An 84,550-nucleotide genomic window follows, 5' to 3' on the forward strand; every position below is an offset into this window, starting at 1 on the left:
CCTATTTAGGGGCGTAGTTCAATTGGTAGAGCACCGGTCTCCAAAACCGGGTGTTGGGAGTTCGAGTCTCTCCGCCCCTGCCAGAAACAATCCTTAGCATTTATTTGCTAAGGATTTTTTTTTTTGCATTTTTTCTATATCTCACTTCCTGGAACACTGCTCAGCATCCTTGCCACACGGTTCAATCAATCACTTTGATCTTTAAGAGATCTTTAATCTGGTTTTGTTTGTCGCTGTTCTGTAACCAGATTGCATAAAGTGGACGGGAAAGCATCACAGTATCTGTCACCTGGTGTAAGCCTTCTTTTTGATCTGCCCATAAGACAGGTAACCATGTACAGCCATTCAATTGAGGTAATTGGCGATGCGCAACTTCTGCCGAGCTGGTCGTTAATGTGGGCACATCATCGCTGGCAATCAATTCCACCTCATGCTGCTGGAAATCCGGCCCCCATTCCAGACGAAGGTAATTAAGCTCTGATTTTGTTTTTTCAGGTGCTGAGCAATACAGCGCAAGCGTGAAATGTCCCAGCAACTGGCTGCTGAACTCATCCATTTTTGGCGTCTCGGTGGTGATCAACAGATCTAACTGACGCTCGTGCAACTGCTTAACCAGCGATTGCCGTTGTGCTATACGTGCTTCAAACTGCAGATTACCGCCAAGATCGTAAAGCCCGGTTAGCCAATCGCTGAGCATGCATTCCCACAGTGAAGCGCTGGCACCGATAGAAAACTGGTGATGCCGTGAAGTGTGCGCGACTTCCTTTCTTGCTGCCTGCCATGTGCTCATTAGCGTTTCTGCGTAAGGCAGAAGCTTTTCTCCCGCAGCAGTCAGGCGGATGTTATTGCGGTGGCGAGTGAAAAGATTGACCCCAAGCTGGTTCTCCAGTTGGCGAATACGAAAACTCACCGCAGACTGCGTCAAATAGAGTGCTTCAGCCGCCCGGCCAAAGTGACGAGTCCTGCTCACTTCCAGGAAAGTTTTTAATAATTCCGTATCCACAGCTTTCTCCACAAAAATATTTGTCGTAATGATTTAAATGTTTTGTTTTACACTCTGTCAAGCGTAACTAATACTCCGCGCCATAAATAGCTCGGCCAAAGAATTAGGAGCGTGCAGGATGGCGGAAAGCTTTACGACGACGAATCGTTTTTTCGACAATAAAAATTATCCACGCGGGTTCTCTCGCCACGGTGATTTCACCATCAAAGAGGCTCAACTGCTTGAGCGTCATGGTTATGCCTTTAACGAGCTGGAGCTCGGTAAGCGCGAACCGACGACCGAAGAAGAGACGCAGTTTATTGCCGTTTGCCGTGGAGAGCGTGAACCCAGCACTGAAGCAGAACGTGTCTGGATTAAGTATATGGCGCGCATTAAGCGTCCGAAGCGTTTTCATACTCTGTCCGGCGGTAAGCCGCAGGCTGAGGGCACGGAAGACTACACGGATTCCGACGATTAAGAAAAAGGGGCTACGGCCCCTTTTTTTACCTCAGCATTTTTTGCAGATGAACAAATAACCTGTCGATAGCACGATAACTTAGCGCTTCCTGCAGATGGCAACGCTGGATTTGTTCTTGCTGTTCAAGGTCGGCAATGGTCCTTGCTACCTTCAACAAACGCTGCCAGGCCCGCACAGACAGACCCAGACGTATTAATGTCTCCTCCAGCCACTCCCCATCCTCCCTGGAGAGTGAGCAGAACAGCCTGGTTTCGCTACTCTCAAGTCGCGCGTTGAGTTTATTCTGACGAGCCAACTGGCGTGCTTGTGCGCTCACCACGCGGGCACGGACCGTCTCACTGCATTCACCTTTGATTTGCGTCTGACTCATTAGCCCGGAGACCGGAAGCGGTATCTCCAGTGAGAGATCAAAACGATCGAGAAACGGGCCTGATAATCGACCCAAATAGCGTAACGTTTGTTCCGGCGTGCAACGGTTATGATTCCCCTGATAGTGTCCTGTCGGGCTGGGGTTCATGGCGGCGATCAATTGGAACCGTGCCGGGTAGGTGACTTTCGCTCGTGTTCTGGAAATATCAATTTTTCCGGACTCAATTGGTTCGCGCAATGCATCCAGTACCCGCCTCTCAAATTCTGGCAACTCGTCGAGAAATAATACGCCGTTATGCGCCAGCGAAATTTCACCCGGCCCGGGCATTGAGCCACCCCCAACCATTGCTGTGAGTGACGCGCTGTGGTGAGGCGATCGGAACGGCCGCCGTCGCCAATGACGGGTGAGATTGGCGGCGTTCAACACGCTCATCACCGCAGCACTTTCCAGCGCTTCCTGATTGCTCAGTGGTGGAAGTAATCCACCTAACCGACTGGCCAGCATTGTTTTTCCGGTGCCTGGAGGACCAATGAGCAAGAGATTGTGTCCGCCGGCGGCTGTGATTTCCAGTGCCCGCTTGCCCTGCTCCTGCCCTATAACATCACTTAAATCTTCACCGTGCGTTTCCTGAGGGAGGTGAAAAGGTTTCGGCGGTAACAATTCATGTTTGTCTTCCAGGAAGGCGCAGACCTCTTGTAAATGTCCTGCAACAAGACATGCCTGCGTTTGCGCCAGGCTGGCTTCCGCTTCATTCTCCTGAGCAAGGATGATGTTTCTGTGGGCTTTTATGGCTTCCATTACGCAGGAGATAGCACCAGGAACTCCACGTAATGCCCCTGTAAGCGCGAGTTCGCCAACAAACTCGTAATGACTTAACTTTCCAGTTGAAAGCTGCTCAGAGGCCGCGAGAAGCGCGATGGCAATGGGTAAATCGTATCTGCCACCTTCTTTAGGCAAATCGGCCGGTGCCAGATTGATGGTGATCCGTTTCGCAGGAAACTCATAGCCGCTGTTGATAATCGCGCTACGTACCCTGTCTCGCGCTTCTCTGACGGTCGTTTCTGGCAGCCCAACGATGGTCAGACCGGGTAGCCCATTGCTGATATGCACTTCCACCGTCACTAGCGGTGCGGCGACCCCCAAAGCCGCCCGTGTGTAAATTACTGACAACGTCATAACACCTCCTTTTCGTGGCATTATTGGCTCTCAGTTTTGTCATTTCCCTGCTGTTTTGCTGAATTTGCGTGATGTTCCCTGTTATTTCATCGCAAGCCTGAGCGCTTTTCATCATGTTGGAAGCGCGCTCGCGCGACCAGTCATAGGGACGTTCAATCTCTGAACAGCGGCCCGGAAAAGTGAAATATTTTCACCCTTCTTTTTTGTTATATAAAACAAAGGTTTTTTGGCGACTTGTCGACTTGCTCGCAAAATAATCCATAAATATTTCTTGTGTCTTGTCTCAAATCTGTGATAACTCTTTAGGCATTCCTTCGAACATGAAGCAAGAACGAACACAAATGACAGCCCTTCTACGAGTGATTAGCCTGGTCGTGATTAGCGTGGTGGTGATTATTATCCCACCGTGCGGGGCTGCACTTGGACGAGGAAAGGCTTAAAAAACAAGCCTTAACGAACTAAGACCCCCGCACCGAAAGGTCCGGGGGTTTTTTTATGACCTAAAAACATTAACGAGGAGCAGAGAATGAGTTGTAGCACAAAATTCTGTTTCTCCCGATATCCGGCGGGGAACTAACTATGAATGGGGCACAGTGGGTAGTACATGCGTTGCGGGCACAGAAAGTCGATATCGTATTCGGGTATCCGGGTGGCGCAATTATGCCGGTTTACGATGCATTGTATGACGGCGGCGTGGAACACCTACTGTGTCGGCATGAGCAGGGTGCTGCGATGGCCGCCATCGGTTACGCCCGTTCTACGGGTAAGACCGGTGTTTGTATTGCCACCTCCGGCCCTGGCGCCACCAACCTGATCACGGGTCTTGCCGATGCACTGTTAGATTCCGTTCCGGTCGTCGCTATCACAGGACAAGTTGCTGCGCCGTTTATCGGTACCGATGCATTTCAGGAAGTGGACGTGCTGGGTTTATCCCTGGCCTGCACGAAACACAGCTTTTTGGTTGAGTCGCTGGAAGATTTACCCCGCGTGATGGCCGAAGCATTTCACGTTGCCAATTCTGGTCGTCCTGGTCCGGTACTGGTTGATATCCCAAAAGATATCCAACTGGCGGTCGGTAATCTGGAGCCGTACTTCTCCACCGTCGAAGATGATATTTCTTTTCCGCAAGAGCAGGTTGCACAAGCGTATCAGATGCTTTCTCAGGCGAAAAAACCGATGCTGTATGTCGGTGGTGGCGTGGGGATGGCTCAGGCTGTTCCGGCATTGCGCGACTTCCTGGCGGTAACGAAAATGCCGGTTACCTGCACGCTGAAGGGGTTGGGCACCGTTGAGGCGGAGTACGCTTACTATCTTGGCATGCTGGGTATGCACGGGACGAAAGCGGCTAACTTTGCGGTACAAGAGTGTGATTTGTTGGTTGCCGTTGGCGCGCGTTTTGACGATCGCGTCACCGGCAAGCTGAACACTTTCGCGCCGCACGCCAAAGTCATCCATATGGATATCGATCCGGCGGAAATGAGCAAACTGCGCCAGGCGCACGTTGCGCTGCAGGGGGATTTAAATGCCTTGCTGCCTGCGTTGCAGCAACCGCTGATAATTGACGAATGGCGTCAGTTCAACGCCGATCTGCGCCGCGAGCATGCCTGGCGTTATGACCATCCCGGTGAGGCTATCTATGCACCCCTGCTGCTAAAGCAGCTCTCTGAGCGTAAACCGGAAAATAGCGTAGTGACCACCGATGTGGGACAGCACCAAATGTGGGCAGCCCAGCATCTGAGTTTCAATCGTCCGGAAAACTTCATTACTTCCAGCGGATTAGGCACCATGGGATTTGGTTTGCCTGCCGCGGTGGGGGCTCAGGTTGCCCGCCCGGACGATACGGTCATCTGTATCTCCGGTGACGGCTCTTTCATGATGAATGTTCAGGAGCTCGGCACCGTAAAACGCAAACAATTACCGCTGAAGATCGTTTTATTGGATAACCAGCGCTTAGGGATGGTTCGTCAATGGCAGCAGTTATTCTTCAACGAACGTTATAGCGAAACCACTCTGACCGATAACCCCGATTTCCTTACGCTGGCCAGCGCCTTCGGCATCCCCGGCCAGCACATCACCCGTAAAGACCAGGTTGAAGCGGCACTCGACACCCTGCTTTCGTGCCAGGGGCCATACTTGCTTCATGTCTCAATCGATGAACTTGAGAATGTCTGGCCGTTGGTGCCGCCCGGCGCCAGTAACGCACAAATGCTGGAGAAATTATCATGATGCAACATCAGGTCGCCGTTGAGGCTCGTTTCAACCCGGAAACGTTAGAACGCGTATTGCGTGTGGTGCGCCACCGTGGCTTTCAGGTGTGCGCGATGAACATGGAAACCGCCAGCGATGCGCGGAATATAAATATCGAATTGACCGTTGCCAGTCCGCGGCCTGTCGAATTACTGTTTAGCCAGTTGAGCAAACTTATCGACGTTGCCCGGGTTGATATCCGACAGCGCGCCACATCATCACAATCACAACAAATCCGCGCGTAAGCGCAATAGGAAGAATAATGACGACGAAAAAAGCAGACTACATTTGGTTCAATGGCGAGATGGTTCGTTGGGAAGATGCAAAAGTCCACGTGATGTCCCACGCGCTGCATTACGGTACGTCTGTATTTGAAGGCATCCGTTGCTACGACTCTCACAAAGGTCCAGTGGTCTTCCGCCATCGTGAACATATGCAGCGCCTGCAAGACTCTGCAAAAATTTACCGTTTCCCGGTTTCTCAGAGCACCGATGAGCTGATGGAAGCATGCCGTGCCGTGATCCGCAAAAATAACCTGACCAGCGCTTATATTCGCCCGTTGGTGTTTGTGGGTGACGTGGGTATGGGCGTGAACCCGCCTGCAGGCTACTCCACTGACGTGATCATCGCCGCGTTCCCGTGGGGAGCTTATCTCGGCGCTGAAGCGCTGGATCAGGGGATCGATGCCATGGTTTCTTCCTGGAACCGCGTGGCGCCAAACACCATCCCGACAGCCGCCAAAGCCGGTGGTAACTATCTTTCTTCCCTGCTGGTGGGTAGCGAAGCGCGCCGTCATGGCTATCAGGAAGGTATCGCGCTGGATGTGAACGGCTATATCTCTGAAGGCGCAGGCGAAAACCTGTTTGAAGTGAAAGACGGTATTCTGTTCACCCCGCCGTTTACTTCTTCCGCACTGCCGGGTATCACGCGTGATGCCATCATTAAGCTGGCGAAAGAGCTGAATATCGAAGTGCGTGAGCAGGTACTGTCCCGCGAATCTCTGTATCTGGCGGATGAGGTGTTCATGTCCGGTACCGCCGCAGAAATCACCCCGGTACGCAGCGTCGATGGTATTCAGGTGGGCGAAGGCCGTTGCGGCCCGGTCACCAAACGCATTCAGCAAGCATTCTTTGGCCTCTTCACCGGTGAAACCGAGGATAAATGGGGCTGGTTGGATCAAGTTAACCAATAAATACCCGTCATACTTAAGGTTGTCGGTGCGTTGGCTGCACGCGTTCCTACAACCAGAATTATTTAGGGTATACAGAGAAATATGGGGTGGCACGCACCATCCCATCTACAGGATAGACTGGGAGTTTAAGCATGCCTAAGTACCGTTCCGCCACCACCACCCACGGGCGCAATATGGCGGGTGCCCGCGCGCTGTGGCGCGCAACCGGGATGACCGATGCCGATTTCGGCAAACCGATTATTGCTGTCGTGAACTCGTTTACCCAGTTCGTGCCGGGCCACGTCCATCTGCGCGATCTTGGTAAACTGGTTGCGGAGCAAATTGAGGCCGCAGGCGGCGTCGCGAAAGAGTTCAATACTATCGCTGTCGATGATGGCATCGCGATGGGGCACGGCGGTATGCTTTACTCCCTGCCATCCCGCGAGCTGATTGCCGATTCCGTCGAATATATGGTGAATGCCCACTGCGCGGATGCCATGGTGTGTATTTCCAACTGCGACAAAATCACCCCGGGGATGCTGATGGCCTCCCTGCGCCTGAACATTCCGGTCATTTTTGTTTCCGGCGGCCCGATGGAAGCCGGGAAAACCAAACTCTCTAACCAGATCATCAAACTCGATCTGGTGGATGCAATGATCCAGGGCGCTGACCCGAAAGTCTCTGACGATCAGAGTGAACAGGTTGAGCGTTCTGCTTGCCCTACCTGCGGTTCCTGTTCCGGTATGTTTACCGCCAACTCAATGAACTGCCTGACTGAAGCGCTGGGCCTTTCTCAGCCGGGTAACGGCTCGCTGCTGGCCACCCATGCCGATCGCAAGGACCTGTTTATCAATGCCGGCAAACGCATTGTTGAACTGACTAAACGGTATTACGAGCAGGACGATGCCAGTGCGTTGCCGCGTCAGATCGCCAGCAAAGCGGCGTTTGAAAATGCCATGACGCTGGATATTGCCATGGGCGGTTCGACCAATACCGTTCTGCACCTGCTGGCTGCTGCGCAGGAAGCCGAAATTGACTTCACCATGAGCGACATTGACAAGCTTTCCCGCAAGGTGCCGCAGTTGTGTAAGGTTGCGCCAAGTACGCAGAAATACCATATGGAAGATGTGCATCGCGCTGGTGGTGTGTTGGGCATCCTCGGAGAACTGGATCGTGCTGGTCTGCTGAACCGCGACGTGAAAAACGTGCTGGGTCTGACGCTGCCGCAAACCCTTGAACAATACGATGTGATGCTGACCAAAGACGAAGCGGTGAAAACCATGTTCCGCGCAGGTCCGGCAGGCATCCGAACCACGCAGGCATTTTCGCAGGATTGCCGCTGGGACACGCTGGATGACGATCGCGCCGAAGGCTGTATCCGTTCGCTGGAACACGCTTACAGTAAAGATGGCGGTCTGGCGGTGCTGTACGGCAACTTTGCGGAGAACGGTTGTATCGTGAAAACGGCGGGCGTTGATGACAGCAACCTGAAATTTACCGGCCCGGCGAAAGTGTACGAAAGCCAGGATGCGGCGGTTGAGGCCATCCTCGGTGGCAAAGTGGTCGCTGGTGATGTCGTGGTGATTCGCTACGAAGGCCCGAAAGGTGGCCCGGGTATGCAAGAGATGCTTTATCCAACCAGCTTCCTGAAATCCATGGGGTTAGGTAAGGCCTGCGCACTGATCACCGACGGGCGTTTCTCCGGTGGTACCTCCGGTCTTTCTATCGGTCACGTTTCACCCGAAGCGGCCAGCGGCGGCAACATCGGCCTGATTGAAGATGGCGACATCATCGCTATCGACATTCCGAGCCGTGGCATTCAGCTGCAACTGAGCGATCAGGAACTGGCGGCGCGTCGTGAAGCTCAGGAAGCCCGCGGCGATAAAGCCTGGACACCTGTCGATCGCGAACGTCAGGTTTCCTTCGCGCTGCGTGCCTATGCCAGCCTCGCGACCAGTGCGGATAAAGGCGCAGTACGCGATAAATCTAAACTCGGGGGTTAATGATGGCCGAATCCCAACCCCTCTCCGCCGCCCCCGAAGGGGCGGAATATCTGAGGGCGGTGCTTCGCGCACCGGTTTACGAAGCGGCGCAAGTAACGCCGCTGCAAAAAATGGAAAAGCTCTCTTCGCGTCTGGATAACGTCATTCTGGTGAAACGCGAAGACAGGCAGCCCGTGCACAGCTTTAAGCTGCGTGGGGCGTACGCGATGATCGCCGGGCTGACGGAAGAGCAGAAAGCTAACGGCGTGATTACGGCTTCGGCAGGCAACCATGCGCAAGGTGTGGCAATGTCTTCCACGCGGCTTGGCATTAAATCGCTGATCGTTATGCCGGTTGCGACTGCGGATATCAAAGTTGATGCGGTGCGTGGCTTTGGCGGCGAGGTACTGCTGCACGGCGCGAACTTCGACGAAGCCAAAGCTAAAGCCATTGAGCTGTCGCAACAGCAAGGTTTCACCTTTGTGCCGCCGTTCGATCATCCGATGGTGATTGCCGGGCAGGGTACGCTGGCGCTGGAGCTTTTGCAGCAGGATGCGCATATCGATCGCGTTTTTGTGCCGGTAGGCGGCGGCGGTCTGGCGGCGGGTGTGGCGGTGCTGATTAAGCAACTGATGCCGCAAATCAAAGTCATTGCCGTTGAAGCGGAAGATTCGGCTTGTCTGAAAGCCGCGTTGGATGCGGGTCATCCGATTGATTTACCCCGCGTCGGGCTGTTTGCGGAAGGGGTGGCGGTAAAACGTATCGGTAACGAAACGTTCCGGCTGTGTCAGGCCTATCTCGACGATATTGTCACCGTGGATAGCGACGCGATTTGCGCGGCGATGAAAGATCTGTTCGAAGACGTACGCGCTGTGGCGGAGCCTTCCGGTGCGCTGGCGCTGGCGGGCATGAAAAAGTACATCGCCAAACATAATATTCACGGCGAACGACTGGCGCATGTCCTTTCCGGTGCGAACGTCAATTTCCACGGCCTGCGCTATGTTTCCGAGCGTTGCGAACTGGGTGAACAGCGTGAAGCGCTGTTGGCGGTCACTATCCCGGAAGAGAAAGGCAGCTTTCTGAAGTTCTGCCAGTTGCTCGGCGGGCGCTCTGTTACCGAGTTTAACTATCGTTTTGCGGATGCGAAAGATGCCTGCATTTTTGTGGGCGTGCGCTTAAGCCGCGGGTTAGAAGAACGTAAAGAGATCCTCGAACTGCTGCATAACGGCGGTTATGACGTGGTGGATCTCTCCGATGATGAGATGGCGAAACTGCACGTGCGTTACATGGTCGGCGGTCGGCCATCGAAGCCGTTGCAAGAGCGCTTATACAGTTTTGAATTCCCGGAATCTCCCGGCGCGCTGCTGAAGTTTTTGCACACGCTCGGCACTCACTGGAATATCTCGCTGTTCCATTATCGCAGCCATGGTACCGACTATGGTCGCGTGCTGGCGGCGTTTGAACTGGCGGATCATGAGCCGGACTTCGAAACCCGGCTCAATGAACTCGGTTATGATTGCCACGATGAGACACATAACCCGGCGTTCCGGTTTTTCCTCGCCGGTTAGCTGGTTAATGGTTGGGCAGGATTTGCCAGAAAGCACTGACAAGCGGCTCATGCAGCCGCTTTTTTTGTGCGCATACGCCCAGCTCGAACGGTGTTTTCTCGTCGCTGCGCTCAAGGATCATCACCCGGTTGCGCACCGGCTCCGGGCTGTTTTCCAGCACCACTTCCGGGATCAGCGCTACGCCGCAGCCTAATGCCACCATCGACACCATTGCTTCGTGGCCGCCAACGGTGGCGTAAATCGACGGGTTACTGATTTTATGACGACGAAACCACAGCTCAATGCGGCGGCGCACTGGCCCCTGATCCGCCATAATAAACGGCACCGTCGACCAGTCGGGATCTGGCTGCGAAACCTGGTTGCGTACCGGGCAGGGTAAGGCCGGCGCTATCAGCACAACGGCAAGATTTTCCAGCATGGAAAAAGCCACCGCGCCGGGCAGGGTTTCCGGTTTCCCGGCTATCGCCAGATCTGCTTCGCCGGTGACCACTTTTTCCATCGCGTCGGCGGCATCGCCGGTGGTGAGTTTAATTTCTACTGACGGATGTTCAGCGCGGAAGCGATCGAGAATCGGCGGCAAATGGCTGTACGCCGCAGTAACGGAACAAAACAGATGCAACTCGCCGGAAAGGGAGGGGCCTTGCTGGTCTATCGTGTGGCGGAGTTGCTGATACTGCAATAAAGTTTGTTGAGCGAAAACGCGCAGTTCTTCTCCCGCTTCGGTCAGTGTGACGGTGCGGTTATCCCGCACAAAAAGCGGCTGGCCGAGATCCTCTTCCAGTCGCTGAATCTGGCGCGAGAGCGTGGAAGGGCTGACGTGCATGGCCCGCGCACTGCGGCCAAAATGGCGGCTTTCCGCCAAATGCAGAAAAGTTTTCAGGTCGCGTAAATCCATGAGACAGGCTCCACAAATTTGTATTGCAAAAATTGCAATGTCACATTGTTAATATATCAATTTAAGCAACGCATTTCCTGTCATATAGTGGGTTCAATCTCGCGAAACAGCGAACCGAACAATAAGCACCACAACACAACATCATGAGGTCTCACCATGGCTAACTACTTTAATACACTGAACCTGCGCCAGCAGCTGGCGCAGCTGGGCAAATGTCGCTTTATGGCGCGTGAAGAATTTGCCGATGGCGCAAGCTACCTTCAGGGTAAAAAAGTGGTCATCGTCGGCTGCGGCGCCCAGGGCCTGAACCAGGGTCTGAATATGCGCGACTCCGGCCTGGATATCTCCTACGCGCTGCGTAAGGAAGCGATCGCTGAAAAACGCGCATCCTGGCGCAAGGCGACCGAAAACGGTTTTAACGTTGGCACTTATGAAGAGCTGATCCCGCAGGCGGATCTGGTGGTTAACCTGACGCCGGACAAGCAACACTCTGACGTGGTGCGTTCCGTACAGCCGCTGATGAAAGATGGCGCAGCGCTGGGTTACTCCCACGGTTTCAACATCGTCGAAGTGGGCGAGCAGATCCGTAAAGACATCACCGTGGTGATGGTTGCGCCGAAATGCCCGGGCACCGAAGTGCGTGAAGAGTACAAACGCGGTTTTGGCGTACCGACCCTGATTGCCGTGCACCCGGAGAACGATCCGAAAGGTGAAGGTATGGCGATTGCTAAAGCCTGGGCTGCGGCAACGGGCGGTCATCGCGCGGGTGTTCTGGAGTCCTCTTTCGTTGCGGAAGTGAAATCTGACCTGATGGGCGAACAGACCATCCTCTGCGGTATGTTGCAGGCCGGTTCTCTGCTGTGCTTCGATAAGCTGGTGGCGGAAGGGACTGACGCGGCTTACGCAGAAAAACTGATTCAGTTCGGTTGGGAAACCATCACCGAAGCGCTGAAACAGGGCGGCATCACCCTGATGATGGACCGTCTTTCTAATCCGGCGAAACTGCGCGCTTATGCGCTGTCTGAACAACTGAAAGGCATTATGGCGCCGCTGTTCCAGAAACATATGGATGACATCATCTCCGGCGAATTCTCCTCCGGCATGATGGCTGACTGGGCGAACGACGATAAAAAACTGCTGACCTGGCGTGAAGAGACCGGTAAAACCGCATTTGAAACCGCACCGCAGTTTGAAGGTAAAATTAGCGAACAAGAGTACTTCGATAAAGGCGTGCTGATGATCGCGATGGTGAAAGCGGGCGTTGAGCTGGCGTTTGAAACCATGGTTGCTTCCGGCATCATCGAAGAGTCTGCTTACTATGAATCACTGCACGAGCTGCCGCTGATCGCCAACACCATCGCGCGTAAACGCCTGTATGAAATGAACGTGGTTATCTCTGATACCGCTGAGTATGGTAACTACCTGTTCTCTTATGCCTGTGTTCCGCTGCTGAAAGAGTTTATGACCATGCTGCAGACGGGTGACCTGGGCCAGGCGATTGCCGAAGGCGCTGTTGATAACGCGCAACTGCGCGATGTGAACGAAGCGGTTCGCAGCCATGCAATCGAAAAAGTGGGTCAGAAGCTGCGTGGCTACATGACCGATATGAAACGTATTGCTGTCGCAGGCTAAAAAAAGAGGTCGGGTAGCGTTTCGCCTGCCCGACCTGCAGTAATGTAAGCCCGGTAGGCGTGAGCGCCACCGGGCTTTTTATTAGTTGCGATACAGCACTTTGATGATGTGATAACCGAACTGGGTGTGCAGCGGGCCGGTCGGCTCCAGCACCGGGCAGGAAAATACCACTTTATCGAAGGCCGGTACCATCTGACCCTGACGGAATTCCCCTAAATGGCCACCTTTTTTGCCTGACGGGCAAATAGAGTGTTTTTTCGCCAGTTTCTCGAAATCGCCGCCGTTTTTGATTTGTTCCAGAAGATCCAGCGCCAGTTTCTCTTCTTTAACAAGGATGTGCAGTGCTGCTGCTGTTTTTGCCATGATCGTGCCTTGAGTGGAGGAGTTTGGGCTGGCTATACTACCACGCTGTTTATCTCCTTCCTGACTTTCATTGAGTGATTTTTTCTATGCGTTTAAACCCCGGACAACAACAAGCCGTCGAATTCGTCACCGGTCCCTGCCTGGTGCTGGCGGGTGCAGGATCCGGTAAAACACGCGTGATCACCAATAAAATCGCCCACCTTATTCGGGGCTGCGGTTATCAGGCGCGACATATTGCAGCGGTCACCTTTACCAACAAAGCTGCACGCGAAATGAAGGAACGTGTCGCGCAAACGTTGGGTCGGAAAGAGGCGCGGGGTCTGATGATCTCCACGTTCCATACGCTGGGTCTGGATATCATCAAGCGTGAATATGTTGCGCTGGGCATGAAGTCTAACTTTTCGTTGTTCGACGATACCGATCAGGTCGCCCTCCTGAAAGATCTGACTGAGGGGCTGATCGAAGATGACAAAGTGGTGCTGCAACAACTGATCTCGACGATCTCAAACTGGAAAAACGATCTGCTTACCCCGCAGCAGGCTGCCGCCCGCGCGATCGGCGAACGGGATCGTATGTTCGCCCATTGCTACGGTCTTTATACCGCCCATATGAAGGCGTGCAATGTTCTCGATTTTGACGATTTGATCCTGCTGCCCACGCTGCTGTTGCAACGGAATGAAGAGGTGCGCGAGCGCTGGCAGAACAAGATCCGCTACCTGCTGGTGGATGAATATCAGGATACCAACACCAGTCAGTATGAACTGGTAAAACTGCTGGTGGGCCAGCGCGCACGGTTTACTGTGGTAGGCGATGATGACCAGTCAATTTACTCCTGGCGCGGCGCGAGGCCGCAAAACCTGGTGTTGCTGAGTCAGGATTTCCCGGCGTTGCAGGTCATTAAGCTGGAGCAGAACTACCGTTCTTCGGGGCGTATTCTGAAAGCGGCCAACATCCTGATCGCCAATAACCCGCATGTGTTTGAAAAACGCCTGTTTTCGGAGCTCGGCTACGGTACGGAACTGAAAGTCCTGAGCGCCAACCACGAGGAACATGAAGCCGAGCGCGTGACCGGTGAGCTGATTGCCCATCACTTTGTGAATAAAACGCAGTATAAGGACTATGCCATCCTCTATCGCGGTAACCATCAGTCGCGGGTGTTTGAAAAATTCCTCATGCAGAACCGCATTCCGTACAAGATTTCTGGCGGCACTTCCTTCTTCTCGCGCCCGGAAATTAAAGATCTGTTGGCTTACCTGCGCGTGCTAACCAATACGGATGACGACAGTGCATTTTTGCGCATTGTGAACACGCCAAAGCGTGAAATTGGGTCCGCCACGCTGCAAAAGCTGGGGGAATGGGCCATGGTGCGCAATAAGAGCCTGTTTGCCGCCAGCTTTGACGTTGGGTTAAACCAGACGCTCACCGGGCGCGGTTATGAATCATTAACACGCTTTACCCAGTGGCTTGGCGATGTACAGCGTCTGTCGGAGCGTGAGCCCATTGCCGCCGTGCGTGATCTGATTCACGGCATTGATTATGAATCCTGGTTGTTCGAAACCTCGCCCAGCCCGAAAGCGGCGGAAATGCGTATGAAAAACGTCAATACGCTGTTTGGCTGGATGACCGAGATGCTCGAAGGTAATGAACTGGATGAGCCGATGACGCTGGATCAGGTGGTCACGCGTTTCACCCTGCGCGATATGATGGAGCGAGGTGAAAGCGACGATGAGTCCGACCAGGTGCAACTGATGACGCTGCATGCCTCTAAAGGCCTGGAGTTCCCCTATGTCTTTCTGGTCGGCATGGAAGAAGGCTTACTGCCGCATCAGAGCAGCATTGATGAAGACAACGTTGATGAGGAACGCCGTCTGGCTTACGTTGGCATAACCCGCGCGCAGAAAGAGCTGATTTTTACGTTGTGCAAAGAGCGCCGCCAGTATGGTGAACTGGTGCGCCCGGAGCCAAGCCGTTTTCTGCTGGAGTTACCGCAAGATGATCTGATCTGGGAGCAGGAGCGCAAAGTTGTCAGCCCGGAGGAGCGCATGCACAAAGGCCAGGCTAATGTGGCGAATATCCGGGCGATGCTGGCAAAAGCGAAAGAGAAATAAAAAAGCCCGGTATTGCCGGGCCTTACCAACACTTACGGGTTACCGGATTTCCAGCGCCCAGTGTACATAGCTCTGCCACTGGCTTTCCTGCTCGATCAACTCTGTGCCCAGCGGATGACTTGCCAGCCAGCCCTGAGGAAGCGTCAGCGTCAGTTTCTCACCTTGTGCGCTAACAGCAATGTCTGGCAGCAGGTCGTCACGACGACGGTTGGCAAAGATAATCGCCAGACGCAGTAAGCGGCACAGATGTTCCGCAACGCGTGGCGGCACGGCGTTTTGCTGATGCAAAGACGACAGATCAACCGCGTTGGTCTGGTTCAGCAGCAGTGTGGCAAGCAGTTTTTTCTGGGCTGGCGTAAAGCCAGGCAGGTCGAGATTTCGTACCAGCCAGGCGGCATGCAGCGGCGCCTGTTTGAACTCAATGCTGAGACCAATTTCGTGAAGTTCGCAGGCAACTTTCAGGATATCGATGCTATAAGCATCAAGATCCCATGTTTTTGCAACGCCCTGCGCAAAACGTCCCGCCAGTGTAGAGACACGTCTTGACTGATCGGTGTCGATGATAAAACGGCGCTGAATATTGCGCAGCGTTCGGCTGCGAATATCCTGATCGACCGCCAGATGCAACATGCCGTAGACCAGACCTTCACGCAACGCGCCGCCGGCGAGCGTCATGCTTTCAATATTCATCTCAGTGAAAATGGCGATCAAAATTGCCAGCCCGCTTGGGAATACCAGCGCACGCTCCAACGTTAGACCTTCGATTTCCAGCTCTTCAAGGCGCCCGCACTGAATCGCGCGCTGCTTCAACTGTTGCAGTTTGGCGAGGGTAATACGTTCATCCATCCCTTGCGCCATCATGATCTCTTGCAACGCCTGAACCGTACCGGATGCGCCGACGCAGACTTTCCAGCCGTGGCGACGAAGCTCACCGGCGACCGGACGCAATACTTCACGAGCCGCAAGCTCTGCCGCGTGGAAATTCTCCTGCCCGAGGTTGCGATCGGTAAAAAAACGTTCAAGCCAGGTCACACAGCCCATCGAAAGGCTGAATAGCGACGTGGTTTGCGCGCCGGTGCCGGTTACCAGTTCGGTGCTTGCGCCGCCGATATCCACGACCAGGCGCTGATCGGCGCCGCCCGTTGTGTGGGCAACGCCCTGATATATCAGGCGCGCTTCCTCTTCACCGCTGATGACTTGCACCGGGCAGCCGAGGATCTCTTGTGCTTTGTCGAGGAATGTCCGGGCGTTAACCGCCAGACGTAGCGTGGCGGTTGCCACGACGCGGATTTGCTCTTGCGGGATATCCTGCAGTCGTTCAGAAAACAGCCGCAGACATTGCCAGCCGCGCTCCATGGCTTCCTGAGAAAGACGATTTTCGCTACTCAGGCCGGCAGCCAGGCGAACCTTGCGTTTGATGCGGGACAGCGTCTGGATACTGCCCGCCACCTCGCGCACAACCAGCATATGAAAACTGTTGGAACCGAGATCAATAGCTGCATAGAGCGAGGCGGAACCGAGCATATTTTTCTAACCTGAACGACGACGATTACGTGGCGCGCCACCGCTGCGACGCGGGCCATTGCCGGAGCGGGTGCGCGTCAGGCGTTTTGGCGGCGGCAATTCGCTGAGCAGGGCATCCGGATTGTATTTACTGACCGGAATGGAGTGGCCAATATACGTTTCAATTGCAGGCAGATTCAGCGCGTATTCTTCACAGGCCAGGCTGATGGAATTACCGCTTGCGCCAGCACGACCAGTACGACCGATACGGTGCACATAATCTTCGCAATCATCCGGCAGATCGTAGTTAAAAACATGCGTGACGGCTGGAATGTGCAGGCCGCGCGCAGCAACGTCCGTCGCTACCAGAATATCAAGATCGCCACGCGTGAATTCATCGAGAATGCGCAGGCGTTTTTTCTGCGCCACATCGCCCGTCAATAAACCGACACGGTGACCATCCGCAGCCAGGTGACCCCAGATATCTTCACAACGATGTTTGGTGTTGGCGAAAATAATCGCGCGATCCGGCCACTCTTCTTCAATCAGCGTTTGCAGTAAACGCATTTTTTCATCGTTGGACGGGTAGAACAGCTCTTCTTTGATACGGTGGCCGGTTTTCTGTTCCGGTTCGACTTCCACGTATTCAGCGTTGTTCATTTGCTCGAACGCCAGTTCACGCACCCGGTAGGAGAGGGTGGCGGAGAACAGCATATTGAGACGCTGGTCGGTTGCCGGCATACGACGGAACAACCAACGGATATCTTTAATAAAGCCCAGATCGTACATACGATCGGCTTCGTCCAGCACCACGACCTGGATCGCGCCCAGGTTAATATGGTTCTGTTTGGTGTAATCAATAAGGCGGCCTGTGGTGCCGATCAGAATATCGACGCCGCTTTCCAGCACTTTCAGTTGCTTGTCGTAGCCATCGCCGCCGTAAGCCAGGCCCAGTTTCAGGCCTGTCGCCTGCGCCAGGGGCTCCGCATCGGCGTGGATTTGTACCGCAAGTTCACGTGTCGGCGCCATAATAATCGCGCGCGGCTGGTTCACTTTACGGTCTTCGATCGCCGGGTGAGAAAGGAGATAGTGAAACGTTGACGTTAAAAACGCCATCGTTTTGCCGGTACCGGTTTGCGCCTGACCTGCAACATCACGGCCCGCCAGCGTCAGCGGAAGGGCCAGGGCCTGAATAGGCGTGCAATTATGAAACCCTTTATTTTCAAGGGCCTCAATCACTTTTGGGTGCAGGGCGAAGTCGGAAAACTTCTGTTCTGTTAAATGTGTTTTGCTCATAGTGTGGTAGAATATCAGCTTACTATTGCTTTACGAAAGCGTATCCGGTGAAATAAAGTCAACCTTTAGTTGGTTATTGTGGCATCAACACGTTGCTGTTTTATGCTACACCAACACGCCAGGCTTATTCCTGTGGAGTTATATATGAGCGATAAAATTATTCACCTGACTGACGATAGTTTTGACACGGATGTACTCAAAGCAAACGGGCTTGTTCTCGTCGATTTCTGGGCAGAGTGGTGTGGTCCGTGTAAAATGATCGCCCCGATTCTGGATGAAGTCGCTACTGAGTACGAAGGCAAACTGACCGTTGCCAAGCTGAACATTGACCAGAACCCAGGTACCGCGCCGAAGTACGGTATTCGTGGGATTCCAACCCTTCTGCTGTTCAAAAACGGCGAAGTGGCGGCAACCAAAGTCGGCGCTTTGTCTAAAGGCCAACTGAAAGAGTTCCTGGACGCCAACCTGGCGTAACCTGGGCTCAGCCGGCGCGCCAGCACTCCTATTTTATGTGGATCGCTGGACGCCCGGCTTCAGCCGTGCTAACTTTGTTTTGACTTCGTTTTGAACATACCTTAGTAGTTTGAATCTTGCATTACCCCGATACTTCCCGCAGAGCAGCACTGCCGCGAGAGAAGTAGACAGATTCCGGGCTTGTCACTCATTCCGTCTTATCGTTTCAGTTCTGCGTACTTTCCTGTGACCAGACGCCGATCGGACATGAGTTGATGGCCGTTAACAGGCATGGATGACCCTGCCATACCATTCACAACATTAAGTTCGAGATTTACCCCGAGTTTAAGAACCCACACCATTATGAATCTTACCGAATTAAAGAATACGCCGGTTTCTGAGCTGATCACTCTCGGCGAAAATATGGGGCTGGAAAACCTGGCCCGTATGCGCAAACAGGACATCATTTTTGCCATCCTGAAGCAGCACGCGAAGAGTGGCGAAGATATCTTTGGCGACGGTGTGCTGGAGATTCTGCAGGATGGATTTGGTTTCCTCCGCTCCGCAGACAGCTCCTACCTCGCCGGTCCTGACGACATCTACGTTTCTCCCAGCCAAATCCGCCGCTTCAACCTCCGCACCGGTGACACCATTTCAGGTAAGATTCGCCCACCTAAAGAAGGTGAACGTTACTTTGCACTGCTGAAAGTTAACGAGGTGAACTTCGATAAGCCGGAGAATGCGCGCAACAAGATTCTGTTCGAGAACCTGACGCCGCTGCATGCGAACTCTCGTCTGCGTATGGAACGCGGTAATGGCTCAACCGAAGACTTAACTGCACGCGTTCTGGATCTGGCGTCGCCGATCGGTCGCGGTCAGCGTGGTCTGATTGTTGCACCGCCGAAAGCCGGTAAAACCATGCTGCTGCAGAACATCGCGCAGAGCATCGCGTACAACCATCCAGACTGTGTGCTGATGGTGCTGCTGATTGACGAACGTCCGGAAGAAGTGACCGAGATGCAGCGTCTGGTGAAAGGCGAAGTGGTTGCTTCTACCTTTGACGAACCGGCTTCCCGCCACGTGCAGGTTGCTGAGATGGTCATCGAAAAAGCCAAGCGCCTGGTTGAGCACAAGAAAGACGTCATCATTCTGCTGGACTCCATTACCCGTCTGGCGCGTGCCTACAACACCGTAGTACCGGCATCCGGTAAAGTGTTAACCGGTGGTGTGGATGCAAACGCCCTGCATCGTCCGAAGCGTTTCTTCGGTGCTGCGCGTAACGTGGAAGAGGGCGGCAGCCTGACTATCATCGCAACGGCGCTGATCGATACCGGTTCGAAGATGGACGAGGTGATTTACGAAGAGTTTAAAGGCACCGGTAACATGGAGCTGCACCTCTCCCGTAAAATTGCTGAAAAACGTGTATTCCCGGCAATTGATTACAACCGTTCCGGTACGCGTAAAGAAGAGCTGCTCACCACGCAGGAAGAGCTGCAGAAAATGTGGATATTGCGCAAAATCATTCACCCGATGGGTGAGATCGATGCGATGGAGTTCCTCATTAACAAGCTGGCGATGACGAAGACGAATGATGAGTTCTTCGACATGATGAAGCGCTCTTAAAACAAATAAACCCCGGATGCGCCACGTTTTTACGTGGCGTTTTTTATTTATGGGCTATACGCTATATGCACTGGGACAGGCATTGTCCGACACAGACCGCGTCAAAAGGAAATATTCCCTTGTGAATTCCTCATTTGGCTGAAAAATAAACAATAACGTCTGTGAATGACCTGCTTTCTCCTTTTATGGAGCGTGGCATCGTCGTTATACTGCCGGGATCAACATTCGCTGAGAGCATGCATTGTGAATTTACTCACTGCGTTTACTGAGTTATTCAGTATTTTCTTGTTCACTACTGTCTTCTTGTTCTTTGCCAGGAAAATGGCGAAGCATGTGGGGCTGGTGGACAAACCTAACTACCGAAAACGGCATCAGGGACTGATTCCGCTGGTTGGGGGAATTTCAGTCTACGCTGGTATCTGCTTTACCTTCGCTATTACAAACGATTATATCCCTCATGCTGCGCTCTATCTGAGCTGTGCAGGGCTGCTGGTCTTTGTCGGCGCGTTGGACGATCGCTTTGATATTAGCGTCAAGATCCGTGCGGCTATCCAGGCAGGGATCGCAGTCGTAATGATGGTGGTGGGCAAACTCTATCTGAGCAGCCTTGGTTTCATCTTTGGTTCCTGGGAGATGGTGCTGGGGCCTTTCGGCTATCTGCTTACGTTGTTTGCGGTATGGGCCGCGATCAACGCCTTTAATATGGTGGACGGCATTGATGGCCTGCTGGGCGGGTTGTCATGTGTTTCCTTCGCCGCTATTGGCATCATTTTATGGTTTGATGGTCAGTTCAGCCTGGCGATTTGGTGCTTCGCGATGATTGCAGCGATTGTGCCCTATATCCTGTTGAATCTCGGTGTCCTTGGCCGCCGCTACAAAGTTTTTATGGGTGATGCTGGCAGTACGTTGATCGGTTTTACTGTCATCTGGATTTTACTGGAAACCACCCAGGGTAAGACGCATCCCATTAGCCCGGTTACCGCATTATGGATCATCGCCATTCCGTTGATGGATATGGTGGCGATTACCTATCGTCGACTGCGTAAAGGCATGAGCCCTTTTTCGCCAGATCGCCAACATATCCACCATTTAATTATGCGGGCAGGTTTCACTTCCCGTCAGGCCTTTATGCTTATCACTCTTGCGGCCGCGCTGTTGGCGACCATTGGCGTGGTGACTGAGTACCTTCATTTCATTCCAGAATGGGTAATGTTGGCATTATTTTTGCTATCTTTCTTATTGTATGGCTACTGTATTAAGCGTGCATGGAAAGTGGCGCGTTTTATCAAGCGGGTAAAACGCAGGATACGCCGTAACAAACACCAAAAATCAACACTAACCAAGTAAAACCAGGAAAGCGATGATTCAACCAGCGTCGGAAGCAACTTCAACAGCTACGGAAAATGAACTGGATATCCGGGGCTTGTTTCGTACCCTTTGGTCGGGGAAATTGTGGATTGGAGGGGTGGCGCTGCTGTTTGCATTGTTCGCGTTAGCCTGGACATTTTTCGCTCCCCAGGAGTGGAGCGCCACTGCAATCACCGACAGGCCGACGGTCAATATGCTCGGCGGGTATTACTCTCAGCAGCAGTTTTTGCGCAATCTGGATGTGAAGGCTAACCTGGCATCAGCGGATCAACCGTCTGTCATGGATGAGGCGTATAAAGAGTTCATTATGCAGCTCGCTTCCTGGGATACGCGCCGTGATTTTTGGTCACAAACGGATTACTACAAGCAGCGTCGGGTGGGCAATAGCAAAGAGGATGCCGCCATGCTGGATGAGCTGATAAACAATATCCAGTACACCCCCGGCGATGCGGCTCGTAACCTGAAGGACAATGTGAAGCTTATTGCTGAAACCGCGCCGGATGCGAATAACTTGCTGCGTCAGTATGTCGCTTTCGCCAGCCAGCGTGCTGCCAGCCATTTAAACGATGAGCTGAAAGGCGCATGGGCTGCCCGGACTATCCAGATGAAAGCGCAGGTTAAACGCCAGGAAGAGGTGGCAAAAGCGATTTATAACCGGCGTCAGCGCAACGTTGAACAGGCGCTGAAAGTTGCTGAGCAGAATAATATCTCTCGCAATGAAACCGAGGTTCCGCCGGATGAGTTACCCGATTCGGAACTGTTTATGCTGGGCCGCCCAATGCTGAAGGCACGTCTGGAAAACCTTCAGGCAGTGGGGCCGCAATTCGATCTGGACTATGATCAAAACCGGGCCATGCTGAATACGTTGAATGTCGGCCCCACACTTGATCCTCGTTTTCAGACTTATCGTTATTTGCGCACGCCGGAAGAACCGGTAAAACGCGACAGCCCGCGTCGTGCCTTCATGATGATCATGTGGGGAATTGTTGGAGCGTTAACAGGAGCCGGGGTTGCATTAACGCGACGCCGTTCGGATTAAACGCCGTCTGCGATGAAGGCGCTTTGCGCCTTCATCATCTACTCGAAGAGAATCGTTGTGAAAGTACTTACCGTATTTGGCACGCGACCAGAAGCCATCAAAATGGCTCCGCTGGTACATGCGCTGGCAAGGGATCCTGACTTTGAGGCGAGGGTTTGCGTCACTGCGCAGCATCGGGAGATGCTTGATCAGGTGCTGAACCTCTTCTCAATTGTTCCGGATTACGACCTGAATATTATGCGCCCTGGGCAAGGGCTAACCGAAATCACCTGCGGCATCCTTGAAGGACTTAAACCCATTCTTGAGTCCTTCCGTCCGGATGTGGTGCTGGTGCATGGCGACACCACGACAACTATTTCGGCGAGCCTTGCTGCATTTTACCAGCGTATTCCGGTTGGGCACGTGGAAGCCGGGCTGCGTACTGGCGATCTTTCATCCCCCTGGCCGGAAGAAGCCAATCGTACATTGACCGGCCATCTGGCAATGTATCACTTTGCGCCAACGGAGAATTCTCGCCACAACCTGCTGCAAGAAAATATTGCCGATAACCGTATTTTCGTCACCGGTAATACGGTTATCGATGCGCTTTTCTGGGTGCGCGATAGCGTACTGAAAGACCTTTCGTTACATGGCGAGCTGGCGGCGCGCTACCCGTTCCTCGACGACAATAAAAAACTCATTCTGGTGACGGGCCATCGTCGTGAGAGTTTTGGCCGCGGATTTGAGCAGATTTGCCACGCGCTGGCGGATATTGCTGCACAACATGATGAGGTGCAGATTGTCTATCCGGTACACCTGAACCCGAATGTCAGCGAGCCGGTGAATCGTATCCTCAGCCAGGTTGAGAATGTGACGTTGATTGAACCGCAGGACTATTTACCGTTCTTGTGGTTGATGAATCATGCATGGCTGATCCTCACCGATTCGGGTGGGATTCAGGAAGAAGCGCCATCACTGGGGAAACCGGTGCTGGTGATGAGGGACACCACGGAGCGACCGGAAGCGGTCGACGCCGGAACGGTAAAACTGGTCGGCACGGACCGCCAGCGCATTGTCGAAGAGGTTACGCGCCTGCTTCACGATAATGACGCCTGGCAGACCATGAGTCGTGCGCATAATCCGTATGGAGACGGGCAGGCTTGTCGTCGCATTTTGCACGCACTTAAAAACAATCGGGTAACACTATGAGCTTTACAACCATTTCCGTCATTGGCCTCGGATACATTGGCCTTCCTACTGCAGCGGCGTTTGCCTCCCGGCAAAAGCAGGTTATCGGGGTTGATATCAACGCGCGCGCCGTGGAAACCATTAATCGCGGAGAGATCCATATTGTCGAGCCGGAACTGGATAACGTCGTAAAAGCGGCGGTGGAAGGCGGATATCTGCGCGCCAGCACCACGCCGGTCGCAGCAGATGCCTACCTGATCGCTGTACCCACGCCATTTAAAGGCGAGCATGAGCCGGATATGGTTTATGTCGAAGCGGCGGCAAAATCCATTGCGCCAGTGTTGAAAAAAGGCGCACTGGTGATCCTTGAATCCACTTCGCCGGTAGGGGCGACGGAGCAAATGGCCGCCTGGCTTGCGGCCGCCCGCCCGGATCTCACCTTCCCGCAGCAGGCGGGGGAAGAGGCCGATATCAATATCGCCTATTGCCCTGAGCGCGTACTGCCGGGGCAAGTCATGGTTGAACTGATTAAAAATGACCGCGTAATTGGCGGCATGACGCCGGTGTGCTCGGCACGCGCCAGCGAGTTGTACAACATTTTCCTCGAAGGTGAATGTGTGGTGACCAACTCCCGCACCGCAGAAATGTGCAAACTCACCGAAAACAGTTTTCGCGACGTCAACATCGCGTTTGCCAACGAGCTGTCGCTGATTTGCGCCGATCAGAACATTAACGTCTGGGAGTTGATCCGTCTGGCAAACCGTCACCCGCGCGTGAATATCCTGCAACCGGGTCCTGGCGTGGGCGGTCACTGCATCGCTGTCGATCCCTGGTTTATTGTGGCGCAGAACCCGCAGCAGGCGCGACTTATTCGTACTGCGCGTGAGGTGAACGATCATAAGCCGCATTGGGTATTGGATCAGGTAAAAGCCACCGTTGCCGATTGTCTGACCACAACTGATAAGCGCGCGAGCGAACTGAAAATCGCCTGTTTTGGGCTGGCTTTTAAACCCAACATCGACGATCTGCGCGAAAGCCCGGCGATGGAAATTACGCGCAGTGTGGCGCAATGGCACGGCGGCGAAACACTGGTGGTTGAACCGAATATCCATCAGCTTCCTGCCTCGCTGACTGGCATCAGTAAACTGGTAAGCATGCAGGAAGCGCTGGCACAGGCGGATGTGCTGATCATGTTGGTCGATCACAAAGAATTTAAAGCGCTGGATGGCAGCCGCATCGCGCAGCGTCACATTGTGGACACCAAAGGCGTCTGGCGCTAATGCGCTAAGGAGACGGGATGGCTCTTCACGGCACGGTAGAGGCACTGGCGTGGGAAAGCGCGTTTTTTGGTATCCGCAGCGCGATCGTGCGCCTGCATCCTGAGGCTCCTGCGCTGAACATTGCTGATTTCGCTGACTGGCCCCGCCTGCAGGTTAAATTGCCAGCGTCGCATACGTACGCTCTGGATGCGCTGCAACAATTCGGTTTTCACCTGGTGGAAGGGGAAATCGACCTGTCGTTAGCTGTGCCAGTTCAGGGATGCGATCCCCATGCAGACGTGGCGAATGTGGACGACATTCCCGTGCTGCGGCAAATGGCGTCCGAAATTTTTGTGCAGAGTCGTTTTCGCGCGCCGTGGTATCCGGCGGATGCCAGCGGGCGTTTCTATGCGCAGTGGATTGAAAACGCCGTAAAAGGTGTGTTTGACCATCAATGCCTGCTGTTTCGCCGCGAGAACGGTGAGATTGCGGGCTTTGTCTCTTTGCGTCAGTTAAACGAGCATGAGGCGCGGATTGGCTTACTGGCCGGTCGTGGGATGGGCGAAAAATTAATGCTGGCTGCCAGCCAATGGGCGCGGCAGCGGCAGTTAACGCAGGTGCGGGTGGCAACCCAGCTTGGGAATACCGCCGCACTTAAACGCTATATTCAAAGTGGGGCGAATGTGGAAAGCACCGCTCTGTGGTTATACAGGTGACGTTATGATCCCCTTCAATGCACCCCCGGTCGTGGGGACGGAACTCGACTACATACAGTCGGCGATGGGCAGCGGTAAATTATGCGGTGATGGCGGCTTTACCCGCCGCTGCCAGCAGTGGATGGAGCAGCGTTTTCACAGTGCGAAAGTGCTCTTGACCCCTTCCTGCACCGCTTCGCTGGAAATGGCGGCGCTGTTGCTGAACATCCAGCCTGGCGATGAAGTGATCATGCCGAGTTATACCTTCGTCTCCACCGCCAATGCCTTTGTGCTGCGTGGGGCGAAAATTGTCTTTGTGGATATCCGCCCGGATACCCTGAATATTGATGAAACCTGTATTGAAGCGGCGATTACCGACAAAACCCGCGTGATTGTACCGGTGCACTATGCCGGGGTGGCCTGCGAAATGGACACCATTATGGCGATTGCAAAACGCCATAACCTGTTTGTGGTGGAAGATGCTGCTCAAGGCGTGATGTCGACCTACAAAGGCCGGGCGCTGGGTACGATCGGGCACATTGGCTGTTTTAGTTTTCACGAAACCAAAAACTACACGGCCGGTGGTGAAGGCGGCGCAACGCTGATTAACGATCGCACGCTGGTTGAACGTGCAGAGATCATTCGCGAAAAAGGCACCAACCGCAGCCAGTTCTTCCGTGGTCAGGTGGATAAATACACCTGGCGGGATATTGGTTCGAGCTATCTGATGGCAGACCTGCAGGCCGCGTATTTGTGGGCGCAGCTTGAAGCGGCTGATCGCATCAATCAGCAGCGTCTGGCGCTATGGCAGACCTATTACGATGCGCTGGCGCCGTTGGCGCGAGCCGGACGTATTGAATTACCTTCTGTTCCGGCAGATTGTGGTCACAATGCGCATATGTTCTATATCAAACTGCGCGATGAGGCCGACCGCAGCAAACTGATCGCTTTCCTGAAAGAGGCGGAGATCCTCGCCGTATTTCACTACATCCCGCTCCATGCTTCTCCGGCAGGAGAACAGTTTGGCGAATTCCACGGCGAAGATCGCTATACCACGCAAGAAAGTGAGCGTTTGCTTCGCCTGCCGCTGTTCTACAACCTGTCGCCTGTTAACCAGCGTACGGTCATTAGCACACTTCTGAGCTATTTCAGCTGATATGTCACTGGCAAAAGCATCGGTATGGACGGCGGCCAGTACGCTGGTCAAAATTGGCGCGGGCTTGCTGGTGATCAAACTCCTTGCGGTGGCTTTTGGGCCATCCGGTGTTGGGCAGGCAGGTAATTTTCGTCAACTCATCACGGTGCTCGGCGTACTCGCGGGCGCCGGGATTTTTAATGGGGTGACGAAATGGGTGGCTCAGCACCATGATGACCCGGCGCGCCTGCGCGTGGTGGTCGGAACATCATCGGCGATGGTGCTCGGTTTCTCTACATTGTTGGCGCTGATCTTTTTGTTTGCCGCCGCGCCTGTCAGTCAGGGCTTATTTGGTCATACTCATTATCAGGGGCTGGTGCGTCTGGTGGCGTTGGTGCAGTTGGGCATCGCATGGGCGAACCTGCTACTGGCGGTAATGAAAGGGTTCCGCGATGCGGTGAGTAATGCGCTGTCGTTAATTATCGGCAGCGTCATTGGTGTGCTGGCATGGTATCTCTGCTTCAAATTGGGCGGGTACCAGGGCGCATTGCTGGGGCTGGCATTGGTGCCCGCGTTGGTGGTGATCCCGGCGTTGGCGATGCTCATACGGCGCGGTGCGGTTCCGCTGGGTTTTTTCAAACCTCAGTGGGATAAGGCACTGGCGGGACAGCTAAGCAAATTTACGCTGATGGCGTTGATCACCTCGTTCACCATGCCGTTGGCTTACGTGATGATGCGAAATCAACTGGCTGCGCATTATAGCTGGGATGAAGTGGGGATCTGGCAAGGGGTAAGCAGTATTTCCGACGCTTACCTGCAATTCATTACCGCGTCGTTCACGGTTTATTTGCTGCCGACACTATCGCGCCTGGCGACAAAGCAGGAGATCTCCCGCGAAATCGTAAAGTCGCTACGTTTTGTTTTACCTGCGGTGGCGGCTGTCAGCCTGACCGTCTGGTTGCTACGCGATGTGGCTATCTGGTTGCTGTTTTCCGATAAGTTTACCGCCATGCGCGATCTCTTTGCCTGGCAACTGATCGGCGACGTATTGAAAGTGGGCGCTTACGTTTTTGGTTATCTGGTGGTCGCCAAAGCGTCGTTACGTTTTTATATTCTGGCGGAAATCAGTCAGTTCACCCTGCTGACGCTGTTTTCCCGTTGGTTAATCCCTGCGCATGGTGCTGCTGGCGCAGCGCAGGCCTATATGGCCACGTATGTTATTTATTTCGCCCTCTGTTGCGGCGTGTTTTTGATTTGGCGTAAGAAGTCATGACTACACTCATTCACGTACTGGGATCGGATATCCCACACCATAATCAGACTGTGCTGCGGTTCTTTAATGACACACTTGCGGCGTCGGGAGCCTATGCTCGCGAATTTATGATTGTCGGGCGTGACGACGGTCAGGGCGCGGATTACCCCGCCCTGACACTGCATTTTTTCCCGGGAAAGAAGGCGCTGGCGCAGGCGGTGATCGCGAAAGCGAAAGCCCAACGTCAACAGCGTTTCTTTTTCCATGGGCAGTTTAATTTTGACATATGGCTGGCGTTATTAACCGGTGCAATAAAGCGTGAGCAGTTCTACTGGCATGCCTGGGGAGCCGATCTGTACGAAGTTTCGCGCAGCCTTAAGTTTCGCCTCTTTTATCCGTTGCGTCGGTTGGCCCAGCGCCGTGTCGGGTGTATTTTTGCGACCCGTGGCGATCTGGCGTGGTTTGGCCAGCGTAATCCCGACGTGCGCGGCGAGTTGCTCTATTTCCCGACGCGCATGGATCCGGCGCTCAATACCATGGCGCATGAACTGCAGCGTGAAGGCCAATTGACGATTCTGGTGGGCAATTCCGGCGATCCAAGCAATGAGCATATTGCGGCGCTGCATGCCATTCATCGCCAGTTTGGCGATACGGTGAAGATCATCGTGCCAATGGGGTATCCGGCCAATAACGACGCGTATATTGAGGCGGTGCGCCGCGCGGGGCTGGCCTTATTTAGCGCTGATAATCTGCGCGTCCTCAGTGAGAAGATGGCCTTTGATGACTATCTGGATCTGCTGGGGACGTGCGATCTCGGATACTTTATTTTTGCCCGCCAGCAAGGGATCGGTACGCTCTGCCTGCTGATTCAGGCGGGTATCCCTTGTGTGCTGAACCGGGAAAACCCGTTCTGGCGCGATATGGTGGCGGAAGATATTCCCGTGCTATTTACCACGGATAACCTGAATGAGGCGGTCGTCCGCGAAGCCAGGCGTCAATTGGTGGCGGTGGATAAAAACGCCATTACCTTTTTTAGCCCGAATTTTATTGCGCCGTGGCATAAAGCGCTGCGCATTGCTGCGGGGAATGCCGGATGAGCCCACTTGAGTTTTGCGGACTGTTTGTCCTCTGGCTGTTGGCATCGCTGTTTATTGCCACATTAACCTGGTTTGAATTCCGTCGGGTGCGTTTTAACTTTAACGTCTTTTTTTCACTGCTCTTTTTGCTGACGTTCTTTTTCGGTTTTCCGCTCACCAGCGTGCTGGTGTTCCGCTTTAACGTGGGTGTTGCGCCGCCCGGTGTGATGATGCAGTCGTTACTGGCGGCAACCTGTTTCTACGGAATTTACTATGTGACGTATAAAACGCGGCTGCGTAAACATGCTGCGCCGGTATCGCGTCGACCGCTGTTCACCATTAACCGGGTTGAGGCGAATCTAACATGGGTGATGTTAATGGTCATCGCACTGGTCAGCGTCAGCATCTTCTTTATGCATAACGGCTTTTTGCTGTTCCGCCTGCAATCCTATAGCCAGATCTTCTCCAGTGAAGTGTCTGGTGTGGCACTTAAGCGCTTCTTTTATTTCTTTATTCCCGCAATGCTGGTGGTCTACTTTTTGCGACAGAGTGCGCAGGCGTGGCTCTTCTTCCTCGTCAGCACGGTCGCTTTCGGTTTGTTGACCTATATGATTGTTGGCGGAACCCGCGCCAATATCATTATCGCGTTCGCGATCTTTTTGTTTATCGGCATTATTCGCGGATGGATCTCGTTATGGATGCTGGCCGCTGCGGGTGTGTTTGGCATCGTCGGCATGTTCTGGCTGGCGATTAAGCGTTACGGGCTGAATGTGAGCGGCGATGAAGCGTTTTATACGTTTCTGTATCTGACGCGTGACACCTTTTCGCCCTGGGAAAATTTGTCGCTGCTGCTGCAAAACTACGACAAGATTGCGTTTCAGGGACTGGCGCCCATCGTGCGCGACTTCTATGTCTTCATTCCGTCCTGGCTGTGGCCAACGCGTCCGAATATTGTGTTGAATACGGCCAATTACTTTACCTGGGAAGTACTGAACAACCACTCTGGCCTTGCGATCTCGCCAACGTTGATCGGCTCTCTGGTGGTGATGGGCGGTGCTGCCTTTATCCCGCTCGGCGCGGTGACGGTGGGGCTCATCATTAAATGGTTTGACTGGTTGTATACTCTTGGCAACCGGGAAACGAACCGCTATAAAGCCGCAATCCTGCATAGCTTCTGCTTTGGTGCGATTTTCAACATGATTGTGCTGGCCCGTGAAGGGCTGGACGCTTTCGTGTCTCGCGTGGTGTTTTTCCTCGTCATCTTCGGTTTCTGCTTGTTACTGGCGAAGCTGCTGTACTGGCTGTTTGATAACGCGGGTCTGATACACAAACGCGGCGAACGCGCGGCAAAACCCCTTTCCCAGATGTGAAGGATAAACATGACGGACAAGACTGCAGCGCCGCTGTATGACCTGCGTGGTCTGAAATTGATTGGCTGGCGCGATATGCAACACGCGCTGGATTATCTGTATGCGAATGGCGAGATAAAACAGGGCACGTTGATCGCCATTAATGCGGAAAAGATGCTGACGCTGGAAGATGATGCCCGGGTGCGAGCGTTGATCGAGGCGGCTGAGTTTAAATATGCCGACGGCATCAGTGTCGTGCGCTCCCTGCGGAAGAAGTTTCCCTGCGCACAGGTATCACGCGTTGCCGGCGCCGATCTGTGGGAAAAACTGATGGCGCGGGCAGGTGAAAATGCGACGCCGGTATTTCTGGTGGGTGGAAAGCCGGATGTGCTGGCGCAAACGGAACAGAAATTGCGTGCGCAATGGCGGGTGAATATTGTGGGCAGCCAGGATGGGTATTTTAATCCAGGGCAGCAGCAGGCACTGTTTGAGCGCATCCGCGATAGCGGGGCGAAAATCGTCACTGTGGCCATGGGGTCGCCAAAGCAGGAACTCCTGATGCGTGATTGCCGCGCTGTCTATCCTGATGCGCTGTATATGGGGGTTGGCGGTACGTACGACGTCTTTACCGGCCATGTAAAGCGCGCGCCAAAACTCTGGCAGCATCTCGGGATGGAGTGGCTTTATCGGCTGCTGTCGCAACCGAGCCGTTTAAAGCGTCAATTGCGTTTGCTGCGTTACCTGCGTTGGCACTACAGCGGAAAACTCTGAACATCTTTGGCGGCGCAGCGCGCTGCCTTTTTCCCTCCTTCTGCTGTTTTATTGTGCATTACACCGATTTTTTTTATACATCATTTGCCATTTCCTCTGTTTTAAGAAACCATTCGCTCACTCATTGCAATGCCATGGTGTTTTTCGCGCCAACCTTTTCCGGGTTAGCGCCGCATGGCCTGTTATGAGATGAGGGAAAACTCATAACAATAACCCGCAGAGCGGGCAAAGAAAGAAGCAAACACAACAGAGGATTTATGGCTGAAAACAAACCAGAGCTTCAGCGCGGACTGGAGTCTCGACACATCGAATTAATCGCCCTGGGCGGTACTATTGGCGTGGGGCTCTTTATGGGCGCCGCCAGTACCCTGAAATGGGCAGGTCCGTCGGTACTGCTGGCATACATTATTGCGGGTCTTTTCGTCTTCTTTATTATGCGTTCAATGGGCGAGATGCTGTTCCTTGAGCCGGTAGCGGGGTCTTTTGCTGTTTACGCGCACCGCTACATGAGCCCTTTCTTCGGCTATCTCACCGCATGGTCTTATTGGTTTATGTGGATGGCGGTGGGGATTTCTGAAATTACCGCGATTGGGGTGTACGTCCAGTTCTGGTTCCCCGATCTTGCTCAGTGGATACCTGCGCTGATTGCGGTGGCGCTGGTGGCGCTGGCGAACCTGGCGGCAGTGCGCCTGTATGGCGAAATCGAATTCTGGTTCGCGATGATCAAGGTGACTACCATCATTGTGATGATCGTGGTTGGCCTGGGCGTTATCTTCTTTGGCATCGGCAACGGCGGGCATTCGATTGGTTTTGGTAATCTGACCGAGCACGGCGGTTTCTTTGCTAGTGGCTGGAAAGGTTTTCTGACTGCGCTCTGTATTGTTGTGGCGTCCTATCAGGGTGTTGAACTGATTGGTATTACCGCCGGTGAAGCGAAAAATCCGCAGGTTACGCTGCGCAGTGCAGTCAGCAAGGTGCTGTGGCGTATCCTGATTTTCTATGTGGGCGCGATTTTCGTTATCGTGACGATTTTCCCGTGGAACGAAATCGGTACGAACGGCAGCCCGTTTGTGCTGACCTTTGCGAAGATTGGCATTACGGCGGCGGCAGGGATTATTAACTTTGTGGTGCTGACGGCGGCGCTGTCCGGCTGTAACAGCGGTATGTATAGCTGTGGTCGTATGTTGTATGCGCTGGCGAAGAACCGCCAACTGCCTGCTGCGGTGGCGAAAGTGTCTAAAAGCGGTGTTCCGGCGGCGGGCGTGACAATTTCCATCATTATCCTGCTGATAGGCTCTTGCCTGAATTACGTTATTCCGAACCCGCAACGTGTGTTTGTTTACGTCTATAGCGCCAGCGTATTGCCAGGTATGGTGCCGTGGTTTGTGATCCTGATTAGCCAGCTGCGTTTCCGTAAAGCGCATAAAGAGGCCATTGCCAGCCATCCCTTCCGCTCAATGTTGTTCCCGTGGGCGAACTGGCTAACGATGGCGTTTTTGATTTGCGTGCTGATTGGTATGGGATTCAACGACGATACGCGTATGTCGCTGTTTGTCGGTGTTATCTTCCTTGCTGCGGTCACAGTGGCGTATAAAGTATTTGGCCTTAACCGGCACGCTGTTACGCAACGGGTGAGTGAATAAGAGGCAAAATGCGCAAAGCATAACCAAACGCGCATTTTCTTCAAAAAAGCACTAGACAGCCGCGCCCGAAGTCCGTACTATCCACCCCCGCAACGGCGCTACGCGCCCGTAGCTCAGCTGGATAGAGCGCTGCCCTCCGGAGGCAGAGGTCTCAGGTTCGAATCCTGTCGGGCGCGCCATTTAAACCCGGCGCTTGAGCTGCGGTGGTTCGTGAAGTATGACGATACCGCGTGAAAAGATTTACAGTGGTGGCTATAGCTCAGTTGGTAGAGCCCTGGATTGTGATTCCAGTTGTCGTGGGTTCGAGTCCCATTAGCCACCCCATTATTTAGCAGTAAAAGTTTCGTGGAATGCGAAGGTGGCGGAATTGGTAGACGCGCTAGCTTCAGGTGTTAGTGTCCTTACGGACGTGGGGGTTCAAGTCCCCCCCCTCGCACCACAACTTAGATTGAACAAAAAATTCAAAAAGCAGTATATCGGCGAGTAGCGCAGCTTGGTAGCGCAACTGGTTTGGGACCAGTGGGTCGGAGGTTCGAATCCTCTCTCGCCGACCAATTTTGAACCCCGCTTTAGCGGGGTTTTTTGTTTTCTGATTTTCTCTGTTTTCCCATTCCCTTGTATTTCCTCTTTTTTTTCACTGTTGTTGCTTACAGGCGACAATGACGCGTTTTGCTGTCGCCTGATGGTGACATTTAACTCATTGATATTTTTGATGAAAGTATATTGCCTTCGAAAGTGTCGTTGTGGGGAGACAGTCATGCGCGGCAAGCGGATTACCATCAGCGGACAAAAAGGGGGGAAGGCCTGAATTGACTGACTTCTTAAAAGGTTGCGCGGGTTAACATAAGTTAATGCAAACCTGGCACGCTATGTGCAATAATATCTTTGTAGATGCTCATTCCATCTCTTATGTTCGCCTTCTGGCTTCATAAACTCAGGAATGATGCAGAGCCGTTTACGGTGCTTATCGTCCACAGACAGATGTCGCTTCGGCCTCATCAAACACCATGGACATAACGTTGAGTGAAGCACCCATTTATGTTGTCAACAGACCTGTTTTAACGCCTGCCTGAGTATTCCGGCAGGCGTTTTTTTATGGGCAGAGATAGCATCTTCAGGTTGCAGGCGCGTTACCGCCTTCCTGCATCCTGAATGGCGTTGTATTAATTTAGCGGGTTGTTTTGCAGAGTCAGCAGCAGGCCGTCACGGCGCATGGTCGCGGCTTCTTCCGGCTGGTGCAGGCGATCGAGGCAATCAGCAAGCCATGCGTAATCGAACGCTTCCGGGCGCTGCTTCAGCGCCGCGCGGAATGCCACCGTGGCTTCCTGCCATTCACCGTGTTTCATCAGTGACTGACCAAGCGTACTCCATAACAGCGGGCGATCGCCCTGGGTTTTGATCTGCTGGCGCAGCACTTTCTCGATCTGCTGCGGATTATTGGTTTTCAGCTGTGGGATAACCAGCACCAGACGATCGTCATACTGACGTTTAAGACCTTCAAGGATAATGTCCTGCGCAGTATCGTGATCGTCGCATTCGATCAGATGCTCGGCCATTGCCACCTGTAATACCACCTGCTGACGGGTTTTGCGGCTCTGGTTTTTCCACCAACTCTTCAGGCCTTCACTGCCCAGGTCGGCACGCGCCTGGTCCATAATGCCAATCCAGGCTTGTTGTTGCAGTGCATCGCGGTGCTCATCGTCACCGACATTGGCTTTTGCCATCGATGGAATGATATCCAGCAGCGATGTCCATGCGCCGGTGCGAATATATGCCTGCTCCGCCAGACGTAATACTTCCGGATGGCGCGGCGTGATTTCCAGCAATTTATCCACGCCATGGCGTGCAGCATGATTTTCATTGCGCGCCAGTTGCAGGCGAACACGCGTGATTTCTACCGGAATGGGGTCTTTCTCAGACAGTTCCGCCGCGCGCTCCAGATGCTGGTTCGCACGGGTTTCATCACCGCGCTGCTGTGCAGCTTCCGCTGCCAGCAGGTAGTTGACCATCGGGTGTTCGGCATGATCGGCATTTTTCGACATCAGCTTTTCTACCTGCTGATAATCACCTTCCGCCAGTTTTAACAGCGCCTGTTCGGTCTGTTTACGGGCACGACGGCGTTTACGTCCCACAAACCAGCCGCGCGTATGTGCGCTGGTGCGGAAAAGGCGACGCAGCAGCCATTCAACCGCAAACATTACCACCAGCGCCAGCACCAGAATAATCACTAACCCGGTGACACTCGTTTCAATGTTGTAATTGTCCGTCTGGATCAGGACATAGCCCTGATGCCCGGCGAGCATAGGGCCGAGAACGATCCCGGCGATTAACAGTGCAAAGAGTAACAGTACTTTCAGCATGTTTATTCTCCCTGCACTGCGTTGGCTGCTGGCGCTTGCTCAGAGGCAACGGCAGGTTGCGCCAGTAGATTTCGCACCCGGGTCTGCATCAGTTTTTCCAGGATCGGCTGGCTTTGCAGCGATGCCGGTAGCGCCATTGCAATGGTCTGCTGGCTCAGCTTGTCGACTTCTTCAAGGAAAGCTTTGGTGGCGGCATCGTCGGTATCGTAGTAAGCGCGCACCCAGGTGGAAACATTGTCCAGCGCCTGTTTGTAGGTTTCTTCCTGATGACGTGGAACGGCCTGAGCCGCAACCAGCAGACGCGAGCGAATATTCTCACGCAGGTAGATATCCTGGTTTGGCGCTAACAGCGGCACGGCTGTTTCATCACGACGACGAATAGTGATAAAGCTGTCCATAAAGTTTTGCCAGCTTTTCTGCAGGTTTACACGCCATTCACTGATCGAACCGGACAGCTCGTTACTGTCGGTATCCATCGGCGAGTCGTCATCGTTGTTGTCTGCAAGGCGCAGGTTATCAATCTGGTTGGAGAGCTGGTTCAGTTTGAGGATTGCACCGTCATAATCCACCTGCGTGATGGTGGAGAGGCTGGCAATATCGTCGGTAATTGCACGACGAGCGGTGATCAGACTCGGATCGTTCATCTCCGCCAGGCTGGCGTCCGCGCTTTTCAGCAGTGCTGCCGCGGTGGTGACGTCCTGGTCGCTCCAGAGCTTGCGTCCGGCCAGTTTAACGAGAAAATCTGCCTGCGCCAGTTGCCAGGTTTTGGCATCGGAACCGGAGATGGTCGCCACTTTCTGCTGCACTTCATCGAGCTGTTTGGTCAGCGCATCCTGATGACGTTTCGCCTCGTCAAGCTGCCCGGCCTGCTGTTTGATAATGCCTTCCAGTTCGGCGCGTTGCTTATCCTGCGCCTGCTGCAACGCAATAACCTGATTGGCGATTTCGCCGTTGTTGGTGTGCAGGGTGGAAACCTGTTGTTTAACCCAGCCATAAAGCCCGACGCCCGATGCCAGCGCAATAGCGATGGCGACCGCGCTTAGCGCAAGGCTGGTCCTGTTCGCGCGATGGGGCTTCTCTGCTTTGCCCGGCGGCGTTGCGCCGTCAGCCGTTTGGGTTTCTTCAACCCCGGCGGAGGAGTGTTGTTGTTCCGTCATCATGGCTTCCCATTATGAGAGTTATTGTAATGCGCGAAGCAGCGCATCGTTGTCTGCAGTGTCAGCGACCTGAATATCCTGCCAGCCCAGTTCCCGGGCGAGGTGCGCCAGACGTTCGCTAACCACCAGTATGCGGCAGCGAAGTAACCAATTTTCCCGATACCAGGGCGGAATAAGCGAAAACAGCTGTTGCATCATTTCGCCGCTGGTGACCACCAGCGTCGTCACCCCGCGCGTATGCCAGCGCATAGCCTCTTCGGCGCCATTGTAGAACTTCGCGCTGCGTTGATAACATTCGCAGAATTCCACTTCTGCACCGCGCGCCGCCAGCGTTTCCGCCAGCACTTCGCGCCCACCGTTGCCGCGTAAGATTAGCGCCTGCTTACCCTGAACATTTTGTAATTCAGGTAATTGTAGCAACACTTCACTGGTTTCCCGATCCAACGGATAACACACATCAATGCCGGTCACCGTATGTAATGCCAGCGCAGTGCTACGGCCAATTGCGAAATAATGCGGCTGTTCGGGAAAACGTAGACCCGCCTGTTGTAAATGCGCATGGGCAAATGTCACCGCCTGCTGCGACAGGACAAAAACCAGGTCGTCGGCGGTTAATGCGGAGAGTCGCCCGGGTAACGAGGTGAGTTCACGACCCGGCGTAAACTCGATAAGCGGGAAGCTCCAGGCCACTAACCCCAGTGTGCGCAATCGGCTCACTAATTCTTCCCCTGCCGGGGATGGGCGAGTGACCAGAATACTCATTCGGGGGCTTCTCCGTTGTAGACATCGGCCAGAATGGCGCGGGCGCCATTATTCAGTAATTCTTCGGCCAGCGAGATACCTAACTGCTCGGCATCCGCCGGGTTACCGCGGCGCTCACCGCGCACCATGGTGGAACCGTCCGGCGCGCCAACCAGCGCACGCAGCCAGATTTCACCGTCCACCAGTTCAGCATAGCTGCCAATCGGCACCTGACACCCACCTTCAAGGCGCGTATTCATTGCGCGCTCGGCTTTAACGCGCACGGCTGTGTCCGCATGATTCAGCGGTTGCAACAGCGCGCGGGTATGTGCGTCGTCCAGGCGGCACTCGATACCGACTGCACCCTGGCCCACGGCAGGCAGCGAGGTTTCCGGCGATAACGCCACACGCACACGCTCACCAAGGCCAAGACGTTTAAGACCGGCAACGGCGAGAATGATGGCGTCATATTCGCCGTTATCCAGTTTACTCAGGCGCGTACCGACGTTACCGCGTAAAGAGCGAATCACCAGGTCCGGACGTTGCGCTGCCAACTGGCATTGACGGCGTAAACTTGACGTACCAACGATGCTGCCAGCAGGCAATTCATCGAGCGAGTTATAGCGGTTTGACACAAACGCATCGCGGGGATCGTCACGCTCGCAAATGGTCGACAGGCCGAGCCCTTCCGGGAAATCGACCGGGACATCTTTCATTGAATGCACGGCGATATCGGCGCGGTTTTCAAGCAGTGCCAGCTCAAGTTCTTTTACAAACAGACCCTTGCCGCCGACTTTCGCCAGTGGCGTATCCAGGATCACGTCACCGCGCGTGACCATAGGCACCAGTTCAACAGTGAGTCCGGGGTGGTTCGCCTCAAGGCGTTCCTTAACGTATTGTGCCTGCCAAAGCGCAAGAGGGCTCTGCCGTGTGGCAATTCTTAAAACATTGTCTAACATGCTTGTTACCGTCATTGTCGTCCGTCGACCATCCTAACATTGTTGCCTTAGGGTGTCAGTGTCCGCAGAAGATCGCCGGAGAGAGAGAAAGGCGTCGCGCCGCGATGCAGGCGCTGCCAGGACCGTAATTAGGAATTTACAGACAGCGTTTACTGCTACACTGGTATGTAGCGCATCTTTCTTTACGGTCAATGAGCAAGGTGTTAAATTGATCACGTTTTAGACCATTTTTTCGTCTGCCTCCCTGAAAGGTAAGGGCGAAAAACCGGTAACGGCTATTTTGGATTTTCTGTAAACATCAGGCGATATGTCTTGTACCTCTATATTGAGACTCTGAAACAGAGACTGGATGCCATCAATCAACTGCGTGTGGATCGCGCGCTTGCTGCCATGGGCCCTGCTTTTCAGCAGGTTTACAGTCTGCTGCCGACATTGCTGCATTATCATCATCCGCTGATGCCGGGTTACCTCGATGGTAACGTTCCCCAGGGCATTTGCCTTTACACGCCTGATGAAAACCAACTTCATTACCTGAACGAACTTGAACTGCATCGTGGGTTCCCGCCGCAGGAATCGCCGAAAGGCGAGCTGCCGATCACCGGGGTTTACTCCATGGGCAGTACTTCTTCGGTCGGGCAAAGCTGCTCCTCTGACCTGGATATCTGGGTCTGCCATCAATCCTGGCTCGATAACGAAGAGCGTCAACTGCTGCAGCGTAAATGTAGCCTGCTGGAAAGCTGGGCGGCGTCGCTGGGCGTGGAAGTCAGCTTCTTCCTGATTGATGAGAACCGCTTCCGTCATAACGAAAGCGGCAGCCTCGGCGGCGAGGATTGCGGCTCCACGCAGCATATTCTGTTGCTGGATGAGTTTTACCGTACCGCCGTGCGTCTTGCCGGTAAGCGTATTCTGTGGAATATGGTGCCGGGCGATGAAGAAGAGCATTACGACGATTACGTGATGACGCTCTACGCCCAGGGCGTGTTGACCCCGAACGAATGGCTGGATCTCGGCGGCTTAAGTACGCTTTCTGCAGAAGAGTATTTCGGCGCCAGCCTGTGGCAGCTATATAAAAGCATCGACTCTCCTTATAAAGCCGTGTTGAAAACGCTGTTGCTGGAAGCCTATTCCTGGGAATATCCCAACACGCGTTTGCTGGCGAAAGATATCAAACAGCGTCTGCATGACGGTGAAATCGTATCGTTTGGCCTCGATCACTACTGCATGATGCTCGAACGCGTGACGCAGTATCTGGTCGCCATTGACGACACCGCGCGCCTCGATCTGGCTCGCCGATGTTTTTACTTAAAAGTGTGCGAGAAACTGAGCCGCGAGCGCGCCTGCGTTGGCTGGCGTCGCGAAGTGATCACGCAACTGGTAAAAGAGTGGGGCTGGGACGATGCGCGTGTAGCTATGCTGGATAACCGCGCTAACTGGAAAATCGATCAGGTGCGCGAGGCGCATAACGAATTGCTTGATGCAATGATGCAGAGCTACCGTAACCTGATCCGCTTTGCCCGCCGCAATAATCTGAGCGTTTCCGCCAGCCCGCAGGACATCGGTGTCTTAACCCGTAAACTGTACGCCGCATTTGAAGCGCTACCGGGCAAAGTGACGCTGGTAAACCCGCAAATTTCGCCGGATCTCTCGGAACCGAATTTAACCTTTATCCATGTGCCGCCGGGCCGGGCCAACCGTTCGGGTTGGTATCTGTACAACCGCGCGCCGAATATGGATTCCATCGTCAGCCATCAACCGCTGGAATATAACCGCTATCTGAATAAGCTGGTGGCCTGGGCCTGGTTCAACGGTTTGCTGACGTCGCGTACGCATCTGTTTATTAAAGGCAACGGCATTGTGGATTTGGCGAAACTGCAGGAGATGGTGGCCGATGTGTCGCATCACTTCCCGCTGCGCCTGCCCGCGCCAACGCCGAAAGCGCTCTACAGCCCATGTGAAATCCGCCATCTGGCGATCATCGTCAACCTGGAATATGACCCGACTGCGGCGTTTCGTAACCAGGTCGTGCATTTCGATTTCCGTAAGCTTGATGTGTTCAGCTTTGGCGAACAGCAAAACTGCCTGGTCGGCAGTGTTGACCTGCTGTACCGCAACTCGTGGAATGAAGTGCGTACCCTGCATTTCAACGGCGAGCAGGCGATGATCGAAGCACTGAAAACCATTCTTGGCAAAATGCATCAGGATGCTGCGCCGCCGGACAGCGTCGAAGTGTTCTGTTACAGCCAGCATCTGCGCGGCCTGATTCGTACACGCGTACAGCAACTGGTATCAGAATGCATTGAGCTGCGTCTTTCCAGCACCCGCCAGGAGACCGGGCGTTTCAAAGCGCTGCGCGTCGCTGGCCAGACCTGGGGACTGTTCTTTGAACGTCTCAATGTGTCGGTGCAGAAACTGGAAAACGCGATTGAGTTTTACGGGGCTATTTCTCACAACAAACTGCACGGGCTTTCGGTGCAGGTTGAAACCAATCAGGTTCAGTTACCGGCCGTGGTGGACGGGTTCGCCAGCGAGGGCATTATTCAGTTCTTCTTTGAGGAGACTGGCGAAGAGGGCTTTAACATCTATATCCTGGATGAGAGCAATCGCGCGGAAGTCTACCACCACTGCGAAGGCAGCAAAGAGGAGCTGGTGCGTGATGTGAGCCGCTTCTATTCGTCATCTCACGATCGCTTTACCTACGGCTCCAGCTTTATCAACTTCAACCTGCCGCAGTTCTACCAGATTGTGAATGTTGAAGGGCGCGCGCAAGTGATCCCGTTCCGCAACCAGGCGATTACCGCCGCCACTCCGGCAAATCAGGACAACGACACGCCGCTGTTGCAGCAGTATTTCTCGTAACGAAAGTGCCCGGATGGCCCGGGCAACCATGATTAGCGGAAACTGACTGTCTCACCCGCCTGTTGGCTTGCAGCCTGCTCAAGCAGATCCCAGAATGTTTCGCCACTGCGATCGCAGACCCATTCGTCGCTTTTCAGGTCGAAATGGTAGCCGCCCTGTTTGGTGGCCAGCCAGACCTGATGCAGCGGCTCCTGGCGGTTAATGATAATTTTGCTGCCGTTTTCAAAGCTGATGGTTAACACGCCGCCATTGATTTCACAGTCGATATCGCTGTCGCCGTCCCAATCGTCAAGACGTTCTTCAATGGTCAGCCACAGGCCGTCGGCGAGGCGATGAAATTCACTGTCGTTCATGCTGTTTTCCCGTTTTTTATGATGGCAGCAGTATAACGCGAAACATTTCCCGTTGCCCTAAACGCGCAAACTCTTGCTTTTGTGTCTCCTCCTGCGATGATAGAACGCAGAAAGAACGAACTTACAGGCAACCTATAATGAAAGATGTGTTTCGCACGCTGGCCGTACTGCTGACGCTGTTCAGCCTGACGGGCTGTGGTCTGAAAGGGCCGCTCTATTTCCCGCCCGCGGATAAAACCGCGCCGCCGCCGACAAAAAATCAGACCAGTACTATCCAGTCGACCACGCCGGATCGTAACGATCGCGGTGATAACGGCTCGCCGACTCAGGTGAATTACTGACGTCACCGTTCTGTATCCGCGTAAATGGAGTAGATGATGCAGTTCTCAAAAATGCATGGCCTTGGCAACGATTTTATGGTCGTCGACGCGGTGACGCAGAATGTCTTTTTCTCCCCTGAGCTGATCCGTCGCCTGGCGGATCGCCATCTTGGCGTGGGGTTTGATCAACTACTGGTGGTTGAACCGCCCTACGATCCTGAGCTCGATTTCCACTACCGTATTTTTAATGCTGACGGCAGCGAAGTATCGCAGTGCGGCAATGGCGCTCGCTGTTTCGCGCGTTTTGTTCGCCTGAAAGGATTGACCAATAAACGTGACATCCGCGTCAGTACGGCAAACGGACGTATGTTATTGAGCGTAACAGACGACGATCTGGTGCGCGTCAATATGGGCGAACCCAACTTCGAACCCTCCCAGGTGCCGTTTCGCGCGAACAAAGCGGAAAAGACCTATATTATGCGGGCGGCAGAACAAACAGTATTGTGCGGCGTCGTATCGATGGGCAACCCACACTGCGTGATTCAGGTGGATGACGTGGATACCGCGCCGGTAGAGACGTTAGGGCCGGTGATGGAAAGCCATGAGCGCTTTCCGGAACGCGCCAATATCGGTTTTATGCAGGTGGTAAAACGCGATCACATCCGTTTGCGCGTCTATGAACGCGGCGCCGGTGAAACGCAGGCCTGTGGTAGCGGCGCGTGTGCTGCCGTGGCTGTCGGCATTGCACAGGATTTGCTGGCGGAAGAGGTGCGCGTGGAGTTACCAGGCGGTCGACTTGATATCGCATGGAAAGGCCCGGGCCAACCGTTGTTTATGACTGGCCCGGCGGCACATGTCTATGACGGGTTTATTCATCTATGAAGCAACCAGGGGAAGAATTGCAGGAAACGCTGACGGAACTGGAAGATCAGGCCGTTGTTGATTATTTGCTGCGTCATCCTGATTTCTTTATCCGCAATGCACGACTGGTGGAACAGATGCGCGTACCGCATGCCGTACGCGATACCGTTTCGCTGGTGGAATGGCACATGGCGCGCTCGCGCAATCACATCAATGTGCTGGAAGAGAACATGACATTGTTGATGGAGCAGGCCAGCGCCAATGAAGGTCTGTTCTATCGTCTCCTGCGTTTGCAGGGGCGGCTGGCCTCCGCCCACAGTCTGGAAGAGATGCTCAATCGCTTTCACCGCTGGGCGCGTGATTTAGGGCTGGCGGGGGCAACGATCCGCCTGTTTCCCGATCGCTGGCGGCTTGGCGCGCCTTCTGGCTTTACTCACCTCGCGCTTTCCCGGCAGGCTTTCGAACCGTTACGCATCCAGCGTTTGGGTCATCAACACCACTATCTTGGTTCCTTAAACGGGCCGGAGTTACTGTTGCTGTTACCGGAGGCGAAAGCGATTGGTTCAGTGGCGTTATCGCTGATGGGACCAGACGGCGATCTCGGCGTGGTGCTGTTCAGCAGCCGTGATGTCCACCATTACCAGCAAGGGCAGGGTACGCAGCTGTTGCAGGAAATCGCGCAGATGCTGCCGGATCTCCTGGAGCGCTGGATCGAGCGCGTATGACCGATTCTCCGCTGTTCCCGGCCGTGACCAAATTTTTGCGCTATCTCGGCGTTGAGCGCCAACTCAGCCCCATCACCCTGCTTAATTATCAGCGTCAGCTTGATGCCATTATCGCTTTGTCCGGTGAGACCGGTCTGAAAAGCTGGCAACAATGTGACGCTGCCATGGTGCGCGCCATTGCGGTGCGCAGCCGGCGCAAAGGGTTGGGTGCAGCCAGCCTGGCGCTGCGTCTCTCGGCGCTACGCAGTTTCTTTGACTGGATGGTGAGCCAGGGCGAGCTGGCGGCCAATCCGGCGAAAGGTATCTCCGCGCCGAAAGCGCCGCGACACCTGCCGAAAAATATCGACGTGGATGATATGAACCGGCTGCTGGATATCGATCTTAACGATCCGCTGGCGGTGCGCGACCGGGCGATGCTGGAAGTGATGTATGGCGCGGGCTTGCGTCTTTCTGAACTGGTGAATCTGGATATTAAGCATCTGGATCTGGAAAGCGGCGAAGTGTGGGTGCTGGGTAAAGGTAGCAAAGAGCGCCGTTTACCCATTGGCCGCAATGCGGTTATCTGGATTGAACACTGGCTTGATTTACGCGGGTTGTTTGGCGCGGAAGACGACGCGCTGTTCCTCTCAAAGCTCGGTAAACGTATCTCCACGCGTAATGTGCAAAAACGGTTTGCTGAGTGGGGGATTAAACAGGGGCTGAATAGCCATGTGCACCCCCATAAACTGCGCCACTCCTTCGCGACCCATATGCTGGAGTCGAGCGGTGATTTACGCGGTGTACAGGAGTTGCTCGGTCACGCCAATTTATCCACCACACAAATCTATACCCATCTTGATTTTCAACACCTTGCATCGGTGTACGACGCCGCGCATCCGCGCGCCAAACGGGGGAAATAATGCGTTTTTACCGCCCATTAGGTCAGATCGCTGCGATCACCTTCGACCTGGACGACACACTTTATGACAACCGCCCGGTGATCCAGCGTACAGAGCAGGAAGCGCTGGCGTTTATGCAGGGGTATCACCCGGCGTTGACCGGCCTGGAAAACAGCGAGTTTCAACGTTTGCGGCGATCGCTACGGGAAACCGAACCCGACATTTACCATGATGTGACGGAGTGGCGGCGACGTGCGGTTGAACGCACGATGCTGAATGCCGGTTTAACGCAAGAAGAGGCCGCCGCAGGCGCAGAGGCGGCGATGAGCCATTTTGCCAAATGGCGTAGCCGCATTGATGTGCCGCAGGAAACCCACGACACACTGGCGAAGCTGGCAAAAAAATGGCCGCTGGTGGCCATTACCAACGGGAATGCGCAGCCGGAGCTGTTCGGGTTAAGCGAGTACTTTGAGTTTGTTCTGCGCGCCGGGCCGGACGGGCGTTCCAAGCCGTTCAGCGACATGTATTACTTGGCAGCCAAACGTTTGAATGTGGCGCCTGGCGACATTTTACATGTGGGCGATGACCTGATAACCGATGTCGCCGGGGCGATCCGCTGTGGTATGCAGGCGTGCTGGATCAAACCGGAAGGCGCAGATTTGTTGCAGGCTCCCTATAGCCGTTTGTTACCGCACGTGGAAATTTCACGGTTGGCATCCCTCACGACGCTGATATAATCATCAACAGCTCTGTATAAATTTCCAGTAATTTTCGCGACGGTGCCCATGGACGTTTCTTATCTGCTCGACAGCCTCAATGACAAACAACGCGACGCCGTAGCGGCGACGCGCAGCAATATGCTGGTGCTGGCGGGCGCGGGGAGCGGTAAGACGCGTGTGCTGGTGCACCGCATCGCCTGGTTGATGACCGTAGAAAATTGCTCGCCTTATTCGATTATGGCGGTCACGTTTACCAACAAAGCGGCAGCAGAAATGCGCCACCGTATTGGCCAACTGATGGGCACATCCCAGGGGGGAATGTGGGTTGGCACATTCCATGGGCTGGCGCACCGCCTGTTGCGCGCGCACCATATGGACGCCAATCTGCCGCAGGATTTTCAGATCCTTGATAGCGAAGATCAGCTCAGGTTACTTAAGCGTCTGATTAAAGCGATGAACCTTGATGAGAAGCAGTGGCCGCCGCGCCAGGCCATGTGGTACATCAACGGGCAGAAAGATGAAGGTATCCGCCCGCATCATATTCAAAGTTTCGGCAATCCGGTGGAGCAAACCTGGCAGAAAGTGTACCAGGCCTACCAGGAAGCCTGCGATCGCGCCGGGCTGGTGGATTTTGCCGAGCTGTTGCTGCGCGCCCATGAGCTGTGGCTGAACAAGCCGCACATTTTGCAGCACTACCGCGAGCGCTTTACCAATATCCTGGTGGACGAATTCCAGGATACCAACAACATTCAATATGCGTGGATCCGCCTGCTGGCGGGTGATACCGGCAAAGTGATGATCGTCGGCGACGATGACCAGTCCATTTACGGCTGGCGCGGTGCGCAGGTGGAAAACATCCAGCGTTTCCTGAAAGATTTCCCCGGCGCGGAAACCATCCGTCTGGAGCAAAACTACCGTTCCACCAGCAATATTCTCAGCGCCGCCAACGCCCTGATTGAAAACAACAACGGGCGTCTGGGCAAAAAGCTGTGGACCGATGGTGTCGACGGCGAGCCGATTTCGCTCTACTGCGCGTTCAACGAGCTGGATGAAGCCCGTTTTGTGGTTAACCGTATCAAAACCTGGCAGGATAACGGCGGAGCGCTGGAAAAATGCGCCATTCTCTATCGCAGCAACGCCCAATCGCGTGTTCTGGAAGAGGCGCTGTTGCAGGCGAGTATGCCGTACCGCATTTATGGCGGTATGCGCTTCTTCGAACGCCAGGAAATCAAAGACGCGCTGTCGTATCTGCGTCTTATTGCCAATCGTAATGACGATGCTGCTTTCGAGCGCGTGGTGAATACCCCAACGCGCGGTATTGGCGATCGCACGCTGGATGTGGTGCGCCAGACCTCTCGCGACCGTCAGTTGACGCTGTGGCAGGCAACCCGTGAGCTGTTACAGGAAAAAGCACTGGCCGGGCGTGCAGCCAGCGCGCTGCAACGTTTCCTCGAATTGATTGACGCACTGGCGCAGGAGACGGCGGATCTGCCGCTGCATGTGCAAACTGACCGCGTGGTGAAAGATTCCGGCCTGCGCATGATGTACGAACAGGAAAAAGGCGAGAAAGGTCAGACGCGCATCGAGAACTTAGAGGAACTGGTCACGGCTACACGCCAGTTCAGCTACAACGAAGAAGACGAAGATTTAATGCCGCTGCAGGCTTTTCTCTCCCACGCTGCGCTGGAAGCGGGCGAAGGGCAGGCGGATACCTGGCAGGATGCCGTGCAACTGATGACGCTGCATTCGGCAAAAGGCCTGGAGTTCCCGCAGGTGTTTATCGTCGGGATGGAAGAGGGCATGTTCCCGAGCCAGATGTCGCTGGATGAAGGCGGGCGTCTGGAGGAGGAACGTCGACTGGCTTATGTGGGCGTCACCCGAGCGATGCAGAAGCTGACTCTCACCTACGCGGAAACCCGTCGTCTGTACGGCAAAGAGGTGTACCATCGTCCGTCGCGCTTTATTGGTGAACTGCCGGAAGAGTGCGTGGAAGAGGTGCGCCTGCGCGCCAGCATCAGCCGCCCGGTCAGTCATCAGCGCATGGGAACGCCGGTTGCGCAGAGCGACACCGGTTACAAGCTTGGTCAGCGTGTGCGCCATGCCAAGTTTGGCGAAGGCACGGTGGTGAACATGGAAGGCAGCGGCGAGCATAGCCGTTTGCAGGTGGCTTTCCAGGGGCAGGGCATTAAATGGCTGGTTGCGGCTTATGCGAAGCTCGAAACCGTGTAACTTTCAGAAAAATATCATTATTTTGCAATAATCTGCTAGCCTTATACGCTGAAGGGCAAATATTGCTCTTTCGCGTTTCGTTGCGTGTTGACGCTGCATTTTTGCTGGCGTAACATGCGCGCACGATCACGCTAAGAGGACATTCGCCTTGGACACACCCAGTAGATACTGGCTCAATTTCCTGTTGTTCAGGAACAACTCCTAAGGCTATCTCCTCATGCTGATAGCCTTAGAGGTTGTCAGCGACTCGCTTTGTCCCCGTCGCGCTGAGTCAGGCTGTTTAATGGTCTGAAACCCCTGTCGTTTCTGTGTGCCCTCCGAACTGTCCGATATTTTTTGCATTGGGAGTCCCGGCCATGCTGAGCGCATTTCAACTGGAAAACAATCGTTTAACCCGCCTTGAGGCTGACGAAATCAAACACCTCGCCAGCTCTGTTTGGGTTGATTTGGTCGAGCCGGACGATGAAGAACGTACCCGCGTGCAAACGGAATTGGGCCAGAACCTGGCCACCCGACCTGAACTGGAAGACATCGAGGCGTCGGCGCGTTTTTTTGAAGACGAAGACGGTCTGCACATCCACTCCTTCTTCTTTTTTGAAGATGCGGAAGATCATGCAGGCAACTCAACGGTAGCATTCACCATTCGCGAAGGCCGCCTGTTCACACTGCGTGAACGGGAACTGCCGGCATTTCGCCTCTATCGTATGCGCGCCCGCAGCCAGGAAATGGTGGACGGCAACGCCTACGAACTGCTGCTGGATCTGTTCGAAACGAAAATCGAACAGCTGGCTGATGAAATCGAAAACATTTACAGCGATCTGGAAAAGCTGAGCCGGGTGATTATGGAAGGCCAGCAGGGCGATGAGTATGACGAAGCGCTTTCAACGCTGGCAGAGCAGGAAGATATCGGCTGGAAGGTCCGCCTCTGTTTGATGGATACCCAACGCGCGCTGAACTTCCTGGTGCGCAAAGCGCGTTTGCCGGCGGGTCAGCTGGAACAGGCCCGCGAGATCCTGCGCGATATCGAATCCCTGCTGCCACACAACGAATCGCTGTTCCAGAAAGTGAACTTCCTGATGCAGGCGGCAATGGGGTTCATCAATATTGAGCAGAACCGCATCATCAAGATCTTCTCGGTGGTTTCCGTCGTATTCCTGCCGCCGACGCTGGTGGCCTCCAGCTACGGGATGAACTTCGAGTTTATGCCGGAACTGCACTGGAGCTTTGGTTACCCTGGGGCGATTATCTTTATGATCCTCGCCGGGCTTGCGCCGTATCTCTACTTTAAACGCCGTAACTGGCTTTAACGATCGAAAAAAGGTTCAGCCTGTGCTGAACCTTTTTTATTCAGAAGCTCCAGTCCTGGATGCCCTTCGTTTTAAAATCGTAGTACCAGGTATTTGTCCGCAAGGCGACTATGGCATTTATCAGATAGCCCAGAAAGCCGACACCGGAAATAACCGCGAGCACAAACACCACAACGTTAAGCACTACGACCAGCAGCGCCTTTTTCCATAAGCCAAGAATAAAGAGATAAATAAACGGAAAGAAAAAGGCGAAGTAGTTCGTGGATACCTTTCTTTTCTGGCCGAAAGTCATCCCTTTAAAGGCTTCTTTCCACGCCGGGGAAGGTCCCCAAAATGCGGGATAACCGTGCTTTTCAAAGAATGCGAAGCGATACTTCCACTTGTCATTCAGCGATGCGTCATTTTGATAATCATAATTGCTGATAGTACTCATTTTCCTCTCCTAAATAGATATCCTGTCTATCGAATTTGTTTGTTTTTTTATCTGGGTCGGCGCCAGCATCAAGAAAAAGAACACCAGGCCGTCGTAGGCGCAGTAAATTCTCACGCCCAGCAGCATGCAGTCGTCATCGCCTACGTACCCGAGGCCGGCGACAACCAATGAGGCGAAATAAACGAGGATGGACGCAATAACGATATAACGGGCTTTCCCGCCGCTATCACGGCACCGTTGCGCATTGATGTTGATCTTCACCCAGGTGTAAATCAGGATGCAGAGCAGTGGCGCAACCGGCACGCTGGCCAGGCTAAAGAAGGCAAGTAAAAAGAGAATATGCAGAAGCAAAAAAATAAGGATATATGGCCCACGCATAAGGCACGTTTTGCCAGAAGGCAAAAAAATCCTGCGGATCATTTCCAATTCATCCTGAATGGCGTATATGACGAAGGCCGGAAATATAGCATTTCGGCATTTATATTCGATTAAGATAAATCTTAACTCTGAATATTTTGCGTATTTATAGATATCGGGCGGCTCTGTTCCGCCCGTTTAATTTATTATGCCTTTTTGCGAAAACCGCGTTGGGTATAAATGGCATCGATCACAAAGATAGCCAGCGCAATCCAGATAAAGCCAAAGGTCACCATTTTATCTGCACCCGGGTGCTCGCCATAGAACAGTACCGCCAGCAGGAACATTAACGTCGGGCCGATATACTGGAAAAAGCCGAGCGTCGACAGACGCAGACGTGTTGCCGCGCCGGTAAAGCAGAGCAGCGGTACGGTGGTGACGACGCCTGCGGCGATCAGCAACAGATTAAGCGACAGGCTGTTTTGCCCCATGTGACTGGTCGGGCTGTCCGTAATGCCGAACAGCCATATCGCCGCCACAGGCAGCAACCACAGCGTCTCTACCAGCATGCCGGTTTGCGCGTCGACGGCGATTTTTTTGCGTAGCAAGCCATAGAACGCGAAGCTAAATGCCAGACCCAGCGCAATGACGGGTAACGAACCAAAGGTCCACAGTTGCACCAGCACGCCGATACCGGCCAGTAACACCGCTAACCATTGCATCCGGCGAAAACGCTCGCCCAAAAACAGCATCCCCAGCAGGATATTCACCAGCGGGTTAATAAAGTAACCCAGGCTGGCTTCCAGCATATGGTTGTGGTTCACCGACCAGATAAACAGCAGCCAGTTACCGCCAATCAGCACGGCGGAAAGCGCTAACAACAGGATCTTTTTCGGGGTGTGCAGCAGGGTTTTAACGCTGTGCCACTGTCGGCTGACACTGATTAACGCCAGCATAAAGAAGAAAGACCAGATAACGCGGTGCGTCAGGATTTCGTCGGCCGGGACATACCAGATCACTTTGAAATAGGCCGGGGCGACACCCCAAATAAAATAGGCGGCCAGGGCGAGTAACACGCCCAGCCGCGTCTGTTTTGCATCCATCAGGAAAACTCTTGGCTGAAATGAACTCTAATGTTACCTGATTTTACCGCCTCACCCCACCATATAAGTGGCGGTGGCACTGGCGATATAGAGCTGCTCTTCGTTATGCAGCTCCACGCGAGCCACTGCCACTTTGTTACCTGCGCGCAGTAAACTGCTGCTGGCGGTAAAGCGGTTACCGCGCCCCGGACGCAGGTAATCGACGCGCAAATCGATGGTGCCCATCCGCGATAAGCGCTGGCGCAGCTCCTCTTCGCTGATGGTTTCATGACGCGTCAACGTGCTGCCGACGCACACCAGGCCCGCAGCGACATCCAGCGCCGAAGCGATAACGCCCCCATGCAAAATGCTCTGCGCCCAGTTACCCACCATCATGGGTTGATTGGTGAAACTCAACTGTGCGTACTCTTTTTCATAACGCTCCAGCTCCAGCCCTAACGCCCGGTTAAAAGGCATGTGGTAAACAAAAATCTCACCTACCGTTTTCAGGACTTCTTCCGCTGTGAGAACGACTGACATAATTATCTGATCCGATGAGTTAACAAAATGTTGATAATATGCTCATCGTTTGTTGATTTCCACTTTCAGAACCGATACATGAGCAGTTATTCAATAAATATGTAGAATGCTTGCGGGGAAGATATTCACGTCAACAATATGTTTTGGGAGCATCACACCAATGCGGACCTCTCTGGGTTGGCTTTTCGCAGTGCTTGCACTGCCATTTACGGTATACGCACAGGAAGCCACGGTAAAAGAAGTTCATGATACGCCCGCCGTGCGCGGCAGCATCATCGCCAATTTATTGCAGGAGCATGACAATCCCTTCACGCTCTATCCGTATGAATCCAACTACGTTATCTACACGGATACCAGCGATCTGAACAAAGAGGCTATCCGATCGTATAACTGGTCAGATAACGCGCGCAAAGATGAGGTGAAATTCCAGTTGAGCCTCGCGTTCCCGTTCTGGCGTGGGATCCTCGGGCCAAACTCCGTGTTTGGCGGCTCCTATACGCAAAAATCCTGGTGGCAGCTTTCAAACAGTTCTGAGTCTTCGCCGTTTCGCGAGACGAACTATGAACCGCAGTTGTTCCTGGGTTTTGCGACCGATTATGAACTGGCTGGCTGGACCCTGCGTGACGTGGAATTCGGTTTTAACCATGACTCGAATGGCCGCTCCGACCCGACGTCCCGTAGCTGGAACCGTCTTTATACGCGCCTGATGGCGCAAAATGGCAACTGGCTGGTCGAACTGAAACCGTGGTATGTGGTGGGGTCAACGGATGATAACCCGGACATCACCAAATATATGGGCTATTACCAGTTGAAAATCGGCTACCAGTTGGGGGATGCGATCCTCAGCGCAAAAGGCCAATATAACTGGAACACCGGCTATGGCGGCGCGGAAATTGGTTTAAGCTACCCCGTCACCAAACACGTGCGCCTTTATACCCAGGTGTATAGTGGCTACGGCGAATCGCTGATTGACTATAACTTTAATCAAACGCGTGTTGGCGTAGGCGTGATGCTTAACGATCTGTTTTAAAGCATTGCAGTTTCCGGCGCAGGCGCTGAAAATAGCGCCTGTTTTTATTTCAGGCAGATGGGGTCATTGTGGCGCAGGCGGAAGTATTGAATCAGGAATCGCTGGCTAAACAGGTTTTGCAAGAAACCTTTGGCTACCAGCAGTTCCGCCCGGGCCAGCAGGACATCATCGACACGGTGCTTGGCGGTCGCGACTGCCTGGTGGTGATGCCAACAGGCGGCGGGAAATCGCTGTGCTACCAGATCCCGGCGCTGGTATTGGATGGTCTGACGGTGGTGGTATCACCGCTGATCTCATTGATGAAAGACCAGGTCGATCAACTCCTTGCCAACGGTGTGGCGGCGGCGTGCCTGAATTCGACCCAAAGCCGCGAGCAGCAGTTTGAGGTGCTCGCGGGGTGTCGCAACGGGCACATCCGTTTGTTGTACATCGCCCCCGAACGCCTGATGCTCGACAACTTCCTCGATCAGCTTCGCCAGTGGAACCCGGTATTGCTGGCGGTGGATGAAGCGCACTGTATTTCCCAATGGGGGCACGATTTCCGCCCGGAATACGCTGCGCTGGGCCAGTTGCGCCAGATGCTCCCCGCCGTGCCGTTTATGGCGCTGACCGCCACGGCGGACGACACTACCCGCCGCGATATTGTTAATCTGCTGGGGCTCAACGACCCGCTTATTCAGGTCAGCAGCTTCGATCGCCCTAACATCCGCTACATGCTGATGGAAAAATTCAAGCCGCTTGATCAGCTCCTGCGCTATGTCCAGGAGCAACGCGGCAAATCCGGCATTATTTACTGCAACAGTCGCGCGAAAGTGGAAGACACCGCCGCTCGTCTGCAAAGCCGCGGTTTTAGCGCTGCTGCCTACCATGCGGGTCTGGAGAACGATGTGCGCGCACGCGTGCAGGAGCAGTTCCAGCGCGACGATCTGCAAATCGTGGTGGCGACGGTGGCGTTCGGGATGGGCATCAATAAACCCAACGTCCGTTTTGTGGTGCATTTCGACATTCCGCGCAATATCGAATCCTATTATCAGGAAACTGGCCGCGCCGGGCGTGATGGCCTGCCAGCGGAAGCGATGCTGTTTTACGATCCGGCGGATATGGCGTGGCTGCGTCGTTGCCTGGAGGAGAAACCCGCCGGGCCGCTACAGGATATTGAACGGCATAAACTTAACGCGATGGGCGCGTTTGCTGAAGCGCAAACCTGCCGTCGTTTGGTGCTGCTGAATTACTTTGGCGAAGGGCGACAGGAGCCGTGCGGCAACTGTGATATTTGCCTCGATCCGCCACGCCAGTACGACGGCTTGCAGGATGCGCAAAAAGCACTGTCGGCGATTTATCGCGTGAACCAGCGCTTTGGGATGGGGTACGTGGTGGAAGTGCTGCGCGGCGCCAATAATCAGCGGATCCGCGAAATGGGGCACGACAAATTACCGGTCTACGGGATCGGGCGCGATCATAGCCATGAGCATTGGGTCAGCGTGATCCGCCAGTTGATCCATTTAGGTTTCGCCACGCAGAACATTGCCCAGCACTCTGCGTTGCAACTCACCGAAGCTGCGCGCCCGATATTGCGCGCGGACGTGCCGCTGATGTTGGCCGTGCCGCGTATGGCGGCGCTGAAGTCGAAAGTGATGCAAAAAGCGGCTGTCGGTAATTATGACCGCAAGCTGTTCGCCAAATTACGCAAGCTGCGTAAAGCCATCGCCGACGAAGAAAATATTCCGCCGTATGTTGTGTTCAACGATGCCACGCTGATTGAAATGGCCGAGCAGACGCCGCTGTCGCCTGGGGAAATGCTCAGCGTGAACGGCGTGGGAACGCGCAAGCTCGAACGTTTCGGCCAGGAGTTTATGGCGCTGATCCGCGCGCATGTCGATGGTGAAGAGGAGTAGTCAGCCCGCAGGAAAAGTGCGAGGATAATGACTCACTGAACTATTTCCCCGCGAGTTATCTATGTTGATGCTATTTCTCACCGTTGCGCTTGTGCACATTGTTGCACTGATGAGCCCCGGTCCGGATTTCTTCTTCGTCTCTCAAACTGCCGTAAGCCGCTCGCGCAAAGAAGCGATGATGGGCGTACTCGGTATCACCACCGGTGTCATGGTCTGGGCTGGCGTGGCGCTGCTTGGGCTGAACCTGATCCTCGAAAAAATGGCCTGGCTGCATAACATCATTATGGTGGGCGGCGGCTTGTACCTGTGCTGGATGGGGTATCAGATGCTGCGCGGGGCGCTGAAAAAAGAGCAGAAAAGCGGCGATGCGCCGCAGGTTGAGCTGGCGGCCAGCGGTCGCAGCTTTATGAAAGGCTTACTCACCAACCTCGCGAACCCGAAAGCGATCATCTATTTTGGTTCGGTGTTTTCGCTGTTTGTCGGCGACAGCGTGGGCGCGGGCGCACGTTGGGGCATCTTTGTGCTGATCGCGCTGGAAACATTCGCCTGGTTTACCGTGGTGGCCAGCCTTTTCGCTTTACCGAAAATCCGTCGTGGTTATCAACGCCTGGCGAAGTGGATCGACGGTTTTGCCGGTGCGCTGTTCGCCGGTTTTGGCATCCATCTGATCATCTCTCGTTAAGCCCGATTTGCCCGGTTAGCGTCGCGCCACCGGGCATCATCTTCAGGCGTGTCTTGCGGATGCCAGCAGCGCGCCGACCAGCATAAACAGCGAACCAAACACTTTGTTCAGCGCTTTCATTTGATGCGGGCCTTTGATCCATGCCGCAATGCGCTGCGCCAGCGTGGCATAACCAATCATCACAATAATATCCACGACAATGGTCGTGACGCCGAGCACCACATACTGCATCACCTGTGGCTGGTTTGGCACAATAAACTGTGGGAACAGCGCGGCAAGAAACACGATGCTTTTCGGGTTGGTCAGGTTTACAAACACCGCCCGCTTAAACAGACGCCCGCGCGACTGGGTTTGCGCCAGCGTATTGAGATCGATAGCGCCTGCGGCGCGCCATTGCTGGATCCCAAGCCAAATCAGGTACGCCGCGCCCGCCCATTTCAACACCTCGAATGCCAGCACTGAACGGGAAAACAGCGTTCCCAGACCCACGCCAACCAGCACGATATGAATGCCCAAACCGGTTTGTAGCCCGGCAATGGATGCTGCTGCACCGCGATAGCCATGGCTGATGGAGGTGGTCATGGTGTTGATTGCGCCAGAACCGGGGGACAGGCTCAGGATTAAGGATGTCAGCAGGTAGGCGAACCACCATTCGAAGGTCATGAGAAACTCCCTGGATGTCTGTTTTTATGCCACAATACGCTATTGTCAGCGGAATTTGCTATTGGTCACAAAAAAACGATTTTACATGGCTAACAGGGGCGAAATCCCAATGTTTCGGCAAAAAACGGCATGGGAAACCAGAGAAAAAGCGTTCGCGGCTTTTACCATGGGGCCACTGATGGACTTCTGGCGCTCGCGTGAAGAGGCGGAGTTTACCGGCGTGGATGATGTGCCGGTGCGTTTTGTCCGGTTTCGCGCACAGGGTAACGATCGCCTGATTGTCGTCTGCCCTGGCCGCATTGAAAGTTATGTGAAGTATGCGGAACTGGCGTACGACCTGTTCCACCTCGGTTTTGATGTGTTGATTCTCGATCACCGCGGTCAGGGGCGCTCCGGGCGAATGCTGCCGGACACACACCGTGGTCATGTGGTTAATTTTAGCGATTATGTCGATGATTTGGCGGCCTTCTGGGATCAGGAAGTCGCCAGTGGGCCGTGGCGTAAACGCTATATTCTGGCGCACTCAATGGGTGGTGCAATATCTGAACTCTTTTTGCAGCGTTACCCACAGGCGTGCGATGCCATTGCGCTGTGTGCGCCGATGTTCGGCATTATCATTCGCCTGCCGGAGTGGATGGTGCGCCCCTTGCTCGACTGGGCGGAGAGCTACCGCAGCATCCGCGAGGGCTATGCCATCGGTACCGGAAGCTGGCGCGCGTTGCCCTTCGCCATTAACGTGCTGACGCACAGCCGTGAACGCTACCGGCGCAACCTGCGTTTTTACGCCGATGAGCCGAAACTCCGCGTTGGCGGGCCGACCTGGCACTGGGTGCGGGAAGGTATTCAGGCGGGTGAGCAGGCGCTGGCGGGCGCGGAAAAAGATATCACCCCAACACTGATTGTTCAGGCAGAAGAGGACCATGTGGTGGATAACCGCATGTTGCAACGCTTCTGCGACATTCGCGCTGCGACAGGCCACCCCTGTGAAGGAGGCAAACCGCTTGTCATACAAGGCGCGTACCATGAGATCCTTTTCGAAAAGGACGCTATGCGCTCGGTCGCGCTCAACGCCATCGTCGAATTCTTCGACCGGCATAACTGATGACTTATCGAGGTTAAATTTTCTTATGTACCAGGTTGTTGCGTCTGATTTAGATGGCACGTTACTCTCTCCCGATCACACACTGTCGCCTTTCGCCAAAGAAACGTTAAAACTGCTGACCGCGCGCGGCGTCAACTTTGTTTTCGCCACCGGTCGCCATCATGTGGACGTCGGGCAAATCCGCGATAATCTGGGCATTAAAGCCTATATGATTACCTCCAACGGCGCGCGCGTGCACGATACCGACGGCCATCTGGTATTTACCCATAATCTGGATCGCGATATTGCCGCCGATCTGTTCGGCGTGGTGCATAACGAACCGGATATTGTGACTAACGTCTACCGCGATGATGAGTGGTTTATGAACCGCCACCGCCCGGATGAGATGCGCTTCTTCAAAGAAGCGGTGTTCCAGTACTCCCTGTATGAACCTGGAATGCTGGAGACCGACGGTATCAGCAAAGTTTTTTTCACCTGCGAAAGCCATGAAAAACTGCTGCCGCTGGAGCAGGCGATTAACGCACGCTGGGGCGATCGCGTGAACGTCAGCTTCTCTACGCTGACCTGTCTGGAAGTGATGGCGGGCGGCGTTTCGAAAGGGCATGCCCTGGAAGCGGTGGCCGGTGCGCTGGGCTACAGCCTGAAAGAGTGCATCGCATTTGGCGATGGCATGAACGATGCCGAAATGCTGTCGATGGCGGGCAAAGGCTGCATTATGGGCAATGCCCATCAGCGCCTGAAAGAGCTGCACCCGGAGCTTGAGGTGATCGGCACCAATGCCGACAACGCCGTGCCGAATTATCTGCGCAAGTTGTTCCTCGAGTGATTAACATTGACGTGTGGTTATTTATTAATCACACGTCAACTAAAAACTCAAACTTTGCACAACTGAGTTCGCTACAATGCGTGTTCACTAATCTGAGAGACATTCATTGTGGCGTTACTGATCATCACCACGATCCTGTGGGCCTTTTCCTTTAGCCTGATTGGCGAATACCTGGCCGGTCATGTCGACAGCTACTTCTCCGTGCTGATGCGCGTGGGGCTGGCGGCGCTGGTATTTTTACCGTTCCTGCGCGCGCGTGGCCATAACCTCAAAACCCTCGGGCTGTATATGCTGGTGGGGGCGCTGCAACTGGGCATTATGTATCTGTTCAGCTTTCAGGCGTATCTCTATCTGACCGTGTCTGAATTCCTGTTGTTTACGGTCTTTACGCCGCTGTATATCACCCTGATTTACGATCTACTGAGCAAGCGCCGGCTGCGCTGGAGCTACGCGCTGAGCGCCGGGCTGGCGGTGATTGGCGCGGCGATCATCCGCTACGACAAAGTGAGCGATCACTTCTGGGTGGGGCTGATTCTGGTGCAACTGGCGAACATCAGCTTCGCCATCGGCATGGTGGGCTATAAACGCCTGATGGAGACGCGCCCGATGCCGCAGCATAACGCCTTTGCCTGGTTCTATCTCGGTGCGTTTGTGGTGGCAATTATTGCGTGGTTTGTGATGGGCAATCCGCAGAAGCTGCCGACCACGACGTTGCAGTGGAGCGTGCTGGTCTGGCTGGGCGTGGTGGCGTCCGGGCTGGGTTACTTTATGTGGAACTACGGCGCCACCCAGGTGGACGCCGGGACGCTCGGCATTATGAACAATGTGCACGTTCCCGCCGGGTTATTGGTGAATCTGGCTATCTGGCAGGAACAGCCGCACTGGCCGAGTTTTATTATGGGTGGTGCGGTGATAATGGCCTCGCTGTGGGTGCATCGGCGTTGGGTCGCTCCGCGCTCCGCACAAACGGCAGATGATCGCAAGCGTGGTTCCGCGCTGAGCGAATAAACGCTTCCGTGATCGGCTGACGCTGCTCGCCATCGCGCACGGCAGCGTACAACCGGCTCCACAATCCTTCACCCAGGGTCTTGGTCACCACCAGACCCTGGCGTTCAAAACTCTCCACGACCCAGTGCGGCAGCGCCGCGATCCCCATGCGCGCAGCAACCATCTGAATCAGCAGTAATGTGTTATCCACGCTTTTGAGCGACGGACTGATGCCAGCCGGTTGCAGAAAATGACGCCAGATATCAAGGCGGCTGCGCTGCACCGGGTAGATCAACAGCGTTTCGCCGGCAATATCGTCCGGCGTGATGCGCGCTTTCGCCGCCAGCGGATGCTCCGGCGCCAGTACCAGTCGCACCTCAAAATCAAACATCGGCGAATAGTGCAGACCGCTGCGCGGCAGGATGTCGGACGTCATCACCAGATCCAGCTCGCCCTGTTGCAGCGCAGGCTGCGGATCAAACGTCACGCCAGATTTGAAATCCATCTCAACCTGCGGCCAGTGCTGGCGAAAGTTCTCAAGCGCTGGCGTCAGCCACTGAATACAGCTGTGGCATTCAATAGCGATGCGCAGCGTGGTTTGCTGCGGTTCATTGCAGGATTGCAGCGCGCGACTGATTTGCGGCAGCACCTGATTGGCCAGTTGCAGCAGGATCTCGCCCTGTGGCGTAAAGCGTAATGGCTGGCTTTTACGCACAAAGAGCCGGAAGCCAAGGCGTTGTTCCAGATCGCTGAACTGGTGGGAAAGGGCGGATTGCGTCTGGTGCAGCGTCGCCGCCGCCGCCGCGAGCGACCCGCTGTTCCGTAACGCCTGCAGCGTTTTCAGGTGTTTAATCTCGATCATGAAAGTCCTTCACTCCGGCATGAACAATTTGCGCTTGAGGAATATACAGTACTTGCGAATTATAGATGTGTAAACATCTGGACGTCCAAAATCCTTCGTCTTTCGAATTAATGGTGCGTTGGCTTCACTCACGTCCCCCAGTCACTTACTTGAGTAAGCTCCTGGGGCTCCCTGAGTTTGCCGCCTTCCCTTAATCCGAAATCCTTTGGATTAACCTATTGAAGAGGCTAAAAATGACAATTCTTAATCACACCCTCGGTTTCCCTCGCGTTGGCCTGCGTCGCGAGTTGAAAAAAGCGCAAGAAAGCTACTGGGCGGGTAACGCCACCCGTGAAGAACTGCTGGCGGTAGGTCGTGAACTGCGCGCCCGCCACTGGGATCAGCAAAAAGCCGCTGGCATCGATCTGCTGCCGGTAGGCGACTTCGCCTGGTACGACCATGTTCTGACCACCAGCCTGCTGTTAGGCAACGTGCCGGCTCGTCATCAGAACAACGACGGCTCTGTTGATATCGACACCCTGTTCCGCATTGGCCGCGGTCGCGCACCCACCGGCGAGCCAGCCGCCGCCGCAGAAATGACCAAATGGTTTAACACCAACTACCACTACATGGTGCCGGAATTCAGTAAAGGCCAGCAGTTCAAACTGACCTGGACCCAGTTGCTGGATGAAGTCGATGAAGCACTGGCGCTGGGCCACAAGGTCAAACCGGTGCTGCTGGGGCCGGTCACGTATCTGTGGCTGGGCAAAGTTAAAGGTGAACAGTTTGACCGCCTGAGCCTGCTGGCCGACATTCTGCCGGTTTACAAACAGGTGCTCGCGGAACTGGCGAAACGCGGTATTGAGTGGGTGCAGATCGATGAACCCGCGCTGGTGCTGGAGCTGCCGCAGGCGTGGCTGGACGCGTTCAAACCGGCTTACGATGCGCTGGCAGGTCAGGTGAAACTGCTGTTGACCACCTACTTTGAAGGTGTGACCCCGAACCTTGATGTCATCACCGCGCTGCCGGTGCAGGGCCTGCATGTCGATCTGGTGCACGGTAACGACAATGTTGCTGAACTGCACACACGTTTGCCAGCCGACTGGCTGCTCTCCGCCGGCCTGGTGAATGGCCGTAACGTCTGGCGCGCCGATCTGACGGAAAAATACGCGCAAATTAAAGACATTGTCGGCCAACGTGCGCTGTGGGTGGCTTCTTCCTGCTCGTTGCTGCACAGCCCGATCGATCTGAGTGTTGAAACGCGGCTTGATGCGGAAGTGAAGAGCTGGTTTGCCTTTGCCCTGCAAAAATGCCAGGAGCTGGCGCTGCTGCGCGATGCGCTGAACAGCGGCAACACCAAGCAATTGAATGAATGGAGCGCCCCAATCCAGGCGCGTCGCCACTCTACCCGTGTACATAACACGACGGTGGCCAAACGTCTGGCGGCGATAACCGCGCAGGACAGCCAGCGCGACAACCCGTACGCCGAGCGTGCGCAGGCGCAGCGCCAGCGCTTTAACCTGCCAGCATGGCCGACCACGACCATCGGGTCATTCCCGCAGACTACCGAGATTCGCGGTCTGCGTCTGGATTTCAAACAGGGACGTTTGGACGCGGGCAACTACCGCACCGGCATTGCCGAACATATCAAACAGGCCATTGTGGAGCAGGAGCGTCTTGGTCTGGATGTGTTGGTGCACGGTGAAGCGGAACGTAACGACATGGTGGAGTACTTTGGCGAGCACCTGGACGGTTTTGTCTTCACGCAAAACGGCTGGGTACAGAGCTACGGCTCCCGCTGCGTCAAGCCACCTGTCGTGATCGGCGACGTGAGCCGCCCGGAAGCGATCACGGTGGAGTGGGCGAAGTATGCGCAGTCACTGACCGACAAACCGGTAAAAGGCATGCTGACCGGTCCGGTTACCATTCTCTGCTGGTCGTTCCCGCGTGAAGACGTGAGCCGCGAAACCATTGCCAAACAGATTGCCCTGGCGTTGCGTGACGAAGTGGCGGACCTGGAAGCGGCGGGCATCGGCATTATTCAGATCGACGAACCGGCACTGCGTGAAGGTTTGCCGCTGCGCCGTAGCGACTGGGATGCGTATCTCGCCTGGGGTGTAGAAGCGTTTCGTATCAACGCCGCGGTGGCGAAAGATGACACGCAGATCCACACCCACATGTGTTACTGCGAGTTCAACGACATCATGGATTCTATTGCGGCGCTGGATGCGGACGTGATCACCATTGAAACCTCGCGTTCTGACATGGAGTTGCTGGAGTCGTTCGAAGAGTTCGAATACCCGAACGAAATCGGACCGGGCGTGTATGACATTCACTCGCCAAACGTGCCAAGCGTGGAGTGGATTGAAGCGCTGTTGCAGAAAGCGGCGCAGCGCATTCCGGCGGAACGCCTGTGGGTAAACCCGGATTGCGGTCTGAAAACCCGTGGCTGGCCGGAAACACGCAGCGCGCTGGCGAACATGGTGAAAGCAGCGCAGAACCTGCGCCAGGCCTAAGCCTTCTCGCGCCGCCAGCGGTAAAGCCGGCGGCGCGTTATCCTCTGTAATGCGCTAACATCCCGTCAGTAACATTTCTGTCAAATTCCCTTGTTTTAATCATCGCAACGAAAACAAAGGGGACGAACCATGAGTAAAAAAAATGCGTTGGCGGCACTGTTGCTGGCAATCATGAGCGCATCGGCTTTTGCGAAATCCACGCTGACTCTCTACACCAGCCAACCGACGGAAGATGCGCAGGTTACCGTCAGCGCGTTCGAAAAAGCGCACCCGGATACGGAAGTGAAATGGATCCGTGACGGAACCAGCAAACTCATTGCCCGTCTGCAAGCGGAACTCGCCGCCGGAGGCGCTGCGCCAGATGTGCTGTTGATTGCCGACAGCGTCACCATGGAGTCCCTGAAACAACAACACTTGCTGGCCCCTTACTCCTCGCCGCAGGCTGCACGATTCGATGCGCAGCTCTATGATAAAGAAGGCTATTACTACGGCACGAAACTGATCACCACCGGCATTGCTTACCACAGCAAAGCGCCGGTCAAACCGACCTCCTGGCAGGATCTGCTCAAACCTGAACTGAAAAACATGACCACCTTGCCCAGCCCGCTATACTCCGGCGCGGCGCAGATTCATCAGGCGACACTGATGACGGATCCCTCGCTGGGTTGGGGCTATTACGAAAAGCTGAAAGAGAATGGCGCCATGCCGCAGAACGGTAACGGCGCGGTGATGAGCGCTATCACCTCCGGTAGCAAAGCGTATGGCGTGCTGGTGGATTACATGGCGATCCGCGAAAAAGCCAAAGGCGCGCCAATTGAGTTTGTGTTCCCGAAAGAGGGCGTCAGCATAGTCACCGAGCCGGTTGCGATGCTGAAAGGCGCGAAAAACCCGGAGGGAGCAAAAGCGTTTATCGACTTTGTGCTCTCTGACGAGGGGCAAAAACTGGTGCTGCAACAGGGTTATCTGCCTGCTGATGCCGCACTGCCGGTACCCACCGGTTTCCCGCCACGAGACAGCATCAAATTAATGCCTTTCGATGCGGCAAAAGCGCTGGCGGATACAGAAGCCAACAAAAAACGTTTTGCCGACCTGTTTGGAAACCGCTAACGGATGACCAGCATGACGCTGCGTCAGAACGCTGGCAGCGGCCCGGGTAAGGGGCTGATAGGACTATTATTGTGCCTTGTCGCCTTGCTCAGCGTATTGCCGAGCCTGCGCTTACTGCTCTCTGCGCTGCTCGACTGGCAACAGGGCAGCGACAGCAGTTTATGGCGTGTGTTGAGCAACCCGGCAACCTGGGTTGCGCTCTGGCACAGCGTCTATACCAGCGGGCTGGGTACGCTGCTTTCTCTGCTGCTGGGCGGCCTGTTCGCCTTTTGCCTGGCGTTGACTGACATCCGCATGAAACAGCTGTGGGTATTCCTGTTTATGCTGCCGATGATGATCCCCCCGCAGGTCACGGCCCTGAGCTGGCTGCAACTGTTTGGGCCGGGGAGCATTTTGCTCAATAGCCTCGGTCTGGCGCCTGGGTTTGGCAGCGCCAATCCGCTCTACTCGGCTGAAGGGATCGCGCTCCTGCTTGGTATTCAGCACGCGCCGCTGGTATTTCTGGCGCTGCGCACGCAGTTGCAATCGTTGCCGAAAGAGCATATTGAAGCTGCGCGTCTACACGGCGCGTCGCTGTGGCGGGTCTTTTTCGATATGGTATTGCCCTTGTGCCGCACTGCGCTGTGGGCCGGTGCGGCGATTGCATTTGTCTCTGCGCTGGGGAATTTTGGCATTCCGGCGATGCTGGGGATCCCCATCTCGTATTTTGTGCTGCCTGTGCATATCTACCAGACGCTTTCCAGCTTTGGCCCCTCCATGCTTAATGATGTCGCTGCGCTGTCGGTGCTGATGGGCTGCGTAGCGATTGGGATTGTCACGCTGCAAGGGCATATGCAACGGCGTTATGCTTTGCCGCTGATCGGCATGGCCGGGCAGGCGCTCGGTTTTACGCTCGGAAAATGGCGGCTGGTCACGGAAGCTCTGCTGGCGGTGATCTTGTGCGCCATTCTGCTTGCGCCGCTGTTGGCATTGATCGTCACGTCGTTGGTGCCCACGCTGGGCGTGCCGCTGAATAGCGATACGCTGACCTTTGCGGCCTGGCGCGGTATTTTCGATGTGCAGAGCGCCACCTGGCGCGCACTGACCAACAGTCTTTTTTTGTCTGTTTCCGCTGCCGTTATGTTGATGCTGCTGAGTTTGCCGCTGGCATGGCTGCTGGTGCGCTACCCCAACCGCGCGCTGCGCTGGCTGCACAGCCTGATCGACATTCCCTATACGCTTCCTGGCGTGGTGCTGGCGATTGCCTGCATTTTACTGTTCACCCGCCCGTTACCGCTGCTGGATATCAGCCTGAGCGGGACGCTGACGATTATCCTGTTTGCGTATCTTGCCCGCTTTCTGACGGTATGCCTGAAACCGGTGCACAGCAGCATGTTGCAACTGGATCCGGCCATGGAAGAAGCCGCCAGCCTGGCGGGGGCGAATTTCTCTCAGCGGCTGCGCCATATTGTGTTGCCGTTGCTGGCCCCTGCGGCGTTTGCGGGGGCGTTGCTGGTCTTCTTGACCGCTGTAAATGAACTGACCGTGTCGGCGTTGTTATGGAGCGCCGGAAAAGAGACGCTCGGCGTGGTGATTTTTAATCTCGATGAAAGCGGCAATAAGGTGCTGGCCTCGGCGATTTCTGTGCTGGTCGTGGCGTTGATCGCCTTGGTGATGCTGGCATTGAGCGCGCTTGGCCGCTACTTCCCCAAAGGAGTGATCCCATGGCAGAACTGAGACTGGAGCGCTTAAGCAAAGTCTTCGGCGGGCAAACCGTGGTGCGGGAATTAACGCTTACCCTTCCGCAGGGGGCGTTTACTGCGCTGTTGGGACCGAGCGGTTGCGGCAAAACCACCACGTTGCGCATTCTCGCCGGGCTGGAGCAGCTCAGCGCAGGGCGTTTGCTGTTAGGGGATCGCTTGTTAGCGGATGCCACCACCCATATGCCTCCGGAGCAGCGTGATATGGGGATGGTGTTTCAGTCCTACGCCCTGTGGCCCCATATGACGGTGGCGGAGAATGTCGGCTATCCGTTGAAGCTGCGTAAGGTGCAAGGGGCTGCGCGGCAGAAACAGGTTATGGCGGCGCTGGAGGTGGTTGAGCTTGGCGCGTATGCCGCGCGTTCGCCGCAGGAACTGAGCGGCGGGCAGCGGCAGCGGGTGGCGCTGGCGCGTTGCCTGGTTTCTGAACCGCAGGTGGTGCTGCTGGATGAGCCATTGGCTAACCTCGATCGCCATTTGCGCGCCACCATGGAGCAGACGTTCCGTGAGTTTCATCGGCGTACCGGCGCGACCTTTGTCTATGTCACGCACGATCAGGCAGAAGCAATGGCGTTAGCCAGCCATATTGCGGTGATGCATCAGGGTGAACTTAAACAGTGGGGCGCGCCGCAAGCGCTGTATCAGCATCCGCACAATGCCTGGGTTGCCCGCTTTATCGGCAAGGGCAGCGTACTCTCCCTCGCCACGCCAGCGGGCGTCAGGCAACTGGATAGTGCGTTGTTACACGAGGGCTTTGGCACGGGCGAGCGGCAGCAAGTCCTGATCCGCCCGGAGCATGTGCAGGTGGCTGATGACGGGTTGCGCGTTGAGGTGGAGAGTTGCGTCTATCTGGGCGAGCGTTACATGCTGGATTTGCGCCTGCACGATGGGCAAACGCTGAGTGCGTTTCATCATTCGCCGCTGTCTTTGCAACAGACGGTACACGTTCGTCTGACCCAGGGCTGGCGTCTGGAGGCGGCGTAACGTGTCGCCTCCAGCGCGATAACGTTATTTTTTGCCGTACTGCGCGAACCACGCCAGCATCCGCTGCCAGCCATCTTTTGCTGACTCTTCGTGATAACTCGGGCGGTAATCGGCGTTAAAGGCATGCCCCGCATCGGGGTAAACCACGATTTCCGCATTGGCGTTGGCAGCACGCAGGGCCTGGCGCATGGTTTCCACAGTGTCGACCGGGATCCCGGTATCCTGCGCACCATACAGACCCAGTACGGGCGCGCTGAGTTCGGTCGCGATATCCACCGGATGGTTCGGCGAGTTCAGCGATTTCTCTCCCACCAGTTTGCCATACCAGGCGACCGCTGCTTTCAGTTGCGGGTTATGCGCCGCGTACAGCCAGGCGATGCGCCCGCCCCAGCAAAAACCGGTGACCAGCAATTGGTGAGCGTTACCGCCGTTGCGCGCCGCCCAACTGGCGACATGATCGAGATCGGCCAGCACCTGCGCATCCGGCACTTTGTTGACCAGACCGCTGAGCAGCGTTGGTACATCGGGAAAATCATTGGCGTCGCCCTGGCGGAAATAGAGTTCCGGCGCAATGGCGAGGTAGCCCTCCAGCGCGAGACGGCGGCAGATATCGCGAATATGCTCATGCACGCCAAAGATCTCCTGCACCACAATCACGATGGGCAAGGGCGCGTCCGCATGTTTTGGACGCGCGTAAAAAGCGGGCATGTTTTCGCCCTGGGTCGGAATTGACGTTTCGCCTGCGATTAAGGCGTCTTCCGGCGTATGTACGATGGTTGAAGCGTGAGGTGAAGCTGCAGGTGCAAAGCCCGGCTGTTTATCCGTTGTCATGGCATTCTCCATACCCTTTATTAGCGCTTCAATAACTATAGACGGGAAGGCCTGTCGCGCGCGCAAATCACCTCGCTATAGACTATCTTTGCTGCTGAGTTGTCGGATGTAACATGTTAATGTGATGAATATCACTTTTTTATGGAAATCATGTGCAAGCATTTTCATTCCCGGTGATGCCAGTCACGAAATTAGGCGTATGCCTTCTGTAAAGTAGCTTTTTACCTCTTCCGATAAAACCGACCACAGAGGAGTCTGTTATGTCCAAGTCTGATGTTTTTCATCTCGGCCTCACCAAAAACGATTTACAAGGGGCTACGCTGGCTATCGTCCCTGGCGATCCGGAGCGTGTGGAAAAGATCGCCGCGCTGATGGAAAAGCCGGTCAAACTGGCATCGCATCGCGAATTTACCAGCTGGCGCGCTGAGCTCGACGGCAAACCGGTTATCGTGTGCTCCACCGGTATCGGCGGCCCGTCAACCTCTATTGCGGTGGAAGAACTGGCGCAGCTCGGTATTCGTACTTTCTTACGCGTGGGCACAACGGGCGCTATTCAGCCGCATATCAACGTCGGCGATGTGCTGATCACCACCGCTTCCGTGCGTCTTGACGGCGCCAGCCTGCACTTTGCGCCAATGGAGTACCCGGCGGTTGCTGACTTCGCGTGCACCACCGCACTGGTGGCAGCGGCAGAGGCTATTGGCGCGACTAAACACATTGGCGTGACGGCCTCTTCCGACACGTTCTACCCGGGCCAGGAGCGTTACGACACGTTCTCTGGTCGCGTAGTGAGCCGTTTTAAAGGTTCGATGGAAGAGTGGCAGTCAATGGGCGTGATGAACTATGAAATGGAATCCGCCACGCTGCTGACCATGTGTTCCAGCCAGGGGTTGCGCGCCGGGATGGTTGCCGGGGTGATCGTTAACCGCACCCAGCAGGAGATCCCGAACGCTGAAACCATGAAGCAAACGGAAAGCCACGCGGTGAAAATCGTTGTGGAAGCGGCGCGCCGTCTTCTGTAATTCTCCCTCCTGCTTTTAAAGGCCGACACGTTCGGCCTTTTCTTTTTGCGTACCTCCTCGCAGGAAAAGCCCTTCCAAACTGGACGTTTATACAGCACAATCCCCGACTGTATTGATGAGCAATCAGGGGGCGTGGTGGAGACTTCAATCATCGTTATGGCGGCGTTAGCGCTGGTGGGCCTGGTGGTCGGCTGGCTGGCGGCGAGCTGGCGTGGGGCGCAACAGCAGGCGGAGCTCCTCGCCGGGCAGCGCGATCTCTTTGGCGAACTCAGCGCTGCGCGCCAGCAGGTCGCTCAAAGCGAGCACTGGCGCAACGAGTGTGAACTGCTGAATAACGAGCTACGCAGCCTGCAGCACATCAACAGTTCGCTGGAGGCTGACCTGCGCGAAGTCACCACCCGACTGGAGTCAACCCAACTGCACGCGGAAGAGAAACTGCGCCAGATGCACAGCAGTGAGCAGCGCCTGACCGAACAGTTTGAAAACCTCGCCAACCGTATTTTTGAGCAGAGCAACCGTCGCGTGGATGAACAGAACCGTCAGAGTCTCAACGGCCTGCTGACACCGCTGCGTGAGCAGCTTGACGGTTTTCGTCGCCAGGTGCAGGAGAGCTTTGGCCAGGAAGCGCGGGAGCGCCACACGCTGGCCCACGAAATCCGCAATCTTCAGCAGCTCAATGCGCAGATGGCGCAGGAAGCCATCAACCTGACCCGGGCCTTAAAAGGCGATAACAAAACGCAGGGAAACTGGGGTGAGGTGGTGTTAACGCGGGTGCTGGAGGCTTCCGGTCTGCGTGAAGGTTATGAATACCAAACGCAGGTCAGCATTGAAAATGACAGCCGGGCGCGTATGCAACCGGATGTGATTGTCCGTTTACCGCAGGGTAAAGATGTGGTGATTGACGCCAAAATGACGCTGGTGGCCTATGAGCGTTATTTCAATGCCGACGATGAATTTACCCGCGAAGGCGCGTTGCAGGAGCATATCGCGTCGGTGCGTAATCATATTCGCCTGCTGGGGCGCAAAGATTATCAGCAGCTACCCGGCCTGCGCAGCCTCGACTATGTGCTGATGTTTATTCCGGTTGAGCCCGCGTTTCTGATTGCGCTCGACAGACAGCCCGAACTGATTACCGAGGCGTTAAAAAATAACATTATGCTGGTCAGCCCGACCACGCTGCTGGTGGCGCTGCGCACTGTCGCCAATCTGTGGCGTTATGAGCATCAGAGCCGCAATGCGCAACAGATTGCCGAGCGGGCGAGCCGTCTGTATGACAAAATGCGGCTGTTCGTTGACGACATGTCCTCCATTGGTCAAAGCCTGGATAAAGCGCAGGATAACTACCGTCAGGCGATGAAAAAGCTCAGCGGTGGGCGCGGCAATCTGCTGGCACAGGCTGAAGCATTTCGTGGCCTGGGGGTGGAGATCAAACGCGAGATTAATCCGGAATTAGCGGCGGAAGCGCAGGCGCAGGATGAGGAATCCCGGCTGCGAGCGGGCCAGGACGCGTTAAACGATCATAATGAAGACAACATATTAGATGCGGCGATAGCGGGCGATGCACCAGCGGGCAGCGCATCGTCGGGTGGTTGAATCGTAGGGCAATCGCGCCCAATCTGTTACACTTCACGAACAAATTCTTCAATAGCGGGCACTGAGATGGTGGAAGATTCAAAAGAGACGACGCACTTTGGTTTTCAGACCGTCGCCAAAGAGAATAAAGCCGAGATGGTGGCGCATGTTTTCCATTCGGTGGCGTCAAAATATGACGTAATGAACGATTTGATGTCGATGGGCATCCACCGTTTATGGAAGCGTTTTACGATTGATTGCAGCGGCGTTCGCCGCGGGCAAAAAGTCCTCGACCTGGCCGGTGGTACGGGCGACCTGACCGCTAAATTCTCCCGTCTGGTGGGCGAAACGGGGCAGGTTATCCTGGCGGATATCAACGACTCGATGCTGAAAATGGGGCGCGAAAAACTGCGCAACATCGGCGTGATCGGCAACGTTGACTATGTGCAGGCGAATGCCGAAGCGCTGCCGTTCCCGGACAACACCTTTGACTGCATCACCATCTCTTTCGGCCTGCGTAATGTGACCGAAAAAGAAAAAGCGCTGCGCTCTATGTTTCGCGTGCTTAAGCCTGGCGGTCGTCTGCTGGTGCTGGAGTTTTCCAAACCGATTATTGAGCCGCTGAGCAAAGCCTACGACGCCTACTCCTTCCATGTGCTGCCGCGTATTGGCCAGCTTGTCGCCAGCGACGCTGAAAGTTATCGCTACCTTGCTGAATCCATCCGTATGCATCCCGATCAGGAAACCCTGAAAGCGATGATGCAGGATGCGGGTTTCGAGAACGTCGATTATTACAATATGACCGCCGGTATCGTTGCCTTGCACCGTGGCTACAAATTCTGACAGGAGTGCGTATGCCCTTTAAGCCCATGGTGAACGCTGGCATTGAGCGCGCGCTGAATACGTTTCTCTACCGTGAAGGCGCGCTGAAACCGGCGCGTCAGCGTTTGCACGGCAAGGTATTGCGTATTGTGGTGCAGGAATTTTCCTCGCCGTTTGTGCTGGTGTTCAGCGAACGGCAGGTGGATGTCCTCGGCGTGTGGGAAGGCGAAGCTGATTGCTCCGTTATCACGCATCTGCAGGTGCTGCCAAAGCTGCGTAATCGCCAGCAACTGACCGCGCTTATCCGCAGCGGCGAGCTGGAAGTGCAGGGCGATATCCAGGTCGTGCAAAACCTGGTGTCGCTGCTGGATCTTGCCGAATTTGATCCTGCTGAAGTGCTGGCCCCGTGGACTGGTGATATCGCCGCGGAGGGTATCGGTAAAATTCTGCGCGGCGGCGCGCGTTTTCTTCGTCAGGGTTTTCAGCGCCAGCAGCGCTATGTCTCAGAAGTTCTTACGGAAGAGTGGCGTGTCGCGCCAGGCGCGCTGGAAGTTGCCTGGTTTGCGGAAGAGACGTCGGCCACCGAGCGTGCGGTGGACGCGTTGACGAAACGCCTGGATAAACTGGAGGGCAAATGACGCCAGGAGAACTACGGCGCCTCTATTTCATCATCCAGACCTTTTTAAGTTACGGGCTTGATGAGCTTATCCCCAAAATGCGCATTACCCTGCCGCTGCGACTCTGGCGACGGATGCTGTTCTGGATGCCGAACCGGCACAAAGAGAAAGCCCTTGGGGAACGCCTGCGTCTGGCCTTGCAGGAGCTGGGTCCGGTATGGATTAAATTCGGGCAAATGTTATCTACCCGCCGCGATTTATTTCCCCCGCTGATTGCCGACCAACTGGCGATGTTGCAGGATCGCGTTGCGCCTTTTGATGGTCATCTCGCAAAACGCCAGATCGAGCAGTCAATGGGCGGGATACCGATTGAAACCTGGTTTGACGACTTTGAGATCACGCCGCTGGCGTCCGCGTCGATTGCGCAAGTACACACCGCGCGCCTGAAAGAGAGCGGTAAAGAGGTGGTGATCAAAGTTATCCGCCCGGATATCCTGCCGGTGATCAAAGCCGATCTGAAGCTGATCTATCGCCTGGCGGGCTGGGTGCCTCGCTTATTGCCGGATGGTCGTCGCCTGCGCCCGCGCGAAGTGGTGCGCGAATACGAAAAGACGTTGATCGATGAACTGGATCTGCTGCGTGAAGCGGCGAATACTATCCAGCTGCGGCGTAATTTTGAAAACAGCCCGATGCTCTATGTGCCGGAGATTTACTCCGATTATTGCAGCCAGAACATGCTGGTAATGGAGCGCATCTACGGTATCCCGGTGTCCGATATTGCGGCGCTGGAAAAGAACGGCACCAATCTCAAATTGCTGGCGGAACGTGGTGTTCAGGTGTTTTTCACCCAGGTTTTCCGTGACAGCTTCTTTCATGCAGACATGCACCCCGGCAATATTTTCGTCAGCTACGCGCATCCGGAAGATCCGCAATATATCGGCATTGACTGCGGTATTGTGGGGTCGCTGAATAAAGAAGATAAGCGCTATCTGGCGGAGAACTTTATCGCCTTCTTCAATCGTGATTACCGCAAAGTCGCTGAACTGCATGTGGATTCTGGTTGGGTGCCGCCGGATACCAACGTTGAAGAGTTTGAGTTCGCGATTCGTACCGTTTGTGAACCTATCTTTGAAAAGCCGCTGGCGGAAATCTCGTTCGGCCACGTATTGCTTAATCTGTTTAATACCGCCCGGCGTTTTAATATGGAAGTGCAGCCGCAACTGGTGCTACTGCAGAAGACACTGCTTTATGTGGAAGGCGTAGGCCGTCAGCTCTACCCTCAGCTGGATCTGTGGAAGACCGCGAAACCTTTCCTCGAATCGTGGATCAAAGATCAGGTAGGCATTCCTGCGTTGATCAAAGCCTTTAAAGAAAAAGGACCGTTCTGGATCGAGAAAATGCCGGAACTTCCTGAGCTGATCTACAACGGCTTGCAGCACGGTAAGCATTTACAGCGTAGCGTTGATAAAATCGCCAGCGAACTGCAAACCAACCATATCAGGCAGGGGCAGTCACGCTATCTGTTCGCGATTGGTGCGACATTGCTGCTAAGTGGAACGCTGTTGCTGATTAATCGACCAGACTGGGGACTTTATCCTTTATGGTTAATGGCGGGCGGTGCAGCCGCCTGGCTGTTGGGCTGGCGCAAAACGCGCTGACGGTGACGGCGCTCGCGAGAGGCAGGGTATACACATGCAGCCCAGGGGATAATGTGTATACTGGGGCCTGTTTTTAACATCATCTCTTACAGAGGACTGTGTATGGGTGGTATCAGTATTGGGCAGTTATTGATTATTGCGGTCATCGTCGTACTGCTGTTTGGTACGAAAAAGCTCGGTTCTATCGGTTCCGATCTTGGTAAGTCGATCAAAGGCTTTAAAAAAGCCATGAGCGACGATGACAAAGACGATAAGCAGGATCAATCCGCACAGGATGCAGATTTCACGGCGAAGTCTCTCTCTGAAAAGCCAGAGGACGCCAAAAAAGACGAAAAACGTCACGACAAAGAGCAGGTGTAACCCGTGTTCGATATAGGTTTTGGCGAACTGTTACTCGTATTTATAGTCGGTCTGGTGGTGCTGGGACCGCAGAGATTGCCCGTGGCGGTGCGTACGGTGGCAAGCTGGATCCGCACATTACGCTCGCTGGCAACCACCGTGCAGAACGAACTGACGCAGGAACTGAAGCTGCAGGAATTCCAGGAAAGCCTGAAAAAGGTGGAGAAAGCGAGTCTGGAAAACCTGACGCCGGAGTTAAAAGAGTCCATGGATGAACTGCGTCAGGCGGCAGAATCGATGAAGCGCTCTTATAGCGTTAACGATCCTGAAAAAGCGAGCGACGAAGCGCATACTATTCATCATCCGGTCGCGAAAGATAATGCCGCGCAGCATGAAGGCGTAACGCCTGCCGTCGCTGAACATCAGGCCAGCTCTCCGCAGCAAGCGCCCGACGAACAGGACGCGCAAAAAGCGTCGGTGGCGAAAACGGCGGTGAAAGAGGCTGTGCCGGTTTCTGACTCTCCTTCTTCTTCAAGTGATAAATCCTGAACATGGCTGTAGATGATACCCAACCGCTGATCGCCCATCTTATTGAGCTGCGTAAGCGCCTGTTGAACTGCATTATTGCCGTTATTGTGATTTTCCTCGCGCTGGTTTACTTCGCGAACGATATCTATCAACTGGTCTCCGCACCGCTGATCAAACAGATGCCGATGGGCGCGACCATGATCGCCACCGATGTGGCATCGCCGTTTTTTACGCCGATCAAACTGACGTTTATGGTCTCTTTGATCCTCTCTGCACCGGTAATTCTGTATCAGGTCTGGGCGTTTGTTGCGCCTGCACTGTATAAGCATGAACGTCGGCTGATCGTGCCGTTGCTGATCTCCAGCTCGCTGCTGTTTTACATTGGTATGGCATTCGCTTATTTCGTGGTGTTTCCACTGGCGTTTGGCTTCCTGACGCACACGGCGCCGGAAGGCGTGCTGGTTTCGACTGACATTGCGAGTTACCTCAATTTCGTCATGGCGCTGTTTATGGCGTTTGGTGTGTCGTTTGAGGTGCCGGTTGCCATAGTGCTGCTGTGCTGGATGGGGGTAACGACCCCGGCCGATCTGCGGCAAAAACGCCCGTACGTGCTGGTCGGCGCTTTTGTCGTGGGGATGTTGCTGACCCCGCCGGACGTCTTTTCGCAAACGCTGCTGGCAATACCGATGTACTGCCTGTTTGAAGTCGGGGTCTTTTTTGCACGCTTCTATGTCGGTAAGCGCCGCATACCTGATGAAGAAAGCGAAACAGAAACCAGTGAAGAGTAATTACCAGCCGCCCGTCAGGGCGGTTGTTGTATGGGGATACGCATGTTCGACATTGGAGTGAACCTGACCAGTTCACAATTTGCCAAAGACCGGGATGAAACCGTAGGGCGCGCGCAGGCGGCAGGGCTGGCGGGAATGCTGATCACCGGCACTAACCTGCATGAAAGCCAGCAAGCGCAACAACTGGCAAAGCGTTATCGTCACTGCTGGTCCACCGCCGGGGTGCATCCGCATGACAGCAGTGGCTGGACAGCGGAAACTGCCGATGCCATTCGTCAGCTTGCGGCATTACCTGAGGTGGTTGCTATTGGCGAATGTGGGCTGGATTTCAACCGCAATTTTTCCACGCCGCAGGAGCAGGAACACGCTTTTACCGCGCAGCTTGCACTGGCCGCCGAACTGGCGATGCCGGTGTTTTTGCATTGCCGCGATGCACATCAACGCTTCCTGACGCTGCTGGAGCCGTGGCTCGACAAGCTGCCTGGCGCGGTATTGCACTGTTTTACCGGTACGGCGCAGGAAGCGCAGGATTGTCTGGCGCGTGGGATGTACCTGGGCATTACCGGCTGGGTGTGCGATGAGCGCCGTGGGCTGGAGCTGCGCGATGTATTGCCGTTGATCCCCGCTGAGCGATTGTTTATTGAAACCGATGCGCCGTATTTGCTGCCGCGGGATCTTAAACCCAAACCGGCGTCACGGCGTAATGAGCCTGCCTTGCTGGGGCACATTCTTTCCACCGTGGCCGGGCTGCGCGGCGAAGATATTCGCTGGCTGGAGGCGGTAACGGATAACAATGTGAAGCGGCTCTTTGGCGTTGATTTTTAAGCCGGTGTCAGGCTTTGCGAAAGTCCGTGTTTTTGACGCTTTGCAGCACTTGCTTGTTGAGCAGATGCAGTAACAGCATCGAGCGGGCCTCGCCGTCCGGCTCTTTAAAGATTGCCTGTAAACCTTCGAGCGCGCCTTCGGTAATGACCACATCATCGCCGGGGTACGGCGTATCCGGGTCGGTTACCCCTTCTGGTTGATAGACCGCAAGCTGGTGGATCACCGACGAAGGCACTTTTGCCGGGTTCATGCCGAAGCGGACAAAGTGGCTGACGCCGCGTGTGGCGTTGATGGTTGTGGTATGGATCACTTCGGGATCAAATTCCACAAACAGATAGTTAGGGAACAGGGGTTCATTGACCATCGTCCGCTTGCCGCGAACGATTTTTTCCAGCGCGATCATGGGCGTCAGACAGCCCACCGCCTGACGTTCAAGATGTTCCTGGGCGCGCTGAAGCTGGCCTCGTTTGCAATACAGTAAATACCAGGATCGCATAATGATTCTTTTCCTTAAGTTCGGGCGCAAGAATACCAAAACAGCGGCCTGATGGCTAAGTTGATTATAACGTGTGGCATAAAACGTCGTTATAATTCACGCCGATTTAACAAAAATACAGCAACCACCTGGCGAACACCGTATAATGGAGCGCTGACCCGGAGGCGATAATACACCGCATGAAATACAACGACCTACGCGACTTTCTGACACTGCTCGAACAGCAGGGCGAACTGAAGCGCATTACGCTTCCGGTTGATCCTTACCTTGAAATGACAGAAATTGCCGATCGCACGCTGCGTGCCGGTGGGCCTGCATTGCTGTTTGAAAATCCGAAAGGTTATACGATGCCGGTGTTGTGCAACCTGTTTGGTACGCCGCGTCGTGTTGCGTTGGGCATGGGGCAGGATGATGTCAGCGCCCTGCGGGAAGTCGGCAAACTGCTGGCGTTCCTGAAAGAGCCTGAACCGCCAAAAGGTTTCCGCGATCTCTTCGATAAGCTTCCCCAGTTCAAACAAGTCCTGAATATGCCCACTAAGCGCCTGCGCGGCGCGCCCTGTCAGCAAAAAGTATTGCAAGGTGACGATGTCGACCTGACAAAAATCCCGATTATGCAGTGCTGGCCGGAAGATGCCGCACCGCTGATTACCTGGGGGCTGACGGTGACGCGCGGTCCGCATAAAGAGCGGCAAAACCTGGGCATTTATCGTCAGCAGTTAATCGGTAAAAACAAACTGATCATGCGCTGGCTCTCCCACCGCGGCGGCGCGCTTGATTTTCAGGAGTGGCAGGCGGCGCACCCGGGTGAGCGTTTCCCGGTTGCTGTGGCGCTGGGTGCCGATCCGGCGACCATTCTCGGCGCGGTGACGCCCGTGCCGGATACGCTGTCTGAATATGCTTTTGCCGGGCTGTTGCGCGGCACGAAGACCGAAGTCGTGAAATGCATCTCGAACGAGCTTGAAGTGCCCGCCAGTGCGGAAATTGTGCTGGAAGGCTATATTGAGCCTGGTGAGATGGCGGCGGAAGGTCCGTATGGCGATCACACCGGTTATTACAATGAAGTGGATAACTTCCCGGTGTTTACGGTTACGCATATTACCCGCCGCGAAGATGCGATTTATCACTCCACTTATACCGGACGGCCGCCGGATGAGCCTGCCGTACTGGGCGTGGCGCTGAACGAAGTGTTCGTGCCGATCCTGCAAAAACAGTTCCCGGAAATCGTTGATTTTTATCTGCCGCCGGAAGGGTGTTCATACCGCCTGGCGGTGGTCACGATGAAGAAGCAGTACGCGGGTCATGCGAAACGCGTCATGATGGGTGTCTGGTCATTCTTGCGCCAGTTTATGTACACCAAGTTTGTGATTGTGTGTGATGACGATGTTAACGCCCGCGACTGGAATGATGTTATCTGGGCGATTACCACCCGTATGGATCCCGCCCGGGATACTGTGCTGGTGGAAAACACGCCGATCGACTACCTGGATTTTGCCTCGCCGGTTTCCGGCCTTGGCTCAAAAATGGGACTGGATGCCACCAATAAATGGCCCGGCGAAACCCAACGCGAATGGGGACATCCTATCAAGAAGGACCCCGACGTGACGGCGAGAATCGACGCCATCTGGGATGAACTGGCCATACTAAATGCCGAAAAATAGACCCGACAGAGAGAGCGCATGACAACCTTAAGCTGTAAAGTGACCTCGGTAGATGCCATCACTGATACCGTATATCGCGTCCGTTTAGTGCCGGAAGCGGCGTTTTCTTTCCGCGCTGGCCAGTACTTGATGGTAGTGATGGATGAGCGAGATAAGCGCCCCTTCTCGATGGCCTCCACGCCGGATCAGCATGACTTTATCGAACTGCATATTGGCGCGTCCGAGTTAAATCTCTATGCCATGGCGGTAATGGATCGCATCCTGAAAGATCGCGAAATCGTGATCGATATTCCGCACGGCGATGCCTGGCTGCGTGATGACGAAGATCGTCCGATGGTTCTGATTGCAGGCGGCACCGGGTTCTCTTATGTGCGTTCTATTTTACTGACGTCACTGGCGAAAAATCCGAACCGCGACATCACCATTTACTGGGGCGGCCGCGAAGAAAAACACCTGTACGATTTGGCTGAGCTGGAAGCGTTAACCGTGACGCACCCGAATCTGCGCGTGGTGCCGGTCGTTGAGCAACCGCCTGAAGCGTGGCGCGGTCGTTCCGGAACGGTACTGGCGGCAGTACTGCAGGATTTTGGCTCGCTCGCAGAGCACGATATCTATATTGCCGGACGTTTTGAGATGGCGAAAATCGCCCGGGATCTGTTCTGCAATGAGCGCGGTGCGCGTGAAGATCGCCTGTTTGGCGATGCGTTTGCCTTTATCTGATCTGTCTTCGCCATTGTCGCCGCAGCGGCGTTGGCTGTGTGGCGGGTAACGGTAATAAAAAACCCGCCCCTGACAGGCGGGAAGAACGGCAACTAAATTTTCTTTCTTCGCATTCACCATGCCGGATAAGAGGCTTGCGCCGCCTTCCGGCATGGTCGTGATGACACAATCTGCGGTTATACGCGTTCAAACACGGTAGCGATCCCCTGACCCAGACCGATACACATCGTCACCAGACCAAACTGGGCGTCTTTACGTTCCATCAGGTTCAGCAACGTCGTGCTGATGCGTGTACCCGAGCAGCCCAGCGGGTGTCCGAGTGCGATAGCACCGCCATTGAGGTTAATCTTCTCGTCGATCTGCTCCATCAGCCCCAGGTCTTTAATGCACGGCAGGATCTGCGCAGCAAACGCTTCGTTCATCTCAAACAGGTCGATATCGCTGGTCGCCAGTCCGGCCTTTTTCAACGCCAGTTTGGAGGCCGGAACCGGGCCATAACCCATAATCGACGGATCGCAGCCGACCACCGCCATTGAACGTATGCGGGCGCGTGGCGTCAGCCCCAGCCCACGGGCGCGGCTTTCACTCATCACCAGCATCGCCGAGGCGCCATCCGATAGCGCAGAAGAAGTACCGGCGGTTACCGTACCGCTCACCGGATCAAAGGCAGGGCGTAAGGTAGAAAGGGCTTCAACGGTGGTTTCCGGGCGGATCACTTCGTCATAGTTAAACTGCTTCAGCACGCCATCTGCATCATGGCCTCCGGTCGGGATGATCTCCGTTTTGAACGCTCCGGATTGCGTGGCAGCCCAGGCGCGGGCATGAGAGCGGGCGGCGAAAGCATCCTGCATTTCACGGCTGATACCGTGCATACGAGACAGCATTTCGGCGGTTAGCCCCATCATCCCGGCGGCTTTCGCCACGTTACGGCTCATTCCAGGGTGGAAATCCACACCGTGGCTCATCGGGACGTGACCCATATGTTCAACACCGCCGACCAGGCACACTTGCGCATCGCCCGTCATGATCATGCGTGCGGCATCATGTAACGCCTGCATCGATGATCCACAGAGCCGGTTAACGGTGACGGCCGGGACCGAATGCGGGATTTCCGCCAGCAGTGCGGCATTACGGGCAATATTGAAACCCTGCTCCAGCGTTTGTTGTACGCAGCCCCAGTAAATATCATCGATAGCGGTGGCATCCAGCGCCGGGTTACGCGCCAGCAGGCTACGCATCAAGTGGGCGGAGAGATCTTCAGCGCGTACGTTGCGGAATGCGCCGCCTTTTGAACGGCCCATCGGGGTACGAATCGCATCGACAATGACAACCTGTTCCATTGTGACTCCTTAAGCCGTCTTCAGCTCGCCCACCGGGCGCGCAGGTTCAACTGTGGGGTAATAAGGCTCGTTGTGGCGCGCTTTTTCGCGCAGCCCTGCCGGGACTTCATACAGCGGCCCGAGGTGCTGATATTGCTGCGCCATGTCGAGATATTTCGCGCTGCCGATCGTATCCAGCCAGCGGAACGCGCCGCCATGGAACGGCGGGAAGCCGAGCCCGTATACCAGCGCCATATCGGCTTCGGCTGGGCTGGCGATAATGCCCTCTTCAAGGCAGCGCACCACTTCGTTCACCATCGGGATCATCATGCGGGCGATAATGTCGTCGTCGCTGAAATCCTGTCGGCCTTTGCTGATCTCCGCCAGCAGGGTATCCACCCCGGCGTCTTCTTCTTTCTTCGGCTTGCCTTTGCTGTCTTCTTTATAGCGCCAGAAACCGATGCCGTTTTTCTGCCCATAGCGGCTGGCGTCAAACAGCGCGTCGATCGCATCACGGTAATCTTTCTGCATACGCTGCGGGAAACCGGCCGCCATCACCGCCTGGGCGTGATGCGCGGTATCAATACCGACAACGTCCAGCAGATAGGCCGGGCCCATCGGCCAGCCGAACTGTTTTTCCATCACTTTGTCGACTTTGCGGAAGTCCGCGCCGTCGCGCAGCAACTGGCTAAAACCGGCGAAATAGGGGAACAGCACGCGGTTAACAAAGAAACCGGGGCAGTCATTGACCACAATCGGGGTTTTGCCCATTTTGCTGGCCCATGCCACCACTTTGGCGATGGTCTCATCCGCGGTTTTTTCACCGCGGATCACCTCGACCAGCGGCATGCGGTGCACCGGGTTAAAGAAGTGCATACCGCAGAAGTTTTCCGGGCGTTTTAGCACGCTTGCCAGTTCACTGATGGGAATGGTGGAGGTGTTCGACGCCAGCACGGTATCCGGGCGCACCTGGTCTTCGGTTTCCGCTAATACCGCTTTTTTCACTTTCGGGTTTTCAACAACCGCTTCCACCACCACATCGGCACGCTCAAAGCCGGCATAAGCCAGGGTTGGCTGGATGGTTGAAATCACGCCCGCCAGTTTCAGACCGTCGATCTTGCCGCGCTCAAGCTGTTTATTCAGCAATTTACCCGCTTCGCTCATGCCGAGTGCGAGCGACTTCTCATTGATATCTTTCATCAACACTGGCACGCCTTTCCACGCGGACTGATAGGCAATGCCGCCGCCCATGATGCCTGCGCCAAGTACCGCAGCCTGTTTGGGCGTTTCAATATTTTTGGTCAGTTTCTTCGCCTGACCTTTAACGTATTGGTCATTAAGGAAAATACCGACCAGCGCACGGGCTTCGTTGGTATGAGCCAGCGGAACAAAGCTCTGGTTTTCCAGTTTCAGTGCTTCATCCCGGCCAAATTTGGCTGCGGCTTCAATGGTTTTTACCGCCGTAATGGGGGCCGGATAGTGTTTGCCGGCGGTTTGCATCACCATGCCTTTGGCAATGGTAAAGCTCATGGCGGCTTCAATTTTGCTGAGTTTCAGCGGTTCCAGCTTCGGCTGACGTTTGGCTCTCCAGTCGAGATCGCCATTAATCGCCTGACGCAGGATGGCTACCGCGCCGTCACGCAGTTTCTCCGGCTTCACGATGCCATCTACCAGGCCAATCTTCAGTGCCTCTTCAGCACCGACATCTTTACCGGCAGCAATAATTTCTAATGCGCTATCTGCACCGAGCAGGCGCGGCATGCGGACGGAACCGCCAAAGCCCGGCATGATCCCCAGTTTGGTTTCCGGCAGACCGATGCGCAGGTCCGGCGTCGCCAGGCGATAGTCAGTCGCCAGCACGCATTCGCAGCCGCCGCCCAGCGCGTAGCCATTAACGGCGGAAAGCGTGGGCACTGGCAAATCTTCCAGCCGGTTAAAGACGCTATTGGCAAAATGCAGCCACTGGCTTAATTGCTCTGCCGGCACCAGGAATAGCGAAAGGAATTCGGTGATATCCGCGCCAACGATAAAGGCCGCTTTTTCGGAACGCAGCAGCAGCCCTTTTAAATCTGATTGCTTTTCCAGCACGTCCAGCGCTTCGCCGAGGCTGGCGACGGTAGCGGTATCAAGCTTATTCACTGAACCGGGAGCATCGAACACCAGTTCGGCGATGCCATCTTCCAGCCAGTTGAGGTACAGGTTATTGCCTTTGTAGAGCATGTCAGTCTCCTGAATCCAGCAAGGGATCTGGTCATACCAGATGAAACGGAGTGTGGTTTTTATGTTAACGAAATGCAAATAACTCATTAAATAATTGCTGGCGTGATCACGCTCGGTGGAAATCACCCAGCCGGAAGCAGGTGTGCTAAGATGCGAACACTTGAGGTCATAAAAAACAGAAGGAATAACGATGGACTCACTGGCGGCACTTTATAAAAATCATATTGTTACGCTACAGGAACGCACCCGTGATGTACTGGCGCGCTTCAAGCTCGACGCGTTGCTTATTCACTCCGGCGAGCTGTTTAACGTCTTTCTCGACGACCATCCTTATCCGTTTAAAGTGAATCCCCAGTTTAAGGCCTGGGTTCCGGTCACACAGGTGCCGAACTGCTGGCTGTTGGTCGATGGCGTGAATAAGCCGAAGCTGTGGTTCTATTTGCCGGTGGATTACTGGCATAACGTGGAACCCTTGCCAACCTCCTTCTGGACCGAAGAAGTCGATGTGATTGCGCTGCCGAAAGCCGATGGCATCGGTAGCTTGCTGCCTGCGGCGCGCGGCAACATTGCTTACATAGGGCCGGTGGCGGAGCGTGCACTGGGTCTGGATATCGCAGCCAGCAATATCAACCCGAAAGGGGTGATTGATTACCTGCATTATTACCGCGCCTACAAAACCGATTATGAACTGGCGTGTATGCGTGAAGCTCAGAAGACCGCTGTCATTGGTCACCGTGCCGCGCATGAAGCTTTCCAGTCCGGGATGAGCGAGTTTGATATCAACCTGGCGTATCTGACCGCTACCGGTCACCGCGACACCGATGTGCCGTACAGCAATATTGTGGCGCTGAACGAGCACGCCGCTGTGCTGCATTACACCCGGCTCGATCACCGCGCACCGGCGGAAATGCGCAGCTTCCTGCTGGATGCCGGCGCAGAGTACAACGGCTATGCCGCGGATTTGACGCGTACCTGGGCGGCGAACAGCGACACGGAGTATGCGCAACTGGTCAAAGACGTTAACGAAGAGCAACTGGCGCTGATTGCCACCATGAAAGCGGGCGTCAATTACGCCGACTACCATGTTCAGTTCCATCAGCGCATCGCCAAATTGCTGCGCCGTCATCACATCATCACTGATATCAGCGAAGAGGCGATGGTGGAGCAGGACATCACCGGGCCGTTTATGCCGCATGGTATCGGTCATCCGCTTGGTTTGCAGGTGCACGATGTTGCGGGCTTTATGCAGGATGACACCGGCACGCATCTGGCTGCGCCGTCGAAGTATCCTTACCTGCGCTGCACCCGCGTGATGCAGCCGCGTATGGTGGTGACCATTGAACCGGGTCTCTATTTTATTGAATCTCTGCTGGCGCCATGGCGCGAAGGCCCGCTCAGCAAGCACTTTAACTGGCAAAAAATCGATGCGTTGAAACCGTTTGGCGGCATTCGTATCGAAGATAATGTGGTTATTCACGAAAATAACATCGAAAACATGACGCGGGATCTGAAGCTGGCGTAATGGAGAGCTGGCTGATACCGGCTGCGCCGGTCACCTTTAGCGAGGAGATCAAAAAAAGCCGTTTTATTACGCTGTTGGCGCATACCGATGGCGTTGAGGCGGCGAAGGCGTTTGTCGATGCTGTCCGGGTGCTGCACCCGGATGCGCGTCATCACTGTGTGGCGTGGGTTGCGGGGCCGCCGGATGATTCGCAGCAGTTAGGGTTTTCTGACGATGGCGAACCGGCGGGCACGGCTGGTAAACCGATGCTCGCCCAGTTAATGGGCAGCGGCGTCGGCGAAATCACCGCAGTGGTGGTGCGTTATTATGGCGGTGTCTTGCTGGGGACCGGTGGTCTGGTAAAAGCTTACGGCGGTGGTGTGCAACAGGCGCTGAACCAGCTTACGACCATCCGCAAAATGCCGTTAACCGAATATACTTTGTGGTGTGATTACGCACAGCTGGCCGGAGTCGAAACGCTGCTTGGGCAATTTGAGGGGAAAATTGTCGCAAGCGAGTATCAGGCTTCCGTGCATCTGCGGGTGGCGCTTCCTCACAGCAGACTGGAGGCGTTTTCGGCAAGGCTTGCTGATTTTAGCCGTGGCGCATTGCAATTGTTAAAAACTGAAGAATAATCCCCTCCTGATTTTCTGAACACCTAAGGAAGCGGCAGAGATGCATTTTCGCGCCATAACCCGAATCGTTGGACTGCTGGTCATCCTCTTTTCCGGAACGATGATCTTACCTGGACTGGTAGCCCTTATTTACCGCGACGGTGCGGGGCGTGCATTTACCCAGACCTTTTTTGTGGCGTTGATGATTGGCTCCATACTGTGGTGGCCTAATCGTCGCGAGAAAGGGGAACTGAAATCCCGTGAAGGTTTCCTGATCGTCGTGCTGTTCTGGACGGTGTTGGGAAGCGTGGGGGCGTTGCCGTTTGTCTTTTCTGAAAGCCCCAGCCTGACGGTAACAGACGCATTTTTTGAATCCTTCTCTGGCCTGACGACCACAGGAGCAACAACGCTGGTCGGGCTGGATTCGCTGCCGCATGCCATCCTCTTTTATCGCCAGATGTTGCAGTGGTTTGGTGGGATGGGGATCATCGTGCTGGCCGTTGCGATACTGCCGATCCTCGGCGTCGGAGGGATGCAGCTCTACCGCGCCGAAATGCCAGGGCCGTTGAAAGACAATAAAATGCGCCCGCGGATCGCCGAAACGGCTAAGACCCTGTGGCTTATCTATGTCTTGCTGACAATCGCTTGCGCGGTGGCGCTGTGGTTTGCCGGTATGCCAGCCTTTGATGCTATCGGACATAGCTTTGCAACGATTGCCATTGGCGGTTTCTCCACGCACGATGCCAGCGTTGGCTATTTTAACAGTCCCACCATCAATACCATCATCGCCATCTTCTTACTGATCTCCGGCTGTAACTACGGCCTGCACTTCTCTTTGCTCAGCGGGCGCAGCCTGAAAGTTTACTGGCGCGATCCCGAATTCAGGATGTTTATCGGCGTACAGTTGACGCTGGTGGTGATTTGCACGGTGGTGCTGTGGTTCCACGATGTTTATAACTCGGCGGTGACCACCCTTAATCAGGCCTTTTTCCAGGTTGTCTCCATGGCGACCACCGCCGGATTCACCACTGACAGCATTGCGCGCTGGCCATTGTTCCTGCCGGTGCTATTGCTGTGCTCCGCTTTCATTGGCGGCTGTGCCGGTTCGACGGGGGGCGGGTTGAAGGTGATCCGTATTCTGTTGCTGTTTAAACAAGGGAACCGTGAGTTGAAGCGCCTGGTGCACCCGAATGCGGTTTACAGCATTAAGCTTGGTAACCGTGCGTTGCCGGAACGTATTCTGGAAGCCGTGTGGGGGTTTTTCTCGGCTTACGCGCTGGTGTTTATTGTCAGCATGCTGGCGATCATTGCCACCGGGGTGGATGATTTCTCTGCTTTTGCTTCGGTCGTGGCAACGCTGAACAACCTTGGGCCAGGACTGGGTGTTGTCGCGGACAACTTTGCCAGTATGAATCCGGTGGCGAAGTGGATCCTGATTGCGAATATGTTATTTGGTCGTCTGGAGGTCTTCACGCTGTTAGTGCTGTTTACCCCCACTTTCTGGCGTGAGTAAGGAGCCTTACGTGAAAACATTGATTCTCTTTTCCACCCGGGATGGGCAAACCCGGGAAATCGCCTCTTATATTGCTTCCGAGTTGAAAGAGCTCGGCACCGATACCGATGTGGTGAATTTGAACCGTGCGGAAGAGATAGACTGGGATCAGTATGAGCGGGTAGTGATTGGTGCGTCGATTCGCTATGGACACTATCATCCGGCGCTGGAACGTTTTGTGAAAAAACATCTACAGAGACTGAATTCACTGCCGAGCGCGTTCTATTCCGTTAACCTCGTCGCCCGCAAACCCGAGAAGAGCTCGCCGCAGACCAATAGCTACACCCGCAAGTTTTTACTCGCGTCGCCATGGCAACCGGACGAGTGCGCTGTGTTTGCCGGCGCGTTACGTTATCCGCATTATCGCTGGTATGACCGTCTGATGATCCAACTGATTATGAAGATGACAGGCGGCGAGACCAATCCGACGAAAGAAGTGGTGTATACGGACTGGCAGCAAGTCGCGAGTTTTGCCCGTGAAATCGCTCACTTAAACCGCAAATCGTCCGTTTAACCGACGTTGCGACGGAAAAATAAGCGAACGAAAACTTTTTTGAAATTTATGCTTGTCAGCCGGAATTAACTCCCTATAATGCGCCTCCACTGACACGGCACAAT

The 84,550-nt window shown here is 54.8% G+C and carries 78 protein-coding genes and 5 tRNA genes; 62 read left to right on the forward strand and 21 right to left on the reverse strand.

The genetic code is table 11. From position 1 onward, the window contains the following. Positions 1-7: 7 nt before the first annotated feature. Positions 8-83: transfer RNA gene (locus ACQ3G7_RS23110), tRNA-Trp, on the forward strand. Between the two features lie 98 nt (positions 84-181). Here the strand turns inward: ACQ3G7_RS23110 and hdfR are convergent. Further along, positions 182-1,015, reverse strand: a complete 834-nt coding sequence (gene hdfR / locus ACQ3G7_RS23115; RefSeq protein WP_430892479.1) for an HTH-type transcriptional regulator HdfR — start codon at positions 1,013-1,015, stop codon at positions 182-184. A gap of 106 nt (positions 1,016-1,121) precedes the next feature. On the opposite strand from hdfR, the gene ACQ3G7_RS23120 reads away from it, so the two are divergent. After that, on the forward strand, positions 1,122-1,460 hold the full coding sequence (locus ACQ3G7_RS23120) for a MaoP family protein (RefSeq protein ID WP_430892481.1): 339 nt from the start codon (positions 1,122-1,124) through the stop codon (positions 1,458-1,460). A 25-nt stretch (positions 1,461-1,485) separates the two neighbouring features. On the opposite strand, the gene ACQ3G7_RS23125 is transcribed toward ACQ3G7_RS23120, so the two are convergent. Beyond that, complete coding sequence (locus ACQ3G7_RS23125; protein ID WP_430892483.1) at positions 1,486-3,006, reverse strand: YifB family Mg chelatase-like AAA ATPase; 1,521 nt, start codon at positions 3,004-3,006, stop codon at positions 1,486-1,488. Between the two features lie 341 nt (positions 3,007-3,347). Here ACQ3G7_RS23125 and ilvL point away from each other — a divergent pair, with 341 nt between their 5' ends. The 7 genes from ilvL to ilvA all read left to right on the forward strand — a co-directional run bounded on the left by ilvL (position 3,348) and on the right by ilvA (position 9,974). Further along, positions 3,348-3,446, forward strand: coding sequence for an ilv operon leader peptide (ilvL, locus tag ACQ3G7_RS23130; protein WP_001311244.1), 99 nt, complete (start codon positions 3,348-3,350; stop codon positions 3,444-3,446). Positions 3,447-3,532: 86 nt separating this feature from the next. Then, a complete protein-coding gene (gene ilvX, locus ACQ3G7_RS23135; protein WP_209446748.1) occupies positions 3,533-3,583 on the forward strand; it encodes a peptide IlvX in 51 nt (16 codons plus the stop codon). Between the two features lie 2 nt (positions 3,584-3,585). Then, on the forward strand, positions 3,586-5,232 hold the full coding sequence (gene ilvG / locus ACQ3G7_RS23140) for an acetolactate synthase 2 catalytic subunit (protein WP_430892498.1): 1,647 nt from the start codon (positions 3,586-3,588) through the stop codon (positions 5,230-5,232). Continuing rightward, positions 5,229-5,498 carry an acetolactate synthase 2 small subunit gene (ilvM, locus tag ACQ3G7_RS23145; RefSeq protein ID WP_263098562.1) on the forward strand — a complete coding sequence of 90 codons (270 nt, stop codon included), beginning with the start codon at positions 5,229-5,231 and terminating at the stop codon, positions 5,496-5,498. The genes ilvG and ilvM overlap by 4 nt, the downstream gene beginning before the upstream one ends. Positions 5,499-5,515: 17 nt before the next feature. After that, positions 5,516-6,445 carry a branched-chain-amino-acid transaminase gene (gene ilvE / locus ACQ3G7_RS23150; protein ID WP_061499237.1) on the forward strand — a complete coding sequence of 310 codons (930 nt, stop codon included), beginning with the start codon at positions 5,516-5,518 and terminating at the stop codon, positions 6,443-6,445. Between the two features lie 131 nt (positions 6,446-6,576). After that, the gene (gene ilvD / locus ACQ3G7_RS23155; protein WP_430892501.1) at positions 6,577-8,427 is read left to right on the forward strand and encodes a dihydroxy-acid dehydratase; all 1,851 of its coding nucleotides are present in this window, start codon (positions 6,577-6,579) and stop codon (positions 8,425-8,427) included. A gap of 2 nt (positions 8,428-8,429) precedes the next feature. Then, on the forward strand, positions 8,430-9,974 hold the full coding sequence (gene ilvA, locus ACQ3G7_RS23160) for a threonine ammonia-lyase, biosynthetic (RefSeq protein ID WP_430892578.1): 1,545 nt from the start codon (positions 8,430-8,432) through the stop codon (positions 9,972-9,974). Positions 9,975-9,978: 4 nt separating this feature from the next. Here ilvA and ilvY read toward each other — a convergent pair whose 3' ends face one another. Continuing rightward, entirely contained in the window at positions 9,979-10,869 is an 891-nt protein-coding gene (ilvY, locus tag ACQ3G7_RS23165; RefSeq protein WP_061499226.1) for an HTH-type transcriptional activator IlvY, read from the reverse strand. 156 nt (positions 10,870-11,025) lie between these two features. Here ilvY and ilvC point away from each other — a divergent pair, with 156 nt between their 5' ends. Continuing rightward, positions 11,026-12,501: a ketol-acid reductoisomerase gene (ilvC, locus tag ACQ3G7_RS23170; RefSeq protein ID WP_430892503.1), complete on the forward strand. Its 1,476-nt coding sequence runs from the start codon at positions 11,026-11,028 to the stop codon at positions 12,499-12,501. Positions 12,502-12,582: 81 nt separating this feature from the next. Here the strand turns inward: ilvC and ppiC are convergent, their stop codons facing one another. After that, the gene (gene ppiC, locus ACQ3G7_RS23175) at positions 12,583-12,864 is read right to left on the reverse strand and encodes a peptidylprolyl isomerase PpiC (RefSeq protein WP_001140255.1); all 282 of its coding nucleotides are present in this window, start codon (positions 12,862-12,864) and stop codon (positions 12,583-12,585) included. Positions 12,865-12,950: 86 nt separating this feature from the next. Between ppiC and rep the strand changes: the two genes are divergently transcribed. Next, on the forward strand, positions 12,951-14,972 hold the full coding sequence (rep, locus tag ACQ3G7_RS23180; protein WP_263098558.1) for a DNA helicase Rep: 2,022 nt from the start codon (positions 12,951-12,953) through the stop codon (positions 14,970-14,972). Positions 14,973-15,011: 39 nt separating this feature from the next. On the opposite strand, the gene gppA is transcribed toward rep, so the two are convergent. Beyond that, complete coding sequence (gene gppA, locus ACQ3G7_RS23185; RefSeq protein ID WP_430892506.1) at positions 15,012-16,496, reverse strand: guanosine-5'-triphosphate,3'-diphosphate diphosphatase; 1,485 nt, start codon at positions 16,494-16,496, stop codon at positions 15,012-15,014. Between the two features lie 6 nt (positions 16,497-16,502). After that, positions 16,503-17,771 carry an ATP-dependent RNA helicase RhlB gene (gene rhlB, locus ACQ3G7_RS23190; RefSeq protein ID WP_263098556.1) on the reverse strand — a complete coding sequence of 423 codons (1,269 nt, stop codon included), beginning with the start codon at positions 17,769-17,771 and terminating at the stop codon, positions 16,503-16,505. Between the two features lie 144 nt (positions 17,772-17,915). Between rhlB and trxA the strand changes: the two genes are divergently transcribed. The 17 genes from trxA (at position 17,916) to ACQ3G7_RS23275 (ending at position 33,155) form a co-directional block, all read left to right on the forward strand. After that, the gene (gene trxA, locus ACQ3G7_RS23195) at positions 17,916-18,245 is read left to right on the forward strand and encodes a thioredoxin TrxA (RefSeq protein ID WP_061499209.1); all 330 of its coding nucleotides are present in this window, start codon (positions 17,916-17,918) and stop codon (positions 18,243-18,245) included. 342 nt (positions 18,246-18,587) lie between these two features. Next, a complete protein-coding gene (gene rho, locus ACQ3G7_RS23200) occupies positions 18,588-19,847 on the forward strand; it encodes a transcription termination factor Rho (RefSeq protein ID WP_004386383.1) in 1,260 nt (419 codons plus the stop codon). A gap of 243 nt (positions 19,848-20,090) precedes the next feature. Then, positions 20,091-21,194, forward strand: a complete 1,104-nt coding sequence (gene wecA, locus ACQ3G7_RS23205) for a UDP-N-acetylglucosamine--undecaprenyl-phosphate N-acetylglucosaminephosphotransferase (RefSeq protein WP_430892509.1) — start codon at positions 20,091-20,093, stop codon at positions 21,192-21,194. A gap of 13 nt (positions 21,195-21,207) precedes the next feature. Further along, positions 21,208-22,254, forward strand: coding sequence for an ECA polysaccharide chain length modulation protein (wzzE, locus tag ACQ3G7_RS23210; RefSeq protein WP_430892511.1), 1,047 nt, complete (start codon positions 21,208-21,210; stop codon positions 22,252-22,254). 57 nt (positions 22,255-22,311) lie between these two features. Further along, positions 22,312-23,442 (forward strand): non-hydrolyzing UDP-N-acetylglucosamine 2-epimerase, encoded by a 1,131-nt coding sequence (gene wecB, locus ACQ3G7_RS23215; protein ID WP_430892513.1) that lies wholly within the window; start codon positions 22,312-22,314, stop codon positions 23,440-23,442. After that, positions 23,439-24,701 carry a UDP-N-acetyl-D-mannosamine dehydrogenase gene (gene wecC / locus ACQ3G7_RS23220; protein ID WP_430892515.1) on the forward strand — a complete coding sequence of 421 codons (1,263 nt, stop codon included), beginning with the start codon at positions 23,439-23,441 and terminating at the stop codon, positions 24,699-24,701. Before wecB ends, wecC begins: the two co-directional genes overlap by 4 nt. Positions 24,702-24,718: 17 nt before the next feature. Then, a complete protein-coding gene (gene rffC, locus ACQ3G7_RS23225) occupies positions 24,719-25,396 on the forward strand; it encodes a dTDP-4-amino-4,6-dideoxy-D-galactose acyltransferase (RefSeq protein ID WP_430892517.1) in 678 nt (225 codons plus the stop codon). Positions 25,397-25,400: 4 nt separating this feature from the next. Then, a complete protein-coding gene (gene rffA / locus ACQ3G7_RS23230) occupies positions 25,401-26,531 on the forward strand; it encodes a dTDP-4-amino-4,6-dideoxygalactose transaminase (protein WP_430892519.1) in 1,131 nt (376 codons plus the stop codon). A gap of 1 nt (position 26,532) precedes the next feature. After that, on the forward strand, positions 26,533-27,783 hold the full coding sequence (gene wzxE, locus ACQ3G7_RS23235; protein WP_430892521.1) for a lipid III flippase WzxE: 1,251 nt from the start codon (positions 26,533-26,535) through the stop codon (positions 27,781-27,783). Then, positions 27,780-28,859, forward strand: a complete 1,080-nt coding sequence (locus ACQ3G7_RS23240; protein WP_430892523.1) for a TDP-N-acetylfucosamine:lipid II N-acetylfucosaminyltransferase — start codon at positions 27,780-27,782, stop codon at positions 28,857-28,859. Before wzxE ends, ACQ3G7_RS23240 begins: the two co-directional genes overlap by 4 nt. After that, positions 28,856-30,208 carry an ECA oligosaccharide polymerase gene (gene wzyE, locus ACQ3G7_RS23245; protein ID WP_263098547.1) on the forward strand — a complete coding sequence of 451 codons (1,353 nt, stop codon included), beginning with the start codon at positions 28,856-28,858 and terminating at the stop codon, positions 30,206-30,208. Before ACQ3G7_RS23240 ends, wzyE begins: the two co-directional genes overlap by 4 nt. Before the next feature lie 9 nt (positions 30,209-30,217). Beyond that, positions 30,218-30,958, forward strand: coding sequence for a lipopolysaccharide N-acetylmannosaminouronosyltransferase (gene wecG / locus ACQ3G7_RS23250; protein WP_430892525.1), 741 nt, complete (start codon positions 30,218-30,220; stop codon positions 30,956-30,958). A 257-nt stretch (positions 30,959-31,215) separates the two neighbouring features. Next, a complete protein-coding gene (thrP, locus tag ACQ3G7_RS23255) occupies positions 31,216-32,601 on the forward strand; it encodes a bifunctional threonine/serine APC transporter ThrP (protein ID WP_430892527.1) in 1,386 nt (461 codons plus the stop codon). A gap of 102 nt (positions 32,602-32,703) precedes the next feature. Next, positions 32,704-32,780: transfer RNA gene (locus ACQ3G7_RS23260), tRNA-Arg, on the forward strand. Between the two features lie 69 nt (positions 32,781-32,849). Beyond that, a tRNA-His gene (locus tag ACQ3G7_RS23265) sits at positions 32,850-32,925 on the forward strand. 28 nt (positions 32,926-32,953) lie between these two features. Continuing rightward, positions 32,954-33,040: transfer RNA gene (locus tag ACQ3G7_RS23270), tRNA-Leu, on the forward strand. A gap of 38 nt (positions 33,041-33,078) precedes the next feature. After that, positions 33,079-33,155 (forward strand) — tRNA-Pro (locus ACQ3G7_RS23275). Between the two features lie 609 nt (positions 33,156-33,764). On the opposite strand, the gene hemY is transcribed toward ACQ3G7_RS23275, so the two are convergent. The 4 genes from hemY to hemC are packed head-to-tail and all read right to left on the reverse strand — an operon-like array spanning position 33,765 to position 37,818. Beyond that, positions 33,765-34,961, reverse strand: coding sequence for a protoheme IX biogenesis protein HemY (gene hemY / locus ACQ3G7_RS23280; RefSeq protein ID WP_430892529.1), 1,197 nt, complete (start codon positions 34,959-34,961; stop codon positions 33,765-33,767). A 2-nt stretch (positions 34,962-34,963) separates the two neighbouring features. Next, positions 34,964-36,118, reverse strand: a complete 1,155-nt coding sequence (gene hemX, locus ACQ3G7_RS23285) for a uroporphyrinogen-III C-methyltransferase (RefSeq protein ID WP_430892580.1) — start codon at positions 36,116-36,118, stop codon at positions 34,964-34,966. Between the two features lie 21 nt (positions 36,119-36,139). Then, a complete protein-coding gene (gene hemD / locus ACQ3G7_RS23290; RefSeq protein WP_430892531.1) occupies positions 36,140-36,880 on the reverse strand; it encodes a uroporphyrinogen-III synthase in 741 nt (246 codons plus the stop codon). Then, positions 36,877-37,818 carry a hydroxymethylbilane synthase gene (gene hemC / locus ACQ3G7_RS23295; protein ID WP_430892533.1) on the reverse strand — a complete coding sequence of 314 codons (942 nt, stop codon included), beginning with the start codon at positions 37,816-37,818 and terminating at the stop codon, positions 36,877-36,879. The genes hemD and hemC overlap by 4 nt, the downstream gene beginning before the upstream one ends. Positions 37,819-38,130: 312 nt before the next feature. Between hemC and cyaA the strand changes: the two genes are divergently transcribed. Beyond that, a complete protein-coding gene (cyaA, locus tag ACQ3G7_RS23300) occupies positions 38,131-40,674 on the forward strand; it encodes a class I adenylate cyclase (protein ID WP_263098541.1) in 2,544 nt (847 codons plus the stop codon). Between the two features lie 32 nt (positions 40,675-40,706). Here cyaA and cyaY read toward each other — a convergent pair whose 3' ends face one another. Further along, positions 40,707-41,027 carry an iron donor protein CyaY gene (gene cyaY, locus ACQ3G7_RS23305; protein WP_263098540.1) on the reverse strand — a complete coding sequence of 107 codons (321 nt, stop codon included), beginning with the start codon at positions 41,025-41,027 and terminating at the stop codon, positions 40,707-40,709. A 137-nt stretch (positions 41,028-41,164) separates the two neighbouring features. On the opposite strand from cyaY, the gene lptM reads away from it, so the two are divergent. From lptM to corA, 8 genes are all read left to right on the forward strand, one after another. Continuing rightward, positions 41,165-41,368 carry an LPS translocon maturation chaperone LptM gene (lptM, locus tag ACQ3G7_RS23310; protein ID WP_061499162.1) on the forward strand — a complete coding sequence of 68 codons (204 nt, stop codon included), beginning with the start codon at positions 41,165-41,167 and terminating at the stop codon, positions 41,366-41,368. 36 nt (positions 41,369-41,404) lie between these two features. Next, the gene (gene dapF / locus ACQ3G7_RS23315; RefSeq protein WP_088237717.1) at positions 41,405-42,229 is read left to right on the forward strand and encodes a diaminopimelate epimerase; all 825 of its coding nucleotides are present in this window, start codon (positions 41,405-41,407) and stop codon (positions 42,227-42,229) included. Beyond that, positions 42,226-42,933: a DUF484 domain-containing protein gene (locus tag ACQ3G7_RS23320; RefSeq protein WP_263098539.1), complete on the forward strand. Its 708-nt coding sequence runs from the start codon at positions 42,226-42,228 to the stop codon at positions 42,931-42,933. The genes dapF and ACQ3G7_RS23320 overlap by 4 nt, the downstream gene beginning before the upstream one ends. After that, positions 42,930-43,832 (forward strand): tyrosine recombinase XerC, encoded by a 903-nt coding sequence (xerC, locus tag ACQ3G7_RS23325; protein ID WP_430892537.1) that lies wholly within the window; start codon positions 42,930-42,932, stop codon positions 43,830-43,832. Before ACQ3G7_RS23320 ends, xerC begins: the two co-directional genes overlap by 4 nt. After that, entirely contained in the window at positions 43,832-44,548 is a 717-nt protein-coding gene (yigB, locus tag ACQ3G7_RS23330) for a 5-amino-6-(5-phospho-D-ribitylamino)uracil phosphatase YigB (protein ID WP_430892539.1), read from the forward strand. Before xerC ends, yigB begins: the two co-directional genes overlap by 1 nt. 48 nt (positions 44,549-44,596) lie before the next feature. Further along, the gene (gene uvrD / locus ACQ3G7_RS23335) at positions 44,597-46,759 is read left to right on the forward strand and encodes a DNA helicase II (protein WP_134319223.1); all 2,163 of its coding nucleotides are present in this window, start codon (positions 44,597-44,599) and stop codon (positions 46,757-46,759) included. Positions 46,760-46,907: 148 nt separating this feature from the next. Further along, positions 46,908-46,964, forward strand: coding sequence for a YsgD/CorL family protein (gene ysgD, locus ACQ3G7_RS23340; RefSeq protein WP_411554294.1), 57 nt, complete (start codon positions 46,908-46,910; stop codon positions 46,962-46,964). A gap of 151 nt (positions 46,965-47,115) precedes the next feature. Then, the gene (corA, locus tag ACQ3G7_RS23345) at positions 47,116-48,066 is read left to right on the forward strand and encodes a magnesium/cobalt transporter CorA (RefSeq protein WP_039055048.1); all 951 of its coding nucleotides are present in this window, start codon (positions 47,116-47,118) and stop codon (positions 48,064-48,066) included. A gap of 40 nt (positions 48,067-48,106) precedes the next feature. Here the strand turns inward: corA and ACQ3G7_RS23350 are convergent, their stop codons facing one another. The 4 genes from ACQ3G7_RS23350 to yigI all read right to left on the reverse strand — a co-directional run bounded on the left by ACQ3G7_RS23350 (position 48,107) and on the right by yigI (position 50,478). Then, a complete protein-coding gene (locus ACQ3G7_RS23350; RefSeq protein WP_430892542.1) occupies positions 48,107-48,499 on the reverse strand; it encodes a DUF2628 domain-containing protein in 393 nt (130 codons plus the stop codon). A gap of 9 nt (positions 48,500-48,508) precedes the next feature. Then, positions 48,509-48,919 (reverse strand): hypothetical protein, encoded by a 411-nt coding sequence (locus ACQ3G7_RS23355; protein WP_263098534.1) that lies wholly within the window; start codon positions 48,917-48,919, stop codon positions 48,509-48,511. Between the two features lie 143 nt (positions 48,920-49,062). Further along, positions 49,063-49,959 carry an EamA family transporter RarD gene (rarD, locus tag ACQ3G7_RS23360; RefSeq protein ID WP_263098533.1) on the reverse strand — a complete coding sequence of 299 codons (897 nt, stop codon included), beginning with the start codon at positions 49,957-49,959 and terminating at the stop codon, positions 49,063-49,065. 51 nt (positions 49,960-50,010) lie between these two features. Continuing rightward, positions 50,011-50,478, reverse strand: a complete 468-nt coding sequence (gene yigI / locus ACQ3G7_RS23365) for an acyl-CoA thioesterase YigI (RefSeq protein ID WP_263098532.1) — start codon at positions 50,476-50,478, stop codon at positions 50,011-50,013. Between the two features lie 160 nt (positions 50,479-50,638). Between yigI and pldA the strand changes: the two genes are divergently transcribed. From pldA to rhtC, 3 genes are all read left to right on the forward strand, one after another. Continuing rightward, on the forward strand, positions 50,639-51,508 hold the full coding sequence (pldA, locus tag ACQ3G7_RS23370) for a phospholipase A (protein WP_430892545.1): 870 nt from the start codon (positions 50,639-50,641) through the stop codon (positions 51,506-51,508). 68 nt (positions 51,509-51,576) lie between these two features. Further along, on the forward strand, positions 51,577-53,403 hold the full coding sequence (gene recQ, locus ACQ3G7_RS23375) for an ATP-dependent DNA helicase RecQ (protein WP_263098530.1): 1,827 nt from the start codon (positions 51,577-51,579) through the stop codon (positions 53,401-53,403). 61 nt (positions 53,404-53,464) lie between these two features. Beyond that, a complete protein-coding gene (rhtC, locus tag ACQ3G7_RS23380; protein ID WP_088237727.1) occupies positions 53,465-54,085 on the forward strand; it encodes a threonine export protein RhtC in 621 nt (206 codons plus the stop codon). Between the two features lie 42 nt (positions 54,086-54,127). Here rhtC and rhtB read toward each other — a convergent pair whose 3' ends face one another. Further along, on the reverse strand, positions 54,128-54,748 hold the full coding sequence (gene rhtB, locus ACQ3G7_RS23385; RefSeq protein ID WP_263098529.1) for a homoserine/homoserine lactone efflux protein: 621 nt from the start codon (positions 54,746-54,748) through the stop codon (positions 54,128-54,130). 109 nt (positions 54,749-54,857) lie between these two features. On the opposite strand from rhtB, the gene pldB reads away from it, so the two are divergent. The 3 genes from pldB to ACQ3G7_RS23400 all read left to right on the forward strand — a co-directional run bounded on the left by pldB (position 54,858) and on the right by ACQ3G7_RS23400 (position 57,684). Next, positions 54,858-55,850, forward strand: a complete 993-nt coding sequence (pldB, locus tag ACQ3G7_RS23390; RefSeq protein ID WP_430892548.1) for a lysophospholipase L2 — start codon at positions 54,858-54,860, stop codon at positions 55,848-55,850. A gap of 25 nt (positions 55,851-55,875) precedes the next feature. Continuing rightward, the gene (yigL, locus tag ACQ3G7_RS23395) at positions 55,876-56,676 is read left to right on the forward strand and encodes a sugar/pyridoxal phosphate phosphatase YigL (protein ID WP_430892550.1); all 801 of its coding nucleotides are present in this window, start codon (positions 55,876-55,878) and stop codon (positions 56,674-56,676) included. A gap of 108 nt (positions 56,677-56,784) precedes the next feature. Further along, positions 56,785-57,684: a carboxylate/amino acid/amine transporter gene (locus tag ACQ3G7_RS23400; protein WP_263098526.1), complete on the forward strand. Its 900-nt coding sequence runs from the start codon at positions 56,785-56,787 to the stop codon at positions 57,682-57,684. Here ACQ3G7_RS23400 and metR read toward each other — a convergent pair. Then, complete coding sequence (metR, locus tag ACQ3G7_RS23405) at positions 57,572-58,525, reverse strand: HTH-type transcriptional regulator MetR (protein ID WP_430892552.1); 954 nt, start codon at positions 58,523-58,525, stop codon at positions 57,572-57,574. The genes ACQ3G7_RS23400 and metR overlap by 113 nt on opposite strands. 233 nt (positions 58,526-58,758) lie before the next feature. On the opposite strand from metR, the gene metE reads away from it, so the two are divergent. The 4 genes from metE to ACQ3G7_RS23425 all read left to right on the forward strand — a co-directional run bounded on the left by metE (position 58,759) and on the right by ACQ3G7_RS23425 (position 64,850). Beyond that, on the forward strand, positions 58,759-61,020 hold the full coding sequence (gene metE, locus ACQ3G7_RS23410; protein ID WP_430892554.1) for a 5-methyltetrahydropteroyltriglutamate--homocysteine S-methyltransferase: 2,262 nt from the start codon (positions 58,759-58,761) through the stop codon (positions 61,018-61,020). Positions 61,021-61,149: 129 nt separating this feature from the next. Continuing rightward, positions 61,150-62,127, forward strand: coding sequence for an ABC transporter substrate-binding protein (locus tag ACQ3G7_RS23415; RefSeq protein ID WP_430892556.1), 978 nt, complete (start codon positions 61,150-61,152; stop codon positions 62,125-62,127). Positions 62,128-62,139: 12 nt separating this feature from the next. Continuing rightward, entirely contained in the window at positions 62,140-63,843 is a 1,704-nt protein-coding gene (locus ACQ3G7_RS23420; RefSeq protein ID WP_430892558.1) for an ABC transporter permease, read from the forward strand. Then, entirely contained in the window at positions 63,831-64,850 is a 1,020-nt protein-coding gene (locus ACQ3G7_RS23425; protein WP_263098521.1) for an ABC transporter ATP-binding protein, read from the forward strand. Before ACQ3G7_RS23420 ends, ACQ3G7_RS23425 begins: the two co-directional genes overlap by 13 nt. Before the next feature lie 24 nt (positions 64,851-64,874). On the opposite strand, the gene ACQ3G7_RS23430 is transcribed toward ACQ3G7_RS23425, so the two are convergent. Continuing rightward, positions 64,875-65,681, reverse strand: coding sequence for a dienelactone hydrolase family protein (locus ACQ3G7_RS23430; protein WP_430892561.1), 807 nt, complete (start codon positions 65,679-65,681; stop codon positions 64,875-64,877). 260 nt (positions 65,682-65,941) lie between these two features. On the opposite strand from ACQ3G7_RS23430, the gene udp reads away from it, so the two are divergent. From udp to tatD, 9 genes are all read left to right on the forward strand, one after another. After that, positions 65,942-66,703 (forward strand): uridine phosphorylase, encoded by a 762-nt coding sequence (gene udp / locus ACQ3G7_RS23435; RefSeq protein ID WP_088237734.1) that lies wholly within the window; start codon positions 65,942-65,944, stop codon positions 66,701-66,703. A gap of 156 nt (positions 66,704-66,859) precedes the next feature. Continuing rightward, on the forward strand, positions 66,860-68,296 hold the full coding sequence (gene rmuC / locus ACQ3G7_RS23440; protein WP_430892583.1) for a DNA recombination protein RmuC: 1,437 nt from the start codon (positions 66,860-66,862) through the stop codon (positions 68,294-68,296). Positions 68,297-68,362: 66 nt separating this feature from the next. Next, on the forward strand, positions 68,363-69,118 hold the full coding sequence (gene ubiE, locus ACQ3G7_RS23445) for a bifunctional demethylmenaquinone methyltransferase/2-methoxy-6-polyprenyl-1,4-benzoquinol methylase UbiE (RefSeq protein WP_263098517.1): 756 nt from the start codon (positions 68,363-68,365) through the stop codon (positions 69,116-69,118). 11 nt (positions 69,119-69,129) lie between these two features. After that, complete coding sequence (gene ubiJ / locus ACQ3G7_RS23450; protein WP_263098516.1) at positions 69,130-69,735, forward strand: ubiquinone biosynthesis protein UbiJ; 606 nt, start codon at positions 69,130-69,132, stop codon at positions 69,733-69,735. Then, on the forward strand, positions 69,732-71,372 hold the full coding sequence (ubiB, locus tag ACQ3G7_RS23455; RefSeq protein ID WP_430892564.1) for a ubiquinone biosynthesis regulatory protein kinase UbiB: 1,641 nt from the start codon (positions 69,732-69,734) through the stop codon (positions 71,370-71,372). Before ubiJ ends, ubiB begins: the two co-directional genes overlap by 4 nt. Before the next feature lie 102 nt (positions 71,373-71,474). Continuing rightward, positions 71,475-71,732: a Sec-independent protein translocase subunit TatA gene (tatA, locus tag ACQ3G7_RS23460; protein ID WP_263098514.1), complete on the forward strand. Its 258-nt coding sequence runs from the start codon at positions 71,475-71,477 to the stop codon at positions 71,730-71,732. Positions 71,733-71,735: 3 nt separating this feature from the next. Continuing rightward, positions 71,736-72,260 (forward strand): Sec-independent protein translocase protein TatB, encoded by a 525-nt coding sequence (gene tatB / locus ACQ3G7_RS23465; protein ID WP_430892566.1) that lies wholly within the window; start codon positions 71,736-71,738, stop codon positions 72,258-72,260. A 2-nt stretch (positions 72,261-72,262) separates the two neighbouring features. Continuing rightward, complete coding sequence (tatC, locus tag ACQ3G7_RS23470; RefSeq protein ID WP_061499066.1) at positions 72,263-73,027, forward strand: Sec-independent protein translocase subunit TatC; 765 nt, start codon at positions 72,263-72,265, stop codon at positions 73,025-73,027. A gap of 42 nt (positions 73,028-73,069) precedes the next feature. Then, positions 73,070-73,852, forward strand: coding sequence for a 3'-5' ssDNA/RNA exonuclease TatD (gene tatD / locus ACQ3G7_RS23475; protein WP_430892568.1), 783 nt, complete (start codon positions 73,070-73,072; stop codon positions 73,850-73,852). Positions 73,853-73,859: 7 nt separating this feature from the next. Here the strand turns inward: tatD and rfaH are convergent, their stop codons facing one another. Continuing rightward, positions 73,860-74,348: a transcription/translation regulatory transformer protein RfaH gene (gene rfaH, locus ACQ3G7_RS23480; RefSeq protein ID WP_263098511.1), complete on the reverse strand. Its 489-nt coding sequence runs from the start codon at positions 74,346-74,348 to the stop codon at positions 73,860-73,862. A 170-nt stretch (positions 74,349-74,518) separates the two neighbouring features. On the opposite strand from rfaH, the gene ubiD reads away from it, so the two are divergent. Both ubiD and fre read left to right on the forward strand, forming a co-directional pair. Beyond that, complete coding sequence (gene ubiD, locus ACQ3G7_RS23485) at positions 74,519-76,006, forward strand: 4-hydroxy-3-polyprenylbenzoate decarboxylase (protein WP_263100994.1); 1,488 nt, start codon at positions 74,519-74,521, stop codon at positions 76,004-76,006. A gap of 18 nt (positions 76,007-76,024) precedes the next feature. Next, positions 76,025-76,726, forward strand: a complete 702-nt coding sequence (gene fre / locus ACQ3G7_RS23490) for an NAD(P)H-flavin reductase (protein ID WP_263098510.1) — start codon at positions 76,025-76,027, stop codon at positions 76,724-76,726. 176 nt (positions 76,727-76,902) lie between these two features. On the opposite strand, the gene fadA is transcribed toward fre, so the two are convergent. Further along, positions 76,903-78,066 carry an acetyl-CoA C-acyltransferase FadA gene (gene fadA / locus ACQ3G7_RS23495; RefSeq protein ID WP_430892571.1) on the reverse strand — a complete coding sequence of 388 codons (1,164 nt, stop codon included), beginning with the start codon at positions 78,064-78,066 and terminating at the stop codon, positions 76,903-76,905. 9 nt (positions 78,067-78,075) lie between these two features. After that, a complete protein-coding gene (gene fadB / locus ACQ3G7_RS23500) occupies positions 78,076-80,265 on the reverse strand; it encodes a fatty acid oxidation complex subunit alpha FadB (protein ID WP_430892573.1) in 2,190 nt (729 codons plus the stop codon). Positions 80,266-80,455: 190 nt separating this feature from the next. On the opposite strand from fadB, the gene pepQ reads away from it, so the two are divergent. From pepQ to hemG, 4 genes are read left to right on the forward strand one after another with little or no spacing between them, the layout of a single operon-like run. Then, positions 80,456-81,787 (forward strand): Xaa-Pro dipeptidase, encoded by a 1,332-nt coding sequence (gene pepQ, locus ACQ3G7_RS23505; protein WP_430892575.1) that lies wholly within the window; start codon positions 80,456-80,458, stop codon positions 81,785-81,787. Then, on the forward strand, positions 81,787-82,401 hold the full coding sequence (locus ACQ3G7_RS23510) for an IMPACT family protein (protein WP_263098506.1): 615 nt from the start codon (positions 81,787-81,789) through the stop codon (positions 82,399-82,401). Before pepQ ends, ACQ3G7_RS23510 begins: the two co-directional genes overlap by 1 nt. 40 nt (positions 82,402-82,441) lie before the next feature. After that, complete coding sequence (gene trkH / locus ACQ3G7_RS23515) at positions 82,442-83,893, forward strand: Trk system potassium transporter TrkH (RefSeq protein WP_263098505.1); 1,452 nt, start codon at positions 82,442-82,444, stop codon at positions 83,891-83,893. Between the two features lie 10 nt (positions 83,894-83,903). Beyond that, positions 83,904-84,446, forward strand: coding sequence for a menaquinone-dependent protoporphyrinogen IX dehydrogenase (hemG, locus tag ACQ3G7_RS23520; protein ID WP_263098504.1), 543 nt, complete (start codon positions 83,904-83,906; stop codon positions 84,444-84,446). The last annotated feature ends 104 nt before the right edge of the window (positions 84,447-84,550 follow it).

The sequence above is a fragment of the Kosakonia sp. N21 genome (assembly GCF_050587465.1).
GTDB lineage: Bacteria > Pseudomonadota > Gammaproteobacteria > Enterobacterales > Enterobacteriaceae.

Excerpts from the sequence above, each read along its gene's own strand:
- ACQ3G7_RS23120 (WP_430892481.1), top strand. The coding sequence starts at position 1,122 with ATGGCGGAAAGCTTTACGACGACGAATCGTTTTTTCGACAATAAAAAT.
- ACQ3G7_RS23125 (WP_430892483.1), bottom strand. The coding sequence starts at position 3,006 with ATGACGTTGTCAGTAATTTACACACGGGCGGCTTTGGGGGTCGCCGCA.
- ilvL (WP_001311244.1), top strand. The coding sequence starts at position 3,348 with ATGACAGCCCTTCTACGAGTGATTAGCCTGGTCGTGATTAGCGTGGTG.
- ilvG (WP_430892498.1), top strand. The coding sequence starts at position 3,586 with ATGAATGGGGCACAGTGGGTAGTACATGCGTTGCGGGCACAGAAAGTC.
- ilvM (WP_263098562.1), top strand. The coding sequence starts at position 5,229 with ATGATGCAACATCAGGTCGCCGTTGAGGCTCGTTTCAACCCGGAAACG.
- ilvE (WP_061499237.1), top strand. The coding sequence starts at position 5,516 with ATGACGACGAAAAAAGCAGACTACATTTGGTTCAATGGCGAGATGGTT.
- ilvD (WP_430892501.1), top strand. The coding sequence starts at position 6,577 with ATGCCTAAGTACCGTTCCGCCACCACCACCCACGGGCGCAATATGGCG.
- ilvA (WP_430892578.1), top strand. The coding sequence starts at position 8,430 with ATGGCCGAATCCCAACCCCTCTCCGCCGCCCCCGAAGGGGCGGAATAT.
- ilvY (WP_061499226.1), bottom strand. The coding sequence starts at position 10,869 with ATGGATTTACGCGACCTGAAAACTTTTCTGCATTTGGCGGAAAGCCGC.
- ilvC (WP_430892503.1), top strand. The coding sequence starts at position 11,026 with ATGGCTAACTACTTTAATACACTGAACCTGCGCCAGCAGCTGGCGCAG.
- ppiC (WP_001140255.1), bottom strand. The coding sequence starts at position 12,864 with ATGGCAAAAACAGCAGCAGCACTGCACATCCTTGTTAAAGAAGAGAAA.
- rep (WP_263098558.1), top strand. The coding sequence starts at position 12,951 with ATGCGTTTAAACCCCGGACAACAACAAGCCGTCGAATTCGTCACCGGT.
- gppA (WP_430892506.1), bottom strand. The coding sequence starts at position 16,496 with ATGCTCGGTTCCGCCTCGCTCTATGCAGCTATTGATCTCGGTTCCAAC.
- rhlB (WP_263098556.1), bottom strand. The coding sequence starts at position 17,771 with ATGAGCAAAACACATTTAACAGAACAGAAGTTTTCCGACTTCGCCCTG.
- trxA (WP_061499209.1), top strand. The coding sequence starts at position 17,916 with ATGAGCGATAAAATTATTCACCTGACTGACGATAGTTTTGACACGGAT.
- rho (WP_004386383.1), top strand. The coding sequence starts at position 18,588 with ATGAATCTTACCGAATTAAAGAATACGCCGGTTTCTGAGCTGATCACT.
- wzzE (WP_430892511.1), top strand. The coding sequence starts at position 21,208 with ATGATTCAACCAGCGTCGGAAGCAACTTCAACAGCTACGGAAAATGAA.
- wecC (WP_430892515.1), top strand. The coding sequence starts at position 23,439 with ATGAGCTTTACAACCATTTCCGTCATTGGCCTCGGATACATTGGCCTT.
- rffC (WP_430892517.1), top strand. The coding sequence starts at position 24,719 with ATGGCTCTTCACGGCACGGTAGAGGCACTGGCGTGGGAAAGCGCGTTT.
- rffA (WP_430892519.1), top strand. The coding sequence starts at position 25,401 with ATGATCCCCTTCAATGCACCCCCGGTCGTGGGGACGGAACTCGACTAC.
- wzxE (WP_430892521.1), top strand. The coding sequence starts at position 26,533 with ATGTCACTGGCAAAAGCATCGGTATGGACGGCGGCCAGTACGCTGGTC.
- ACQ3G7_RS23240 (WP_430892523.1), top strand. The coding sequence starts at position 27,780 with ATGACTACACTCATTCACGTACTGGGATCGGATATCCCACACCATAAT.
- wzyE (WP_263098547.1), top strand. The coding sequence starts at position 28,856 with ATGAGCCCACTTGAGTTTTGCGGACTGTTTGTCCTCTGGCTGTTGGCA.
- wecG (WP_430892525.1), top strand. The coding sequence starts at position 30,218 with ATGACGGACAAGACTGCAGCGCCGCTGTATGACCTGCGTGGTCTGAAA.
- thrP (WP_430892527.1), top strand. The coding sequence starts at position 31,216 with ATGGCTGAAAACAAACCAGAGCTTCAGCGCGGACTGGAGTCTCGACAC.
- hemY (WP_430892529.1), bottom strand. The coding sequence starts at position 34,961 with ATGCTGAAAGTACTGTTACTCTTTGCACTGTTAATCGCCGGGATCGTT.
- hemX (WP_430892580.1), bottom strand. The coding sequence starts at position 36,118 with ATGACGGAACAACAACACTCCTCCGCCGGGGTTGAAGAAACCCAAACG.
- hemD (WP_430892531.1), bottom strand. The coding sequence starts at position 36,880 with ATGAGTATTCTGGTCACTCGCCCATCCCCGGCAGGGGAAGAATTAGTG.
- hemC (WP_430892533.1), bottom strand. The coding sequence starts at position 37,818 with ATGTTAGACAATGTTTTAAGAATTGCCACACGGCAGAGCCCTCTTGCG.
- cyaY (WP_263098540.1), bottom strand. The coding sequence starts at position 41,027 with ATGAACGACAGTGAATTTCATCGCCTCGCCGACGGCCTGTGGCTGACC.
- lptM (WP_061499162.1), top strand. The coding sequence starts at position 41,165 with ATGAAAGATGTGTTTCGCACGCTGGCCGTACTGCTGACGCTGTTCAGC.
- dapF (WP_088237717.1), top strand. The coding sequence starts at position 41,405 with ATGCAGTTCTCAAAAATGCATGGCCTTGGCAACGATTTTATGGTCGTC.
- ACQ3G7_RS23320 (WP_263098539.1), top strand. The coding sequence starts at position 42,226 with ATGAAGCAACCAGGGGAAGAATTGCAGGAAACGCTGACGGAACTGGAA.
- xerC (WP_430892537.1), top strand. The coding sequence starts at position 42,930 with ATGACCGATTCTCCGCTGTTCCCGGCCGTGACCAAATTTTTGCGCTAT.
- yigB (WP_430892539.1), top strand. The coding sequence starts at position 43,832 with ATGCGTTTTTACCGCCCATTAGGTCAGATCGCTGCGATCACCTTCGAC.
- uvrD (WP_134319223.1), top strand. The coding sequence starts at position 44,597 with ATGGACGTTTCTTATCTGCTCGACAGCCTCAATGACAAACAACGCGAC.
- corA (WP_039055048.1), top strand. The coding sequence starts at position 47,116 with ATGCTGAGCGCATTTCAACTGGAAAACAATCGTTTAACCCGCCTTGAG.
- ACQ3G7_RS23350 (WP_430892542.1), bottom strand. The coding sequence starts at position 48,499 with ATGAGTACTATCAGCAATTATGATTATCAAAATGACGCATCGCTGAAT.
- ACQ3G7_RS23355 (WP_263098534.1), bottom strand. The coding sequence starts at position 48,919 with ATGATCCGCAGGATTTTTTTGCCTTCTGGCAAAACGTGCCTTATGCGT.
- rarD (WP_263098533.1), bottom strand. The coding sequence starts at position 49,959 with ATGGATGCAAAACAGACGCGGCTGGGCGTGTTACTCGCCCTGGCCGCC.
- yigI (WP_263098532.1), bottom strand. The coding sequence starts at position 50,478 with ATGTCAGTCGTTCTCACAGCGGAAGAAGTCCTGAAAACGGTAGGTGAG.
- pldA (WP_430892545.1), top strand. The coding sequence starts at position 50,639 with ATGCGGACCTCTCTGGGTTGGCTTTTCGCAGTGCTTGCACTGCCATTT.
- rhtC (WP_088237727.1), top strand. The coding sequence starts at position 53,465 with ATGTTGATGCTATTTCTCACCGTTGCGCTTGTGCACATTGTTGCACTG.
- rhtB (WP_263098529.1), bottom strand. The coding sequence starts at position 54,748 with ATGACCTTCGAATGGTGGTTCGCCTACCTGCTGACATCCTTAATCCTG.
- pldB (WP_430892548.1), top strand. The coding sequence starts at position 54,858 with ATGTTTCGGCAAAAAACGGCATGGGAAACCAGAGAAAAAGCGTTCGCG.
- yigL (WP_430892550.1), top strand. The coding sequence starts at position 55,876 with ATGTACCAGGTTGTTGCGTCTGATTTAGATGGCACGTTACTCTCTCCC.
- metR (WP_430892552.1), bottom strand. The coding sequence starts at position 58,525 with ATGATCGAGATTAAACACCTGAAAACGCTGCAGGCGTTACGGAACAGC.
- metE (WP_430892554.1), top strand. The coding sequence starts at position 58,759 with ATGACAATTCTTAATCACACCCTCGGTTTCCCTCGCGTTGGCCTGCGT.
- ACQ3G7_RS23415 (WP_430892556.1), top strand. The coding sequence starts at position 61,150 with ATGAGTAAAAAAAATGCGTTGGCGGCACTGTTGCTGGCAATCATGAGC.
- ACQ3G7_RS23420 (WP_430892558.1), top strand. The coding sequence starts at position 62,140 with ATGACGCTGCGTCAGAACGCTGGCAGCGGCCCGGGTAAGGGGCTGATA.
- ACQ3G7_RS23425 (WP_263098521.1), top strand. The coding sequence starts at position 63,831 with ATGGCAGAACTGAGACTGGAGCGCTTAAGCAAAGTCTTCGGCGGGCAA.
- ACQ3G7_RS23430 (WP_430892561.1), bottom strand. The coding sequence starts at position 65,681 with ATGACAACGGATAAACAGCCGGGCTTTGCACCTGCAGCTTCACCTCAC.
- udp (WP_088237734.1), top strand. The coding sequence starts at position 65,942 with ATGTCCAAGTCTGATGTTTTTCATCTCGGCCTCACCAAAAACGATTTA.
- rmuC (WP_430892583.1), top strand. The coding sequence starts at position 66,860 with ATGGCGGCGTTAGCGCTGGTGGGCCTGGTGGTCGGCTGGCTGGCGGCG.
- ubiE (WP_263098517.1), top strand. The coding sequence starts at position 68,363 with ATGGTGGAAGATTCAAAAGAGACGACGCACTTTGGTTTTCAGACCGTC.
- ubiJ (WP_263098516.1), top strand. The coding sequence starts at position 69,130 with ATGCCCTTTAAGCCCATGGTGAACGCTGGCATTGAGCGCGCGCTGAAT.
- ubiB (WP_430892564.1), top strand. The coding sequence starts at position 69,732 with ATGACGCCAGGAGAACTACGGCGCCTCTATTTCATCATCCAGACCTTT.
- tatA (WP_263098514.1), top strand. The coding sequence starts at position 71,475 with ATGGGTGGTATCAGTATTGGGCAGTTATTGATTATTGCGGTCATCGTC.
- tatC (WP_061499066.1), top strand. The coding sequence starts at position 72,263 with ATGGCTGTAGATGATACCCAACCGCTGATCGCCCATCTTATTGAGCTG.
- tatD (WP_430892568.1), top strand. The coding sequence starts at position 73,070 with ATGTTCGACATTGGAGTGAACCTGACCAGTTCACAATTTGCCAAAGAC.
- rfaH (WP_263098511.1), bottom strand. The coding sequence starts at position 74,348 with ATGCGATCCTGGTATTTACTGTATTGCAAACGAGGCCAGCTTCAGCGC.
- fre (WP_263098510.1), top strand. The coding sequence starts at position 76,025 with ATGACAACCTTAAGCTGTAAAGTGACCTCGGTAGATGCCATCACTGAT.
- fadA (WP_430892571.1), bottom strand. The coding sequence starts at position 78,066 with ATGGAACAGGTTGTCATTGTCGATGCGATTCGTACCCCGATGGGCCGT.
- fadB (WP_430892573.1), bottom strand. The coding sequence starts at position 80,265 with ATGCTCTACAAAGGCAATAACCTGTACCTCAACTGGCTGGAAGATGGC.
- pepQ (WP_430892575.1), top strand. The coding sequence starts at position 80,456 with ATGGACTCACTGGCGGCACTTTATAAAAATCATATTGTTACGCTACAG.
- ACQ3G7_RS23510 (WP_263098506.1), top strand. The coding sequence starts at position 81,787 with ATGGAGAGCTGGCTGATACCGGCTGCGCCGGTCACCTTTAGCGAGGAG.
- trkH (WP_263098505.1), top strand. The coding sequence starts at position 82,442 with ATGCATTTTCGCGCCATAACCCGAATCGTTGGACTGCTGGTCATCCTC.